At 61.3% G+C, this 114,397-nt stretch carries 111 protein-coding genes and 1 tRNA gene (2 of these 112 cut by a window edge); 62 read left to right on the top strand and 50 right to left on the bottom strand.

Translation table 11 applies throughout. The features are described 5' to 3' along the window. Together cimA and cysS are read right to left on the bottom strand one after the other, a co-directional pair. Positions 1-719: the 5' portion of a citramalate synthase gene (gene cimA / locus Q0908_RS01130; protein WP_299280604.1), read on the bottom strand. 895 nt of this gene lie to the left of the window's left edge; 719 of the gene's 1,614 nt are visible here — the first part of the coding sequence; it begins with the start codon at positions 717-719; its stop codon lies beyond the left edge, outside the window. 136 nt (positions 720-855) lie between these two features. Then, a complete protein-coding gene (gene cysS / locus Q0908_RS01125; RefSeq protein WP_299280603.1) occupies positions 856-2,352 on the bottom strand; it encodes a cysteine--tRNA ligase in 1,497 nt (498 codons plus the stop codon). A gap of 173 nt (positions 2,353-2,525) precedes the next feature. Between cysS and Q0908_RS01120 the strand changes: the two genes are divergently transcribed. Together Q0908_RS01120 and Q0908_RS01115 are read left to right on the top strand one after the other, a co-directional pair. Then, positions 2,526-2,909: an MmcQ/YjbR family DNA-binding protein gene (locus Q0908_RS01120; RefSeq protein ID WP_299280602.1), complete on the top strand. Its 384-nt coding sequence runs from the start codon at positions 2,526-2,528 to the stop codon at positions 2,907-2,909. A 156-nt stretch (positions 2,910-3,065) separates the two neighbouring features. Continuing rightward, positions 3,066-4,256 (top strand): pyridoxal phosphate-dependent aminotransferase, encoded by a 1,191-nt coding sequence (locus tag Q0908_RS01115; RefSeq protein WP_299280601.1) that lies wholly within the window; start codon positions 3,066-3,068, stop codon positions 4,254-4,256. A 41-nt stretch (positions 4,257-4,297) separates the two neighbouring features. Here the strand turns inward: Q0908_RS01115 and Q0908_RS01110 are convergent, their stop codons facing one another. After that, complete coding sequence (locus tag Q0908_RS01110; protein WP_299280600.1) at positions 4,298-5,839, bottom strand: trimethylamine methyltransferase family protein; 1,542 nt, start codon at positions 5,837-5,839, stop codon at positions 4,298-4,300. Between the two features lie 422 nt (positions 5,840-6,261). Here Q0908_RS01110 and Q0908_RS01105 point away from each other — a divergent pair, with 422 nt between their 5' ends. Then, on the top strand, positions 6,262-6,864 hold the full coding sequence (locus Q0908_RS01105; protein ID WP_299280599.1) for an outer membrane beta-barrel protein: 603 nt from the start codon (positions 6,262-6,264) through the stop codon (positions 6,862-6,864). A 210-nt stretch (positions 6,865-7,074) separates the two neighbouring features. On the opposite strand, the gene Q0908_RS01100 is transcribed toward Q0908_RS01105, so the two are convergent. Further along, positions 7,075-7,323, bottom strand: coding sequence for a hypothetical protein (locus Q0908_RS01100; protein ID WP_299280598.1), 249 nt, complete (start codon positions 7,321-7,323; stop codon positions 7,075-7,077). 234 nt (positions 7,324-7,557) lie between these two features. Between Q0908_RS01100 and Q0908_RS01095 the strand changes: the two genes are divergently transcribed. After that, complete coding sequence (locus Q0908_RS01095) at positions 7,558-8,034, top strand: sigma-70 family RNA polymerase sigma factor (protein WP_299280597.1); 477 nt, start codon at positions 7,558-7,560, stop codon at positions 8,032-8,034. 429 nt (positions 8,035-8,463) lie between these two features. Here Q0908_RS01095 and Q0908_RS01090 read toward each other — a convergent pair whose 3' ends face one another. From Q0908_RS01090 to Q0908_RS01070, 5 genes are all read right to left on the bottom strand, one after another. Further along, positions 8,464-8,847, bottom strand: a complete 384-nt coding sequence (locus tag Q0908_RS01090) for a RidA family protein (RefSeq protein WP_299280596.1) — start codon at positions 8,845-8,847, stop codon at positions 8,464-8,466. Between the two features lie 159 nt (positions 8,848-9,006). Continuing rightward, the gene (locus tag Q0908_RS01085; protein WP_299280595.1) at positions 9,007-10,512 is read right to left on the bottom strand and encodes a cytochrome c peroxidase; all 1,506 of its coding nucleotides are present in this window, start codon (positions 10,510-10,512) and stop codon (positions 9,007-9,009) included. Between the two features lie 60 nt (positions 10,513-10,572). Further along, positions 10,573-11,184: a GNAT family N-acetyltransferase gene (locus Q0908_RS01080; RefSeq protein WP_299280594.1), complete on the bottom strand. Its 612-nt coding sequence runs from the start codon at positions 11,182-11,184 to the stop codon at positions 10,573-10,575. Between the two features lie 71 nt (positions 11,185-11,255). Continuing rightward, positions 11,256-11,921, bottom strand: a complete 666-nt coding sequence (locus Q0908_RS01075; protein WP_299280593.1) for a hypothetical protein — start codon at positions 11,919-11,921, stop codon at positions 11,256-11,258. Positions 11,922-11,965: 44 nt separating this feature from the next. Continuing rightward, entirely contained in the window at positions 11,966-13,036 is a 1,071-nt protein-coding gene (locus tag Q0908_RS01070) for a homocysteine S-methyltransferase family protein (RefSeq protein ID WP_299280592.1), read from the bottom strand. Between the two features lie 62 nt (positions 13,037-13,098). On the opposite strand from Q0908_RS01070, the gene Q0908_RS01065 reads away from it, so the two are divergent. Further along, positions 13,099-13,710 carry a TetR/AcrR family transcriptional regulator gene (locus Q0908_RS01065; RefSeq protein WP_299280591.1) on the top strand — a complete coding sequence of 204 codons (612 nt, stop codon included), beginning with the start codon at positions 13,099-13,101 and terminating at the stop codon, positions 13,708-13,710. Positions 13,711-13,979: 269 nt separating this feature from the next. Here the strand turns inward: Q0908_RS01065 and Q0908_RS01060 are convergent, their stop codons facing one another. From Q0908_RS01060 to Q0908_RS01045, 4 genes are all read right to left on the bottom strand, one after another. Further along, positions 13,980-14,657 (bottom strand): metalloregulator ArsR/SmtB family transcription factor, encoded by a 678-nt coding sequence (locus Q0908_RS01060; RefSeq protein WP_299280590.1) that lies wholly within the window; start codon positions 14,655-14,657, stop codon positions 13,980-13,982. Then, positions 14,654-15,355 (bottom strand): DUF6058 family natural product biosynthesis protein, encoded by a 702-nt coding sequence (locus Q0908_RS01055; protein ID WP_299280589.1) that lies wholly within the window; start codon positions 15,353-15,355, stop codon positions 14,654-14,656. Before Q0908_RS01055 ends, Q0908_RS01060 begins: the two co-directional genes overlap by 4 nt. Positions 15,356-15,800: 445 nt before the next feature. Next, positions 15,801-16,313: an ImmA/IrrE family metallo-endopeptidase gene (locus Q0908_RS01050; RefSeq protein WP_299280588.1), complete on the bottom strand. Its 513-nt coding sequence runs from the start codon at positions 16,311-16,313 to the stop codon at positions 15,801-15,803. A 32-nt stretch (positions 16,314-16,345) separates the two neighbouring features. Next, positions 16,346-20,017: a vitamin B12-dependent ribonucleotide reductase gene (locus tag Q0908_RS01045; protein WP_299280587.1), complete on the bottom strand. Its 3,672-nt coding sequence runs from the start codon at positions 20,015-20,017 to the stop codon at positions 16,346-16,348. Between the two features lie 654 nt (positions 20,018-20,671). On the opposite strand from Q0908_RS01045, the gene Q0908_RS01040 reads away from it, so the two are divergent. Together Q0908_RS01040 and Q0908_RS01035 are read left to right on the top strand one after the other, a co-directional pair. Next, a complete protein-coding gene (locus Q0908_RS01040; RefSeq protein ID WP_299280586.1) occupies positions 20,672-21,013 on the top strand; it encodes a hypothetical protein in 342 nt (113 codons plus the stop codon). Between the two features lie 112 nt (positions 21,014-21,125). Beyond that, the gene (locus Q0908_RS01035; protein WP_299280585.1) at positions 21,126-21,542 is read left to right on the top strand and encodes a VOC family protein; all 417 of its coding nucleotides are present in this window, start codon (positions 21,126-21,128) and stop codon (positions 21,540-21,542) included. An 83-nt stretch (positions 21,543-21,625) separates the two neighbouring features. Here Q0908_RS01035 and Q0908_RS01030 read toward each other — a convergent pair. The 4 genes from Q0908_RS01030 to pdxH form a co-directional block, all read right to left on the bottom strand. Continuing rightward, positions 21,626-21,702, bottom strand: a tRNA-Pro gene (locus Q0908_RS01030). Positions 21,703-21,745: 43 nt separating this feature from the next. Then, positions 21,746-22,234, bottom strand: a complete 489-nt coding sequence (locus Q0908_RS01025) for a DUF192 domain-containing protein (protein WP_299280584.1) — start codon at positions 22,232-22,234, stop codon at positions 21,746-21,748. Beyond that, positions 22,224-22,760: a cold-shock protein gene (locus Q0908_RS01020; RefSeq protein WP_299280583.1), complete on the bottom strand. Its 537-nt coding sequence runs from the start codon at positions 22,758-22,760 to the stop codon at positions 22,224-22,226. Before Q0908_RS01020 ends, Q0908_RS01025 begins: the two co-directional genes overlap by 11 nt. Before the next feature lie 119 nt (positions 22,761-22,879). Further along, a complete protein-coding gene (gene pdxH / locus Q0908_RS01015) occupies positions 22,880-23,485 on the bottom strand; it encodes a pyridoxamine 5'-phosphate oxidase (protein ID WP_299280582.1) in 606 nt (201 codons plus the stop codon). 136 nt (positions 23,486-23,621) lie between these two features. Between pdxH and fabI the strand changes: the two genes are divergently transcribed. From fabI to Q0908_RS00980, 7 genes are all read left to right on the top strand, one after another. Next, a complete protein-coding gene (gene fabI / locus Q0908_RS01010) occupies positions 23,622-24,428 on the top strand; it encodes an enoyl-ACP reductase FabI (RefSeq protein WP_299280581.1) in 807 nt (268 codons plus the stop codon). A gap of 3 nt (positions 24,429-24,431) precedes the next feature. Beyond that, complete coding sequence (locus Q0908_RS01005; RefSeq protein ID WP_299280580.1) at positions 24,432-25,040, top strand: LysE family transporter; 609 nt, start codon at positions 24,432-24,434, stop codon at positions 25,038-25,040. 1 nt (position 25,041) lies between these two features. After that, positions 25,042-25,557 carry a xanthine phosphoribosyltransferase gene (gene gpt / locus Q0908_RS01000; protein WP_299280579.1) on the top strand — a complete coding sequence of 172 codons (516 nt, stop codon included), beginning with the start codon at positions 25,042-25,044 and terminating at the stop codon, positions 25,555-25,557. 67 nt (positions 25,558-25,624) lie between these two features. After that, positions 25,625-26,800, top strand: coding sequence for an aminotransferase (locus Q0908_RS00995; RefSeq protein WP_299280578.1), 1,176 nt, complete (start codon positions 25,625-25,627; stop codon positions 26,798-26,800). Positions 26,801-26,875: 75 nt separating this feature from the next. Beyond that, entirely contained in the window at positions 26,876-28,720 is a 1,845-nt protein-coding gene (locus tag Q0908_RS00990; RefSeq protein WP_299280577.1) for a peptidyl-prolyl cis-trans isomerase, read from the top strand. Next, positions 28,720-30,228, top strand: a complete 1,509-nt coding sequence (gene trpE, locus Q0908_RS00985) for an anthranilate synthase component I (RefSeq protein WP_299280576.1) — start codon at positions 28,720-28,722, stop codon at positions 30,226-30,228. The genes Q0908_RS00990 and trpE overlap by 1 nt, the downstream gene beginning before the upstream one ends. A 42-nt stretch (positions 30,229-30,270) precedes the next feature. Next, the gene (locus Q0908_RS00980; RefSeq protein ID WP_299280575.1) at positions 30,271-31,308 is read left to right on the top strand and encodes a succinylglutamate desuccinylase/aspartoacylase family protein; all 1,038 of its coding nucleotides are present in this window, start codon (positions 30,271-30,273) and stop codon (positions 31,306-31,308) included. A 3-nt stretch (positions 31,309-31,311) separates the two neighbouring features. Here the strand turns inward: Q0908_RS00980 and Q0908_RS00975 are convergent, their stop codons facing one another. Then, positions 31,312-32,757 carry a divergent polysaccharide deacetylase family protein gene (locus Q0908_RS00975; RefSeq protein ID WP_299280574.1) on the bottom strand — a complete coding sequence of 482 codons (1,446 nt, stop codon included), beginning with the start codon at positions 32,755-32,757 and terminating at the stop codon, positions 31,312-31,314. 171 nt (positions 32,758-32,928) lie between these two features. Here Q0908_RS00975 and Q0908_RS00970 point away from each other — a divergent pair, with 171 nt between their 5' ends. The 6 genes from Q0908_RS00970 (at position 32,929) to lexA (ending at position 37,850) form a co-directional block, all read left to right on the top strand. Then, positions 32,929-33,510 carry an aminodeoxychorismate/anthranilate synthase component II gene (locus Q0908_RS00970; protein ID WP_299280573.1) on the top strand — a complete coding sequence of 194 codons (582 nt, stop codon included), beginning with the start codon at positions 32,929-32,931 and terminating at the stop codon, positions 33,508-33,510. Beyond that, positions 33,507-34,526: an anthranilate phosphoribosyltransferase gene (gene trpD / locus Q0908_RS00965; RefSeq protein WP_299280571.1), complete on the top strand. Its 1,020-nt coding sequence runs from the start codon at positions 33,507-33,509 to the stop codon at positions 34,524-34,526. The genes Q0908_RS00970 and trpD overlap by 4 nt, the downstream gene beginning before the upstream one ends. An 81-nt stretch (positions 34,527-34,607) precedes the next feature. Next, a complete protein-coding gene (trpC, locus tag Q0908_RS00960) occupies positions 34,608-35,423 on the top strand; it encodes an indole-3-glycerol phosphate synthase TrpC (RefSeq protein WP_299280569.1) in 816 nt (271 codons plus the stop codon). Between the two features lies 1 nt (position 35,424). Continuing rightward, positions 35,425-35,898, top strand: a complete 474-nt coding sequence (gene moaC, locus Q0908_RS00955) for a cyclic pyranopterin monophosphate synthase MoaC (protein WP_299280567.1) — start codon at positions 35,425-35,427, stop codon at positions 35,896-35,898. Continuing rightward, the gene (glp, locus tag Q0908_RS00950; RefSeq protein WP_299280565.1) at positions 35,895-37,070 is read left to right on the top strand and encodes a gephyrin-like molybdotransferase Glp; all 1,176 of its coding nucleotides are present in this window, start codon (positions 35,895-35,897) and stop codon (positions 37,068-37,070) included. The genes moaC and glp overlap by 4 nt, the downstream gene beginning before the upstream one ends. 81 nt (positions 37,071-37,151) lie before the next feature. Next, on the top strand, positions 37,152-37,850 hold the full coding sequence (gene lexA / locus Q0908_RS00945) for a transcriptional repressor LexA (protein WP_299280563.1): 699 nt from the start codon (positions 37,152-37,154) through the stop codon (positions 37,848-37,850). A 49-nt stretch (positions 37,851-37,899) separates the two neighbouring features. Here the strand turns inward: lexA and Q0908_RS00940 are convergent, their stop codons facing one another. Beyond that, the gene (locus Q0908_RS00940; protein WP_299280561.1) at positions 37,900-39,969 is read right to left on the bottom strand and encodes a ComEC/Rec2 family competence protein; all 2,070 of its coding nucleotides are present in this window, start codon (positions 39,967-39,969) and stop codon (positions 37,900-37,902) included. A gap of 82 nt (positions 39,970-40,051) precedes the next feature. Here Q0908_RS00940 and gltX point away from each other — a divergent pair, with 82 nt between their 5' ends. Together gltX and gltA are read left to right on the top strand one after the other, a co-directional pair. After that, positions 40,052-41,452: a glutamate--tRNA ligase gene (gltX, locus tag Q0908_RS00935; protein WP_299280559.1), complete on the top strand. Its 1,401-nt coding sequence runs from the start codon at positions 40,052-40,054 to the stop codon at positions 41,450-41,452. Between the two features lie 108 nt (positions 41,453-41,560). After that, positions 41,561-42,856: a citrate synthase gene (gene gltA / locus Q0908_RS00930; protein WP_299280557.1), complete on the top strand. Its 1,296-nt coding sequence runs from the start codon at positions 41,561-41,563 to the stop codon at positions 42,854-42,856. A gap of 85 nt (positions 42,857-42,941) precedes the next feature. Here gltA and Q0908_RS00925 read toward each other — a convergent pair whose 3' ends face one another. The 10 genes from Q0908_RS00925 to Q0908_RS00880 form a co-directional block, all read right to left on the bottom strand. Then, the gene (locus Q0908_RS00925; protein WP_299280555.1) at positions 42,942-43,718 is read right to left on the bottom strand and encodes an enoyl-CoA hydratase-related protein; all 777 of its coding nucleotides are present in this window, start codon (positions 43,716-43,718) and stop codon (positions 42,942-42,944) included. Positions 43,719-43,790: 72 nt separating this feature from the next. Beyond that, positions 43,791-44,246, bottom strand: coding sequence for a cytochrome c-type biogenesis protein (locus tag Q0908_RS00920; RefSeq protein WP_299280554.1), 456 nt, complete (start codon positions 44,244-44,246; stop codon positions 43,791-43,793). Then, on the bottom strand, positions 44,243-46,204 hold the full coding sequence (locus Q0908_RS00915) for a heme lyase CcmF/NrfE family subunit (RefSeq protein WP_299280552.1): 1,962 nt from the start codon (positions 46,202-46,204) through the stop codon (positions 44,243-44,245). The genes Q0908_RS00920 and Q0908_RS00915 overlap by 4 nt, the downstream gene beginning before the upstream one ends. Positions 46,205-46,367: 163 nt before the next feature. After that, positions 46,368-46,940: a holin family protein gene (locus Q0908_RS00910; RefSeq protein ID WP_299280550.1), complete on the bottom strand. Its 573-nt coding sequence runs from the start codon at positions 46,938-46,940 to the stop codon at positions 46,368-46,370. After that, complete coding sequence (locus tag Q0908_RS00905) at positions 46,931-47,542, bottom strand: holin-associated N-acetylmuramidase (protein ID WP_299280548.1); 612 nt, start codon at positions 47,540-47,542, stop codon at positions 46,931-46,933. The genes Q0908_RS00910 and Q0908_RS00905 overlap by 10 nt, the downstream gene beginning before the upstream one ends. Before the next feature lie 74 nt (positions 47,543-47,616). Next, positions 47,617-48,060, bottom strand: a complete 444-nt coding sequence (ccmE, locus tag Q0908_RS00900; protein WP_299280546.1) for a cytochrome c maturation protein CcmE — start codon at positions 48,058-48,060, stop codon at positions 47,617-47,619. A gap of 4 nt (positions 48,061-48,064) precedes the next feature. Further along, a complete protein-coding gene (argC, locus tag Q0908_RS00895) occupies positions 48,065-49,093 on the bottom strand; it encodes an N-acetyl-gamma-glutamyl-phosphate reductase (RefSeq protein ID WP_299280544.1) in 1,029 nt (342 codons plus the stop codon). A gap of 26 nt (positions 49,094-49,119) precedes the next feature. Then, positions 49,120-49,929, bottom strand: a complete 810-nt coding sequence (locus Q0908_RS00890; protein WP_299280542.1) for an aspartate/glutamate racemase family protein — start codon at positions 49,927-49,929, stop codon at positions 49,120-49,122. A gap of 11 nt (positions 49,930-49,940) precedes the next feature. Continuing rightward, positions 49,941-50,822, bottom strand: a complete 882-nt coding sequence (locus Q0908_RS00885; RefSeq protein ID WP_299280540.1) for a lysophospholipid acyltransferase family protein — start codon at positions 50,820-50,822, stop codon at positions 49,941-49,943. A gap of 86 nt (positions 50,823-50,908) precedes the next feature. Continuing rightward, the gene (locus Q0908_RS00880; RefSeq protein WP_299280538.1) at positions 50,909-54,310 is read right to left on the bottom strand and encodes an indolepyruvate ferredoxin oxidoreductase family protein; all 3,402 of its coding nucleotides are present in this window, start codon (positions 54,308-54,310) and stop codon (positions 50,909-50,911) included. Positions 54,311-54,497: 187 nt separating this feature from the next. On the opposite strand from Q0908_RS00880, the gene Q0908_RS00875 reads away from it, so the two are divergent. From Q0908_RS00875 to purL, 5 genes are all read left to right on the top strand, one after another. After that, on the top strand, positions 54,498-55,403 hold the full coding sequence (locus Q0908_RS00875; RefSeq protein ID WP_299280536.1) for a LysR family transcriptional regulator: 906 nt from the start codon (positions 54,498-54,500) through the stop codon (positions 55,401-55,403). 260 nt (positions 55,404-55,663) lie between these two features. Then, complete coding sequence (locus tag Q0908_RS00870) at positions 55,664-57,955, top strand: mechanosensitive ion channel family protein (protein WP_299280534.1); 2,292 nt, start codon at positions 55,664-55,666, stop codon at positions 57,953-57,955. Positions 57,956-58,102: 147 nt separating this feature from the next. After that, positions 58,103-58,513, top strand: a complete 411-nt coding sequence (locus Q0908_RS00865; protein ID WP_299280532.1) for a hypothetical protein — start codon at positions 58,103-58,105, stop codon at positions 58,511-58,513. 191 nt (positions 58,514-58,704) lie between these two features. Continuing rightward, on the top strand, positions 58,705-59,106 hold the full coding sequence (locus tag Q0908_RS00860) for a hypothetical protein (RefSeq protein ID WP_299280530.1): 402 nt from the start codon (positions 58,705-58,707) through the stop codon (positions 59,104-59,106). Between the two features lie 128 nt (positions 59,107-59,234). After that, positions 59,235-61,394: a phosphoribosylformylglycinamidine synthase subunit PurL gene (gene purL / locus Q0908_RS00855; RefSeq protein WP_299280527.1), complete on the top strand. Its 2,160-nt coding sequence runs from the start codon at positions 59,235-59,237 to the stop codon at positions 61,392-61,394. A 58-nt stretch (positions 61,395-61,452) separates the two neighbouring features. On the opposite strand, the gene Q0908_RS00850 is transcribed toward purL, so the two are convergent. The 3 genes from Q0908_RS00850 to Q0908_RS00840 are packed head-to-tail and all read right to left on the bottom strand — an operon-like array spanning position 61,453 to position 64,157. Next, a complete protein-coding gene (locus tag Q0908_RS00850) occupies positions 61,453-62,706 on the bottom strand; it encodes a VWA domain-containing protein (protein ID WP_299280525.1) in 1,254 nt (417 codons plus the stop codon). Then, entirely contained in the window at positions 62,699-63,244 is a 546-nt protein-coding gene (locus Q0908_RS00845; protein WP_299280523.1) for a hypothetical protein, read from the bottom strand. Before Q0908_RS00845 ends, Q0908_RS00850 begins: the two co-directional genes overlap by 8 nt. 4 nt (positions 63,245-63,248) lie before the next feature. Beyond that, positions 63,249-64,157, bottom strand: coding sequence for a MoxR family ATPase (locus Q0908_RS00840; protein ID WP_299280521.1), 909 nt, complete (start codon positions 64,155-64,157; stop codon positions 63,249-63,251). Positions 64,158-64,337: 180 nt separating this feature from the next. Between Q0908_RS00840 and Q0908_RS00835 the strand changes: the two genes are divergently transcribed. The 27 genes from Q0908_RS00835 to Q0908_RS00705 all read left to right on the top strand — a co-directional run bounded on the left by Q0908_RS00835 (position 64,338) and on the right by Q0908_RS00705 (position 90,050). Further along, positions 64,338-65,366: a glycosyltransferase family 2 protein gene (locus tag Q0908_RS00835; RefSeq protein WP_299280519.1), complete on the top strand. Its 1,029-nt coding sequence runs from the start codon at positions 64,338-64,340 to the stop codon at positions 65,364-65,366. After that, positions 65,363-65,992 (top strand): hypothetical protein, encoded by a 630-nt coding sequence (locus tag Q0908_RS00830; RefSeq protein ID WP_299280517.1) that lies wholly within the window; start codon positions 65,363-65,365, stop codon positions 65,990-65,992. The genes Q0908_RS00835 and Q0908_RS00830 overlap by 4 nt, the downstream gene beginning before the upstream one ends. Next, positions 65,989-68,364 carry a glycosyltransferase family 2 protein gene (locus tag Q0908_RS00825; RefSeq protein ID WP_299280515.1) on the top strand — a complete coding sequence of 792 codons (2,376 nt, stop codon included), beginning with the start codon at positions 65,989-65,991 and terminating at the stop codon, positions 68,362-68,364. The genes Q0908_RS00830 and Q0908_RS00825 overlap by 4 nt, the downstream gene beginning before the upstream one ends. A 1-nt stretch (position 68,365) precedes the next feature. Beyond that, positions 68,366-69,055, top strand: a complete 690-nt coding sequence (locus Q0908_RS00820) for a methyltransferase (RefSeq protein ID WP_299280513.1) — start codon at positions 68,366-68,368, stop codon at positions 69,053-69,055. Further along, positions 69,052-70,098 (top strand): glycosyltransferase family 2 protein, encoded by a 1,047-nt coding sequence (locus Q0908_RS00815; protein WP_299280511.1) that lies wholly within the window; start codon positions 69,052-69,054, stop codon positions 70,096-70,098. Before Q0908_RS00820 ends, Q0908_RS00815 begins: the two co-directional genes overlap by 4 nt. A gap of 114 nt (positions 70,099-70,212) precedes the next feature. After that, the gene (locus tag Q0908_RS00810; protein ID WP_299280510.1) at positions 70,213-71,175 is read left to right on the top strand and encodes a phosphoadenosine phosphosulfate reductase; all 963 of its coding nucleotides are present in this window, start codon (positions 70,213-70,215) and stop codon (positions 71,173-71,175) included. A gap of 33 nt (positions 71,176-71,208) precedes the next feature. Next, positions 71,209-72,240 carry a dihydroorotase gene (pyrC, locus tag Q0908_RS00805; protein WP_299280509.1) on the top strand — a complete coding sequence of 344 codons (1,032 nt, stop codon included), beginning with the start codon at positions 71,209-71,211 and terminating at the stop codon, positions 72,238-72,240. A 79-nt stretch (positions 72,241-72,319) separates the two neighbouring features. Continuing rightward, positions 72,320-72,994, top strand: a complete 675-nt coding sequence (locus Q0908_RS00800) for an orotate phosphoribosyltransferase (protein ID WP_299280508.1) — start codon at positions 72,320-72,322, stop codon at positions 72,992-72,994. 182 nt (positions 72,995-73,176) lie between these two features. Beyond that, a complete protein-coding gene (locus tag Q0908_RS00795; protein WP_299280507.1) occupies positions 73,177-74,667 on the top strand; it encodes a replicative DNA helicase in 1,491 nt (496 codons plus the stop codon). A gap of 74 nt (positions 74,668-74,741) precedes the next feature. Next, entirely contained in the window at positions 74,742-75,527 is a 786-nt protein-coding gene (locus tag Q0908_RS00790) for a DUF1194 domain-containing protein (RefSeq protein ID WP_299280506.1), read from the top strand. An 85-nt stretch (positions 75,528-75,612) separates the two neighbouring features. Further along, complete coding sequence (alr, locus tag Q0908_RS00785; RefSeq protein WP_299280874.1) at positions 75,613-76,647, top strand: alanine racemase; 1,035 nt, start codon at positions 75,613-75,615, stop codon at positions 76,645-76,647. Beyond that, entirely contained in the window at positions 76,644-77,417 is a 774-nt protein-coding gene (locus Q0908_RS00780) for an ABC transporter permease (RefSeq protein ID WP_299280504.1), read from the top strand. Before alr ends, Q0908_RS00780 begins: the two co-directional genes overlap by 4 nt. A 70-nt stretch (positions 77,418-77,487) precedes the next feature. After that, positions 77,488-78,234 carry an ATP-binding cassette domain-containing protein gene (locus tag Q0908_RS00775; RefSeq protein ID WP_299280502.1) on the top strand — a complete coding sequence of 249 codons (747 nt, stop codon included), beginning with the start codon at positions 77,488-77,490 and terminating at the stop codon, positions 78,232-78,234. A gap of 73 nt (positions 78,235-78,307) precedes the next feature. Beyond that, positions 78,308-78,775 (top strand): paraquat-inducible protein A, encoded by a 468-nt coding sequence (locus Q0908_RS00770; protein ID WP_299280500.1) that lies wholly within the window; start codon positions 78,308-78,310, stop codon positions 78,773-78,775. Positions 78,776-78,886: 111 nt separating this feature from the next. Further along, complete coding sequence (locus tag Q0908_RS00765) at positions 78,887-79,660, top strand: DNA repair protein (protein ID WP_299280498.1); 774 nt, start codon at positions 78,887-78,889, stop codon at positions 79,658-79,660. Positions 79,661-79,711: 51 nt separating this feature from the next. Then, positions 79,712-81,076, top strand: coding sequence for a DNA repair protein RadA (gene radA, locus Q0908_RS00760; RefSeq protein WP_299280495.1), 1,365 nt, complete (start codon positions 79,712-79,714; stop codon positions 81,074-81,076). A 32-nt stretch (positions 81,077-81,108) separates the two neighbouring features. Further along, a complete protein-coding gene (locus Q0908_RS00755) occupies positions 81,109-81,663 on the top strand; it encodes a CvpA family protein (RefSeq protein WP_299280493.1) in 555 nt (184 codons plus the stop codon). Between the two features lie 156 nt (positions 81,664-81,819). After that, positions 81,820-83,274 carry an amidophosphoribosyltransferase gene (purF, locus tag Q0908_RS00750; RefSeq protein WP_299280873.1) on the top strand — a complete coding sequence of 485 codons (1,455 nt, stop codon included), beginning with the start codon at positions 81,820-81,822 and terminating at the stop codon, positions 83,272-83,274. Positions 83,275-83,280: 6 nt separating this feature from the next. Next, the gene (locus Q0908_RS00745) at positions 83,281-83,868 is read left to right on the top strand and encodes a hypothetical protein (RefSeq protein WP_299280490.1); all 588 of its coding nucleotides are present in this window, start codon (positions 83,281-83,283) and stop codon (positions 83,866-83,868) included. Positions 83,869-83,893: 25 nt separating this feature from the next. Beyond that, on the top strand, positions 83,894-84,307 hold the full coding sequence (locus Q0908_RS00740) for a hypothetical protein (RefSeq protein WP_299280488.1): 414 nt from the start codon (positions 83,894-83,896) through the stop codon (positions 84,305-84,307). Positions 84,308-84,431: 124 nt separating this feature from the next. Next, a complete protein-coding gene (locus Q0908_RS00735) occupies positions 84,432-84,710 on the top strand; it encodes a hypothetical protein (RefSeq protein WP_299280486.1) in 279 nt (92 codons plus the stop codon). A 31-nt stretch (positions 84,711-84,741) separates the two neighbouring features. Further along, positions 84,742-85,383 (top strand): SDR family NAD(P)-dependent oxidoreductase, encoded by a 642-nt coding sequence (locus Q0908_RS00730; RefSeq protein ID WP_299280484.1) that lies wholly within the window; start codon positions 84,742-84,744, stop codon positions 85,381-85,383. 30 nt (positions 85,384-85,413) lie between these two features. Continuing rightward, positions 85,414-86,061: a methyltransferase domain-containing protein gene (locus Q0908_RS00725; protein WP_299280482.1), complete on the top strand. Its 648-nt coding sequence runs from the start codon at positions 85,414-85,416 to the stop codon at positions 86,059-86,061. Positions 86,062-86,169: 108 nt separating this feature from the next. Further along, a complete protein-coding gene (gene surE, locus Q0908_RS00720) occupies positions 86,170-86,952 on the top strand; it encodes a 5'/3'-nucleotidase SurE (protein WP_299280480.1) in 783 nt (260 codons plus the stop codon). Then, positions 86,949-87,596 carry a protein-L-isoaspartate(D-aspartate) O-methyltransferase gene (locus Q0908_RS00715; protein ID WP_299280478.1) on the top strand — a complete coding sequence of 216 codons (648 nt, stop codon included), beginning with the start codon at positions 86,949-86,951 and terminating at the stop codon, positions 87,594-87,596. The genes surE and Q0908_RS00715 overlap by 4 nt, the downstream gene beginning before the upstream one ends. Positions 87,597-87,665: 69 nt before the next feature. Then, on the top strand, positions 87,666-88,856 hold the full coding sequence (locus Q0908_RS00710) for a peptidoglycan DD-metalloendopeptidase family protein (RefSeq protein WP_299280476.1): 1,191 nt from the start codon (positions 87,666-87,668) through the stop codon (positions 88,854-88,856). A gap of 168 nt (positions 88,857-89,024) precedes the next feature. Further along, complete coding sequence (locus Q0908_RS00705; protein WP_299280474.1) at positions 89,025-90,050, top strand: Hint domain-containing protein; 1,026 nt, start codon at positions 89,025-89,027, stop codon at positions 90,048-90,050. On the opposite strand, the gene Q0908_RS00700 is transcribed toward Q0908_RS00705, so the two are convergent. Genes Q0908_RS00700 through Q0908_RS00685 form a run of 4 tightly spaced genes read right to left on the bottom strand, consistent with a single transcriptional unit; the run spans position 90,047 to position 92,559 of the window. Continuing rightward, positions 90,047-90,889 (bottom strand): ATP-binding protein, encoded by an 843-nt coding sequence (locus Q0908_RS00700; RefSeq protein WP_299280471.1) that lies wholly within the window; start codon positions 90,887-90,889, stop codon positions 90,047-90,049. The two genes, Q0908_RS00705 and Q0908_RS00700, sit on opposite strands and share 4 nt — an antisense overlap. Next, positions 90,886-91,833, bottom strand: coding sequence for a twin-arginine translocase subunit TatC (locus Q0908_RS00695; RefSeq protein ID WP_299280469.1), 948 nt, complete (start codon positions 91,831-91,833; stop codon positions 90,886-90,888). The genes Q0908_RS00700 and Q0908_RS00695 overlap by 4 nt, the downstream gene beginning before the upstream one ends. 3 nt (positions 91,834-91,836) lie before the next feature. After that, on the bottom strand, positions 91,837-92,301 hold the full coding sequence (gene tatB / locus Q0908_RS00690) for a Sec-independent protein translocase protein TatB (protein WP_299280467.1): 465 nt from the start codon (positions 92,299-92,301) through the stop codon (positions 91,837-91,839). A 3-nt stretch (positions 92,302-92,304) separates the two neighbouring features. Next, entirely contained in the window at positions 92,305-92,559 is a 255-nt protein-coding gene (locus Q0908_RS00685) for a twin-arginine translocase TatA/TatE family subunit (protein ID WP_299280465.1), read from the bottom strand. Positions 92,560-92,774: 215 nt separating this feature from the next. Here Q0908_RS00685 and Q0908_RS00680 point away from each other — a divergent pair, with 215 nt between their 5' ends. Both Q0908_RS00680 and Q0908_RS00675 read left to right on the top strand, forming a co-directional pair. Beyond that, a complete protein-coding gene (locus Q0908_RS00680) occupies positions 92,775-93,077 on the top strand; it encodes a hypothetical protein (protein ID WP_299280463.1) in 303 nt (100 codons plus the stop codon). A gap of 1 nt (position 93,078) precedes the next feature. Beyond that, positions 93,079-93,750, top strand: coding sequence for a YafY family protein (locus Q0908_RS00675; protein WP_299280461.1), 672 nt, complete (start codon positions 93,079-93,081; stop codon positions 93,748-93,750). A gap of 59 nt (positions 93,751-93,809) precedes the next feature. Here the strand turns inward: Q0908_RS00675 and Q0908_RS00670 are convergent, their stop codons facing one another. The 6 genes from Q0908_RS00670 to Q0908_RS00645 all read right to left on the bottom strand — a co-directional run bounded on the left by Q0908_RS00670 (position 93,810) and on the right by Q0908_RS00645 (position 99,008). Beyond that, positions 93,810-94,145 carry a Lin0512 family protein gene (locus tag Q0908_RS00670; protein ID WP_299280459.1) on the bottom strand — a complete coding sequence of 112 codons (336 nt, stop codon included), beginning with the start codon at positions 94,143-94,145 and terminating at the stop codon, positions 93,810-93,812. Further along, positions 94,142-94,486, bottom strand: a complete 345-nt coding sequence (locus Q0908_RS00665) for a Lin0512 family protein (protein WP_299280457.1) — start codon at positions 94,484-94,486, stop codon at positions 94,142-94,144. The genes Q0908_RS00670 and Q0908_RS00665 overlap by 4 nt, the downstream gene beginning before the upstream one ends. Further along, positions 94,483-95,568 (bottom strand): ABC transporter ATP-binding protein, encoded by a 1,086-nt coding sequence (locus Q0908_RS00660; protein ID WP_299280455.1) that lies wholly within the window; start codon positions 95,566-95,568, stop codon positions 94,483-94,485. Before Q0908_RS00660 ends, Q0908_RS00665 begins: the two co-directional genes overlap by 4 nt. Before the next feature lie 36 nt (positions 95,569-95,604). Then, positions 95,605-96,960 (bottom strand): sodium:proline symporter, encoded by a 1,356-nt coding sequence (locus Q0908_RS00655; RefSeq protein WP_299280453.1) that lies wholly within the window; start codon positions 96,958-96,960, stop codon positions 95,605-95,607. 141 nt (positions 96,961-97,101) lie between these two features. Continuing rightward, a complete protein-coding gene (locus Q0908_RS00650; protein ID WP_299280451.1) occupies positions 97,102-98,229 on the bottom strand; it encodes a hypothetical protein in 1,128 nt (375 codons plus the stop codon). Next, a complete protein-coding gene (locus tag Q0908_RS00645; protein WP_299280449.1) occupies positions 98,229-99,008 on the bottom strand; it encodes an SDR family oxidoreductase in 780 nt (259 codons plus the stop codon). Before Q0908_RS00645 ends, Q0908_RS00650 begins: the two co-directional genes overlap by 1 nt. 139 nt (positions 99,009-99,147) lie before the next feature. Between Q0908_RS00645 and Q0908_RS00640 the strand changes: the two genes are divergently transcribed. Then, a complete protein-coding gene (locus Q0908_RS00640; protein ID WP_299280447.1) occupies positions 99,148-100,149 on the top strand; it encodes a Hint domain-containing protein in 1,002 nt (333 codons plus the stop codon). A gap of 45 nt (positions 100,150-100,194) precedes the next feature. Further along, positions 100,195-100,866 carry an FkbM family methyltransferase gene (locus Q0908_RS00635; protein WP_299280445.1) on the top strand — a complete coding sequence of 224 codons (672 nt, stop codon included), beginning with the start codon at positions 100,195-100,197 and terminating at the stop codon, positions 100,864-100,866. Positions 100,867-100,930: 64 nt separating this feature from the next. On the opposite strand, the gene Q0908_RS00630 is transcribed toward Q0908_RS00635, so the two are convergent. After that, positions 100,931-101,644: an MgtC/SapB family protein gene (locus Q0908_RS00630; protein WP_299280442.1), complete on the bottom strand. Its 714-nt coding sequence runs from the start codon at positions 101,642-101,644 to the stop codon at positions 100,931-100,933. Between the two features lie 89 nt (positions 101,645-101,733). Further along, a complete protein-coding gene (locus tag Q0908_RS00625) occupies positions 101,734-102,099 on the bottom strand; it encodes a nuclear transport factor 2 family protein (RefSeq protein WP_299280440.1) in 366 nt (121 codons plus the stop codon). Between the two features lie 197 nt (positions 102,100-102,296). Between Q0908_RS00625 and Q0908_RS00620 the strand changes: the two genes are divergently transcribed. The 4 genes from Q0908_RS00620 (at position 102,297) to Q0908_RS00605 (ending at position 107,385) form a co-directional block, all read left to right on the top strand. Then, positions 102,297-103,895 (top strand): peptide chain release factor 3, encoded by a 1,599-nt coding sequence (locus Q0908_RS00620; protein ID WP_299280438.1) that lies wholly within the window; start codon positions 102,297-102,299, stop codon positions 103,893-103,895. Positions 103,896-103,898: 3 nt separating this feature from the next. Further along, positions 103,899-104,825 carry a glycosyltransferase family 2 protein gene (locus Q0908_RS00615; RefSeq protein WP_299280436.1) on the top strand — a complete coding sequence of 309 codons (927 nt, stop codon included), beginning with the start codon at positions 103,899-103,901 and terminating at the stop codon, positions 104,823-104,825. A 3-nt stretch (positions 104,826-104,828) separates the two neighbouring features. After that, positions 104,829-105,764: a glycosyltransferase family 2 protein gene (locus Q0908_RS00610; RefSeq protein ID WP_299280434.1), complete on the top strand. Its 936-nt coding sequence runs from the start codon at positions 104,829-104,831 to the stop codon at positions 105,762-105,764. Between the two features lie 124 nt (positions 105,765-105,888). Continuing rightward, positions 105,889-107,385: a DEAD/DEAH box helicase gene (locus tag Q0908_RS00605; RefSeq protein WP_299280431.1), complete on the top strand. Its 1,497-nt coding sequence runs from the start codon at positions 105,889-105,891 to the stop codon at positions 107,383-107,385. 51 nt (positions 107,386-107,436) lie between these two features. Here Q0908_RS00605 and Q0908_RS00600 read toward each other — a convergent pair whose 3' ends face one another. The 6 genes in view from Q0908_RS00600 to nuoL are tightly spaced (at most 53 nt apart) and all read right to left on the bottom strand, a layout consistent with a single transcriptional unit that may run on beyond the window. Beyond that, positions 107,437-109,107: a ribonuclease J gene (locus tag Q0908_RS00600; RefSeq protein WP_299280429.1), complete on the bottom strand. Its 1,671-nt coding sequence runs from the start codon at positions 109,105-109,107 to the stop codon at positions 107,437-107,439. Positions 109,108-109,111: 4 nt separating this feature from the next. After that, positions 109,112-109,885 (bottom strand): type III pantothenate kinase, encoded by a 774-nt coding sequence (locus tag Q0908_RS00595; RefSeq protein ID WP_299280427.1) that lies wholly within the window; start codon positions 109,883-109,885, stop codon positions 109,112-109,114. Between the two features lie 16 nt (positions 109,886-109,901). Further along, positions 109,902-110,651 carry a biotin--[acetyl-CoA-carboxylase] ligase gene (locus tag Q0908_RS00590; RefSeq protein ID WP_299280425.1) on the bottom strand — a complete coding sequence of 250 codons (750 nt, stop codon included), beginning with the start codon at positions 110,649-110,651 and terminating at the stop codon, positions 109,902-109,904. A 53-nt stretch (positions 110,652-110,704) separates the two neighbouring features. Continuing rightward, a complete protein-coding gene (gene nuoN, locus Q0908_RS00585; protein ID WP_299280423.1) occupies positions 110,705-112,141 on the bottom strand; it encodes an NADH-quinone oxidoreductase subunit NuoN in 1,437 nt (478 codons plus the stop codon). A 15-nt stretch (positions 112,142-112,156) separates the two neighbouring features. Next, on the bottom strand, positions 112,157-113,698 hold the full coding sequence (locus Q0908_RS00580; protein ID WP_299280421.1) for an NADH-quinone oxidoreductase subunit M: 1,542 nt from the start codon (positions 113,696-113,698) through the stop codon (positions 112,157-112,159). Continuing rightward, a protein-coding gene (nuoL, locus tag Q0908_RS00575; RefSeq protein ID WP_299280419.1) for an NADH-quinone oxidoreductase subunit L crosses the window boundary here: on the bottom strand, positions 113,698-114,397 show its 3' end. It continues 1,409 nt past the right edge of the window; 700 of the gene's 2,109 nt are visible here — the last part of the coding sequence; its start codon lies beyond the right edge, outside the window — the gene reads right to left on this strand; its stop codon occupies positions 113,698-113,700. The genes Q0908_RS00580 and nuoL overlap by 1 nt, the downstream gene beginning before the upstream one ends.

The raw sequence follows: 114,397 nt of genomic DNA, 5'->3' as shown, positions 1-114,397 counted from the left end.
CCGCAGCGCTCGCCCAGACCGTTGAGCGTGCCCTGGATCTGGCGCGCGCCCGCGTCGACCGCCGCCAGCGATCCGGCCACCGCGTTCTCGGTGTCATTGTGCGTGTGGATGCCAAGGCGGTCGCCGGAAATGCCCGAGGCGATCACCGCCTTGGTGATGTCGTGGATGTCATGGGGCAGCGTGCCGCCATTGGTGTCACAGAGCGCAATCCAGCGCGCGCCTGCGTCATAGGCGGCGTGGACGGCTTGCAGTGCGTAGTCGGGATTGGATTTGTATCCATCAAAGAAATGTTCGGCATCAAACACAGCCTCCCGCCCTTGCGCGATCACATGGGCAAAGGATTGCGCGATGTTGGTGGTGTTTTCGTCCAGCGAGATGCCGAGGGCGGTCTTGACATGAAAATCATGGGTCTTGCCCACGAGGCAGACGCCGGGTGTGCCCGCATTCAGCACGGCGGCCAGCACGTCGTCGTTTTCCGCACTGATACCTGCCCGCTTGGTCATGCCAAAGGCGGTGAAGGTCGCGCGCGTTTTCGGCGGAGCGTCGAAAAAGGCGCTGTCGGTCGGGTTGGCCCCAGGCCAGCCGCCTTCGATATAGTCGACGCCGAGCGTGTCGAGAGCCTGCGCGATCTGCAGCTTGTCCGAGGTCGAGAATTGCACGCCTTGGGTCTGCTGTCCGTCACGCAGGGTGGTGTCGAAGAGGGAGAGGCGTTCGGTCATGGCATCGACACTCTTGTAGCGGTTGATTGCAATGACCGGGCCGTGGCGCTTGCGTCACGGCCAGCCCCCGACCGCCCCCCCGGGCGGGGGCTAGACCCCCACCCGCGGTCGGGGGCTGGCCTAAGTTGAGCACGGGTCATTTGAGAGCCTCCAGAAGATTTTTCAGCTTCTTTGAGCGCCAGTCGGAAAGCCGTTTAGTCCCGTATGAAAACAGCCCACCATTTTCGGCTACTAGATCAGTAGAGACCGCCCGGTGGGCCGGGCCGCTATCAATCTCAAATTTAAAGCCCTCACTTGTATCACGTCCAACAATGCCGATCTCCCTTAAACCGTCACGAACTTGATCCGACTTAGAAAAATCCTTTGCTGAACGCGCTTGATTTCGGATCTCAACGAGTTGAGCAATCAATTCGTACTCGTGTTCATCCTCATGCATCCAATCCCCCATCTCGTCGCCGAGAAGCCCGATGAAATGGCCGGTAGCTTTAAGCGTGGAAAAATGACCTTGGTCGAATAGGCTGTGCATCCGCATAAACACTTCAGCCAAATTCAAATCGTCAGCCAGCGCATCCCAAGCTCTCTGGTCCGCCAATACCAGGGGGTAGTGGTTGGTGTGCTCCCGCCACTTCCTCAAAGTCGCCTCCGCCTCCGCCCGTTTCTTCTCGGTCCAGTCCATCGGCTTGCGGTAATGCGTGCTCAGCATCACAAAGCGGATCACCTCACCCGGCACCCCCTGATCGAGCAAATCCCGCACGGTGAAGAAATTGCCCAGAGACTTGGACATCTTCTTGCCCTCGACCTGCAACATCTCGTTGTGCAGCCACACATTGGCAAAGTCGTGGCCCGCACATTTGCTCTGCGCGATCTCATTCTCGTGGTGCGGAAACTGCAAATCGTTGCCTCCGCCGTGAATGTCAAAACGACCGCGCTTTTCTGGATCAAACTTGCCCAACAGCTCATAGGCCATCGCCGAGCACTCGATATGCCAGCCCGGACGGCCCCGGCCCCATGGGCTGTCCCATCCGGGCAGCTCGTCGTCCGAGGGCTTCCAGAGCACGAAGTCCATCGGGTCTTCTTTGTACGGCGCCACCTCGACCCGGGCGCCTGCGATCATGTCATCGACTGACCGCCCCGACAGCGCGCCATAAGCCTCGTAGGCGCGCACCCGAAACAGCACGTGACCGTCGCGCGCGTAGGCGAAGTCATCCGCGATCAGCCCTTCGATCATGGCGATCATCTGTGCGATATACTGCGTCGCGCGCGGTTCGTGATCCGGGCGCAAGGCCCCAAGCGCATCCATGTCGGCGTGATACCAAGCGATCGTCTCGTCCGTGCGCTCGGCCACCAGCTCCTCAAGCGTACCCGCCGAACCTGCCTTTTGGCGCGCCAAAGCCGTCGCGTTGATCTTGTCATCCACATCCGTGAAATTGCGCACATAGGTCACCGCACCCTCGCCATAAACGTGGCGCAGCAAACGGTTGAGCACGTCAAAGACCAGCACGGGGCGCGCATTGCCTAGATGGGCGCGGTCATAGACCGTCGGGCCACACAGATACATGCGCACATTCGCAGGATCGATGGGCTCGAAAAGCTCCTTGCGGCGGGTGGCGGTATTATAGAGGGTGATCGACATGAAGGGTCTCGCGCGACAAAGGTTGGCGCGGGCCTATCAAGTCTCAGATGTTATGAAAACAGTGAACCGGCCCGCTGAGATGCTCAGCAGATAATGCAGCAGGAAATGCAAATCATCCGGGTCATGGGCGTAGGCCTAGCGCGCGACACGACTTGGGGTCAAGGCTTGTTTCAATGGCCACTTCGCGCCACTCTGTGCCCATGAGCCGCGAAACCGTCGATATGATCTGCGCCGCCCTGCCCGGCGCACACTGGGCCAGCCACCACGAAGGTGGATTGGACGCATGGAAAGTGGGTGACAAAATGTTCGCCTGCATCGGGATCGCCAATGACGGAGTGTCGGTGAAATGCGCCGATGTGGACAGCGCCCAGTTTCTGATCGAAATCGGAGCGGCGACCAAAGCAAAATACTTTCACCGCTCCTGGGTGCGCATCCCCTTTGACGGCAAGGATGCAAGCGAAATGCAGGACAGGATCCTCACCTCCTACAAGATCATCCGCGCCAGCCTGCCCAAGAAACTGCAAGCCACGCTCGCCCCCACGCCCTCAGCCGACTGACGCCTCAAATCTTCTTTTGACCCAAAATACCGCGGGGGAGGCGCAGCCGGGGGCAGCGCCACCAAGCCTGACCTGGCACTCCGCACATCACCCACATATTGACAAACCGCCACCCCTCTGACCCCTTGGGCCAAACCCCAATCCCGCGAGGCGCACATGACCATCCACACCCCCATGTCCAAGCGGATCACCACCCTGACAGGGGGCGGCTCTGACGGGTGGGACGTGTTTATCAAGGCGCGCAAGTTGATCGCTGCAGGCACGCCTGTGACCGAGCTGACCATCGGCGAACACGACATCCGCACCGCAGCACCCATCCTGCAGGACATGCACCGCGCGGCCATGGGCGGGCACACAGGATACGCCATGGTGCCGGGCATCGACGCCTTGCGCGACACCGTCGCCAAGCGCACGCAAGAGCGCACAGGCGTGCCCACCACCCGCGACAACGTGCTGATTACTCCGGGCGGGCAATCGGCGCTGTTTGCCGCCCATGCCGCGACCTGCGATCCCGGCGACACGGCACTTTACCTTGACCCATACTATGCCACCTACCCCGGCACGCTGCGGGGCGTCTCTGCCATCCCGCACGCGATCAAGACGCGGGCCGAGGACGCGTTTCAGCCGCGCGCCAGCGACATCGACGCCGCCGCGCGCGCCACTCAAAACGCCAAAAGCCTGCTGATCAACTCGCCCAACAATCCCACCGGCACGGTATACTCCCAAGCCACGATGGAGGGGATCGCCGAAGTCTGCCAAAGCCACGGGTTGTGGCTAATCTCGGACGAGGTCTATGACACCCAAGTGTGGGAGGGTACGCATCTCAGCCCGCGCGCCCTGCCCGACATGGCCGGGCGCACGCTGGTCGTCGGGTCCATGTCCAAAAGCCACGCCATGACCGGCTCGCGCTGTGGCTGGCTGATCGGACCGGCTGAGATCATCGACCACCTGATCACCTTTGCCACGCATACGACCTACGGAGTGCCGGGGTTCATTCAGGATGCAAGCGTCTTTGCGCTGAACCAGGGCACCGCGTTCGAGGCCGAGATCGCGGCGCCCTTCGAACGCCGTCGCGCCTTGGCGCGCGACGTGCTGGCGCAGCAAAATGCCGTGGGGCTGATCCCGGCGCAAGGGGCGATGTACCTAATGCTCGACATCCGCGCGACGGGGATGAGCGGGAACGACTTCGCCAACGCCCTGCTCGACACGCACCACATCGCCGTCATGCCGGGCGAGAGTTTCGGAGAGGCCGCCGCCGGGCATATCCGCGTTGCCATGACGATTGAGGACGCGGCCTTTGAGACGGCTTTGAAAACGCTCTGCGATTTTGCCGAAACGCTGACTTGAGGTACCGTAAGGCGGAGGTGTCCTCCGCCCTGCCCCGACCTCTAGCGCGCTGGCAAATGGATGTTGAACTGCGCCCGGATCGCAGCATCAAGGCCCGGATCAAGGGCCGCTGCGGGCCGTGACGCCAGGATCTCTTCCTTGCGCGCGGTGGCACGGGCCAGCAGATCGGGCTTGCCCAACTCCACCCATTCTTTGGGCGAGGTGCGATCGCCGAAGGTCGGGTAAACCATGTCCGACTGCATCCGACTCAGCGTCTGTTCAGTCCCGAGGTAGTGCCCAGGGCCGTTCATGCACACATCCGCGATCTGATCGAGGGCGAGGGTTTCATCCGTGACCTCGATGCCGCGCACGCAGCGCAGCGCCTGCCCGATCACATCATCCGCGAGAATCAGCGATTCATGGCAGAACCCAAGCAGTGAGGCATGCATGCCCGCCGCCTCATAAACCATGTTCACACCCGACAGACCCGCGGTGAGATTGGAACACATCTGCTCCCACCCGGCCTGCATGTTGGGCAGTTTGGAATCCGACGCGCCCCCCGCAGACCCGCCCGGCAGATCGTAGAACCGGTGCATCTGACCACAGCCCGCCGTCAGCAAGGCTTGCTCGCCCGACCCGATGGACATGGCCCCCGTGCGCAGATCGAGGCCGAAGGGCCATGTGCCAAAGATCGCAGGCGCGCCGGGTTTGACGGCGTTCACATAGACAAGGCCCGCCAGGCATTCCGCCGTGGCCTGCACGATGGCCCCTGCGATGGTCGAGGGCGCCGTTGCCCCGGCCATCCCTGCGGACAGCAACAACACCGGCATGCCGTGTTTGATAGATTCCTCCATCACGAGGCAGCTTTCGGGGGCGAATTTCATCGGGGGCACGACAAAGCAGTTGGAGTTGGACACGAAGGGGCGCTCGCGCCACTTGTCCTCACCGCCCGCGATCATGTGCAGCATCTCGATCGCGGGGGCGACGCATTCGGGCTCGGAAAAGCTCGCGCCGACGTGCTTGGTGGTGCCCGACACGCAGGCGTAGATCGAGTTGTACTCCATCTCCATCGTATCGGGGATGTCGCGACAAACCATAGGGCGTTGCAAAAAATGAATGTTGTCGAGGGTGTCGGCGATGCGCGCGGCGTCATGCAGATCCTGCACACCGCATTCGCGGTATGTCTCTCCGTCGATTTCGACCAAGTTCACAGCTGCACCAGCGGTGCCGTAGTGTACACGGGCCCCTGAGAGTTCGAGGTCATGGGCCGGGTCGCGCCCGTGCAGGGTCAGCGATCGGTTGGCGCGGGCCAACGTATCCTCGACCAGCGCGCGGGGGAACCGGATACGGCCATCCTCGCCCTGCAGGGCCCCGGCGGCGGTCAGGTAGGCCACCCCGCTTGGTGGGGCATCTGCAAGGCCGATGGTTTCAAGCGCATCAAGTGCTGCGACATGGATGCGCTGCACCTCGGCCTCGCTCAGGGGGTTATAGCGCCCCCCTTCCATACCGGCGCGAATGGGGCGCAGGTGGTCTGCCAATGGGGCAGCACGGGCGGCGCGACGGGCCGCACGGCCACCTGTGCGCAAAGGGGTCTGTTCGTTCATGTTCGGGGGTGTCCATCTGTCTGGGCGTCAATTGAAAGGCAACGGGTCAGACAGAACAGGGGCGTCCACGGGCCGCACGGCCACGCTCGGCCCCGATGGTGCGGGCCACCAGCGCGATCTTGCTGCGGCATCCTTGCATGACAAGCCTCCCTGCTCATCACCAGATCAGTGGACCACCACGCGGTCGGCGACTGTATCCGGGTCTCCGGCGTCAGGGTAATGCGCCAGTTTGCGCCAATCTGTCCTGTTTGCGACGCCCGACAAGCAGCTTTTTGCGCACGCGCACAGCAAGAATGTGCAAAGGACTGCCCACGCAGAAGGCAGCGGCAGAGCAATGGTCGAGCTGAACGTATTCCTTCCCAGTTGGAGAGCATCAGCAGTCAAAAACAAAGACAAAGCAGCCCAAAAAACGAAGGAGCAGTATGAGGACACGCGCAAAGCTGATCGCCACCAGCGCAGCCACTGCACTGACATTTGCCGCAAGCGCGGCCCAAGCTGTCAGCGTCAACACCCCGGCCCCGGCTGCCGCAGCCACAGTGCCAATGACCGTCGCACCCGCTCCGACCCTGGGCGATGAGTGGACCGGCGGATATGCCGGTGTGCAACTCGGATACGGCGATGTGGATGCCAGCGGCGGCGCAGACGGGGACGATTTCCTTTATGGAGTGCATGTCGGTTACAACTACGACTTCGGCACATTCGTCCCGGGTGGCGAGCTTGACTATGACTTGACCGATATCGATCTGGGCGGCGGCGTCGATGTGGACGACGTTGCGCGGCTGAAGGTGAAAGCAGGGTATGATGTCGGACAGGCGCTTGGGTACGTCATGGCCGGTGTGGCAGAGGCGGACACATCGCTCGGTTCGGAATCCGGTGAATTCTACGGGATCGGCGTGTCCTACCAGATCACGGATCAACATACCGTCGGGGCCGAACTGCTTGAGCACAACTTCGATGATATCAGCGGCACCGGCCTGGACGCGGATGCCACAACGCCGACGGTGTGGGGCTCGATCCGCTTCTGAACGCAGCCAACCCGAGCCAGCCACAAAAGCGGGCGGACGACACGTCCGCCTTACACGCGCCCGGCCCCGTTCAGTCTGGGAAGACTCCCTAACGCGTGGCTCACACTGACCCGGCACATCCAAAAAAATGAGGCCCGGCCCCTGGGGGGAGACCGGACCTCACAGCCTACTGATCCGTCCAGACAGGTCCAGACGGGTCAGCAAGTCCCTCTAGCCGTCAGTGGCAGGCATCAGGCCCGCCTCCTGTGCGGCTGTGATCTCATCTGCGTCCAGCGCACCATCGGCATTCAGATCCATCGCGGTGAACGCGTCAGACGTGACCTCAGGAAAGCTGGCCTGAACCTCGTCAATGGTCAGAACGCCATCGCCGTTCACATCCAGCCCGGACGCACTTTGTCCCATTGCGAGGGCAGGAATGGCCAGCGCGGCCATGAACGTCAGCGAAGCAATTTTGGTCATTGGAAACTCCCTTTGAGTTTTGCATTGCGAGGGTCCGTGAGTGGCGCCCTCACAGTGTATGAGCCGCAGCGGGCCTCTCGCATCCACCCCAAGGGCACGTATCTGAAAACCCGCGAGGCCACGCCGATTGGTGCCTCAGACATGGGCGGGGCTTTGCCCAAAAAGGGGGGCCTCTGGCGATCGGCAAAAACCCCCGGGCTAGGCAGACCGCCTGCAAAGGCGCACCTTATATTCATGACACACACCATGCAGAACACCCCGCCCCGCCTCGTGCCGCTGATCCCGATGCTGACCCGCCGGGCCAGACGCCTGGCCCGCTCGCGCACCGAAGCCGAGGATATCGTGCAGGACACCTTGCTCAGCCTGTGCCAGCGGATCGCAGATGGGAAAAACATCGACGATCTGAACGCCTATGCGATGCGCACGCTCACGAACCGCGCGCGGCGCGACTGGCGGCGCGTGGCCACGGACGAGCTCGAAGAGGATCACGCCATGACCGAACCCGACGCGCTGATCCGGCTGGATTGCGCGGACACGCTGGCGGCAATCACGATGCTGCCCACGCCCCAGCGACAATTGCTGGACCTTGTGATTGCCGGAGAAACCTCCCCTCGCGCCCTTTCCCGCGCCACGGGATTGCCCCTTGGAACGGTGATGTCGCGACTTGCGCGGGCACGGGCAAGGCTGCGGATGACGCTGGCGGAGGAGTGAGGGGGGATGCCTTAGCCTAACGCAGCGTGTTGAATCCGCAGTGTTGGAAAGGCTGTGGGGCGCACTCGACTATGGTTTGCTCGGCGCAAACCAAACGACTGCTGCCAGCCCAGACTGGACGCGTTGCTGCCTGCGCTAATCTTCAATAACTGACATGTATTTTGCGCGGGCTGAATTGGTAAGAGGCGGACTTTGCCGCCATTCGTTTTCCAGCCTTCGCTGGCGCAGCATCTATTCGCAGTCGCGGCAAGTTTTTTGTTGCGCTGCAGTGGCTTTCACCAGAGCAGCCATTCAAAGTGGTTTTGGAAGCTCGATTTCAATCCGCTTCTTCGCTGGCAGGCCGCTTATGCGACGACCGTCTGGATCCACATTGTCAAAAAGCACTTATTGATAACGCACTGTTCAATATTAATAGCGGATGATTTCCGCCTACCCGGCTGCGGTAACGTCAATCTCGATCTTGTAATTCGGATGCCCTAACGCCCCGACGACGACCAAAGTCCAGGGAGGAAGGTAGTCGCCAACGACCTCACGATGCACCTGAACGTAGTCCGGAATATTCTCTTCCCCGACGATATAGCTTGTGACTTTGACGACATTCGCAACGCCAAAGGCCTTCTGCTCGAGAACGGCCAACACGTTTGCCCACGCAATCTGGGCCTGTTCTCCGATGCTTTCGGGGCAGGTTCCGTCCGCCCTTTCGCCCAACTGGCCGGAAAGGGTCATCCAGTTAGCGCCCGCATCAATAAGGAAACCATGTGTATAGTGGCTGGCAGGCGGCGCAATGTGCTCCGGGTTCACAGGTGTAATCATTGTCTTCGTCTTTTTCTGAGTTTTCGTTACGGTCAAAAGCGGACAGCGCTCCGCTGGAATGAGGGTTCAGGTCAGGTGCGATAGAGCGTCGGGGGCGCTACGGCAAACAATGCCGGTTTCCTTTCAAGAACTATCCCAATGTCCGTTATATACCCCTCTTCACTCTGTCTCAGAGACGTGTTGTTTTGACACCGCTGCAGTAGGTTGCGGCGGCAGTCCGGAGGGCAGATGGATGGGGATCATCTCACTGCGGTCGAGAGCAGATGGGTCGGTCAGAGTTTCTAGAAACGAAATAAGATCCCGGATCTCATCCTCGGTAAGCGCAATGGGTGTCAGGACGTTTGCTGAAGCGATACGCTGGCGCAAATCGCTTGAGCGCATGACCCAGCTGTCCCGTCGGTCGAAGGCGGCACGCCGACCAGGCTCTAGCGGCGCAAAGCTTAAACCAGACCCCCGGGATTTCAGGCGTTGAAGACTTGCAAGAGGCGGCAACAGCACCTCTGCCGGATCGAATGCGGTGAGGCTTGTTTTTGGATCAAGATGATGTCGGACCATGTCATCTAGTTTATCAAACGCACCGCTATGCCCCCAAGGACCAGTCAGTTCAACGTTACGCAGGGAAGGCGTGCGGAATGCAAACAGGTCCGCAGGATCGCTTGTAACGCGGTAACGACCCTCGTCCTCAGTTCGACCCGGCAGGCCGGTCGTTCGCAGGTAGGTCATGTCGCCTCCATGGCCCTTGCCTGGTCCAATCTGAGGCACCGCAATAGCATGAAATTGATGATCCGTGAGGAGCGGTCCGCTATGGCAGTCCGCACATTTGGCTTTGCCATAGAAGAGGTCGGCTCCGTTTTGAGCGGCAGGCGACAGGATCGACAATTCACCAGTGCGCAGAACAGCGTCGAATTGGCTTTGGTCCGAACGAAAGGCGACGGTTTGGAAGGCAGCGAGCGCTTCCGCGATGTGGCTATAGGTGACTTGGTCGGGAGATGTGATCTCCGGAAAAGCAAACTGCATCATCTCAAAATAATTGATGTGCGTCGCAACGCGCTGCGCCAACATATTCCAGATCGCAGGTCGATCTTCGTGATGTGCAGCCTCCGCAATCGGGTTTTCCCCATATTGGCCTGCCATCTCAATTGGAGAAGTGACTGGAAAAAACGCCTGTGCCGTCAGCACACCAGATAGATTTTTGGGCAAATCTCGCCCGGCTGGATTGCGGATCGCGAGCGTCGTGTGAGAGCCATCCAATTCCTCGACTCGACCGTCGTGAAACATCGAGACATAGCTGCGCGCACCGATGTTCCAGAGCGGCTGCGCGTTTCGTGGCACCCTGCCAGTCACAGGATCGGCGGTTGCGCGATCCGAACCTGAGCCCACCCCGCCTTCACCGATACCCAGCGCCAACCCATCACCTGACCCCAAGGCGGGATCATGACACGTGCCGCAGGAAATGTTTCCGTTCCCAGATAGAACAGGATCAAAAAACAGGTTCCGTCCAAGTTCTACAAGCGACGGTGCAGGTGCTCCGTCATAGAGGAAATCCGTGTCCTCAAGTGGCCGCGGAAGTGGGACAGACAGCTGGGCTTCCTCACCAGCTTGGGCTGCAAAGGCCGCGGCCAAGCCAGTAATGGACAACGTAGCCAATATCGATAGGGGTGACATTCTCCTGGCCAAGGGAAATCTCCAAATTTGGGAACTAATGCTGTTTGTTGAGCGCGATGCTCAGGGTTTCGGCTGGTTCTTGAGCTTCTTGATGAGCAGCAGAACATCGCCTGTGTAATACGGCGGACACGGGTGCAAACGCACCGGTTCACGTGCCACAAGCTGGTACCCAAGCCTCTCATAGAGCCGAACTGCACCCTTGTTCTGGCTGTAGACTTGAATGCTCATTTCCACGAAGCCGTTTGCCTGCGCCAACTCTTCTGCCGCCGCAAGCAGTTGCGAACCAATGCCGTGATTTTGGCCTTCGGCAAACACAGCCAGAGCATTCACAAACCAAGTATCGACTGACAGTTTTTCCAACGCGACAAATGGGGCAATTGGCGCAGGCAATTCGTCGGGGTTCTCAGCGGGCGCTGCGGTAATCGCATAGCTCAGAACCATGCCAATGGGATAGCCGTACCGATCTGCGACCAATGCGTTCGTGTAAGAGAAGCCGCCCTGCGTGCGCTTGGCCCGCTCTATGCCGATGTCCAGCGGCGTTTGTCCTTCGACGCAGGCGCGGGCCCACAGCCAATTCGGGATGCCTTCACCCGCGAGGTTGATCAGCCTCGCCAGACTTTCTGCATCAGAGGCATCTGCCTGGCGGATCAGAGAAGTCGTTTGAATGTTCATTTTGAGGGTCCTTTCGAGGATAGCTGGATGCGGTCGGGGCGGGAGACGGCCCCGACCGCAAGCGTCAGGCCTTAGATCGACGGGATGACACTGGCATCAAAGACCGGGCCGACAGGCACGCCGGAGTCCCATTCCAGATGGTCATCCTCATCGATGGGGTTATGGCCAGAGTAAGAAGCGTCTTGGGCTTTTTCCTTGTCCATCGGGTGATCTTCAAACGTGTAGGTCGCGCTCAAACCCCAGAAATCGTTGAAGCCCAAAGTGGTCTGGATCAGACCGCCATCAAATTCAGCGTATGAGCCGGTTGCGCCAGTCACGGGGCGCAGGTTGGCCTTGCCGATATCTGCGATTTCAGTGCCTTGCGTAATGATCGTTGCGCCGTCATCAAAGGCAAAGACCTGCCGACTGATAACCCACACACCTGTCGTGGCGTTCCCGGCTTCGCCCACAAAGTAGCCATCGCAAGTCCAGGTGCCCAGAACCAGCTCTGGGAAAACGGGGCTGCCGTCTTCTTGAACGCCGACAACACCATCGGCAAGTGTGCCTTCGGGGTAGATGTAACCCTGGCTGACGAAAGCGTTGCCGTGCGCGGGCATCCCGTTTTCGTGCACGGGCGCTGCCGCCATATGGATACGGGTATGATCTTCGGCCACGTCAAATGCCGTCAGGGCGTCCGCTTGTGCAAAGCTGGTCATTGATAAGATCAGGGCAGAAGAAGAGATAAGTGTTTTCAACATTGGAGTTTTCCTTTCAGGGAGAAGGTGTTGGGAGTGGTTAGAAATTAGGCTGCCGAGCGGGCGTGATCGTGCCCGGCAATGCAGCCCACATGCCGATGATCAGTGCCGCAACAGCCACCAATCACACGGATGTTCGGGAGGAGCGCAAGAAGCTCCGCGCTGAGTTGACCAAGCTCGACCGGATCACCGGCATCCAATACCTCGGCCTCGTCCAGCTCAGCATGGCTCATCCGCGAAGCATTGGAGCGAAGACCGCCAATGCGCAGCGTCCATGCCTCAGACGTGTCAATCACATCTCGGAAGTGATCCGGATGGGCACAGTTGATCATGTAGTAGATCGGGCCGCCGTTGGTTGCCGCATCGACCTCGGCAATGGCATCGCCCAACGACTGACCGGACGGAAGACATCCATCAGTTTCCAAGGTGAAGGCAATCACGACTGGGATGTCGATTTCCTTGGCGGCCTGTACAATTCCAATGGCCTCACCTGCATGAGTCAGCGTCATTGCGCTGATCATATCCACGCCTGCCTTGCCCAGGGCATGGACTTGCGGGGCGTGGATAAGCAACGCGTCTTGAGGGGCGAGCATTGTATCGGGCGCGTAAGCATCGCCCGCTGGGCCGACCAGGCCGTTGATCAGGATCGGAGAGCTCGAAGTTTCTTGCTGGTCACGGATGTCAGAGACAAAGGCAACGGCACGCTTGTTCGTCTCAATGACCTCCAAAAGGGTCTGTCCCAATGGACCGGCCCAAGCTGTTCCGGCGCGCCACGTTGGTGCATCCAGAATAAAACCACGATTGGATTGGCGCGCAATGCCGATGAAGCGCTCAAAATACTCCGTCAGGTCGCGGCGTCCCGGTTCGCAGTCGAGCAATACCGCCGCTGAGAAACAAGGAAGATCATATCCCTTTTCAAAGATCATGTATGTCTCAAGCCCTCCGTCGGAGAGAAAGAAACGTTTGGCATTGGTCAATTCTTGAATACGCATTGAGGTTTTCCATTGCAGTTGATGCAAAAGGACTAGCCTGAGGCTGTATCGGGCAGATAGTTGCCGCGTGGTACGGTTGTCTGAATCTGTTTTTGCCCTTATTTTCAGCGTCGAAAGCAGCGTCATGATCGGCATCGGACCGTAGAAAAGGGGTCAACTGGACTCGCAGTACAGCCAGGACGGGATCAATGGATCAGAAAATTGATACACGCAGCCGAATCCTCAACATTGCAGAGGCGGCGGTTCTCGAAAAAGGGTTTGAGGCCACGTCAATCGAAGAGATCGTGGCCGGGGCCGAAATCTCACGCGGCGGGTTCTTTTATCATTTCAAAGACAAGAACGCATTGGCCCGGGCAATGCTGGAACGATACATTGATGCCGAAAACGCGCTCTATGATGATCTCTTTGCGCGCGCCCGCGAACTCAACGATGACCCACTTCATTGCATGCTCATAGGTTTGAAGCTTTTGGCCGAGATGCTTGAAGAGATGCCTTCTGGGCATCCTGGCTGCGTAATTGCCTCAACAGCCTATCAGGATCGCTTGTTTGATGAGGGCGTGCGCGATCTGAACCGGCAGGCTATCCTTGGTTGGCGCAAGCGGTTTCGGGGGATGTTTGAAGAGATTGCGCAGGTCTATGAGCCCCGTGAAGCTGTCAATATGGACGCTCTCGGCGATATGGTGTCCGGCGTGGTAGAAGGCGGATTGGTCCTGCAACGCGCCCTTCGCGAGCACAACAACGCCTCTGAGCAGATCATGCTGTTTCGTACGTATCTGAAACTGCTGTTTGCAGACAAATAGGGGTCGAGTGCGGCTGAGTGCTAGATCCCCCGTTAAGGTGTCGATTACGGTAAGGGGCAGGATCGTATCATAAGGGGTTCGATCAGTGTTACAGCCCCCGACCAAGCGCGAACCAAATAAAACTGGCTGATTTCATGTCTCACATAACTGGTACGGTAAGAATATCAGATTCCCCACCTTAACCGTACACCTGCCATTCGCCACATGATACACGAACTCACGCAGTGCGGGACGAAGTGTGAATTCGCCGCACTTGCGCCAATGTCCGGTTATCCAAATGTGTCGATGAATGCAGCTTTGCCTCTTTTCGTGAAGATAATCGCTCGGCTGTTGGTATCACGAGCAGCCCAGTTCAGCTCTATCAACCTATCGAGGATCGCACGGCCAAGATTGCCCGATAGATGAGATCGGCGCGCGCTCCAGTCTAAGCACTCCCGGCACATCGGGGATGTTTTCTGATCCAGGGCTGAAAAGTCGATGCCAAAATCTGCGAAAAAATCGTGCCCTGCATCGGTTAATCTTAAGTCTTCACCTGATCTCGATAGATAGCCACGTTCATAGAGTGCATCGAAGAGTCGTACTCCCATGTCGCCTGCGAGATGATTGTAGCAGCTCCGTGCCGTTCGCAGGGCGGCATCTCTTGGCCCGGTTCGCGTACGTGTGAGGCCCACTTTTTCAGCAAGACCCATCAAACCAGCAATGACGTCGGCCACGTTCTCGTCGCGTATCGCGTAGTATCTGTGGCGGCCCTGCTTTCTCTTTTGAAGAATATGTACCTCTGTCATCTTGCCCAGATGCACACTGGCAGTCTGTGGGGTGACACCCGCCTCCGCTGCCAGTTCGGTAGCGGTTAGAGCCTTTCCACTCATCAAGGCCGTCAGCATGTTTGCCCGTGCTGGATCACCGATCAGCGCGGCAATTCGGGCGATGTCTGGTCCCTCTTTCATGCAGCTTTCATATCAAAGAATTGCGCCCTTACATCTGCGATACAACGCTGGCGCGATGCTTTCGGTGCCTCGTGAGGCGCAAAGTCGGACTCCACCCTGTCAAGAAAGTCGACAGCGCGGCGAAGCAAGCCCGTTTTTTCATGCGACAGCTTCTCGGGTCCAACACCAATCATCTGTTCAATGAACATCACACCAGCCTGTTTTAGAAATACAGACTCCGGCCGACCATCGCGGGTGCAGACACCGTATACACCTTTCAGGAAGTGACCCCAGGTCGAGGTGGCGTGTTCCTTATCGAATTGATCCGCGACGGCAGGAGCTTGTGCCTGCAACTCAGCGCCGAGGGGGCTGGTAAGGAATGCGTTTTTTGCATGGTCATATCGGCTGAAGAAATGATCTCGGGCACGGGTTTCGGAATCAAGGCCGAGTTGGGTGATGTCGCGATACCAATCAGTATGGCCGCGAAGATGAAAGCGATATGTTTGCTGGTCTATGAAATCCGCGACGAATGACATCGACCGACCGCTGCCATCGTAGACATAGGATGGGGCGGGAAAGACTTTTGCATCGATCAGCGCGTGAAGGTCTTCGGTCGTCGTGCCGATGGCATCTGAGAACTGAGTTTCCTCAAAGAAATTTGTGTAAAGATAATTCAGTAGCATGTGGCGATCCTCGATGATGGTTGTTGGCAAACCCATATCAAGTATCGTCTTTCAAATGCTTCGTTCTGGATCGAAGTGTGAACGGAAGCCGCCATTCGCGCAAGGCGCAGCATCGGTCAAGTTGGGCTCAAAATTTCCGTTCGCTGCGTTCGGCGTGAACGTCCGCTGTCGAGAAACGGTCTAGGCATGTCAAAGCCTGCACTCTGCGCATCGAAACTGCTGCCGTAAACCGCAGCAGGATCGCCCCCCCACAAAAAAGGGGAGCGCGAACGCTCCCCGTTAGTTTCGCCGTTCAGGCTCAATATGTTAACCGCCCGGTACTTTTTTGCCTGCGGCCTGAACGTCGTTAGGGGCGAGCGCACCCGCCCCGTGTAAAGGTGGGGGGACGTAACGTACCGCCCCACCCTATCTTCGTCGGGGACCGGACCGACCGAAACCGGCCCGACCCCCTCGCATCCCTTCCCCGGGACACGTAACTCTCTCAAACTACTCCAAATTTCCTCAGAGCAACTTTCACCATCGGCTCAGTGACGCCAAAATAGTGGGCCAAAGAAGGAACATCGCCTCGATAAAGAGAGTGAGCTGCCGCAAGTGCCCCGTCCCCAAACAACAACGTATCCGCGAAGTCGTTTGCCTCCTGCTCTTGAGTAGTATCGAAGTAGAATTCATCAGAAGATCTATTCAAGTGCATTGGTTCAGCTAGGAAATCTGTACGATCCGCATGGAGTAAGAAGTGACCCAATTCATGGAGCACTGTAAATCGTTGGCTTCGAACATCGTGGCTCTTGTTCACCTCGATAGCGTAACTACTCTCCGAGAAAGGGTCCTGCACCAAACGACCGGCCATGCCGCGCGGCAAGTCGGTACGATGCACATCCACTCCAAGACCCTCGGATAGTTTTTTGACTGATGCTGCCTTGTTGGCAATCTGAGGACTCAAATTAAATTGCCTCAGCAGGTCGCGCACCTCGCCGTTCAAGGACAGTTTTTTCATTATGTCTCGCATAGAACGCATCGAATACCCCATCAGCTACACCCCGACGTTCCGCCGCAGGTGTTGCATTTCATGCAGGTGCCGTTGCGCACGAGGGTGTAGTTGCCGCATTCGCCGCAGGCCTCGCCCTCGTAGCCCTGCATTTTCGCTTTGGTGCGCGCATCCAGACCGACTGACCCCGAAGAGACCGCTGTCGTCGTCGTGCTGACCGCGACACCGCCGCTGACCGCCACTTCGGGCACCAGGGTTTCGAGGGCGACGGCGGCGTCTACCGCCATCCCGCTTGGCTCGGCCATGCCGCCCTGCAACACCACCAGATCCTGAGGCAGACGCTTGCGCAAGTACCCCGTCGAGCTGATTTGTTTCAGTACTTCCAAGGACTTGGACGCCGCTGTCTCGCTCAGTTCGGAAAGGTTGGACACCCCCTCCTCTTCGCCCTGACCAAGCGTGTCGAAGGTCGCCCCTTCGGGTTTCACATGCGCGAGGTCCGTGCGATCCAGATAGCTGACGGCCAGTTCGCGGAACACATAGTCCAGAATGGATGTCGCGTTCTTGATGCTGTCATTGCCCTGCACCATGCCCGCAGGCTCGAATTTGGTGAAGGTGAAGGCATCCACGAACTCTTCGAGCGGCACACCGTATTGCAGACCAACCGACACCGCGATGGCGAAGTTGTTCATCATGGCGCGGAAGCCCGCCCCTTCCTTGTGCATGTCGATGAAGATTTCGCCCAGGTTGCCGTCTTCGTATTCACCGGTGCGCAGATAGACCTTGTGGCCGCCCACAATCGCCTTCTGGGTATAGCCCTTGCGACGTTGCGGCATCTTTTCCCGGTGCGATTTGACGATTTCCTTGACGATGATCTTTTCGACGATTTTTTCGGCCAGCACAGCCGCCTTTTCGGACGGTGCGCCGCTTTCCAGCACTTCCTGGGCGTCCTCGTCATCCTCGACCAGCGATGCCGCCAGAGGTTGCGAGAGTTTAGAGCCGTCGCGGTAGAGCGCGTTGGCCTTCACCCCGAGGGACCAGCTGAGCTCATAGGCTTTCTGGCAGTCCTCGATGGTCGCATCGTTGGGCATATTGATCGTTTTGGAGATCGCGCCCGAGATGAACGACTGTGCCGCGGCCATCATGGTGATGTGGCTGTCGACGTTCAGGAACCGCTTGCCTTTCTTGCCGCACGGGTTCGCGCAGTCAAAGATGTGGTAGTGGCTTTCCTTGAGGTGCGGTGCCCCTTCGAGGGTCATGGTGCCGCAAACATGGTCGTTCGCCGCGTCGATATCCGCCTTGGAGAAACCAAGCGATTTCAGCAGATCGAAAGTCGGATCGTTCAGCTTTTCGGCAGGGATGCCAAGGACTTGGGTGCAGAACTCTTCGCCCAATGTCCACTGATTGAACACGAAGCGGATGTCGAATGCGCTTTCGAGCGCTGCGTCCACTTTCGCCAACTCGTTGGGGCCAAAGCCATGCCCCGTCAGCGACGTGTGGTTGATTGCAGGGCTGTTCCCGATGGAGCCGTGACCAACCGCGTAGGACACGATTTCTTCGATCTGGGCCGACCCGTAGCCGAGGTTTTCAAGCGCCGCAGGGACAGACCGGTTGATGATCTTGAAATAACCGCCCCCCGCGAGTTTCTTGAACTTCACCAGCGCGAAGTCGGGCTCGATCCCGGTGGTGTCACAATCCATGACCAGACCGATGGTGCCGGTGGGCGCGATCACGGTCGATTGGGCGTTACGATAGCCGTGGGCTTCGCCCAGTTTCAGCGCCTCGTCCCATGTGGACATGGCCAGATCGATCAGACGTGGATCGGGGCAGTTGGCGTGATCGAGGGCAACAGGTTTCACCGCCAGTTTCTCGTAGCCCTCGCTCGCCCCGTACGCGGCCGTGCGGTGATTGCGCATCACCCGCAGCATGTGGTCGGCGTTTTTCTTGTAGCCGGGGAACGGCCCCAACTCACCCGCCATCTCGGCGGATGTGGCATAGGCCACGCCGGTCATGATCGCGGTCAGCGCACCGCACAGCGCGCGGCCCTCGTCACTGTCATAGCCGTGACCCATGTTCATCAGCAAACCGCCGATGTTGGCATAGCCCAGACCAAGGGTGCGGAAGTCATAGGACCGCTGCGCGATTTCTTTGGACGGGAACTGCGCCATCATCACCGAGATTTCCAGCGTCACTGTCCACAGACGCGAGGCGTGCATGTAATCCTCGACCTGAAACTGGCCGTCTTTGAGGAAGGTCAGCAGGTTCATCGAGGCCAGGTTACAGGCCGTGTCGTCAAGGAACATGTATTCGGAACACGGGTTCGAGCCACGGATCGCGCCATCTTCGGGGCATGTGTGCCAGTCGTTGACCGTGTCGTGGTACTGGATGCCCGGATCGGCACAGGCCCATGCCGCGTGGCCGACTTGTGCCCACAGATCCCGAGCCTTCACGACCTTTTGCACCTTGCCGTTCACGCGGTTGATCAGCTCCCAATCGGCGTCTTTTTCTACTGCCGTGAGGAACGCGTTGGTGACGCGGATCGAGTTGTTCGAGTTCTGGCCCGAAACGGAGTTGTAGGCCTCTGAGTCCCAATCGGTATCGTATGTGGGGAACTCAATCGAGGTGTGACCCTGACGCGCATAGTCCAGCACGCGCTTGACGTAAGTCTCGGGGATCGCGACTTTTTTCGCAGCTTTGACAGCTTCTTTCAACGCGTCGTTCTTTTTGGGATCATACGCATCTTCAATCGCCCCGTCCCATGCCTTGATCGCCGCAAAGAGGCTGTTCAGCTTCTCTTCGTGCATCTTGGAGCCTGCGACGATGCTCGCCACTTTCTGCTCTTCGATGACCTTCCAGTTGATGAAGTCTTCGATATCGGGGTGGTCGGCATCGACGATCACCATCTTGGCCGCACGGCGCGTCGTACCGCCCGATTTGATGGCACCCGCAGCACGGTCACCGATTTTCAGGAAACCCATGAGGCCCGAGGATTTACCACCGCCCGACAGGCTTTCGCCTTCACCGCGCAGGGAGGAAAAGTTGGTGCCCGTACCGGAGCCATACTTGAACAGGCGCGCCTCGCGGACCCACAGATCCATGATGCCACCGTCATTCACCAGATCGTCCGACACGGACTGGATAAAGCAGGCATGCGGTTGCGGATGTTCGTAGGAGGATTTGGATTTCGTCAGCTTGCCGGTCTTGTAATCGACATAGTGGTGGCCTTGAGCCGGCCCGTCGATACCATACGCCCAGTGCAGGCCGGTGTTGAACCACTGCGGCGAGTTGGGGGCGGCGCGTTGCGTGGCAAGCATGTGGCGCATTTCGTCATAATAGGCGCGCGCATCTTCTTCGGTGGTGAAATAGCCGCCCTTCCAACCCCAATAGGCCCAGGCACCGGCCAGACGGTCAAACACCTGCTTGGAGGACGTCTCACCACCCATCTCGGCCCCTTCGGCGGCTTTCGAACGCCACAGGAACTCCGGCACGCCCGCCTCTTTGACCTTCACCAGTTCGGAAGGCACGCCCGCTTTGCGGAAGTATTTCTGCGCGATGACGTCGCTGGCCACTTGTGACCACTTGGCGGGCACCTCGACCTCGTCCAGACGAAAGACGATTGTGCCGTCCGGATTGCGGATCTCGGACACTGTGGTCACGAAATCAAGGTCGGCATAGGCGTCCTGACCGGTCTTGGTGAATTGACGTTCAATTTTCATCGCGCTGCCTCGTTTCCAGCATGTGTCGTTTCCAAGGACTGACCCGACGTTGCAGGGGCCCTCATGTGGTGCCGATACGACGGGACAAACAAACAAGACGATACGGGTGTGCGCAGATGGAAATCTGGCACGCAGATCGAAAAGCCGGTTAAATTGGCGTGTATGTTATGTCCCTCGTACCCGATTGATCACCCCTAGTGTTGGCCACTAAATGTTGTGGTGAACGATCCGGCCCACACAAGGTGACGTATTCAAGGGGGCGACGTCAACGCAATTTTGAATCTTTTTTCGCAACTTTTTCCTTGACCAACCGGCGGGTATTCGCCGATCCCGCCACCCCCCGATTCACGCCATTGACGCAAGGGAAAACCATCCCCCGGCCCCACCCCAATTTGTCGAATAAACCGGCTGACTTAGATGGGCCTGTGGATGCTTCACGTGAAGTTATCCACAGTTGACACAGCTGTGAGGAGAAAGCTTTTGCCGCGCTGCGGAAAATATGGTCATCTGATCACATCCCCCACACAAAGGCCTCTCATGCGACCCATTTTGCCCTTTTTGTTGGTCGCCCTTGGCGCCTGCGCACCACAATATGTAGAGAAACCGGTCAATTCAGAACAAGACCTGCCCGTTCGTCGCGCAGTTTTTGCCACAATGCCCGAACCGCTAGATTCGGCCTTCCGTGCCTCGTGCGACGCGCCGGGGGATGTCTTGCGTGAGGTCTCGACCGGGGTTTTGCAGTGCCGCATCCTGCCCCCGCCAGATGTGGCCGCGTTTCTGCTGTTGCAATATGACGGGGCGCTTGAGGCCCCCACCCTGGTGGTTCAGAAAACGACGGATGAAAATGCGGGCAACTTCGTGGTCGAACTGTCTTACTTTGCCGAGGTCGTGCAAAAGTCCGGCAACGCGCGGCGCATCTATTTCAAGCAACGCGCACTCGATGGCCTCATGGATCGCCTGCTTGCGGCGACGGGCGGAACGGCGGCCAATACCTGAAACGGGTCCACGCTCTGAACGCGCCCCGGCGGTGACAGGACACGTGTGTTGTTCGATGCAATATTGTATCGACGAGGCGAGACCGCAGCACACTGAAAAGGACACGCCCCCTATGATCGCCTATGTCACCGTCGGTGCTGATGACATTGCCCGGGCCAAACGGTTTTACAACGCGTTGCTGCCAGCTCTGGACTATAGGCTTTCGGAAGGTCCCGAGGGGCTGAGCTATGCACTGCCCGTCCCTCCCGGCCAGCGCCCGATGTTTCCCGACTTCTACGTCAAGCCGACCTTCGATGGGCGGCCCGCCTCGGCAGGGAACGGCGCAATGGTGGCGTTTGAGGCGCGCAGTCAACAACACGTGCGCGACCTGCACGCCGCGGCCCTCGCGGCCGGTGGGGCCGATGAGGGGCAGCCCGGCTTCCGTTCAACCTACGGCCCACATTTCTATGTCAGTTATCTGCGTGACCCTCAGGGCAACAAGATCGCGCTGTTTTCCAGCGATCCAAATGAACCCGGATGGGACAACTAGCGCGCGGACCGCAAACGGCAGCACGTCGTACACGGCCATCGAAAAGCGCAGCCGCCGCCAGTCTCACATCAAAGTTTTGAAAATGGTCGGAGCGAGAGGATTCGAACCTCCGACCCCCTGTACCCAAAACAGGTGCGCTACCAGGCTGCGCCACGCTCCGACCGTGCGCCTCTCTTAGACGTGCTTTGCGCGATTGAAAAGACCTAACACGCCCAAGCGGCGTCCATCTGATCAAAGCTGGGGTGGCGCAGCGCATCGCCCACGGAAATCCCAAGCTGGCTGGCCAGCCCGCCGTTGATTTCAAGCACGTGAGTCAGCCCGTCACCGCCCTGGATGGGCGTCTCATCAAGGGGAATCGCGTTTTCATGGATGTGGCGGATCACGCCGGTTTCATCGGCAAACAGCATGTCGAGCGGAATGAGCGTGTTGCGCATCCAGAACGACAACCGAGTCGGCGCAGGGTAGATAAACAGCATCCCCGCCGACGTCGCCATCTCGGTGCGATTCATCAACCCCAAGGCGCGGGTCGCATCATCATCGGCAATTTCGACATTGAAACGCGCCTGGCCAAAGTCGCCCCGGACCCAAACCTGGGTGTCGCTGCAATTCGCCGCCGCTTGAGATACCAACCAGAAAAGGGCGACCAAAGCCGCTGCCATCCGGGTCCGCAACGCGTGGGCTTTAGTCGTCATCGCGGTTCAGGGCTGCTTCCCATGCCAGCACCTCTGCCGCCATGCGGCCGCGTTTGCCGTCGATGACGCGCATCGCGAGCGCCTCGCCCGGTTGCAAATCCGACAGGCCCGAGCGGCGCAGCACCTCGACATGCAGGAACACATCTTCGGTCAGGCCAAACACATTGGCAAAGCCAAATCCCTTGCCCTTGTCGAACCACTTGACCCGCCCCGGTTGCAGCGGCGCATTGGACACTTCGACCATATCCAGATCGGCGATGTCGCTCAGCGCGGAGCCCTCTTCCTGGTGGGGCGGAACGATATGCACCACTTCGACCGCCTGCACGCCGCGATCCGTCTTTTGCACGCGCACATCAATGGCCGTTCCGTCCGCGATAGAGGATTGGCCGAAATTGCGCAGCACATTGACATGAAGCAAGATGTCAGGGCCACCGGAAGTCGCAACAATAAAGCCGAACCCTTTGACGGGATCGAACCATTTGACTGTACCTGCAACCAGGTCCGGCTCTTCGATGTGATCTGACACCGTGCGTCTTTCTTTGAGTGTCCTATGACGTAGTGTTAGACTTGCGCTATTTTGCACTCCGGTTTCAACCCGAAAAAGTTGTTTACTTACAGTCAATTGCATTTCATGTCACATGAAATTCACGGGTTCAGGCGCACAATTTCCCAAGGTTCTGCGGGATTTAGGCGGGTCCAACGGAACCGATCATGCAGTCGAAATGCGCCATCCGCCCAGAATTCGACTTCGGTCGGGATGATGCGGTAGCCGCCCCAAAACGGCGGGCGCTTGGGGTTGTGGCCGTGTTTGGCGGTGACCTTGGCGACCTCTGCCATCAGCGTGGCGCGGCTGTCGAGCGGGGCGCTTTGGTCCGACGCCCACGCCCCAAGCCGCGATTTGAGCGAGCGCGACGCATAGTAGGCATCCGCTTTGGGGCCATTCTCTTTTTCGACATCGCCACGCACGCGCACTTGTCGGCGCAGCGACTTCCAGTGCATCACAAAGGCCGCCTTTTTGGCGCTGTCCAACTCCCCCGCCTTGGCGGAGGTGTAGTTGGTATAAAATACAAAGGCGTCATCCTCGACATCCTTCAAAAGCACCATGCGCGCATTGGGCATGCCAGACGCATCCACCGTGCTGAGCGCGATGGCGTTTGCGTCGTTCGGCTCGGCCTGCTCGGCCTCCGCCATCCACGCGCGCACGATCTCAAACGGGCTGTCGCCTGCAAATTTTCCGTCCCGGTCCGCCATATCGCAACTCCTAAAGGGTTTGCGCACAGCTAGCGTTGTCACAGCCGCGCTTCAACCACACTGCCCTCCCTTGATGCCTCTGGGGCAATGGCCTAAAGCTGTGCGTCATAAAACACGGGGACGGGACGCGCAGCACATGGCAAGCAATTTGATGGCGGGCAAACGGGGCCTTATTATGGGTCTGGCCAACGACAAGTCGATCGCATGGGGCATTGCACGCACCCTGCACGAGGCAGGCGCGGAACTGGCGTTTTCCTATCAGGGCGATGCGCTGAAAAAACGGGTCGATCCATTGGCCGGTCAGTTGGACAGCGATATCGTGTTGCCTTGCGATGTAGGTGACGAAGCATCGATGGATGCACTGTTTGAAGGCCTCAAAGAGCGGTGGGACAGCCTTGATTTTGTCGTCCATGCCATTGGGTTCTCAGACAAAAACGAGTTGCGCGGCCGCTATGTCGACACCACTCGCGGCAACTTTGCGCTGACCATGGATATCTCGGTCTATTCCTTTACCGCGATCATGCAGCGCGCCGAAAAGATGATGAAGCCCGGTGCCAGCGCGCTGACCCTCACCTATTACGGGGCCGAGCAGGTCATGCCGCATTACAACGTCATGGGTGTGGCCAAGGCTGCGCTTGAGGCGTCCGTCAAATATCTGGCCGAGGATCTGGGCAAGGACGGTATCCGCGTCAACGCCATCAGCGCCGGCCCGATCAAGACGCTGGCCGCCTCGGGCATCGGCGATTTCCGCTATATCATGAAGTGGAACGAATATAATTCGCCCCTGCGCCGCAATGTGACCATCGACGATGTGGGCAAATCCGCGCTTTACCTGCTTTCTGACCTCGGCTCGGGCACGACGGGTGAGAACCTGCACGTGGATGCAGGCTATCACGTGGTTGGTATGAAGGCGGTCGACGCCCCTGACATCTCAAAGGGTTAAGCGATGGGCCTGACCCTTCCCGACCTTCTGGCCTTCAACGTGGTCCTGCTGGCAGCCCTCGCCTCACCGGGGGCGGCGATGCTTTATATCACACGGATGACGGTGGCCTCGGGCCGGATGGCAGGTCTGGCCACGGGTCTGGGTCTTGGCACCGCTGCAGCCCTCTGGACGCTGGCGGCCTTTCTGGGGCTTGAGGCCGTATTCACCCTGTTTCCATGGACATACACCGCGCTGAAACTCGGCGGTGCGGCTTACCTGATCTGGATTGCGATCCAGACATGGCGGCATGCCCGGCGGCCTCTGGGCGATGCCCCGACGCCAAAAGGGCGCGCCTTTGCGTCCGGACTGCTGGTCAATGCGGGCAATCCGAAATCCATGTTGTTCGCTGCCGCTGTCATCGTGGTCATCTTCCCCCAGGGGCTGGCGGCTGCTGACGTCGCGCTGATTGTGCTGAACCACTGGCTGCTCGAACTGGCCTTTTACAGCCTGCTCGCCACCCTGCTCAGCTCGGGGCCTGCGCGCGCGGGCTATGTCAGTCTCAAACCCCTGCTTGACCGCATCGCTGCCGCCCTACTCGGCGCGCTTGGCCTGCGCCTGATTCTGGAGAAGTAATATGTCTGCCGACGACCAAAGCCGCCTGCCTCACGAAAAAGGGTTCCACATCAGTTGGGATCAAATCCACCGTGACAGCCGCGCGCTGGCTTGGCGGCTGGATGGCAAAGGGCCGGATGAGGGCAGTTGGCGTGGTATCGTCGCGATCACACGGGGCGGCATGGCCCCGGCCATGATCATCGCGCGCGAATTGGATGTACGCACCGTCGACACGATTTCCGTGAAATCCTACGACCACCAGACCCAAGGCAGCGCAACAGTGCTGAAATCGCCCGATACAGAGCTGATGGGCGACGGCGACGGTATCCTGATCATCGACGATCTGGTGGACTCGGGCAAAACCCTTGAAGTCGTGCGCGCGCTCTATCCCAAGGCGCATTTCGCCACCGTATATGCCAAGCCCAAGGGCGAGCCGATGGTGGATACGTTCATCACGGGCGTCAGTCAGGATACGTGGATCTTCTTCCCATGGGACATGGCGCTGCAATACGTCCAGCCCTATCGCGGCACGGATTAGCTCCCCCTTCATCTCAGTTCCCCAAAAAATCGCCGGAGGCTCCGGCGTCATCGAGACGGAGGCCCCCATGCCGATCACCCGCACCGCCGCCACCTTTCCGCCCCCGGTCATGGAGGCGCGGCGCTGGCTTGAAGGGGCCACCTTTGCGCCCGACCGGCCCCTGATCAATGTCAGCCAGGCGGCCCCGGTCGACCCACCCCCGCCCGCGTTGCGCCAAGCCATGGCCGACGCGGCGCTGACGCAGGACGACGCGCATCTTTACGGGCCCGTTCTGGGGATGCCTGCATTGCGCGACGGCCTCAGTGCGCAGATCAATGCGCATTACGGTGCACACACAACGCCGGATCAGGTGGCGATCACTTCGGGCTGCAATCAGGCCTTTGCGGCGGCGCTATCATCGCTGTGCGCCGAAGGGGATGAAGTTATCTTGCCAACCCCGTGGTATTTCAACCATAAAATGTGGTTGGACATGACCGGCGTGACCGCCGTCGCCCTGCCTGTTGGCGCAGGTATGCTGCCGGATGTCGCTGCCGCCCGCGCCCTGATCACACCGCGCACTCGCGCCATCGCCCTTGTAACCCCCAACAACCCGGCGGGCGTCGAATACCCTGCCGATCTGGTGCTGGCCTTTTTCAAACTGGCGCAGAAACATGGCATCGCGCTGATCGTCGATGAAACCTATCGCGATTTCGACAGCCGTACGGGCGCGCCCCACCCGCTCTTTTTTCAAAACAAGTGGGACGAGACGTTCATCCACCTCTATTCCTTTTCCAAAGCCTACCGGCTGACCGGGCACCGTGTGGGTGCGCTGGTCACATCGGCGAAGCGGCTGGCAGAGGCGGAAAAATTCCTCGACACCGTCGCGATCTGCCCCGGCCAGATCGGGCAATACGCCGCCCTCTGGGGCTTGGAAAACCTCGGCCAGTGGGTCGCGGGCGAGCGCGATGAAATCCTTGCGCGTCGCGCCGCCATCACGGATGGCTTCGACGCCCTCACGGACAAAGGGTGGCAACTGCTCGGGCTTGGGGCCTATTTCGCCTATCTCGAACACCCGTTCGACATCTCCTCGGCTGACCTTGCGCCCAAATTGGTGAAGGAGGCCGGTATCCTGTGCCTGCCGGGTACGATGTTCTGGCCTGATGGATCGCCGGAGGGCGCGCGGCAACTCCGCATCGCCTTCGCAAATCTCGACGCGCGTGGCATTGCCGACCTTTACGCAAGGCTCTCGGCCCTGAAGCTGTGAACGCAACGGCCCTTGCCCGCCCCCGCGCGCACAGATAGACAACGCAAAACCCGTTTCTTACCCAAGAGAGCACGCATGGCCAAGGGCACGAACTCCTTTTCGAAAACCGCAGTCTGGATCCTTTTGGGTCTGCTTATTCTGGCACTTGGCGGCTTTGGGGCAACGAACCTCAGCGGCACGATCCGCACCGTGGGTCAGGTCGGTGACAAGTATATCGACGTGCAGGATTATGCCCGCAATCTCCAGCAGGAGATTCAGGCCGTCAGCCAACAAACCGGCAACCAATTGACCTTTGCACGGGCCCAAGCCATCGGGCTTGATCAGGCTGTTCTGTCCCAATTGGTGCGGGCCCGCGCGCTTGATCACGAGGCAGATCAGATGGGCCTCAGCGTGGGGGACGAAACCCTGCGTGACGAAATCCTGAATATCCCCTCCTTCCGCGGCCTTGATGGCAGCTTTGATCGCGAAGCCTACAGCTTTGCACTCAGCAATTCGGGCAGCAGCGAAGCGGAGTTTGAACAGCAGTTGCGCGACGAGGTGGCGCGGTCCCTCCTGCAGGGTGCAATCATGTCGGGGATTTCGATGCCCGACACCTACGCCGAAACGCTTGTGGCCTTTCTGGGCGAAACCCGCGACTTCACATGGGTCCGCCTTGATCAAAGCGATCTGACCACCCCGCTTGATACGCCTACAAACGAGGTGCTGCGCGCCTTTTACGACGAGAACATTGACGACTACGAACTGCCCGAAACCAAGCGGATCACCTATGTGAGCCTGCTCCCCGACATGATCCTTGATACAGTCGAGGTCGAAGAGGCGACTTTGCGCGCCGAATATGAGACGCGCGCTGACGAGTATAACCGCCCCGAGCGGCGACTGGTTGAACGGCTGGTCTATCTGGATGAGGCGTCAGCCGATCAGGCCGCCGCACAGCTTGAGGTAAACGGCACCACGTTTGATGCGCTGGTGCAGGACCGTGGCCTGACCCTTGAGGATGTCGATCTGGGCGATGTATCCCGCCTTGAACTCGACGCCGCCGGTGAGGCCGTGTTTGCCGCCGAGGTCGGTGATGTGGTCGGCCCCCTGCCCTCGGCCCTTGGGCCTGCACTGTTCCGCGTGAATGGTGTTCTGGCCGCGCAACAAACCTCGTTCGAGGACGCCCGCGCCGAGATCCAGCAGGAACTGGCATTGGATGCCGCCAGCCGTCAGGTCGCCTTTTCAGCCGAGGAATATGACGATCTGCTCGCCGGGGGGGCCACGCTCGAAGAGTTGGGCACCGAGACGGACATGCAGCTTGGCAGCATCGACTGGTTTCCTGCGCAGGACGAAGGCATCGCAGCCTACGACGATTTCCGCGCCGCGGCCGCCGCCCTGACAATTGAGGATTTCCCTGAAATCATCGCGCTCGACGAAGGCGGCATTGTCGCCATGCGCCTTGAGGAAGTCCTGCCGCCGCGCCCGGCCCCCTTCGAGGATGTCGAGGACGACGTGCGCAGCAATTGGGAGGCCGCGCAGGCTGAAACCGCCCTGTCCGCACAGGCCGAGGCGATCTTGCCCGCATTGCAAGAAGGGCAAAGTTTCGCCAGCCAATCCCTTGATTCCATTATCGAAAAAGACCAGGACCGCAGCGCCTTTGTCCAAGGCACACCGCCCTCGTTCATGACGACGGTCTTCGAGATGGAGACGGGTGATGTGCGCGTCGTCCCCGATTTTGGCGCGGTCCTGATCGTGCGTCTGGACGGGATCAACCCGGCGACCGAGAATGAAGATCTGCAGGGCGAAACCGAAGGGCTGAGTGCTGAGGTCGGCCAGATGGTTGCAACCGAGTTGTTCAACATCTTTTCCGAGGATGTCGTCGTGCGCGCCAGCCCACAGATCAACCAGCAGGCGCTGGACGCTGTGCATGTGAACTTTCCCTAATGGCGCTGATCCCTGATTTCGACACGTTTGCCGCCGCCTATGACGCGGGGCACAATCAGGTGGTCTATACCCGGCTTGCGGCCGATCTCGACACGCCGGTGTCGCTGATGCTCAAGCTCACGGGCGCGCAAAAGGACGCCTTTGTGCTCGAGTCGGTGACGGGCGGCGAAGTGCGGGGGCGCTATTCCATCGTGGGGATGAAGCCCGACCTGATCTGGCGCTGTCGCGGCACGACCTCGGCCATCAACCGCACCGCCCGCTATGACGGGGACGCGTTCGAGGATGTCGCGGGCGACCCGCTCGACGTATTGCGCGATCTGATCGCCGAAAGCCGCATCGATCTGCCTGACGATCTGCCCCAGGCCGCGGCGGGCCTGTTTGGCTATCTTGGCTATGACATGGTGCGCCTTGTCGAACATCTGCCGGATGTGAACCCCGACCCGCTTGGCCTGCCCGATGCAATCATGCTGCGCCCCTCGGTCATTGCGGTGCTGGATGGGGTCAAGGGTGAGGTCACCGTGGTCTCGCCCGCATGGGTCAGCGACGGGCAATCGGCCCGCGCCGCCTATGCCCAAGCCGCCGAGCGTGTCATGGACGCGGTGCGCGATCTGGAACGCGCGATGCCGTCCGAAACCCGCGATCTGGGCGATGCAGGCAGCGTGGCGGACCCGGTGTCGAATTTTACCAAATCAGGCTATATGCAGGCCGTCGAAAAAGCGCGCGACTATATCAAGGCGGGCGACATCTTTCAGGTGGTGCCGGCGCAACGCTGGACGCAGGAGTTTCGCGAGCCGCCCTTTGCGCTTTATCGTTCGCTGCGCCGCACCAACCCGTCGCCCTTCATGTTCTATTTCAACTTCGGCGGCTTTCAGGTGATCGGGGCAAGCCCCGAAATCCTTGTGCGCGTGTTCGGCAACGAGGTCACGATCCGCCCCATCGCTGGCACCCGCAAACGCGGCGCGACCCCGGAAGAGGACCGCGCGCTCGAGGCCGATCTGTTGGCCGACAAGAAGGAACTGGCCGAGCATCTGATGCTGCTCGATCTGGGCCGCAACGATGTGGGCCGGGTGGCGCGCATCGGCACCGTGCGCCCCACCGAAGAGTTCATCGTCGAACGTTATTCTCACGTGATGCACATCGTGTCCAACGTCGTGGGCGAATTGGCAGAGGGCAAGGACGCGCTGGATGCGTTCTTTGCCGGGATGCCCGCAGGCACGGTGTCTGGCGCACCCAAGGTCCGAGCGATGGAGATCATCGACGAGTTGGAACCCGAAAAGCGCGGCGTCTATGGCGGCGGCGTCGGTTATTTCAGCGCGGGCGGCGATATGGACATGTGTATCGCGCTGCGCACCGCCGTGGTGCAGGATCAAAAGCTGTATATCCAGGCGGGCGGCGGGGTTGTCTATGACAGCGACCCCGAGGCCGAATTCATGGAGACGGTGCACAAATCCGGTGCCATCCGGCGCGCCGCCGAGGATGCGGCGCGGTTTGCGGGGGGCAATCGGTGATGTGTCTGATCGCTGCGACTACCCCCTCCGATGAGGACCGCCGTGCCGGTTGAGCCGTTCACCCTGGGTGGCGTCGAAGTCGCCCCCGGAACCCGCGCAACTGTCGCTCTGCCCGTCTCGGCCCTGCCGGATCACACGCCCATCAACCTCAGCGTCGAGGTCATTCACGGCAAGCGCCCCGGCCCCACCATGTTTGTCAGCGCCGCCGTCCACGGAGACGAGGTGATCGGGGTCGAGATCGTGCGACGGCTGCTGCGCGCCCCGCAAATCAACGCCTTGCGCGGCACCTTGCTTGTGGTCCCGGTCGTTAACAGTTTCGGCTTTCTGGCCCGCTCGCGCTATTTGCCGGATCGGCGCGATTTGAACCGCTGTTTTCCCGGTTCCTCATCCGGCTCGCTTGGGTCGCGTTTGGCGCATATCTTTCTGCGCGAGGTCGTGTTGCGGTGCGACTTCGGGATTGATCTGCATTCCGCAGCCGAGCACCGCACCAACCTGCCCCAGATCCGCGTCACACCACGCGACACGACCACGGCGCGCATGGCGCAGGCCTTCGGGGCGCCGGTGATCCTGACCTCGCCCTTGCGCGACGGGTCCCTGCGCGGCGAGGCGGCAGAGCGCGGCACGCCGGTGCTGCTTTATGAAGCCGGCGAAGGGCTGCGGTTTGACGAGTTCGCGGTGCGCGTCGGGCTGGCGGGCATTCTGCGGGTGATGCGCGATCAGGGTATGGTGGCCGCCAAAGGCATCGCCAAGGCCCGCACCCCATCGCTGATCTGTCTTGCCTCATCCTGGTTGCGCGCGCCTGTTGGAGGTCTGTTGCGCACCTTCCGCGCCGAAGGGGAGATCGTCGAAAAGGGCGATGTGCTGGCCGCTGTCTCGGACCCCGCAGGCCAGGCCGAAACCGAATTGCTGGCCCCGGCCCCCGGCATTCTGATCGGGCGCGCCGTGCTGCCTGTCGTGAACGAGGGCGACGCAGTGTTCCACCTGGCCGCCCTCAGCCCGAAGGCGGATGAGGACACGGTCGAGGCATTGACCGTACAGCTCGACAGCGACCCGCTGTTCGACGAAGATGAGATTATCTGACGCTTATTGGGCCGTGTTCAACGTGGTCAGCACAGCCGAGATCGGCGCAAGCGCGACCCGCTCTGCCCGGTCCTGCAACCCCCACAACAACAGCGCCGAGATCGTGTCGGGGCGCACGCGACCCACCATGATCACGCCCCCCTCCTGACCGGCGCGAAACGCGGCCTGATCCAGAAAGCGTCGGATCACCGTCGGACTTTGATCCGCGCTGTCAAAGTCGCGGAACACCAGACCTGCGGGCACGCCATCGCGCGCCGCGAGTTTCTGTGCGGTGTTGAGCCCTTTGGACTGCAAGACGAGGCCGTGGCCCGAGGCCAACAACGCATCGGTGATCTGATCCGAGGCGTCGCGACTGCCCTGCATCCCCTCGCCGGTTCCCTCCATCACCGCCACCGCTTCGGGGACAGCATCAAGCGCAGCGGACAAGGCGACCTCGGCATCGCCCGCCGTGGCTCCGGTCGGCAAGTCCATCAGCGCCATCACCTCAAACCCTTCGGCGCGGTAACTTGCCATGCGGGCCTGCGCATCCGGCAGGGTCGCCTCGACCGCAAAGCTCAGCGGATAGGGAAAGGTTTGCAACGCGGCGAGGCCAACCGGCCCACCCGTCAGATCAACGCCGCTGTCGATCAGCACGATGGACATCAACGGCTTGTCATCCGGGTTCTCGAACGGCGCGGCAAAGGCCACAATGGGCGGAGCATCAGAGGGGCTTGCCTCGGCCTCCGCAGTGGTGTCGGTGGTCGTGGGCACCTCTGGGGTGCGGTCCACCAGCGATCCCGCAGGTTCACCAATCGTTGGGCGGCCCGGTTGCGCCGCGTCCCCGGGGGCCAGGGCCGCAATGTCGTCGGCGGGCGGATCAGCCGGGGCATCGGCCACATCAGGCGCACTGGGTGCGGGGGTCGTATCAGGTGCTTGTGGCGCGGGATCTTCGGAGGCGGGGCTGTCTGGCGCGACGTCCGCCTCGGGGGCAAAGGCGGTGGAGGTGTCGGACATTTCAGGGGCCGGAGGCTGCGCAGGATCGGTCGAGATCGACAACTCGGTTTCGGAGCCGGGCACCACAGGCGCGTCCCCTTGGGTCGAGGGTTGCACAGGGGCGACATCTCCCACATCGACCGCGCCTGTATCAGTCGCCTCGGCGGGGCCCGCCAGATCGTCCGCCGCACCGGTCTGAGGCACCACAGCGGTGTCCGATCCGGCCTCCGCGACCGAGGCCACATCGTCCGCCTCAGGCTCTGCCACTTCCGGGGCGTTGGCGTTGCGGGCCAGGTCCGCGTCGGTCACCGCCGTTGCAGTGCTCGCCTCTCCGGCCTCGGGGGCGCGGGTTTCGGTCGGGGCCTCGACAACCGCATCGGGGCGCGATGGCCCTTCGGCCACGACCGACACAATCCCGGCTCCCAGCACACTGGCCACGCCGCCCCATACCAAGCCGCTCAGAAATCCCCGTGCCATGTCGCTGTCTCCGCCCGTTTTTGTGGCCGCCCCCGCTTTGCGGTGTAACGTGCCGTCTGCTTTATCCCGTCGTCCAGACCGCGCGTCCCCTTGACGGTCACGGGCAAGCCTGAGCATGTATGCGCGCAACTATAAGGCCCTATGCGCCCCCTTGGAATACGAGATTTCACGATGCTGCTGCTGATCGACAATTACGACAGTTTTACCTACAATCTGGTCCACTATCTGGGCGAATTGGGCACCGATGTGGTGGTGCGCCGCAATGATGCGCTGGACGTTCAAGAGGCGATGGGGATGCGCCCCGCGGGGATTTTGCTGTCTCCGGGGCCGTGCGATCCCGATCAGGCGGGAATTTGTCTGGCGCTGACGCAAGCGGCGGCTGAAACCCGCGTGCCGCTGATGGGCGTGTGCCTTGGGCATCAGACCATCGGGCAGGCTTTTGGCGGCAAAGTCGTGCGCGCGCCCGATATCGTACACGGCAAGGTCGGCACGATGCACCATACAGGCACCGGCCTTTTTGCCGGGCTGCCCACCCCCTTCGAGGCCACCCGCTATCATTCCCTGACCGTGGACCGGGCCAGCCTGCCTGACTGCCTCGAGATCACCGCCGAGGTCGAGGACGGCACGATCATGGGCCTTTCCCACCGCGAGTTGCCGATCCACGGTGTGCAATTCCACCCTGAATCCATCCGCTCAGAACACGGGCACGCGCTGCTGCGCAACTTCACAGACCTGATGGCGGTGCCAGCATGAGTGATGCTCTCAAACCCCTCATTGATGCGGCCGCCAACGGGCCACTGAGCCGCGCACAGGCCGAGGCCGCTTTCCAGATCCTCTTTGACGGCGAGGCAACACCAAGCCAGATCGGCGGGCTGCTGATGGCGCTGCGCACACGCGGCGAGACGGTCGATGAATACGCCGCTGCCGCCGCCGTCATGCGCGCCAAATGCAACGCGGTGCAGGCCCCCGAGGGCGCGATGGACATTGTCGGCACCGGCGGGGATGGCAAAGGCACGCTGAATATCTCGACCGCCACCGCCTTTGTGGTGGCCGGTGCAGGCGTGCCCGTGGCCAAACACGGCAACCGTAACCTCAGCTCCAAATCCGGCGCGGCGGATGCGCTCACGCAGATGGGGATCAACGTGATGGTGGGCCCAAAGATCGTTGAAAAGGCGATCCACGAGGCCGGGATCGGCTTTATGATGGCCCCCATGCACCACCCCGCCATCGCCCATGTCATGCCCACCCGGGCCGAGCTTGGGACGCGCACGATCTTCAACATTCTCGGCCCCCTCACGAACCCGGCAGGGGTGAAACGGCAACTGACAGGCGCATTCTCTCGCGATCTGATCCGGCCCATGGCCGAAACGCTTGGGCAACTCGGCTCAGAAGCGGCATGGCTTGTGCACGGCTCGGACGGGACGGATGAGTTGACCATCACGGGCATCTCGTGGGTCTCCGCGCTGGAAAACGGCACCGTGGCCGACTTCGAACTCCACCCCGAAGAGGCCGGACTGCCCACCCACCCGTTTGAGGACATCGTAGGCGGCACACCCGAAGACAACGCCAAGGCCTTCGACGCGCTGCTCAACGGAGCCCAAAACGCCTATCGCGATGCGGTTCTTCTCAACGCCGCTGCCGCGCTCAAGGTGGCTGGCCACGCCGACTCCCTCAAGGACGGCGTGGAACAGGCCCGCACCAGCATCGACAGCGGCGCAGCACAGGCTAAACTGAAAGCAGTGGCACAGATCACGCAAAGCACCGTCTGACCGCTTCTTTTGACCAAAAATACCGCGGGGAGCCCGAGGGGCAGGCCCCTCGGTCCCACCCCATCCGCAAGGGCCACCGCCATGACCGACACGATCCTCGACAAGATCAAAGCCTACAAACTGGAGGAGATCGCCGCCGACAAGGCCGCCAAACCGCTTGAGGTGGTCGAGGCCGAAGCGCAAGAGGCAGGCCCCGTGCGCCCCTTTGCCGAGGCGCTGCAATATGCCAGCCGCGAAGCCTACGGGCTGATCGCCGAGATCAAAAAGGCGAGCCCCTCCAAGGGCTTGATCCGCGAGGACTTTGATCCCGCCGCCCTTGCCGCCGCCTATGCCGAAGGCGGGGCGACCTGCCTGTCGGTGCTCACCGATACGCCAAGTTTTCAGGGGGCCAAGGACTTCCTCACCCAAGCCCGCAACGCCTGCGACCTGCCCGCGCTGCGCAAGGATTTCATGTACGACACCTATCAGGTGGCCGAGGCGCGCAGCATCGGGGCGGACTGTATCCTGATCATCATGGCCTCGGTCAGCGACGTGCAGGCCCAAGAACTGGAGGATGCGGCCACAACCTGGGGCATGGATGCGCTGATCGAAGTGCATGACGCTGCTGAACTGGAACGGGCCTCCGCCTTGAAAAGCCCCCTCATTGGGATCAACAACCGCAATCTCAAGACCTTTGACGTGACCCTCGACACCACGCGGATGCTGTCCAAACAGGTGCCCATGGATCGGATGATCGTGGCCGAAAGCGGGCTGAACACCCCGGCTGATCTGGCTGATCTGGCGATGTATGGCGCCCGCACCTTCCTGATCGGGGAAAGCCTGATGCGGCAGGCGGATGTGGCGGGTGCGACGCGCACGTTGCTCGCCAATCCGCTGAATGCGGGCGGGGGGATGTAGGATGGCGCTGACCCACTTCGACGCCTCGGGGGCCGCGCATATGGTCGATGTATCCGACAAGGACGTCACCCACCGCATCGCAGTGGCCGAGGCCTGGATCAAGATGCGTCCTGAAACCTTTGATATCGTTACCGAAGGGCGGGCAAAGAAGGGTGACGTGATCGGTGTGGCCCGCTTGGCCGGGATCATGGGGGCCAAGCAGACTTCGACACTCATTCCGCTGTGCCACCCGCTGCCGATCACGAAGGTGGCCGTGGATATCAAACCCGATGCGGACCTGCCCGGCCTGCGTATCACTGCCACGGTCAAAACCACCGGCCAGACCGGGGTCGAGATGGAGGCGCTGACCGCCGCTTCCACCGCTGCGCTGACGGTCTACGACATGGCCAAGGCCGTGGATAAGGGCATGGAAATCGGCGGGCTGCGCGTGCGCCTGAAAGACGGCGGGAAATCAGGGCGTTACGAGGCCCCATGATCACCGTCGCCCAAGCGCTTGACCATCTCTTTGCCCTTGCCGACCCTTTGCCCGTCGAAACGGTCCCGCTGCGCGCAGCACATGGCCGCATCCTCGCCGAAACCGTCACAGCCCGGCGCACCCAGCCCCCTTTTGCGGCCTCCTCCATGGATGGCTACGCGCTCAAGGGGGTCGAGGCCGACCTGCACGCTCAGTTCAAGGTGGTGGGCGAAGCCGCCGCAGGGCATCGCTGGACTAGCACGCTTGGCGCAGGTCATGCCGTACGGATATTCACCGGCGCACCTGTGCCCGAGGGGGCCGACAAGGTTGTCATCCAAGAGGACGTAACCCGCACGGGCGATCTGATCACCATCACCGACGATCCCGGCCCAAAGGACAATATCCGCCCCGCAGGCGTCGATTTCACCGCAGGCATGGCGCTTGAGGCCCCCCGCCGCCTGTCACCGGGCGACATCGCCTTGCTCGCAGCCATGAACATCCCTGAAGTGCCCGTACACCACGCACCCGTGGTGGCCATCATCTCGACCGGGGATGAACTGGTGCAGCCCGGCGAAGATCCCGGTGCGGACCAGATCATCGCCTCCAACACGTTCGGACTGGCCGCGATGTTTGAGGCTGTGGGCGCGCAGACCCGTATGCTGCCCATTGCGCGCGACAGCGACAGTGCGTTGCGCACCGTTTTTGCCCTCGCCCAAGGCGCTGATCTTATTGTCACAATCGGTGGCGCATCGGTGGGCGATCATGATCTGGTTGGCGGTGTTGCCGCTGATCTGGGTATGGAGCAATCGTTCTACAAAGTTGCCATGCGCCCCGGCAAACCGCTGATGGCGGGGCGTCTGAATGGCACGGCGATGGTGGGCCTGCCCGGCAATCCGGTCTCTGCCATGGTCTGCGGCACCGTGTTTCTGACGCCAATGATCAACGCGATGCTGGGGCTTGGGCAGGCACCTGCGGCGCGGGTGGCGTTGCCACTCTCGGCCCCTCTGGATCAGAACGGGCCGCGCGAGCATTACATGCGCGGCACAATCCAAGACGGCACCGTGCAGGGTGCGGGTGCGCAGGACAGCTCGCTTCTGTCGGTGCTTGCCCGCTCCAATGCGCTGATCGTGCGGCCCCCAAATGATCCCGCCCGCGTGCCCGGTGATCTTGTCGACACCATCGCTTTGCTCTGACCAGTTGACACAAAACAAGAACGTCCGTAGAACAAACGCAAACCAATGACATTTGGTACGCGACAAAACGGAGGACAGGGCATGTTGACGAAAAAGCAGTTGGATCTGCTGGAGTTCATCCACAAACGGGTGCAGCGCGATGGCGTGCCGCCCAGTTTTGACGAGATGAAAGAGGCGCTTGATCTACGCTCCAAATCCGGGATTCACCGGCTGATCACAGCCCTTGAGGAACGCGGGTTCATCCGCCGCCTCGCCCACCGCGCCCGCGCCATCGAGGTGGTGCGCCTGCCCGAAGCGCTTGGCGGCGCGGCCTCCGGCTTTACGCCCAAGGTCATTGATGGCGACCGCCCCGACCTGCCCCCACCCCCTTCGGCCATGTCGGTCGAGGCGGTACACGCGGTCGAGTTGCCCGTAATGGGCCGGATTGCTGCTGGTGTCCCGATCTCGGCCATTTCCGAGGTGTCCCATTCGGTGGCTGTGCCTGGGCAGATGCTGTCCGGGCAAGGCGATCACTATGCCCTTGAAGTCAAAGGGGATTCGATGATCGACGCCGGGATCAATGACGGCGATGTTGTTGTGATCCGCGAGACGTCCGCCGCGGACAATGGTGATATCGTGGTTGCACTGGTCGAGGATCACGAGGCGACCCTGAAACGCTATATGCGCCGCGGCGACCAGATCGCGCTCGAAGCGGCCAATCCCGCCTACGAGACCCGTGTGTTTCCGGTGGGGCATGTGAAGGTGCAGGGCAAGCTGGTCGGGCTGATCCGCACCTACTGATCACCGCCGTCAGATTTACGCAACGCAGGGGCGGACCAACAGGTCCGCCTTACTTTTGCGCCAACGTCAAATCGGTTTGAGACAGCGCCAAGGCCGGTGCCGCATAGCGCCGCCACCCCGACCACATCCGATCCCCCGTCACATCCCGTGCGGTGACCAGTTTGGCGTCCGCGCCCTGCCCCAGCACCGCAACCGATCCGGTTTTCCGCAACAGTTTTGCATCCAGCAGCAGACATGCCCCATTTTCTGTATTCTCAAGCGTGCCATTGACGACCACGATCTGGCCGGGTGCGCAGCCATCGAAGCTCGCAAGCGCCCTTTTACCGCTGAGGTGGATCACCGGCACATCATCGGGCCAGCGCGCTGCGGCGGCCTCTTGGTCGATCCCCTCGCCGTCATTCTCAAGCCAGTTGCGCGCGACGAACCCGGCCCCTTTCGGCTTGCTGAGCGCGCGGCCCTCATCCGTCATAACGCCCACAAGCCCCCCGGTATCGGCGATCAGCACCGTTGGGCGCGCGCCTGATTGCCACAGCATCACCGCGCCCGCCATCGCCGCAACTCCGGCAAAACGGACCCGCCCTTGCCACAGGATCACAAACAGCGCGCCCATCGCCATGACCGGCAGCACCCATGCCCCCGGCTCCGGCACATAGCCGCGTGCCCCCTCAAGTGACGACACATAGTCCGCCACCCACAGGATCCACTGCAACCCCGCGCCCATGAGCCATAGGCCCACCGCCTCCGCCCCGAACGGGGCCAAGGCCAGCGCCAGCACCGCGGCAGGGATCACCAGCACCCCCATCAAGGGCACGCTGGCAAGGTTAGCGATCAATCCGTAATGCGCGATTGCGTTGAAATGCGCCGCCCCGATGGGCGCAGTGGCGAGCCCCGCAATGGCCGAGGACAGCATCACACCGACAACCGGCTGCGCCCATTTCGGACCCAACTGCCACTCCGCATCGCGCATCCAGCCGAACACCGCCACCAGTGCGGTCGTGGCGGCAAAGGACATCTGGAACCCCGGCCCCATCAACGCTTCGGGGCGCAAGGAAAGCACGATCAAGGCTGCAATCGCCACCGCCCGCAAACTGATGGCGCGCCGGTCGATCAGGATTGCGCAGAGGGCCACCGCAACCATGACAAAGGCCCGCTCGGTCGCGACATTGCCGCCCGACAGCGCGAGGTAGACCGACGCCGCAATCAACGCGCCCACAGCCGCCATTTTCCGTGCGGGCCAATGCAATGCGATCAGCGGGATCAACGCAAAGATCAACCGCAAGAGGCCAAAGACAAAGCCGCTCAGCAACCCCATGTGCAGGCCCGAGATGGCAAGCAAATGAGCTGTATTGGACGCGCGCAAATCGTCCAGACCGTCTTGGGAAATGCCGCTGCGATCCCCTGTGGTGACGGCGGCGGCAAACCCGCCCACATCACCGGGCAGCACCTCTTGCACACGAGCCGAGACACTCATGCGGATGCCGAACACCATCTGGCGCAGATCGAATTGCGGGGCGGAAATCGCGACCAGAGGCACCCGCGTGTAGCCCACTGCGCCCAGTTCCGCGAACCACGCATGGCGTTGAAAATCAAACCCGCCCGGTTCGACCGGCCCGCCGGGCGGGCTGAGATGTGCGGTGGTCATCACGCGTAGACCGGGACTTGGTGCGATCCCGAGGCTCGCATCGCCGTGCAGCGAAATCCGCACGCGCGTGGGCGTGTCTTCAGGCGACACCCGGTCGAGCTTGACCTGATCGAGCGTCAGGCGCACCGCGTCCGACCCGCTGCGATCCATGCCGACGACCCGCCCCTCGACAGGACCGTAGTAGCGCCAGTCAATCACAGGGCCCGCCACGCCGTGCGCCCGCCAGCCCGCCAGCACAAAGCCAAGCGCAATCATCGCGGCAAAGACAAGCAGCGGCGACACCCTTTCATCCACATATCGCGCCAACAGCGCCGCAGCGCCGCCAGCCACAAGGACCGCGCCAATCAGCACCACAGATGGCTCAAACCGCAGCCCGAAGAACACCGCGATCCCGATGGCCATGCCGACGGGTAGCCAGCCGAACAGATGGCCGCGCTGGTAGAGAAACGTGTCACGAATGGATTGGCCAAGGCCCATGCTTGCCCCTGTGGCCCATGCTGAGTATCAGGAGCCCGAACCCTATCCCTCGCATGGTTACTGAAAGGTAAACGGCCCGCTTATGTCTCAGCCCGTTGTCACCCGTTTCGCCCCCTCGCCCACCGGCTTTCTGCATATTGGTGGCGCGCGCACGGCGCTGTTCAACTGGCTTTATGCGCGCGGGCGGGGCGGTAAATTTCTGCTGCGGATCGAGGATACGGACCGCGCGCGGTCTACCCCAGAGGCGACGCAGGCGATCCTTGACGGGATGGCGTGGCTGGGGCTGGACCATGACGGCGAGGTGATCAGCCAGTTCGACCGCGCCGACCGGCACGCCGAGGTGGCCCACCAATTGCTGGCCGAGGGCAAGGCCTACAAATGCTTTGCCACCCAGGACGAGATCGCCGCCTTTCGCGAGGCGGCCAGGGCCGAGGGGCGCTCGACCCTGTACCAGTCGCCATGGCGCGACGCGGACCCGAGCACACATCCCGACCTGCCCTATGTGGTGCGCATCAAGGCCCCGCGCGACGGCGAAACCGTAATCCGCGATGAAGTGCAGGGCGATGTGACAATCAACAACCGCCAGCTTGATGATATGGTACTGCTGCGCGGGGACGGTACGCCGGTCTATATGCTGGCTGTCGTGGTTGACGACCACGATATGGCAGTGACCCATGTGATCCGGGGCGATGATCACCTGAACAATGCGGCGCGTCAGATGATGATCTACACCGCGATGGGCTGGACCGTGCCGACCTGGGCCCATATTCCGCTGATCCACGGGCCGGACGGCAAGAAACTGTCCAAACGGCACGGCGCGCTCGGGGCGCAGGAATATCAGGTGATGGGCTACCCGGCGGCAGGGATGCGCAACTACCTGGCCCGGCTCGGGTGGAGCCATGGGGACGACGAATTCTTTGACGATGCGCAGGCCAAGGAGTGGTTTGATCTCAGCGGGATCGGCAAAAACCCGGCGCGGTTCGACCTCAAAAAGCTCGAAAATCTCTGCGGGCAGCACATGGCCCAGATGGATGATGCCGCATTGCAGCAAGAAATCAGCACATTTCTGACAGCAGCCGGTCGCCCGGCGTTGAAACAATCGCAGGTCGAGGGACTTTTGGCGGCAATGCCGTTCGTCAAGGAACGGTCCAAGACCTTCCCTGAACTCCTTGATAAAGCGCACTTTATCCTTGCTGAGCGCCCCATTGCGCCGGACGACAAGGCATCAAAAGCACTTGATACGGTATCCCGTGGTATGCTGAGCCAATTGACGCCGCATCTGCAAACCGTTACTTGGGATCGTAACAGTTTGGAGGCAGTCCTGAACGATTTCGCGACAGATCAGGACACCAAATTCGGCAAACTGGCGGGCCCCTTGCGTGCCGCGCTTGCAGGCCGGGCCGTAACGCCTTCGGTTTTTGACATGATGCTGGTTCTGGGGCGCCAAGAAACCCTTGCCAGACTGACGGACGCTGCCGCCTGACGCCGGGGTTAACCTCTGGTTACGTGCGCGCAGTCTAACGATGGGACCGTGACATCTGTTGCCGCCCCGGCAGGCCCGAACCTGCCCTGTGACGAAAAGGAAGACCTGATGGCTGACGCACAAAAATCCGCAACGCTGACGATCGGAGAGGACTCCTATGACCTGCCGATCCATTCGCCCACGGCGGGCCCCGATGTTCTCGATATCCGCAAGCTCTACGGGCAGGCGGGCGTGTTCACTTACGACCCGGGCTTTACCTCGACGGCAAGTTGCGACAGCACCATCACGTTCATCGACGGCGGCGAGGGTGTGCTGCTGCACCGCGGCTATCCGATCGACCAACTCGCGGAAAAATCCCACTATCTCGAAGTCTGCTATTTGCTGCTGTATGGCGAGTTGCCTTCGGCGGCCCAGCTCGAGGAATTTGAAAGCCTCGTCACCAACCACACGATGCTGCACGAGCAGATGCAGTATTTCTATCGCGGGTTCCGCCGGGATGCGCACCCGATGGCGATCATGACGGGCGTTGTCGGCGCCATGTCGGCCTTTTACCATGACAGCACCGACATCACCGACGCCCACCAGCGCGAGGTCGCTTCGATCCGCCTGATTGCCAAGATGCCCACAATCGCGGCCTGGGCCTACAAGTTCTCCATCGGGCAACCTTTTGTCTATCCGCGCAACGATCTGGACTATGCCTCCAACTTCCTGCGCATGTGTTTTGCCGTCCCTGCCGAGGACTATGAGGTCAACCCGATCCTCAGCCGCGCGATGGACCGTATCTTTACGCTGCACGCCGATCACGAGCAGAACGCATCGACCTCGACTGTGCGCCTGGCCTCATCTTCGGGTGCCAACCCCTTTGCCTGTATCGCCGCCGGGATCGCCTGCCTTTGGGGGCCGGCCCATGGCGGTGCCAACCAAGCCTGCCTTGAGATGCTCAAGGAAATTGGCACCGTCGACAAAATCCCCGAATACATCGCTCGCGCCAAGGACAAGGACGATCCGTTCCGCCTGATGGGCTTTGGGCACCGCGTCTACAAGAACTTCGACCCGCGCGCGACGGTGATGAAACAGTCCGCCGACGAGGTGCTGGAACTGCTTGGCGTCGAAAACAATCCCGTCCTCCAGGTCGCCAAGGAACTCGAAAAAGCGGCTCTCGAAGATCCGTATTTCGCCGAGAAAAAGCTGTTCCCGAATGTGGATTTCTATTCGGGCATTATCCTGGAGGCGATGGGTTTCCCCACATCGATGTTCACGCCGATCTTTGCGCTCAGCCGCACGGTGGGCTGGATTTCGCAGTGGAAAGAGATGATCGCAGACCCACAAAACAAAATCGGGCGTCCTCGCCAGCTGTATCTGGGCGAGACATCGCGGGATTACGTTGATATCGAAAGCCGCTGATCCGACGACGGATTATGATGACGCCTCCGCTTAAGCGGGGGCGTTTTTCGTTCCCGAGGGGGTTTCGGTTCGGGGTGAGGCTGCCTCAGCGCCCTTCGAAATCGGGTTTGCGTTTCTCGACAAACGCCAGCACGCCCTCGCGGAAGTCGCGGCTTTGGCCGCAATCGCCCTGCTCGGCAGCTTCGGCGGCCAACTGACCCTCGAAATCATTGGCCCAGCTTCCCCGGATCACGCGCTTGGCGGCGGCATAGGCCTTGGTCGGTCCGTTGGCGAGATGTGTCGCCCGGGCGCGCCAATGGGCGTCGAAACCGTCATCGGCGACCGCTTCCCAGATCATGCCCCAGTCATCGGCCTGACGCGCCGTGATCTTGTCGGCGAACAGCGCCGCCCCCATCGCCTTGGCCATCCCCATCGTGCGCGGCATCACATAGGTACCCCCCGCATCCGGGATCAGGCCGATCCGGGTAAAGGCTTGGAGAAAGTACGCTTTTTCCGACGCGATCACCACATCGCAGGCCAGCGCAAGGTTGGCCCCTGCCCCCGCAGCCGCCCCATTCACCGCCGCTATGGTCGGCACAGGACAGTCCACGATCGCGTTCAGCATGGGCGTGTATTCATCACGCAACGTGCGTTCGAGATCGAGGTTCGCAGCATTGGCCCGGTCGCCCAAATCCTGACCCGAGCAAAACGCCCGCCCCGCCCCCGTCAGCACCACCACACGCGCCGTCTTGCCCACATGGGTCACCGCGACTTCGATCTCGGCCCGCATCTGTGTGGTCAGCGCGTTCATCACATCGGGCCGGTTCAACGTGATCAGTGCCACGCCGTCGGTCAGGTCATATGTCAGGGTCTCGTAGTTCATGCCCAAAGCTCTCCCATGTGGGTTGAACCCTGCATACCAAACCGATCAGTTTAGAACAGCCCCTACGCGCCGTCACTCATCCATAATCTCGCGCAGGCGCTTGGTTTCAGCCTCGCTGAGGCCCGCCTCGGTCGTGGCGCTCGCTGTGCTGCGCCCACGCAGGTACACAAACCCCATGATTGCCGCCATCAGCAGCATCAGCGGCCCTGCCGCCCAAAGCAGCCAGTTCGAGCCCGACACGCGCGGGTTCATCAGCACGAATTCCCCATAGCGTTCGACGAAGAACGCTATGATCTGCGCGTTGGTTTGCCCCGCTGCCACCTGTTCGCGGATGACACGGCGTGTGTCGATGGCCCATTGGGCGTTGGACGAGGCGACGGATTCCGACTGGCACACCACACAGCGCAAGGCGCGGTCGAGTTCGCGCGCCTGCGCTTCAAGCGCCGGATCCTCCAGCATCTCGGAAGGATCAAGCGCAAGGGCCGCGCCGCTCAGCACGAACCACAACGTGACGGCCAGCCACCTCATTCCGCAGGCACCGGCTTGGCTGTCTTGCGCGCCCCGACCGCGACACGGAAGCGTCGGTCGGTGAGGCTCAGCAATCCGCCAAGAGACATCAGCGCACAGCCGATCCAGATCCAGTTGGTCAGCGGCTTGATATACGTGCGCACCGCCCAACCCCCGTTCACCTGCGCATCCCCGATCACCACATAAACATCGCGCGCGAGGTTGTAATCGATGGCCGCTTCGGTCGTGGGCATTTGCGCAACCGGATAAATCCGCTTTTCCGGCTTCAGCGTCGCGATGAACCGCCCGTCCTTGGCCAGCGTCAGCGTGCCCACCGTGGCGAGGAAGTTCGGCCCCTCCACATCCTCGACGCCGTCGAGGGTCAGGGTGTAGCCGCCGACCTCGAAAGGTTCGCCGATCTGGGCGACGCGAATGTCCTCGGACTGCCACGAGGTCAGGCCAGCCACCCCCAGCATCGTGATCCCGAGACCGCCATGGGCCACAGCCTTGCCCCAATCGGCACGCGGCAAACGGAACAGACGCGCGGCATTGAACCGCTGCCCGGTGCGGCTTGCGATGTCGACAGCGGCCCCCATGACCAGCCACGCCCCAAGAAAGGCGCCCATCGGGCCGATCAGGCTGCGCCCGGTCTGCATCGCCCAGGCCAGCCCACCAAAGGCCAGCGCCAGCACGAACACATAGCGCAAGGGGCGCATCGCGCGGGTCAATTGCCCCCGCTTCCACGGCATCATCGCACCGATCGGCAGGATGAGGCCCAACACCACCATGAACGGCGTGAACGCCATGTTGAAAAACGGCGGCCCCACACTCAGCTTGCGGTCAAAAAACATCTCGGCGACGAGCGGCCACATGGTGCCGACAAAAACCACGAAACAGCTGACCGCCAGCAGGGCATTGTTCGCCACCAGCGCGCTTTCGCGACTGAGCATGCCAAAGACGCCGCGCGCCTCCATCGCGCTGGCGCGAAACGCAAACAGGATCAGCGCCCCCCCCATGAAAAAGCCCATGATCATCAGAATGAACACGCCCCGCTCGGGGTCATTGGCAAAGGCATGGACAGACGTCAGCAGGCCGGAGCGGACGATGAACGTTCCGATTAACGAAAAGCCAAAGGCGAGAATGGCGAGCAATATGGTCCAGCTTTTCAGGCTTTCGCGCTTTTCCACGACGATGGCCGAATGGACCAGGGCGGCGGCCAGCAACCACGGCATGAAGGACGCATTCTCGACCGGATCCCAGAACCAGAAACCACCCCAGCCAAGCTCGTAATAGGCCCACCATGACCCAAGGGCGATGCCGATGGTCAGAAAGACCCAGGCCGCCAGCGTCCACGGGCGCACCCACCGGCCCCATGCCGCATCCACGCGCCCTTCGATCAGAGCCGCTACGGCAAAGGAAAATGCCATGCTGAGGCCCACATAGCCAAGATACAGAAACGGCGGATGAAACGCCAAACCCGGATCCTGCAACAGCGGGTTCAGGTCCTGCCCGTCAAAGGGCGGCACGGCAAGGCGCAAAAACGGGTTCGAGGTGAACAAGATAAAGGCCAGGAACGCGACCCCGATGGCCCCCTGAACGGCCAGCACACGGGCGCGCAGCGAGGGCGGCAGGTTGTCGCCGAACCAGGCCGCCATGGCCCCGAACAGGGCCACGATCAGCACCCAGAGCAGCATGGACCCCTCGTGATTGCCCCACGTGCCGGAAATCTTGTAGAGCATCGGTTTGGCAGAATGGCTGTTCAGCACCACCAGACGCAGCGAAAAGTCTGAGACGATGAACGCATACATCAGCGCGCCGAAGGCGACTGCAATCAGATAGAATTGGGCCGAGGCCGCAGGCTGGGCCATCGCCATCCAGCCCGCATGGCCCCGCCAGGCCCCAATCATGGGCACAACCGCTTGAATGATGGCGACAACGAAGGCGAGGACGAGGGCGAAGTGGCCGAGTTCTGTAATCATACGAAGGTTATAGGATGCCCGCGCGCGCGCGCCAATGGGTCTGACGGATATGTCGCATCACGACATCGCCAGCCCTTTCCTTTCGCTCAAAATACCTCGGGGGAGGCCGCAAGGCCGGGGGCAGCGCCCCCCAAAATTTGGCGTCGCGCAAGCGGCCTTCAGATCACGCCGCGCGCCGCCATTCCTCAACAGCCAAATTCGTATCAGGCAGCAGCGACGCCGTGGTCAGGCGCGCATCGCCGCCCGTGGCTGCCACACCCACACTGCCCGCGCGCATCTCGCGCAGGGCTGCGACATTCTCCATCACCTCCGGCACACGGTGTATCGTCTCCACGATCTCGCGCTGAAATTGCTGTGCTTTGACCTGATGACGCGCCCCGAAATAGAAGGAGACGATCACGCCAAGCAGCCACCACAGCGGCTCTGGCACCAGCGCAATGCCCTGCATCCGCTCGGCAAACCACAAGGGCGCGACCATCGCCGACACAAACAGGCCCAACGTCCCCAACGCCAGCGCGGGGCGTGGCAAGCGGTTCAACCCATCCATCACCCGGTCGAACATCCCCTGACGCGGCACCATGAATTCCTGTCCGAACTCGCGCATGGCCTGCATCTGCACAGCCTGCGCCCGCGCCGATCCAGCCTCCGCGTTCTCGCGAAACACCTCGACCGTATCCTTGACCACGTTGCCACCACCGCCAAAGACGAGGCTCAGAACCCGCTCCATCAACCCCATGTCGCCACCCTTTCCTGAAACTGCGCTGCGCTCAGATGAAAGCGGGGCGCGATGAACTCTTCGGCGCGCTTGATCCACCCGCCCTTGCCGCCGGCCCGGCTGCGCGCGTATTTGCGGCTGGCCGGGCGCTGATCCGCGATGCGGAAGTAATAATTGCGCCGGGCGATCCCGTAAGCATCGACCAGATGGCCGGGCGCGGAGGCATAGGCCGACCGCGCCGCACCGATCGATTGCGGCCCCAACGCCCCATCGACGGCACAGGGAAAGCCCATCTCGGTCAGCAGGCGCTGCAGGATCTTGATCGCGTTGCCGCCAGCGTTCACGTACATATCGAACACCGTGGCGTGCAGCACGTCAGGCAGCTCGGCAATGCGAGGACGCTCGAAATAATGAGTGACGAAGATGTCGACGGCCTGCGCGCGGGTCAGCGCGCGCACGTCGCGCACATCCACATCGCCGTCGCGGTCCAGATCAAGGCCGAGCCGCTCCATCGTGTGGATCGTCACCCCGAAATTGGTGGCCCCGCCCGGATCGTCGGGGTCATTCACAAAACCGCCCTCTCGGGCTACAATCTCTTTGGCAATCTCTCGGACGGTCTGCATGTTTACCCCCTCATGGCGTTCCATGGGGCAACACTGCATTTATGTTGGTTAACCGGACTTAACCCGTGCGTACGTTAGCCATTGGGGTCCTGATAGACGCCCTGCTCTTTCAGCGCATCCACGACTTCGGCCGGCATGTACGTCTCGTCATGTTTCGCCAAAATTTCAGAGGCTTCGAAGACACCGTTGATGTAGCGGCCTGTGCCGACCATACCCTGATTTTCCTCAAAGAGATCGGGCAAAACGCCGGTAAAGACCACCGGAACAGCCGCGCCGCCATCCGTCACTTCAAACCGGATCGATTCGCCCTGCCCCCGGATCAATGACCCTTCGGCGACGAGCCCACCGATGCGAAACACCTCGTTGGGTCCGGGCGGTTCGGCCACGATCTGACTTGGCGCGCGAAAGAAATTGATGCCGTCGCGCATTGCATAGCCGATCAGAACCGTGGATACGGTCAGCGCCACCGCCGCGAGGGCGACGATCTGGATGCGGCGCTGTTTCTTGAGGCTTTTCATAGGCTCACGGGAATAGCGGGGCCATCATCAGCCCCTCGGTCTCGGATATACCTAACATCAGATTGGCGTTTTGCAACGCTTGGCCCGATGACCCTTTCGTCAAATTGTCGAGTGCTGCCACAACCACCGGGCGCCCCGAAATCCGATCAGGGGCCACGCCAATATGACAAAAATTCGATCCACGGATGTGCCGCGTGCTCGGAACCTCGCCCATGGGCAGCACTTCGATGAATGGCTCCGCAGCGTATGCCGACGCCAGCGTGTCATGGATCACCTGCGCTTCCCCTTTGACATAGGCGGTGCCCAAAATCCCCCGATTGGCCGGGATCAGGTGCGGCTGGAACTGGATGTGGACCTCGCGCCCGGCGACCTTGCTGAATTCCTGATCGAACTCCCCCAAATGCCGGTGCGTCCCGCCCGTGGCATAGGCGTGATAGCCTTCGGACAATTCCGCATGCAGCAAGTTTTCCTTGAGCGCCCGCCCCGCACCGGACACAGCCGCTTTGAGGTCGAGGATGATGTCGTCCAGATCAATCACCCTTGCTGCAATCAAAGGCCGTAGCGCAAACTGGCCCGTGGCAGCATTGCACCCGGTCCCGGCGACCAAACGCGCCGCAGCGATCTCGTCCCGGTAAAACTCGGTCAGGCCATAAACGGCCTCGCCCTGCATCTCGACCGCGCTGTGCGGATTGCCGTACCATTTGGCATAGGCCTCTGGGTCGCGCAGCCGGAAGTCGGCAGACAGGTCCACGATCTTCAGATCACGCGGCAGGCCCGAGATGACCTCCTGGCTCGTTTTGTGGGGCAGCGCGCAGAAACACAGATCAATGCCCGCCCAATCGATCCGATCAAAAGCCACCATATCAGGCAGATCGAGGTGGCGCAGATGCGGAAACACCGCCGCGAGCGGTTGACCCGCTTTCGAAAAAGCCCCCAAGGCTTTAATTTCAATGAAGGGATGCCCGGCGATCAACCGGATCAGTTCAGCGCCCGTGTAGCCGGAAGCGCCCAGAATTGCGATATTGTACATCATGTTTTCAAGTCCAGAAAAGGGTCAGATCAAGCGGCATCAAAGCTGATCTGTCGTCGCAAAAACTGGGTGGCGCGGGTGCTCACGGTCTTGGGATCGCCCGTGGTCAGATAGGCCGAGGCCCCCGTGCCCATCTTGTCGGGATGGCGGGTCAGATAGTCGGCGAGGCTTTCGCCCACGAGGCTGGCCTGCGAATAGACCGCCACGTCCGCCCCAAGCGCGTCCTGAAACTGCTCCTGCATCAGCGGATAGTGGGTGCAGCCAAGGATGGCCGCTTGCGGCGATGGCATCTTGCGTTTCAGCGCATCCACATGGCTGCGCACCAGCGCATCCGCCAGGATCATGTCGCCGTCTTCGATGGCATCAACCACACCGCCGCAGGCCTGCGCCTCGACATCCACGCCGATGGCACGAAACGCCAACTCGCGTTGGAACGCGCGGCTTGCAACGGTGGCAGGCGTCGCAAACAAAGCCACATGCTGCACGCCAACCTCACGCGGCGGGGAATTGTCGCCCCACTGCCGCTCTGTCAGCGCCTCGATCATCGGGACGAATACGCCAAGCACACGTTTGCCCTCTGGCACCCAACCTTCCTGCATGCGCCGCAAGGCTGCTGCCGACGCGGTGTTGCACGCCAAAATCACCAGATCACAACCCGCATCGAACAACCGCTGCACCGCCGCGCAGGTCAGCGCATAGATGTCATCCGCCGTGCGCACGCCATAAGGGGCATTGGCGCTGTCGGCGAGATAGATGAATTCCACATCCGGCAGCCGCGTTTGCGCAGCGTCCAGTACGGTCAAGCCGCCCAGACCGGAATCAAAAATGCCAACTGCCATGTTGCGCTGCCCTAGCTGCGGTGCCGCTCTTCGAATTCATAGCCCAGATCAAAGACCTTCACCGGGTTCGGGTTCAGCTCATACGTGGCTTTGCGCAGGAATTCCATCATCTGTTTGGGGTTCCCGGCCATTGGGTCCAAAACCGCCCGCTCGATAGGGTCGCCGATCACAACGCGCACCGGCGTATCGACCCGCTTTTTGAACTCTTTGATCAACAGACCAAGGCGTAGGGTGTTATGAGTGTGACTTGCGATCTGGAACAGACGGCTTGTGTGTCCGTCGAAATAGAGCGGAACCACCGTCGCCTCGGATTTGGCCACCATGCGGGCGGTAAAGCTGCGCCAGCCGGGATCCATGGGCCGAGAGAACGGCTTGGCGGCGGTGCTGACAGTGCCACCCGGAAAGATACCGATGGCCCCACCCGTCCCCAGATAGCGCAACGATTCCTTGCGCGTGGCCACATTCAGCGCCATCGCTTCGCGGGTGTCAGCAAAGCTGATGGGCAGCAGCACGCGGTTCAACTCTTCGGCCTTTTTGAAGACCGAGTTGGCCATGATCCTAAAATCACCGCGCACCATGGACAGGATGTGACCCATAATCAGACCATCCAGAATCCCGTAGGGGTGATTTGCTATTACAATCAGTGGCTTATTACGCGGAATATTGTCAAGCGATCCGCCCACCACATCCAGGCTCAGCCCATAGCGTTCGACCATCACTGCCCAGAAATCACGGCCAGCCGCCACTTCGTCCTCGTAGCCTTGGGCGCGCTTGATCAGCCGCAGCCGGCCCGTCGTATTCTCCATCAGCCGGATCAGCGCGCGACCGCCCTTCGTTTCCGCCGAATGGGAATAGCTGATTTCGCGGGTGATCTGCCGGTTGCGGTTGGGCATCGGAGCCTCTGAAAAGGTCTGTCTCTATAGGCCCTATCTAAGGGGCCAAGCCAAGTCTGCCTAGCCTCTATGACGCAGCCATGACGCTATTGTGCGGCCATGGCGCGCGGGCTGCCCCCGGCGCGGATCACGGCCAGCAATTCCTCGCGACGCTTGGCGGCCTTGGCCTCATTGGCCTGTTTGACCGGTCCGAACCCGCGAATATCCAACGGAAGGGCCGCCAATGCCATAACCGCGTCACGGGTCTGATCATCAAGCTTGGGCAGCACCTCTTTCATGTCCGCCTCATATTGTTTGATCAGCGCGCGTTCCATCTTGCGCTCGGCGGTGTAGCCGAACGGGTCCAGCGGCGTGCCCCGCAGCCCTTTCATCCGCGCCAGCAGCCGGAAGTTGCGCATCATGCCGGGCCCGTATTCCTTTTTCATGGGCCGCCCGTCTGATCCTTCCTTGGACAACAGCGGCGGAGCGAGGTGGAATTTCATCTTGAAATCGCCGTCGAACTGCGTACGCGCCTTGGCCTCGGTATCGAGATGCAGGCGCGCGACCTCGTATTCGTCCTTGTAGGCCAGCAGCTTGTGATAGCCCTTGGCAACCGCCTCTTTCACCGTTTCGTCTGCAACCCCATCCACCAGCTTGCGATAGCGTTTGGCGAGCCGTTTGGACTGGTATTTCACCAGATGATCGGTGCGGAAGGCGATCTTGTCCTCAACAGTTTTGGGCAGTTGGATAACGTTCGGAGCCGACACCCGCGCCGCTTCTTCGGGGTGCAGCACCGCCCACCGCCCGATTTCAAAGGCGCGCAGGTTCTTGTCGACGGCGGTGCCGTTCAGATCGATGGCCACAGTGATCGCCTCATAGCTCAGCGGCACAAGACCGCGCTGCCAGGCGGCCCCAAAGATCATCATGTTGGAAAAGATCGAGTCCCCCATCGTGGCCTTGGCAAGCTCGGAGGCATCAAACATATCCACCCGGTCGCGCATCCGCGCCTCAAGCGCGAGGGCAAGCCGGTCGGTCGGCAACAGGAATTCGGTGTCACGTGTGAAATCGCCGGTGATGATCTCGTGGCTGTTCACGACCGCGCCGGTGCGCCCCGCACTGGTCAGCCCGAGCGTCTTGGCCCCCGCACTCACCACCAGATCGCCGCCGATCAGGGCGTCCGCCTCGCCGGTCGCCACGCGAATGGCGCTGATGTCGTGGGGATCATTGGCAAGACGGCAGTGGATATGCACCGCACCGCCCTTCTGGGCGAGGCCCGCCATCTCCATCATGCCGGCACCCTTGCCGTCGATATGGGCGGCCTGGGCCATGACGGCCCCGATGGTGACGACGCCCGTGCCCCCGACCCCGGTGATCACGACATTCCACGTGCCCCGGATCGCGGGCAGGCGCGGCATCGGCAGGTCGGGCAGGTCCAGCGTGGTGGTCGCCTGCTTCTTCACCTGCGCGCCTTCAAGCGTCACGAAGGACGGGCAGAACCCTTTTACGCAGGAAAAATCCTTGTTGCAGGAGGATTGATCAATCGCGCGCTTTCGGCCCAACTCGGTCTCGACAGGCACGATGGAGACGCAGTTGGACTGCACCCCGCAATCGCCGCAGCCCTCGCAAACATCGGTGTTGATGAACACGCGCTTGTCGATGTCGGGGAAGGTTCCGCGCTTGCGGCGGCGGCGCTTTTCGGCCGCGCAGGTCTGGACATAGACCATGACGCTGACACCTTCGGTCTTGGCCAGCCGTTCCTGCACGCTTTGCAAGTCCGCGCGTTCGTGGGTGGGCACGCCGGACGGGAAGCGGGAGAGATCCACGTCTTCCTTGTCGTCATAGACCACGACGACGTTTTCGCAGCCCATCGCGCGGACTTCGTTCACGATGCGGTATGGATCAAGTCCGCCTTCGTTTGTCTGACCCCCGGTCATGGCGACGGCGTCGTTGTAGAGGATCTTGTAGGTGATGTTGGTACCCGCAGCCAAAGCCGCCCGGATTGCCTGCACGCCGGAGTGGTTGTAGGTGCCGTCGCCAAGGTTCTGGAACACGTGGTTTCGCTTGGAAAACGGCGCCTCGCCAATCCAGTTCACGCCCTCGCCGCCCATATGGGTGTAGCCAAGTGTTTCGCGGTCCATCCACTGCGCCATGAAGTGGCAGCCGATGCCCGCATAGGCGCGACTGCCCTCGGGCACCTTCGTGGAGGAGTTGTGCGGACAGCCCGAGCAGAAATAGGGTAAACGGGCGGCGATTTCCTCGGCATTGTCGGACCGACGCGCCTCGTCCAGCGTCAGCATGCCCGCCTTGATGCCGTCGGTCTCGCGCCCCTCGTCGATCAGGACCTGACCCAGCTTGGTCGCGATCTCGACCGGATCAAGTGCCCATTTCGCGCTGAAGAATTCGCGCCCCTCCTTGGTGCCGCCATAAACGCGGCGGCCCTGCCGGTTGTCAAAGATCGCTTCCTTGATCTGCACCTCGATCAGCTTGCGCTTTTCCTCGACCACGACAATCAGATCGAGGCCCTCGGCCCAGTCGTTAAAGCCCTTCATATCCAGCGGCCAGGTCTGACCGACCTTGTAGGTGGTGATGCCAAGCCGCTCAGCCTCATCGGCGTCAATGTTCAGCAGTGACAGGGCATGGACCAGATCAAGCCAGTTCTTGCCTGCCGCAACCAACCCGATCTTGGCACCTGGCTTGCCCCACATCCGCTTGTCCATCTTGTTCGCATTCGCAAAGGCTTCGGCGGCATAGCGTTTGTGATCTATCAAGCGCGCCTCTTGGGCGATGCGCTCATCTACCAGGCGAATGTTCAGCCCGCCTTCGGGCATGGGATAATTGGCAGGCACGAATTTCAGACGATGCGGATCGCCATCCACCACGGACGTGGCCTCAACCGTGTCCTTCATCGTCTTGAGACCAACCCAGACGCCCGCATAGCGACTAAGCGCGATGCCATAAAGGCCGTAATCCATGATCTCCTGCACACCTGCGGGCGAAACGACGGGCATGTAGGCGTCCACCATCGCAAATTCGGATTGGTGCAGCACGGTCGAGGATTCGCCGGTATGGTCATCCCCCATTGCCATCAGCACGCCGCCATGGGTCGAGGAGCCCGCCATATTGGCGTGGCGCATCACGTCGCCCGTACGGTCCACGCCGGGTCCCTTGCCGTACCACAGACCAAAGACGCCATCATACTTGCCTTCGCCCCGCACTTCGGCCTGCTGTGCCCCCCACAGGGCGGTGGCGGCCAGGTCCTCGTTCAGGCCGGGCTGAAAGGTCACATCGGCGGCGGCAAGCTGCTTGGCCGCGCGCAGCATCTGCAGATCGACGGCCCCAAGCGGGGATCCGCGATAGCCTGTCACCAAACCGGCGGTGTTCAGCCCTGCGGCAACGTCACGCGCCTTTTGCATCAGCATCAAACGCACCAACGCCTGCGTGCCATTGAGCAGCACAGGGCTTTTATCCAAGTCATACCGGTCGTTCAGTGAAATCTTTTGCGTGCTCATGCGCGGCCTCCCTGCCCGACTGACATTACCAGATACAACCTAGTCTTGCATATCTATGCTCAAATATAGGTCACAAAGACTGACCTGTATACACATATTTTTGTTATCTTCATGTTCCCCTTACCCGTGCGGTGTGAAACTACGTCAATTGATGTAGTGTCAGGCAAATTTTACGGATGTTCGGAATATGGATTGGGACAAGCTCAGAATTTTTCACGCGGTTGCGGACGCGGGCAGCCTGACCCATGCGGGCGACAAGCTGAACCTCAGCCAGTCGGCCGTGTCACGTCAGATCCGCGGGCTTGAGGAATCGCTGAACGCGACGCTGTTTCACCGGCACGCACGCGGGCTGATCCTGACCGAACAGGGTGAGCTGCTGTTTGACGCGACCACGGCCATGAACAAGCGGCTCGACACCGCCAGCGCGCGCATTCGCGACAGCGAAGAGGAAGTGTTTGGCGATCTGCGTGTGACCACCACCATCGGGTTCGGCACGCTGTGGCTGGCCCCCCGGCTGGCGAAACTCTACGCCCAATACCCCGACCTGCGCGTTGATCTGATGCTGGAGGAACGGGTGCTGGACCTGCCGATGCGCGAGGCCGACGTGGCCATACGCATGAAAGAGCCAAGTCAGGCCGACTTGGTCCGCAAGAAACTGATGACCGTCAAAATGCAGCTTTTTGCGACACAAAATTATCTCGATGCCAACGGGGTGCCCGAAGATCTGGAAGACCTGCGCGATCATCGCCTGATCTGCCAAAGCGTGAAGGCCGCGCAGGTCGGGGCAAGTTCTTCTTTGGTGCAACATTTGCTGACCTATGAGGTGCGCAGCCTGTTGACGGTGAACAACTACTTCGGGGTGCTTCAGGCCGTGTTGCAGGACCTGGGCCTTGGGATTTTGCCGGACTACGTGGCCCTGAACGACGCGCGACTCGTGCAGGTGCTGCCGGATATCGAGTCTGCTGATGTGCCCGTTTTTCTGGCATATCCAGAAGAATTACGGCAATCCAAGCGGATCGCCGCCTTCCGCGACTTTGTGCAGGACGAGCTGGTAGCCTACCGTAAGATGTTGAGGGAAAAAGAAAACGCCTGAGCTATGCAAATGGTGCATGCCGGACATGTCATGTGAAGTTCACAAAGTGCCTTGATTGGGGGCATTGGCGGGCCTAACTCGATCCGTGAAGAGACATGGCGCTTCGGCGCGATCTTCATACCTCCCTGTTGGACTTGGCCGAGCTTAGCGCTCGGCCTTTTTTTTGCGCGTTTGTCGAAATGCTCGCGCCTTCCCCTTGCGTCACGCCGCCCAGAAACGCACGCTATGCCCACAAGACGCAAACAGCGCGCGGGGGACACATGACCATTAAATATGCACTCATGGGGCCCCTGTGCCTGATCCTGGCGACGCTGGTGCTTGCGGCGGCACCTGCCCACGCACAATCTTTGTTCTCGACCACCTCGCACGCGGCGGACAGCGCAACCCCGGCCCTGCCCGACCCGCTGACCGAAGAGGCCGCCAATGCGCTGATCTCGCGATTGTCGGACGCACAGGTGCGCGGTCTGCTGCTGGATCAGCTGAACGCGCAAGCGGTTGAGGAAGGGGCCGACGACGCGGATGTGAACGACTTTTTCTATCACGCCACCACAGGTGCCGTGGCGACGATCACAGAGGCGATCAAGCGGGTGCCCTTGATGTTCAGCAGTCAGGCCCGCGCCTTTTCGAACTTTGGGAATTTTCTAGGTGTGGACGGCTTGCTGCGCCTGCTCGGGTTCTTTGCCCTTGCAACCTTTGGCGGGCTCGCGGTCGAGTTGGCGTTTCGCCGCATTGTGCGCAAATGGCTGGTGCTGCCGCCGGTTGCCCCTGCCGATCAGACCCTGCGCCAGAAACTGGGGGCGTTGGGTGCACGCCTGACGGGCAATATCGTGGCAGTGGGCGTTTTTATCGTCGCCGCCTACCTGATCACCGTCTACGTGGTGCCGCAGTTCTATCATCCGTTCATCATGCTTGTCGGTCCATTCCTGATCGGTTTGCCACGTATGGCGATGGCCTTTGTCCGCTTTCTGATGGCGCCGGACAATCCGACCTACCGGATCGTGTATACGGATGATCAAACCGCCAAGGCGATGGTGTTTCACAACTTCTGGCTGGTGTTCCTGATCGGGCTCAGTTTCGTTCTGTTGCCGTTCAATGCAGCCAACGGGGTGCCGATGGGGGAAACCCGGCTTGGGTTCTGGCTGAACTTTGCGGTGCACGCCTATCTGGTCTTTGTGATCTGGCGCTATCGCGAAGGACTGGTCACGATGATGCGTGGGGCAGACGCCGACGTCAGTCCCATCGAAGAGCAGATCGCGCGGATTTACCCCATTTTCGCGATCGTGGTGTCGATCGGCACGTGGTGGGTGGTCAATATCGTGGTGAGCTACGGCAACTTCGAGCTGCTGGCCAATGCGCCCCACTACAAGACCATGTTCCTGCTGTTTTTCGCCCCCGCGATGGACACGACGATCCGCGCCATCGTGCGACACGCGGCCCCGCCCATGACCGGCGAGGGGCCTATCGCCGAACGCGCCCACTATGCGGCCAAACGGTCCTATATCCGGGTGGGCCGCGTGGTGGTCTTTGGCATCGTTCTGATCCTGATCGGGCGGTTCTGGGGGATGACGCCGGGCAGTCTGGCCTCGGCCGGTGTGGGCGAACGGCTGGCCGCCAATGTGCTTGAGTTCCTGATGATCATCTCGATCGGCTACGTCATCTATGAACTCGTCTCGCTTTACATCAACCGCAAGTTGGCAGCCGAGCAAACCTCGGCAGGCTATGACCCCGACACCGAGGACACCGGCGATGGCGGCGGCGCGGGCGGCTCGCGTCTGTCCACGGTTTTGCCGTTGATCCTTGGGGTGTCGCAGGCCGCCATCGTCGTGCTGTTCATTCTGTTGGCGCTAAGCAATATCGGCGTGGACACCACACCCCTGCTGGCCGGTGCCGGTATCGTCGGCCTCGCCATCGGCTTTGGCGCACAGAAACTGGTAACGGATGTGGTGTCTGGCATCTTCTTTCTGGTCGATGACGCCTTCCGCACCGGTGAATATGTCGAGGTTGATGGTACCATGGGCACGGTCGAGAAAATCTCGATCCGCTCCATGCAGTTGCGCCACCATAAGGGGCCCGTTCACACCCTGCCCTATGGCGAAATCCCCAAAATCACGAACTTTTCGCGTGACTGGGTGATCATGAAACTGCGCTTTACCGTGCCTTTTGGCACCGACCCCGAAAAGGTGCGCAAGCTGTTCAAGAAGATTGGCCAGGAAATGATGGCGCTCGATCAGTTCAAGGACGACTTCCTGCAACCGTTCAAAAGCCAGGGCGTGTTCGAGTTTGACGATGTGGGCATCGTGATCCGGGGCAAGTTCATGGCCAAGCCCGGCACTCAGTTTGTGCTGCGCAAGGAAATCTACAATCGTGTGAACAAAGCGTTTGAGGAAAACGGCCTTGAGTTCGCCCGCCGCGAGGTCCGTGTCGCCCTGCCGGGTCTGGAAGACGGTCACAAATTGACCGAGGACGAGACAAAGACGGTCGCCGCTGCGGCCACACAAGCGGCCCAGGAGATGGCCGCAGACCGGGCGAAACCCGAAAAACCCGGGGACTGAAATACGCTTTCGACTGCGACTCTCGTTAACTATAACGGGGCCTGAAAGTTGCAGATATTTTCTACCTTTTTTCCCTCTTTTTCGTGGAACGATAAGGGCTTGGGTCCGTTGTGTCGCCGAAGTCATAGAAACGAAAAGGAGACAAACATGACTATTCGCAAAACTGCCCTGATCGCATCGACAGCCATCGCATTGGCCGCGACACCTCTGCTGGCCAGCACCGAGACCTACACATTCGACCCCGCCAAATCGCTGGCCGGTTCGGCTGACATGGTCACCGTGATCGAGCAGACCGTGGGCGATCAGGTCATCAGCGAAGATGGCACTCTGATCGGCACCATCGAGACCTTTGAGGTCAACGACGAAGGCCGCGCCTATGTGATGGTGGATCTGGAAGCGGATCTGCTGTTTGAAGGCGACACGATGGAGCTGACCATCGCTCCCGCCGACGTGGCCGTGTTTGACGGTGCGATCGTGTTGGCCGCGACACAGGAAGAACTTTACCAGGCGCGTGGTGCCACAGGTGGTTCCGTGAAGGTCGACTTTCCAGAGTCCTAAGACCGCATTGAAGTTTTCAGGGATGTGATCTCTGGACCGGGCGGGTCACCCCAAATCGGGGTGGCCCGCTTTCTTGTGGTAATAACCGCGATCCACACGGCATCTTGGCGGGCTTCTGCACAAAGGTTGACCCTATGTCATCCGGCGCGCCGCATCCCCCGTATCCTTCACATCAGCCCCCGGAGGACGCCATGCCAGCCTTGAAATCTTTTGCCACATCTGTCGCCATCAGCCTCGCGCTTTCCCTTGCCGCCGCCGAGGCGCAAGCAGAGCTTAGCCCTGCTGAGGTGCAGGCGATCAACGGCAAAAGTGGTTTGCGCGTGCTGTCCTCGGATGGCGTCGTTGTCGGAACTTCGAACGGAATCAATATCGACAAGGAGCGGACGCGGATGTTCCTGCGCTCAAGCGGTGGGCGCGTGTTTTTTCCCAGTGGCGGCAAAGAGATCATCATCACCGTCCTAACCAACCAGCTGACCCTGCGCGGCAATGATCTGGTGCTGGACGCGGACAAGCAGCGCCTACGCAACAAGGCCAAGAAGTCCTTTACCGACGACAGTTCCCCGATTGAGGTCATTCTGCTGAGCCCGCGCTGACATACGCAACGCGCTTGATCACCGAACCAACACCGGTCTGATCCTCCCACACCGTAACACGCGCGTGCCCTCTTCCCCCTCGGCGTCACCTGCTCTAAAGAGCGCCCAACGCCGCCGGGGGACAGACCATGCAAGAACCACAGATCACCGATGACCTGATCGCGAGCCACGGCCTCAGCCCGGATGAATATGCCCGCATCCTCGAAATCATGGGCCGCACGCCGACCTTCACCGAACTCGGCATCTTCTCGGCAATGTGGAACGAGCACTGTTCGTACAAGTCCTCAAAACTGCACCTCAAAAAGCTGCCAACCACCGGTCCGCAGGTCATCTGCGGCCCCGGTGAGAACGCAGGCGTTGTGGATATCGGCGACGGCCAAGCCGTTGTTTTCAAGATGGAAAGCCACAACCACCCCTCCTATATCGAACCCTATCAGGGCGCCGCGACTGGCGTGGGTGGCATCCTGCGTGACGTCTTCACCATGGGTGCGCGCCCCATCGCTGCGATGAATGCACTGTCCTTCGGGATGCCCGATCACCCCAAGACCCGCCAGCTTGTGCACGGTGTCGTCGAAGGTGTCGGCGGCTACGGCAACGCCTTCGGTGTGCCATGTGTGGGGGGCGAGGTCCGTTTCGATCCGGCTTACAACGGCAACTGCCTTGTGAACGCTTTCGCCGCCGGGCTCGCGGATGCGGACAAGATTTTCTATTCCGCCGCCTCCGGTGTGGGCATGCCCGTTGTCTATCTGGGGGCCAAGACAGGCCGGGATGGCGTGGGCGGGGCCACCATGGCCTCGGCCGAGTTCGACGACACCATCGAGGAAAAGCGGCCTACCGTGCAGGTCGGCGACCCCTTCACGGAAAAGCGGCTTATGGAAGCCACGCTGGAGTTGATGCGAACCGGTGCGGTGATCTCCATTCAGGACATGGGGGCCGCGGGCCTCACCTGTTCCGCCGTGGAAATGGGCGACAAGGGCGGGCTCGGGGTGCGGCTGAACCTCGACGCCGTGCCGGTCCGCGAAACGGCGATGACGGCCTATGAGATGATGCTGTCGGAGTCCCAAGAACGGATGCTGATGGTCCTTAAGCCCGAGTTGGAGGCCGAAGCCAAGGCCGTGTTCGACAAATGGGACCTTGATTTCGCCATCGTTGGCGAAACCATCGCCGAGGATCGGTTCATCATCGAGCATGGCGGCGAGGTGAAGGCCGATCTGCCGCTGTCCAAACTCTCGTCCGAAGCGCCGGAATACGACCGCCCGTGGGTGCCAACCCCTGCCGCAGAGCCGCTTGGCGATGTGCCGGCGGTCGATCCGATCGACGGGCTGCGCGCGCTGATTTCCAGCCCGAATTATGCCGCCAAACAGTGGGTGTACGAGCAATACGACACCATGGTCATGGCCAACAGCGCCCGCACGCCGGGCATGGGCGCGGGCATCGTACGCGTCCACGGCACGGAAAAATCGCTCGCTTTTACGTCAGATGTGACCCCGCGCTATGTCAAAGCGAACCCTGTGATGGGCGGCAAGCAGGCGGTGGCCGAGGCCTATCGCAACCTCACCGCTGTGGGCGCAAAGCCCCTCGCGACCACCGACAATCTCAATTTCGGCAATCCCGAAAAGCCGGAGATCATGGGCCAATTCGTTGGCGCGCTCGACGGGATCGGACAGGCTTGCGCGGCGCTCGATATGCCGATCGTGTCGGGCAATGTGTCGCTCTACAACGAAACCGACGGGGTGGGTATCCTGCCGACCCCCACCATCGGGGCGGTCGGGCTCTTGGCCTCGGATGATGAGATGATCGGCTGCGATGTACGCGACGGGCATGTGGCGCTGATGATCGGGGAATGCGGCGGACATTTGGGTCAATCCGCACTGCTCGCCGAAGTGTTCGGGCGCGCCGAAGGGGACGCGCCTGCGGTGGATCTCGACCTCGAAAAGCGCCACGGCGATTTCATCCGCGACAACCGCGCGTTCATCACAGCCTGTACCGATCTGTCGGATGGGGGCCTTGCGCTGGCCGCATTCGAATTGGCCGAGGCGGCGGGCGTGGGCATCTGGCTTGATAGCAGCGACATGGGCACGCTGTTTGGCGAGGATCAGGGCCGCTATTTGGTGGCATGCAATTTCGATAAGGCCGAGGCGCTGATGATCGCGGCGGGGCGCGCGGACGTGCCGATCAAGTCGGTGGGCAAGTTCACCTCCGATAGCGTATGGTTCGGCCAATCCGGGGCGCAATTGGCCGAATTGAGCGCGATCTATCGCAGTAGCTTTGGCGAGACCTTCGCCTAAAAGGGTTGGTGGGCGGGCGCTTTTTGGCGCACGCCAAAACAGTCCCGGTCCCGGCCCGTCAGGACGCTACCTGACGCAACAGGCGATCCCGGTCGCCCACGTCGTCGCGTTTCGAGATCACGGCGGCCAACTCTTCCAGTGAGGCTATCGAGTGGCCCGCGCGGAAACTGTCCACATGTGGCAGCATCGCCGCAATACCGCGCGCCTTCGGAGCGAATTCGTCCCATCGCAACAAAGGATTGATCCAGATCAGGCGGCGGGAAGAAAGGTGCAGCCGCTCCATCTGTTTGGCCAAGGCGTCCGGGTCGTCCCGATCCAACCCATCGGTGATCAAAAGAACAACAGCCCCCTGCCCCATGACGCGCCGCGACCAGTCGCGATTGAAGGTCTCAAGACACACCCCGATCCGCGTGCCGCCTTCCCAATCCTGTGCCTCGGCCCCTGCGGCCTTGAGGGCAGCGTCCACGTCGCGCTGATCGAGGTGGCGCGAGATGTTGGTCAGCCGCGTGCCGAAGGTGAAAGCATGCACACGCGCCCATCCCGCACCCTTGGCATTGCTCACGGCATGCAAAAAATGCAGGACGGCGCGGGAATACTGGCTCATCGAACCGGAAATGTCGCACAGCACCACCAAATTTGGATAGCGCGCGCGCGGCGTTTTCCACTTGAGATCATGGAGTTCTCCGCCCTGTCGCATGGCCGCGCGCAAGGTGCGGGCGCTGTCGATGCGCCCCATGCCCGCCGCCTTGCTGCGCCGCGTCGGGACCGGGTCCACCGGCAGGCGCATCCTTGCCAGCATCGCCTTGGCCTGCGCCATTTCCGCCGTGCTCATCTGTTCGAAATCGAGCGTCTTCAGCTTTTCCTCGGCAGACATGGTCAGCGAGGCGTCGACCTCGATCTCGGTCCCGTCTTCCTGTTCGGGCTCATCGACATCGAGGGCCCCTGCCCCGTCCAGCAACGCCTCGGCAGCGCGTTTTTCGGCGGCGTGCGCGCCGCGATCTTCCTGGACGCCGCGCACTGCAGGCAACATCGCCGCCATCATGTGTTCAAGGTATCGCGGATCGCGCCAGTAGAGCCGGAATATCTGGGCAAAAACCGTGCGCTGTTCGGGCTTTGAGACAAAGCAGGCGTGCAGTGTCCAGTAGAAATCCCGTTTTTGCGTAAACCCCGCCGCCTCCACTGCGCGGATCGCGTCGATGATCCGACCCGGGCCAATGGGGATGCCCGCGCGGCGCAGGGCGCGCGCGAAATGAGTGATGTTGCCTGCAAGTTTCGGCTCGTCCGGGAGATTGAGTGGGGCGTATTCAGGCATCAGGGCGGTCCAAATGCGCGCAAATCCGATCCGCTGCGGCATGCACAGACATGTCCGTCACATCAATGACAACCGCGTCGTCAGGAAGAAATAACCGGTCTCGCCTGCGCAGAGCCTTCAGCAGATCGACATCTGTTAACTTATGTCCGCCCGACCGCGCAGGATCTGAAAGCCGGCGTTGGTTTTCCTCGACAGTCAGATCCAACACGAACGCCCGCAGCGGTGCATTTCGATCTTTGGCAAGCTGCAGCGTTGGCTGGAACAACGGTCCGGCCGCCGGTTCATCGGCCAATGCGTCCGTCAGAACAATGGGCACGTCTTCAGGCAAGCGCCGCGCATGGGCCAGAACAAGCGACCGCACCTCTTCGCGCATTGCAATGCTCTCGGGCGTATTGCGCGCATAGATGGCCCGCGACGCGTCGAGCATGATGTGGTTATGGATCAGTCGCCCATTCAATCGCTCGGCCACGATCCGGCCAATGGTCTTTTTGCCCGCGCCCGGCCAGCCGCCAATGTGGATCACAGGTGCACATGTCATCGCGTCAGGCCGGTTCCAGGCTGGCTTTTGCCTCGTCCAGCAGCCGTTTGGCCTCGGAGCCCTGCAGTTTCTGGATGTCGTCCTGGTATTTCAGGATCGCGCCAAGCGTGTCGGCAATCACCTCGGGGCTAAGCGTGATCACGTCAAGCGCCAGCAGGCATTTGGCCCAGTCGATGGTTTCGGCCACCCCCGGTTTCTTGAACAGATCCTCGGTGCGCAGGCGCTGGACGAAGGCGACAACTTCCTTGCTGAGTGTCTCGGCGGCCTCGGGGGCTTGTGCGGTCAGGATTTCGAGTTCCCGGTCGAATGTGGGATAGTCCACCCAGTGATAGAGGCAGCGCCGTTTGAGCGCGTCATGCACCTCGCGCGTGCGGTTGGAGGTGAGGATCACGATGGGCGGCTCGGGCGCCTTAATCGTGCCGAGTTCTGGGATCGTCACCTGAAAATCGCTGAGCGCTTCGAGCAGGAAGGCCTCGAATGGCTCGTCCGTGCGGTCCAACTCGTCGATCAGCAGGACGGGCGCACCGTTTTTGTCTGGGCGCATCGCATCCAGCAGTGGCCGTTCGATCAGGTACTCGTCGCTAAACAGTTCCGTTTGCAGCGCCTTGCGGTCCGCGCCCCCTGCCGCCTCGGCTGTGCGGATGGCGACCATCTGGGCCGGAAAGTTCCACTCGTAAACGGCCGAGGACGCATCAAGCCCCTCATAGCATTGCAACCGGATCAGCCGCCGCCCAAGCCCCGCCGACAGCGCCTTGGCGATTTCGGTCTTGCCCACGCCCGCCTCACCCTCGAGAAACAGGGGCCGCCCGAGCGACAGGCTGAGGAACACAACTGTCCCGAGCGCGCGGTCACAGACATAGCCCTGATCGCCCAGCATTTCCTGGACGGCGTCGATGGTATCTGTGTGCGGCATGATGCTCCCCTTTGCGTGTCCAAACTGCACCGTGGGGGGGCTGCGTCAACCCCCTGTCGTTGACGGGATTCACCGCAACTGGCATGATGTTAAGATGATGAAAACGAGGTCCGAGGCATAACGCACCCGGACCCATGAGAGGCGGCGGGCCATGATCCCAATGACCGAGGCGGACTGCGCATGCGCGTGACAGCTGTGACCTGTGTGAAAAACGAGGGGCCGTTCCTGCTGGAATGGATTGCGTTCAATCAGTTGATCGGTGTGACGGACCATCTGTTTTACTCCAATGATTGCAGCGATGGGACGGATGATCTGCTGGATGCGCTGGCCGCACGGGGCATCTGCCAGCACCTCCCCAACCCCGCCGAGGGGCGGAATTACCAGATGGAGGCGCTGAAGGACGCGCGCCGTCAGGACATCGTGATGCAGGCCGATTGGGTCTGGATTGCGGATGTGGACGAGTTTTTGAACATCCATGTGGGCGATCACACGATCCCTGCCCTTGTCGAGGCTTGCGGCGATCCGCAGGCGATATCGATCAACTTTCAGTTCTTTGCCAATAACGGGATCGAGGCGTTCGAGGATGCCCCTGTGATCGGCCAGTTCACCCGATCCCATAACCCGGATCTGTGGTGCGGTGAGGCCGCGATTGAGGTCAAGTCACTGGTGCGCCACGACTTTCCTTTGAAATACTACGGCGCCCATCGCCCGTTTCAAAAGGGCAAAGAGCGGCCCGAGTGGACGGATGGGTCCGCGCGCCGCGTGCCGCACCGCTTTCTGGTGGCCGCTAACCCGCGCCGCATCCGCCGATTTCCGGCACATGGCGCGCGCGCCCATGCGACGTTGAACCATTATGCGCTGCGCAGCCTCGACAGCTATCTGGTCAAGAACGACCGGGGCGATGTGAACCGCGAAAACCGCGCCTTTGACGATACCTATTGGCGCGAGCGCAATGATCCCGCCTGGGAAGATACCAGCATCCAACGCTATCTGCCCGATCTGAACAAGGCGCTGGCGGAGCTGAAGAAATACAAGGATATCAAAGACCTGCATGATGCTTGCGTGACAGCACATATCGCCAAGCGGGACGAATTGCTGCAGCAGGACAGCTACCGCGAGATGCAGGCGCAGCTGCGCGCCGCCTCGACCCTGCCTCCGCAGGAAGAGGCGATGTTGATCTCTTTGGGTCTGATGGATCCGGCTGCATGACACTGAAGGTCGTCAATCTTGGCCTGCCCAAAACCGGGACTACCACATTGGCAAAGGCGTTGCGCCGTGGCGGTCTGCATGCAGCGGATCACAGGATATTGCCCCATCAGACCCCGGTCACCGACCTGCACGGCCAATTCGTCGCCGATCTGCTTTATCGCGGATATTACGAGACGGGCGATCCTGCCACTTACCTGCCCAGGTTCGAAGCGCTGAGCGAGATGAGCGTGCTGCAACATTCCCGCTCGCTCTGGCCGCAGATGGATCATGGGCTGATCGAGGCCATTCGCGTCCATCATCCCGGCGTCAAATTTCTGGCCTCCAACCGGGATAGCTTCAAGATCTCGCAATCCATGCTGGCCTGGTCCGATCTGGGTACGTCGCGCCTGCCCGCCACAAATGCGCCGGGCCTGCCCGCAGGCTATGGCGAGACGACTGCGCAGCGCGTCCAGTGGATCGAGGCGCATTACGCCCATCTGCGCGCACTGTTTCGCGACGATCCGGATTTCTTTGAATATGACGTGGCTGCCCCGGATGCCCGTGATCAGATCAGTGCGTTTCTGGGCTTTGACCTGCCCTGGTGGGGCAGGCTTAACGTGAACACACTTAGTGAGGTCGTGGGATGAAGATCCACCTGCACATCGGGCTTGAACAGGTGGGCGCGGACCGGCTGCAATCCGTCTTGGCGGCCAAACGCGATCAGTTGATCACCAAGGGCATCCTGTTCGCGCGCAGCCCCGGTAACAAGAACCACACGCGCCTCTATATGGCCGTCACCGACCCTGAGCATATCGACCCGCTACGCTACAATCGGGGCTATATCACGGGCGACAAACAGCAGGTGCTGCGCGAGGCGCTGATCGCTGATCTGACGAAGGAAGTGGCGCAGCACACCCCCGACCATCTGATCCTGTCTGCATCGCAACTGGGCGTTTCGCTGGCCTCGCGCTCTGAACTGGAACGGCTGCGCGACATGCTTGCGCCGCTGTCCTCTGATATTCGCGTTGTCGCGCACATTGATGAACCTGCCCACCTGCTGGCGCGCCACTATGGCGAGCAGATATTCGAAGGGCGCGGTACGTCACTCGATCAGGAACTTGCGCTTGTCGGGGCCGGTCGGTGGTGGGATGCAGCGCTGGCCGCAACGCCTGCCATCAACGCGCAGGCCGGGATTTTTGCCGAAAGCCAGGGAGCGGCGTTCTGGCTGGATTACACCGCACTTGAGGATCATTGGAACGCCGTGTTCGGGGACGGTGCGCTGACGTTTCGGGCCTATGATGCAGCGGCATTTGCAGCCGAAACCGTCACGGACGAAATTCGCGCCGCCTTTCAGATTGAAAGCGCCATCGGCAAGGCTGCGGCTGACGAACCGCCTGCCCCGATTTCCGCCGCATGGCTGGCCCGGGGGCGTCAGTTGAACGCGCTGATCCTGCGTGTGCTGGAGGGCGAGAAGCTGATCCTGCCGCGTCAGTTGTGGCGCTCATTCGTGCATGAAATTCAGGTGGACGGTGATCCGATTGATCCCGGCACCTTGTCGGCGATCTCTAAGGCGTTTGCAAAAGAAAACAAGGCGTTGACGGCCAAGCACGGACTGCCCAAATCGCTGTTCAAAGCCCCGTCTGCACAAGCCGCGTGGGTCGAGGCGGACCCGATCCGAGGATTTCGCGCCTCGCAATATTTGCTTGGGTTCATGTGGCGGATCAACAAGGCCACGCAGGAAGAACGCAAATCCAAGGCCGCTGATCTGGCCCGTGTCAATGCCAGCCCCTCGCCCGCGCGGGCCGAGGTTGCCCCCGACACCAAGACGGACGGGCTCAGCGACGGCGCGCGTGCGCTCATGCCTCCGCTCGCCGTGCAGAACTTTGAAAAGCTGCGCACATCGTCCTTTGCGCCGCACAATCGCCTCGGCGCGGTGAACGAAGAAGAGATGGCCGCGGCCTACACCCCAATCCCGCCCCGCGATCTGCCCAAAGGCTCGACCGGGAATGTCATCGTTGGCTGCATGAAAAACGAGGCCCCCTACATCATCGAATGGGTCGCCTATCACCGCGCGATGGGCGTCGATAACTTCCTGATCTACACCAACGGGTGCGAGGACGGGACGACCGAGATCCTCGACCGATTGCAACAGATGGGCGTCGTCCAGCATCGCAACAATGACGGCTGGAAGGGCAATTCACCCCAGCAATACGCGCTGAATCGGTCGCTCAAAGAGCCGCTGATCAAGAATGCCGACTGGATTATACACATCGACGTGGACGAGTTCATGAACGTGCGCACCGGCAACGGGACCTTGCAGGATTTCTTTGATGCGGTGCCGGATGCGACGAATGTTGCGATGACATGGCGGCTGTTCGGACATAACGGCGTTACCGATCTGGCGGACGACTTTGTGATCGACCAGTTTGATCACTGCGCCCCGAAATACTGCCCCAAACCGCACACGGTCTGGGGGTTCAAAACCATGTTCAAGAACATCGGGGCCTACGAAAAAATCAGTTGTCACCGCCCCAACAAACTTGTCCCCGAGAAAAAGGATAAAGTGCGATGGGTGAATGGTTCCGGCAAGGATATGACCAAAGAAGCGGCAGAAAACGGATGGAGAAGTTCGAAAAAGTCAATTGGTTATGATCTGCTGCAACTCAATCACTACGCGTTGCGCTCCGCCGAATCCTTTTTGATCAAGCGGCAGAGGGGCCGCGCCCTACACGTGGATCGCTCCATCGGGATCAACTACTGGATCCGCATGGATTGGTCCGATTTCCGCGACATCACAATCAAGCGCAACCTGCCCCGCCTGCACGCCGAGTTCGAAATCTTGATGGAAGACAAGGAACTGTGCGGCTGGCACGAAAAGGGCTTGCAATGGCACCGCGCCAAAGCCGACGAGTTGCACAAGAACCCCGAATTCAAAGAGCTGTATGAACAGGCCCTCAAGGTCAAATTGACGGAAACCGAACGCGTGGCCTATGCTTTGGCCCTCGACATGGAAAGTTGACATGGACGGCAGCGGCACAATCGATCCCGATGGGCATATCAAGGTGGGCGCGCTCAAGTTCCCCTTGGACCCAGACTATCTGACCCCGAAAATCCGCAAGAAATTGCGTTTGGGCCGCTACGATCAGGCCTTTCTGGCCGCGGCGCTTGAGGTGGTGCAGCCGGGCGACACGGTGCTGGAACTCGGCAGCGGGCTTGGGTTCGTGACCGGCATGATCGCCAAGCAGCGCGACGTCGCGATGATCCACGGCTATGACGGCAACGCGGCTGTTGTGCGCTATGCCGAGGCCATGCTTGCCACCAATGGCATTCAGAATGTCCAGCTGACGAATGCCGTTCTGGGTCCGCGCAAATCCACGGTTCCGTTTCTGCTACAGTCCTACGCGCCGCTGTCGTCGCTGTTACCCTTTGACGGGCGCGAGAGCACATCCGTGACCGTCGATATGATCAACGCCAAGGGCGCGGTGAAGGACATCAAGCCCACCGTGATCCTGTGCAATATCGAGGGGGGTGAGGCGGATGTGTTCAAAGGCGTACCGCTGCCAACTGTGCGGCACACCCTGATCAAGCTGAATCCGGATCGCATCGGGTCTGCTGGCATCGCGCGGGTGTTTGAGGCGATGGCCGCCGCCAACCTTGTCTATGACCCCTCCATCAGTGCCGGAAGCCTTGTTGGATTTGTGGCCAAGTGAGCCACCTGGCCATCCTGACCGTGCGCAACGAAGGCGCGTTTTTGCTGGAATGGCTTGCCCATCACCGGGCGGTTGGTTTTGACGATTTCCTTGTCTTTTCCAACGACTGCGATGATGGCAGCGACACGATGCTGGACCGGCTCGATGCCATGGGCTGGCTCAAACATGTGCGCAATGACGGCCCCTATGACAAGGGTGGCATCCAATTCACCGCCCTCAAACGCGCCGCCAAGATGGGCCGCGTCAAGCGTGCCGAATGGATCTTGCCGCTGGATGTGGACGAGTTCGTGAACGTCCACACCGGCGACGGAACCCTGTCCGCCCTGCACGCCGCCCTGCCGGATGCCACTGCAATCACCCTCACGTGGCGCCTGTTTGGCAATGATGATCAGGTGCGCTACGCCGATTCGCCGGTGACCGAGACATTCACCAAAGGGGCCCCCGATATCCTGAACTGGCCGTGGCGGGCGTCGATGTTCAAGACGCTGTACGCCAATGATGGTACCTACAGAAAACCGGGCGTTCACCGCCCACGCGACGCGGACGAGGCCAAGCTGGCCAATGCGCGCTGGTATGACAGCCATGGCCGCGCGCTGGACGATCAGTTCAAGACCCGCCGCATTTTTTCGAACTACGGACGGCCCAATTACGGGCTGGCGCAGATCAATCACTACCCCCTTGGCGCGATGGAAAGCTATGTGCTGAAAGCCGACCGGGGGCGCGCGGTGCATTCGGACGACATGTTGGGTTTGGACTATTGGGTCGAGCGGAATTTTTGTTCACAAACCGACACTTCCATCCGCCGTTATGACGCGGCGCGTGACGCGCATTTGGCCGAACTGCGCGGCGATAGCACCCTTGCGGCGCTGCACAACGGCGCGGTCGCCTGGCGCAAGGCGCGCTTTGAGATGCTAATGACCCAAGAGCCGTTTCGCGCGCTTTTTGGCCGATTGCTTATGACCCCGCCTACACGGCCTGTGCCTGCCAAGGCGGCACAGTTTATGATCCGCTTTGCCAACATGGCAAAAGCTGACCAAGACTGACCCGTCACCGCCCGACCGGCGCAATAGTCGCTCAAATTTTTCTTATTTCTGCCGTATTGGACGTCTAATCCCACCCCAAACCCGCTCAAAAACGCGGGAGATGAGGATGATGCGATGCAGGACGCAGAGTACGATTTTTACACCGACCTGGCTGGCTTGCCGAAAGGTGAGTGGCTGACCGAATTGGCGAAGGTGGCTGAAGAGCAAGGGTTTTTCCAACCCCTTGGACGCAAGCATTTCGCGGCCCACATCCGGCGTGACGACACATTGCTGGTGACGTTTGAGACCGTGCAGGGCATGCGCGCACTGGCCAAATCAGCCGAACCCTTTGGCTGGTCCATGGTGCGCAATCAGGGCTGGTCTCACCTGTGTGTGGCCTCGGACGGGGACACGTGGTTTCGCGACCGCCACGTGATTGGTCTGTTTGACCGGATGATAGACGACGGTTTTTTCGATGATTTCGAACAGGTCATCTTTTATGGCGCGGGTCCTTGCGGCTATGCAGCGGCTGCCTTTTCTGTCGCGGCACCCGGCGCGCGCGTGATGGTCGTGCAGCCTCAAGCCACCCTTGATCCGCGTGTGACCGAATGGGACGATCGGTTCCGCGAGATGCGGCGCACTGATTTCACCTCCCGTTATGGCTATGCGCCGGACATGCTGGATGCTTGCGATCAGGCCTTTGTACTCTATGATCCGGCCGAGACGCTGGATGCCATGCATGCCGCCCTGTTCACCCGGGCGGCCGTCAAACAATTCCGCCTGCGCAATATGGGCGGTGCCATCCAGGGTGACCTTCTGGCCATGGACGACATCCTGCCCAATCTGCTGACAATGGTGGCCGACGGCACGCTTGATGATCTCAACTTTGCCCAAGCCTATCGTGCCCGGCGCACCCATCCCTGGTATCTGCGCCGCGTGCTGGCCGCGCTTGACCGACAGGACCGCACTGCATTGACACATATGCTGATCAAAAACGTGACCTCCCGGATGGAAGAGCCGCGCTTTCAACGCCGTCTTGCCAAACTTGAAGCCGCCCGCGAGGCCGCCGCCGCGCAGAACGTCGCCAAGGAGGGCTAGAAACCGCCCCGCACCCCGTGCTAACGCGCGACCATGACTTCATTGACGATTGCCCGCCCCGACGATTGGCACCTGCATCTGCGCGATGGTGCGATGATGCGTGCCGTTCTGCCGCATACGGCCCAGCATTTTGCCCGCGCCATCATCATGCCCAATCTGGTGCCCCCGGTGGTGAGAGGCGATCAGGCGCGCGCTTACCGCGACCGGATCCTCGCCGCTCTGCCCGGTGGCATGGCGTTCGAGCCGTTGATGACCCTTTACCTGACCGAGGACACGGACCCCGAGGATGTGGCCGCTGCCCATGCCAGCGGGCTGATCAAGGCAGTCAAACTCTATCCCGCGGGTGCCACCACCAATTCGGCCTCGGGTGTGGCCAATTTCGACAACGTGCGCGCCACGCTCGACCGCATGGCCGAAATCGGGCTGCCCTTGTGTGTCCACGGCGAGGTGACGGACGCAGATATCGACATTTTTGACCGCGAGGCGGTGTTCATCGACCGCGTCCTTGATCCGATCCGGCGCGCGACGCCCGGTTTGCGCGTTGTCATGGAACATATCACCACGTCCAACGCGGTTGAGTATGCCCGCGCCCAGGACGACAGCCTCGGGGCGACGATCACCACCCATCATCTGGTGATCAACCGCAACCACATCCTCGCCGGCGGGATCAAACCGCACTATTACTGCCTGCCCGTCGCCAAACGTGAAGAGCACCGGCTTGCCTTGCGCGCGGCTGCGACATCGGGCGAGGTGCGCTTTTTCCTTGGGACTGACAGTGCGCCCCACACGGATGCGAACAAATTGCTGCCCTGCGGATGCGCGGGCTGTTTCACCGCCCCCAACACCATGGCGATCCTTGCGCAGGTGTTCGAACAGGACGCCGCGCTCGACCGGCTCGAGGCCTTCGCATCGCGCAACGGCCCCGCCTTTTACCGCCTGCCCGTCAATTCCGACACCATCACGCTCACCAAATCCGCGCCCAACTACCCTGTCCAGATCGACACCGAAGATGGCCCTGTCACCGTCTTTGACCCCGGTTTTGATCTTGAGTGGTCCGTGTGCTGATCCGTCTTCATCTTGCCACCCAAACTCCCGCCGGAGGCTCCCTACTCCACACCCGGCACACCATTCGAAAGTCACGCATATGATCCCGACAAGCCACCCGACCCCCGAAGAGATGGCGCGCCTGACCGCCCGGATGCTGCTCGAAATCAAGGCGGTCCACTTCAACGCGGCCGAACCGTTCACGCTGGCCTCGGGCCTGCCAAGCCCGACCTATATTGATTGCCGCAAGCTGATCTCGCATCCGCGCATCCGCACCACGCTGATGGATTTCCTGACCGTAACCGTCATGCGCAACGCCGGGTTCGAAGCGTTCGACAACATCGCCGGTGGTGAGACAGCCGGCATTCCGTTTGCCGCATTCGTGGCCGAACGCATGGCCCTTCCCATGACCTATGTGCGCAAAAAGCCGAAAGGGTACGGCAAAAACGCCCGGATCGAGGGCGACATGCGCGAGGGCCAACGCGTGCTGCTGGTCGAGGACCTGACGACCGACGGTGGCTCTAAACTGTCCTTTGTGGATGCGATCCGCGACACGGGTGCCACCTGCGCGCACACGGCGGTGATCTTCAACTACGGCATCTTCCCCGAAACCGACAAGACACTGGGCGATCACGGCGTCACCTTGCACGCCCTGTGCACATGGTGGGACGTTTTGGCCGAGGCCCGCGCGAGTGAGGCCTTTGATTCTGCAACCCTGAGCGGTGTTGAGGAATTTCTGAACGATCCACGCGGCTGGCAAGCGGCGCGCAGCTGATTTCTGCGCGCGCCGCCGCGCGCGCACCCACTTTATATTGACGCGCGCACCTCGCCTGCGCCAAGATGTAGTGGCGCAGGGGGCCTCCACACGTTTTCCCCAGACTTATACAATTTGCACCTCCGCGCGCCCCTCCGCTAAGACGACACCGGGGATCGACATACGGGACAACGGGGTCAGGCATGAACGAAATCGCAGCAATCAATCCAACCGGAGTCGCCGTTCAGGACGCCGACACCATGCCCCATTCCATCGAAGCCGAGCAGCAGCTTTTGGGCGCGATCCTGACCAATAACGACATCTATGACCGCGTTGCGGCGATCATCAATCCACAGCATTTCTACGACCCCGTTCACGCCCGCATCTTTGAAATTTCAGCCGCGCGGATTGCCAAGAACAACCTCGCCAGCCCTGTGACCCTCAAGTCGTTCATGGAAGATGATGAGGGCCTTAAGGAACTGGGCGGCCCCGCCTACCTTGCCCGTCTTGCAGGGGCGGCGATCAGTGCCTTTGCGGTGCGCGACTATGCGCAGATGATCTATGATCTGGCCGTGCGTCGCGATCTGATCATTCTGGGCCGCGACATCTCGGCCAAGGCCGCCAAGGTTGATGTGGCCAATGAGCCCAAGGAACAGATCGTCGAGGCCGAACAGGCGCTTTACAAGCTGGCCGAACAAGGCACCTCTGAGGGTGGATTTCAAAGCTTTCTCAAGGCGGTAACGGACGCGGTTAATGTCGCCAACGCCGCCTACCAGCGCGAAGGTGGCCTTGCGGGCATCTCGACCGGTCTGATCGACATGGACAAAAAGCTGGGGGGACTGCACCCCTCTGACTTGCTGATCCTTGCGGGGCGTCCATCGATGGGCAAGACGTCATTGGCCACCAACATCGCCTTCAACATCGCCAAGGCCTATAAGCGCGGCGTGAAGCCCGACGGGTCCGAGGGCGCAATCGAGGGTGGCGTCGTCGGCTTCTACTCGCTCGAGATGAGCGCCGAACAGCTTGCCGCGCGCATCCTGTCCGAAGCCTCCGAAGTGCCAAGCGAACAGATCCGGCGCGGCGATATGACGGAAACCGAATTCCGCCGCTTTGTGGACGCCGCCAAGGAACTCGAGGCCTGCCCGCTTTATATCGACGACACGCCCGCGATCCCGATTGCCCAACTGGCCGCCCGCGCCCGCCGCCTGAAACGGACCCATGGGCTTGACGTGCTGATCGTGGACTACCTCCAGCTGGTCCGCGGTGTCGCCGAAAACCGGGTGCAGGAAATCGGCGAGATTTCCATGGGCCTCAAAGCCATCGCCAAGGAACTCAACATCCCCGTGGTGGCCCTGTCCCAGCTGTCCCGTCAGGTCGAAAACCGCGAAGACAAGCGCCCACAGCTCTCGGACCTGCGGGAATCGGGCTCGATTGAACAGGACGCGGATGTGGTCATGTTCGTGTTCCGCGAAGAGTATTACAAAGAGCGGGAAAAACCCGGCGATGACCAGCTTGAGGCGATGGCGACATGGCAGGCCGAGATGGAGCGCCTGCATGGCCGCGCTGAGGTGATCATCGGCAAGCAGCGCCACGGCCCCATCGGCACCGTCGATCTGTCCTTTGAGGGGCGCTTTACCCGCTTTGGCAACCTCGTGCAGCCCTGGCAAAACGGCGGCGGCGAGCGCGAATTTTAAGCGCCCGACCAGCCCACGCCTCCTTTACGCAGTTTTGATTGGACAGGACAGCCATTGTGCGGCCCTCTGGTCGCATGCGTGTCTTAGTCCTGTTGTTGGCGATCTGGGCCGGTCCAATGGCGGCCCAAGACCGGGTCGAGGTTGATATCGAGCTGTTTCTGGCGGTCGATGTCTCCCGCTCCATGCAGCCTTTCGAGTTGGAAATTCAGCGGCGCGGATATGCGGCGGCCCTGACTTCGGACGAAGTCGCAGGGGCCATCGCCTCGGGCCTGTTGGGTCGGATTGCAATCACCTATGTCGAATGGGCCGGAGCCTATGATCAGCGTACAATCGTGCCATGGACCCTGATCGCCACACCACAGGACGCCGCCCGCGTCGCCACGCAAATCACTGCCAATTACAGCGATGCGCTGCGCCGCACCTCGATTTCCGGCGCGCTGGCGTTTGCGGCAAGCTCGATCGAGAACAACACATTTGACGGGTTGCGGCGGGTGATCGACGTCTCGGGCGACGGGCCCAATAACATGGGAGAGCCGGTCACGGCGGCGCGCGATGCGGTGCTGGCCCAAGCGATCACCATCAACGGCCTGCCCCTCATGACCCAAAGCGATGATCTGACCTCGCGCTGGAACATCCCCGATCTTGACGCCTATTACACCGCCTGCGTGATCGGCGGCACCGGGGCTTTCGTGGTGCCGGTCTACACCTGGACCGCCTTTGAGGATGCGGTGCGCCGCAAGCTGGTTCTTGAAATCGCAGGCCAGCCCGAACGGATCTATCGCGCTCAGACCCGCCGCTACAACTGCCTCATTGGCGAGGAGATCTGGGAGCGCAACCGCGACCTCTTTGCCTTCCCTTGACCCGGTCGCCACCGCCGGACCCGATGCGATGCCATTTCCCCTTTTCCCCTTTCCCCGCGCGACGTTGCCTGTCAAAACCGCGCTCATGACATCTGCGACGCTGACAATTGATCTGGGCGCTTTGGTGCGCAACTGGCAGGCGCTGGACGCACTGTCAGAGGGGGAAACCGGGGCCGTGGTGAAGGCCAACGGCTACGGCATCGGATCACCCGTTGCCGGGCGGGCCTTGGCGCGCGCGGGGGTGCGCAGCTTTTTCGTGGCCACGGCGAACGAAGGGGCCATCCTGCGTGCCGCTTTGGGTCAGGGCCCGACGATCTATGTCTTCTCGGGACATATGGTCGGGGACACGCGCCTTGTGGAGGAGGCTGCGCTGACCCCGCTGCTCAACTCCGTCGATCAGATGTTGCGCCATGTGGAGGCACTGCCGGGCGCGCCCTTTGGCATCCAGCTTGATACAGGGATGAACCGTCTGGGAATGGAGCCGCCGGAATGGTCTGCGGTGCGCGATATTGCCATCGCCCAGGGCCCGCAGTTGATCATGTCGCATCTGGCCTGCGCGGACGAGCCTGATCACCCGATGAATGCGCACCAACTCTCGGAATTTCACGCGATGACCGACGGGCTTGATGTGCCGCGCTCACTCGCGGCGACCGGCGGGACGCTGATGGGCGGAGCCTACCATTTCGACATGACCCGCCCCGGCGTGGGCCTTTATGGCGGGTTGCCGTTCGAGGGGGCCGCTCCTGTGGTCAACCTTGATCTGCCGGTCATTCAGGTGCGCGATGTCGCCAAGGGTGAGACCGTGGGCTACGGCAATGTTTGGCAGGCCCCGCGCGATGCACGCATTGCGACCCTGTCGGGCGGCTATGCCGATGGGCTGATCCGCGCGATGGGGGCGCAAGCGACCCTCTTTGCTGACGCCACCCCCTGCCCGGTTGTGGGCCGTGTGTCGATGGACCTGATCACCGCGGATGTGACCGATCTGGGGCATGACCCGGACACGCTGCAATTGCTCGGGGCGCGGCAAACCGTGGACATGGTGGCCGACGCCGCCGGCACCATCGGCTATGAAATCCTGACATCCCTTGGCCAGCGGTATCACCGGACCTACGCCGAATGAGGGTTCTGGCCGCGATTGGGCGCGCCGTGCTCGGGCTACTGGCCGCAATCGGGAGGGTCAGCCTGTTCGGCATCGCCACCTTGCGCCATGCGCTGACACCCCCCTTCTATCCGCGCGAGTTCGGGCTGGCCTTGCTCAACATCGGATGGCTGTCGCTGCCGGTGGTCGGGCTGACGGCGATCTTCACGGGGGGCGCGCTGGCGCTGCAAATCTACGCAGGCGGCGCGCGCTTCAACGCCGAAGCTGTCGTGCCACAGATCGTCGCCATCGGGATGGTGCGCGAATTGGGCCCCGTGCTTGTGGGGCTGATGATCGCGGCCCGCGTTACGTCCTCTATCGCCGCCGAAATCGCCACGATGAAGGTGACCGAGCAGATCGACGCGCTGGTGACCCTGTCCACACATCCCATGAAATACCTGATCGCACCGCGAGTCGTGGCCGCCACGCTGGTGGTGCCCTTGCTCGTAGGTGTCGGGGACGTGATCGGCATCTTTGGCGGCTATGCGGTGGCGACAGGTACGCTTGGCTTCAACGCCGCCGCCTATATCCAGAACACAGTGGATTTCCTGCAACTGCGCGACATCACCTCAAGCCTTGCCAAAGGGGCGGTCTTTGGCTGTATCGCGGCGTTGATGGGCTGCTATTTCGGCATGAATTCAGGGCGCGGTGCCCAGGGCGTGGGCCGCGCCACCAAGGGGTCGGTCGAGGCGGCCGCTGTGCTGATCCTGGCCGCCAACTTCGTCCTGACGGGGGTGTTCTTTTCGCTATGATCCAGCCCAGCCCCCCTGCTTCATCTCGCCAAACAAACTCAAATCCCGCCCTCACGAGGCGCGCACACCGATGATCACTCTCGACAACGTCCACAAAGCATTCGGCACCAACCACGTCCTGCAAGGCGTGAACCTGCACGTGGCCAAGGGCACATCCATGGTCATCATTGGCGGATCAGGCACGGGCAAATCGGTTGCCATTAAATCCGTGCTGGGGCTTGTGACACCTGATGCAGGCACAATCACCGTCGATGGCACCGACGTCACCCAAACCGACCGCGACGCGTTTCTGGCACGCTTCGGGATGCTGTTTCAGGGGGCCGCTCTCTTTGACTCCCTGCCCGTCTGGCAAAACGTCGCGTTCCGACTGCTGCGTGGCAGCCTTGCCAAACCGCGCACCGAGGCGCGCGACATCGCCATCGAAAAACTGCGACGGGTCGGGCTGACGCCGGATGTGGCGGATCGGCTTCCGGCGGAACTCTCGGGCGGCATGCAAAAGCGCGTCGGGCTGGCGCGCGCCATCGCCGCCGACCCCGAGATCATCTTTTTCGACGAACCCACCACAGGGCTCGACCCGATCATGGCTGGGGTCATCAACGACCTGATCCGCGAAATCGTGCGCGAAATGGGCGCGACCACCATGACAATCACCCACGATATGAGCAGCGTGCGCACAATTGCGGACCATGTGGCGATGCTGCATGCTGGCAAGATCCGCTGGACAGGCCCGGTCAGCGAGATGGACAGCGCAGGTGATCCCTATCTCGATCAATTCATCCATGGACGCGCCACAGGACCAATCGAGGCCGTCAGATAAAGGGACGGCGGGTGGGCGCATTTGGACCCCTCAGGGGCCAAACAGTCCCACACCGCCCCCATCAAGAGTAGATATGCACCGCTGGATCAACCTTTGCCTCCTTGTCCTGTTTCCGTTGTCGTGGTTTGCGCCGCTGATGCGCGCCGGTCTGTTGCCGCTGTTCAACCTCAAGGAAATCTCGGTCATCACAGGCTTGCAATCGCTGTGGAAAACCGATGTGATCCTCGCGCTGGTCGTGACCCTGTTTGCGTTGGTGGCTCCGCTGCTGAAAACCATCGGACTGGCACTGATCCACTGGAATCTGCTGAGCGTGCGCCTCACGCCTGTACTCACCATCCTCGGCAAGCTCGCCATGGCCGACATCTTCCTGATCGCGCTTTACATCACGTTGGCCAAGGGAATCGGCGTCGGGCGGCTTGAAACCGCATGGGGGCTTTACCTGTTCACCGCCTGTATCCTGACCTCGCTTTGGGTCAGTTGGCGCACGGATCAAGGCACAAATGCCCGCGCGATTGGTGAAAAATCGGACACAATCGCCTGATCCAAAGCCCTTTGTCGCCACTGCGCACGCAAAGTCACACAAATAATCGTTGCTGCACAGGGCCTTAGCCCTGTAAGCTGATCCAAGTCACGTCTTCTGGGGGGAAGGCTTATGGAAAAGTTACGATTTTTTGGTCAGGTTTTGACCGTCTTCATGCAGCGCATTTCGCTCATCCTGTTTGCAGCCCTTGCAGTGATTTTGCTGGTCAGCACCGGCCTTGCAGCCGCGGGCATCTGGCCTTGGGTGGACCTTGCAGTTCAGTGGAACGGGCAGAGTATCACGAATGCGGGCCTCTATGCTCAGGTCGGACTGACGGTTTTTGCGCTGACCTTGTGCTTCTTCCTGCCGTCCAACTGGCGCATCCTGCAACTTGAAACCTCGCATCGCCGCTTTGATATCAGCCTTGATGATGTGACGCGCGCCTATCATTTGGCCCACACGGCCGACCGGCAGGGCGCGTTCCGCATCAACGACGCGTTTGACGAGATGCGTGATCGGATGATGCATATGCGCGACCACCCCGATCTGGCCCAGCTGGAACCCGAGGTGCTGGAACTCGCCGCCAAGATGTCCCATGTCAGCCGCGATCTGGCCGAAGCGTTCTCGGATGACCGGGTCGAACGCGCGCGGTCCTTTATCAAGGAACGCCAATTCGAGGTGGACCGCTTCAACGAGCGCCTGGCCCATGCCACCGCGATCCAGTCCGAATTCTCGCTGTGGATCAACCGGATCGAGTTGGACGAGGCCGTCGCGCGCACCCAGATGGAGCGGTTGCTGGACGAATTGGAAACCATGTTGCCCGAATTGAACACGCCCAGTCCCAAACGGGTCACCAGCGCCAAGATCACAAAGCTGCCCACGCGGCTGGAACAGGGCGCGGAGTAGGGCCAAGAATAGGGCTTTACCCACCCGCCCCGCGCTGGCACACCCTCGGCCATGGCTAAAAACCCCATCTATTCCTGTTCGGCTTGCGGGTCGTCCTTTACCAAATGGTCCGGGCGCTGCGACGGATGCGGCGAATGGAACACCATCACCGAAGATGCAGGGCTGTCCACCGGTCCCGGTGCCAAGGCGCTTGGCGCAAAACGCGGCACGGGCGTCACCCTGACCGATTTGCGCGCCAAGGAAACGCCGCCCCCCCGCACCCAATCCCAAATGACCGAACTGGACCGCGTGTTGGGCGGTGGCCTTGTGCCCGCCTCGGCGATCCTCGTGGGCGGTGACCCCGGCATTGGCAAATCAACCCTGTTGCTTCAGGCGGCGGCGCATTTTGCCAAGGCGGGCATGAAGACGATCTATGTCAGCGGCGAAGAGGCCAGCGCGCAGGTCCGCATGCGCGCCCAACGTCTGGGGCTGGATGACGCACCCGTGCAACTGGCCGCCGACACCAACCTGCGCAACATCCTCACCACGCTTGAGGCCGAGGCGCCGGGCCTCGCCATCATCGACTCGATCCAGACCATGTGGCTCGATACCGTGGACAGCGCGCCGGGCTCCGTCAGCCAGGTCCGCGCAACGGCGCACGAGCTGACCACCTTCGCCAAGCGCAAGGGCATCAGCGTCGTGCTGGTCGGTCACGTCACCAAGGAGGGGCAGATCGCAGGCCCCCGCGTCGTCGAACACATGGTCGACACCGTCCTTTATTTCGAGGGCGAGCGCGGCCACCAGTTCCGTATCCTGCGCGCGGTCAAGAACCGCTTTGGACCCGCAGACGAGATCGGGGTGTTTGAAATGACCGGTGCGGGGCTGGCCGAGGTCACAAACCCCTCGGCCCTGTTCCTGTCCGAGCGCGGCACGCCGTCGCCCGGGTCGGTCGTCTTTGCGGGGATCGAAGGCACGCGGCCCGTCCTGTGCGAATTGCAGGCGCTCGTCGCGCCCTCGCCCCACTCGCAGGCGCGGCGCACAGTTGTGGGCTGGGATGGCGGGCGGCTTGCCATGATCCTCGCCGTGCTCGAAGCGCGCTGCGGCATCCCCTTTGCGGGCCTCGACGTCTACCTGAACGTCGCAGGTGGCATGAAAATCAACGAACCCGCCGCCGATCTGGCGGTCGCTGCGGCCCTGCTCAGTGCACGCGAGGATAGCGCGCTGCCCGCCGATACGGTGGTTTTCGGCGAAATCAGCCTGTCCGGAGCCCTGCGCCCGGCCCCCCAGACCGAAAATAGGTTGAAAGAAGCACAAAAACTTGGTTTCACCAGCGCAATCGCGCCAAAAGGGGGCAAAGCCCCGGGCGTTCAAGGCATGGCACTGAACCAGATGAGCGATCTGACAGGTTTTGTGGGCGAAGTGTTCGGCGCAGGATAGCGCCGACAAGGGCAGTAAGAAGGACAAGGACCATGGAAGGGTTCACTATCATTGACGGCGGAGTCGCCGTGGTCATTATCCTGTCGGCCCTTCTGGCCTATGGGCGCGGCATCGTGCGCGAGGCGATGGCCATCGCCGGCTGGATCGCCGCAGCCATTCTCGCCTTTCTGTTCGCGCCCCGGGTCGAACCGCTGGTGCGCGAAATCCCGGTCGTAGGCGAATTCATTGCCGACAGTTGCGAGCTGAGCATTATCGGGGCCTTCGCGCTCGTCTTTGCCCTGGCGCTGATCGTGGTATCGCTGTTCACCCCGCTGTTTTCGTCCCTCGTCCAACGATCGGCCCTTGGCGGACTTGATCAGGGGCTTGGGTTCCTGTTCGGCGTGGCCCGCGGCATTCTGCTGGTCGCAATTGCGTTCTTTGTCTACGACACCGTGATCACCGGTCAGGAATTCACAATTGTGGACGAAAGCCGGTCTGCGGCAGTCTTTGGCCGCTTTACCGGCCAGATCGAGGATCAGAACCCCGAACAGGCGCTTGGCTGGATCACGACCCAATACGAAACGCTTGTGGGCAATTGCGGCGGGTAAGGACGCGGCCCGTATCGGTGCGGCAACACCAGAAGCAAAGTCATCGCCCAAAGAGGTGATCGCGTCGTGACAGTGCGGGCCCCGCTTGGTACACCCCGCACCAACCTGCACTGGATTCGGAGCTGCCCCTTGTCCGATTTTGACGCTGACGCGCTGATGCCCCCTGCCCATCCCTTCGATGATGACAAATTGAAAGAAGAGTGCGGGATCTTTGGCGTCCTTGGCACCATGGATGCAGCAAACTTTGTGGCCCTCGGCCTGCACGCCCTGCAACACCGGGGACAGGAAGCGGGCGGGATCGTTTCATATGACCCCGATCACGGTTTCAATTCGGCCCGCCGCTTTGGCTATGTGCGCGACAATTTCACCTCGCAAAAGGTGATGGAGACGCTGCCCGGTGCCCTGTCCATTGGGCACGTGCGCTATTCCACCGCTGGCTCCAAAGGGCAGACCGCGATCCGCGACGTGCAGCCATTTTTCGGTGAGTTCGCCATGGGGGGCGCGGCCATCGCGCACAATGGCAACATCACAAATGCCGACGCGCTGCGCCGCGAGCTGATCGAGCGCGGCTCGATCTTTCAGTCCTCGTCTGACAGCGAGTGCATCATTCACCTCATGGCGCGGTCCCTGCAACGCAACATCCCGGAACGGATGGAAGATGCGCTGCGCCGGGTAGAGGGCGCGTTTTCCGTGGTGGCCATGACCCGCACCAAACTGATCGGCGTGCGCGACCCGCTTGGCGTGCGCCCGCTGGTGCTGGGCAAGCTGGAAACGGGCTATGTGCTCAGCTCGGAAACCTGTGCGCTGGATATCATCGGTGCCGAGTTCGTCCGCGAGATCGAACCCGGCGAGATGGTCGTGATCACCGAACAGGGCATTGAAAGCCGCCACCCCTTCCGGCCCAAAAAGTCGCGCTTCTGCATTTTTGAACATGTCTATTTCAGCCGCCCTGACAGCATCCTCGGGGGCCGCTCGGTTTACGAGACGCGTGAAAACATCGGGCGCGAACTGGCCAAGGAGGCCCCGGTCGAGGCTGATCTGGTCTGCCCAGTCCCTGACTCCGGCACACCCGCCGCCATCGGTTATTCGATGGAATCGGGCATCCCTTATGCGATGGGGATCATCCGCAATCAGTATATGGGCCGCACCTTCATCGAACCGTCCGAGAGCATCCGCAACATGGGTGTGCGTCTCAAGCTGAACGTCAATCGCGCGCTCATCAGGGGCAAGCGCGTAATTCTCGTGGATGACAGCGTGGTGCGCGGCACGACCTCGCGCAAGATCAAGGAAATGATTCTGGATGCGGGCGCGGCCGAGGTCCATTTCCGCATTGCCTCACCACCGACAGCTTGGCCCTGTTTTTATGGCGTGGACACACCGCAGCGCGAAAAGCTGCTGGCCGCGACCATGTCCGAGGCCGAAATGACCCAGCATCTTGGCGTCGACAGCCTGAAGTTCATCTCGCTCGACGGGCTTTATCGCGCAGTGGGCGAGGCAAAGGGGCGCGACGCCTCAAGCCCGCAATATTGCGATGCGTGTTTCTCGGGCGAATACCCGGTCGAGCCTGCGGACATGATCGAAAAAGGGTTCGAGATGAAAGCGGCGGAATAGGGCCGCATGTCGATCAAAGGTCCGGCCATCGCGACTGCCATCCTCGTCGCAGGGGTGTGGTTGTGGTCGGTTGGTCTTGCAATGATCGAAGCCTACGCACCCCATTCGACCTGGCGCAGCACCCTGACAGGCAAACCCGTCGCAGCGATCTATCTTGAGAAAACCTGGGGGGTCGCCCTGTCGGATGGATCGGACAAGATGTTTGCGCCCTGGGCCGCGCTTTTTGACACCAGCGGTGCCATCCGGGACGACACGCCCGTGGTGGATCAGGCCGAGGCGTTCCTGATCTTTGTCGACGGCGCGGCCCCCATTACAGACCCGCACCTTGAAACGCTTGATGTCTGGGATGATATCGCCGCGCTCGGGGCGCAAGGCGTATCCATCACCCAAAGCATGCAGTGGGGTCTTTATGGGTCATGGCCGTTTCTCTACCCCAAGCGGCGCAATGTGGTGATTGTGGATGCCCAGATTGCCCTGCAAGACATTGACCGTGCGTGCCACCCCGAAATCCTGACGGCATGGACGGCCCCGGGTTCGGCCAATATCGCGACACTGCGCGCCCGCTGCACCACCACGCCTGCTGCCGATACTTGACAGGACAGCGGGCTAGCGTGCGACCATGACCCACATGCACTCCGATCAACTGACCCTCATCGCTGGATGGCCGGGCGCCGCGCAGCACCGCTTTGGCCAGATGCGCGCGCTGTTTCTTGATGTGGCAGCGCAGGCTGACATTGGCCCGCTTGATGAGTCGCTGAAATGGGCACAGCCCGCGTGGCGGCCCCGAAAGCCGCGCATCGGGTCCACGCTGCGGCTGAACTGGTCGCCCAGCGTCCCAGACCGCCTGATCACTTACGTGGATTGCAAGACCGATCTGGCCGGTCAGATGGCTACGCGGTTTCCGGGCGCGTTTCACAATGACGGGCGGCGCAGTCTGGGGTTTGATCTGGACACGGACCTGCCCACGAACGCCCTCTGGCAACTTGCGCACCTCACCTTCACCTACCATTTGACGAAACGTCAGGCTGTGTAGGCATCCTTGCGCCGACTGCCCAAACGTCATCGGCAAAGCCGCGCCTAAATCACGGAGAATCAGATTTTCGTTCCAAAACCCGCGTGATAGCGCCCGCCTCGAACGACGACGATCCGAGGTTTTCATGCGCGATACAACCAACGCCACCACCGCGACCGCAGCCACCCAAAGCAACGCCCTGCCCCTGCGCCAGATGCATCTGATCGGGATCATGGGCCCGGCAGAGGCGCGGCGTGCCCTTATGCGCTCCGCCAACGGGGACATCGTGCATGTGAGCGTCGGAACCAAGCTGCGCCAAGGCACGGTTGTCGCGATTTCGGACAGCGCGGTGATCCTCGGCACGCGGACCGGAACGCGCCAGTTCGAAATGCCTCGGGATACGGCGGGAGCCAGCGCCGCTTGACGCCTTGGCCCGCACAGGGCAAGACGCGTGCATGACCAAAACCGCTCTTATCACGGGTGCATCGCGGGGCCTCGGGGCCGCGTTGGCACTGGCGCTTGCCCCCACACATCACATCATCGCGGTGGCCAAGACCACCGGGGCTCTTGAGGAGTTGGACGACCAGATCAAGGCGCTTGGCGGCGCGGCGACGCTTGCGCCCATGGACATCACCAATGAGGCGGCGATGCAGACGCTGTGCCGTGGGATTTATGACCGATGGGGCAGCCTCGATCTCTGGGTTCACGCCGCCATCCACGCCGCGCCCCTTGCACCAGCGGGCATGATCGACGCCAAGGATTTGGCCAAGTCAGTGAATGCCAACATGACGGCCACCGGAACGCTGATCACCTACATGGCCCCGCTTTTGGGCACGGACGGGGCCGCACTGTTCTTTGATGACACGACGTCGGGCGCGCCGTTTTATGGCAGCTACGGGGCCACCAAGGCGGCCCAGATCGCGCTGGCGCGCAGTTGGCAGGCCGAAACGGTCAAAACCGGGCCGCGCATTCACATCGCGACACCGCATCCCATGCCCACAGCCACCCGCGCGCGCTTTCACCCGGGCGAAGACCGCGCGGCCCTGACCGACCCCAAAATCGAAGCGGACCGCATTCTGGCGGAATTCAACGGTTGATCACGCCGCGCAAGCGTGGCCCAATGGGGCATGTTGCGACTTCTGCCCCGGTTTGATCGCCCCCGCAGCGCTGCCCAATCAGGCGCGTTGCAGGCGATCTATGATGCCGCCGCCACCGGCTGGCAGGACGGGATCTCCAGACTCGGGTTCATCGACGCCTACGCCCAGTTGATGCGCAGCGCCCCATCGCCCACCACGCCCCCGACGGTGCTGGATGTGGGCACAGGCACCGGCGCATTTGCGCAGGCCTGGATCGACGCACATGGCACACCCGCCGCACTCGCCCTGACAGATATCTCGCCTGCCATGTTGCAGGTTGCCGCCACCAGATTACCGGTGACACAAGCGCTCGCCATTGGGGTGGGCGACGAGGTGGCACATCTGCCGCCCCAGGACATCGTGCTGTGCGCCCATGTCATTGAACATCTCGACGACCCCCATGCAGCCCTTGCGTGGCTGCGCGACCAATTGCGCCCGGGCGGTACGCTGATCATGGCAATCTCCAAACCGCACTGGTGTACGGCGCTGGTGCGCTGGCGGTGGGGCAACGCGGCTTATACACCCGATCAGGCCCACGCCATGCTCACGGCCGCCGGGTTCACCGCGATCACAGCGCGCGCCTTTACGGGCGGGCCGCCCTCGCGGGTCTCTCATGGCTATATCGCGCAGCGGGCGTAACCTGCACGCAACGCTCGCTCCCCTCTGTTCCAAAAAAGTTCACGCGAGGGGTTGGCGCAGTTGCCCAGCACACCGCCGCTGCCCTACTAAGGACCAAAGGGGCAGCACATGCGCATTCTCATCACAAATGACGACGGTATTTCAGCGCCCGGGCTCGCCGTGTTGGACAAGATCGCGCACGACCTTGCTGGCCCCGATGGCGCCGTGTGGACCGTCGCGCCCGCCTTTGAGCAGTCTGGCGTCGGCCACTGCATCAGCTACGCCCACCCCTTCATGATCCAGAAGATCGGGCCAAACAGGTTCGCGGTCGAGGGCAGCCCCGCCGATTGCGTGCTGGCCGGATTGCACCAAGTGCTCGACACGCCGCCTGACCTGATCCTTTCGGGAGTGAACCGCGGCAACAACTCTGCGGAAAACGCGCTTTATTCCGGCACGCTCGGGGCGGCCATCGAAGGGGCGCTGCAAGGGGTGCTGTCCATTGGGCTGTCGCAATATTTCGGGCCCGCAAACCGTGAGCTAGACGACCCGTTCGAGGCCTCCGCCGCCCATGGCAAAGAGGTGGTTGAGCGGATTATCGCCGCCACGCCATTGGTCCAGCCCGGCTACCAATTGTTCTACAACGTAAACGTGCCCCCGGTCGCGGCGGCAGATGTGAAGGGGATCAAGCTGGTGCCCCAAGGGCTGCGCCCCGGCACAGGCTTTCACACCGAGGCGACGACCTCGCCCACAGGGCGCGACTATCTCTGGATCAAGGGTGGCAACCAACAGGTTCACACCGCGCCGGGCACCGACGCCGAGGTGAACCTTGATGGCTATGTCTCGGTCACGCCGATGCGCGCGGATCTGACGGCCCACGACATGCTCACCGAACTGCCCGGCATCGCCACATGAGCGAAGACGACCTCGCAACACGCAAGATGCAGTTCCTCTATGCGCTGCGCTCGCGCGGGGTGACGGACAAACGTGTACTCGGCGCAATGGAAGAAATTGACCGCGGCCCCTTTGTGCGTGGGCTTTTCGCGGATCGCGCCTATGAGGATATGCCGCTGCCGATTTCGTGCGGGCAGACGATCAGCCAACCCTCGGTTGTGGGGTTGATGACCCAAGCGCTACAGATCACACCGCGCGACAAAGTGCTCGAGGTCGGGACCGGCTCGGGCTATCAGGCCGCGATCCTCGCCAAACTGGCGCGTCGGGTTTACACCATCGACCGGCATCGCCGCCTCGTGCGCGAGGCGCGCGACATCTTCGAAAACCTTGATTTGCACACGATCACCGCCATCACCGGCGACGGCTCACACGGGCTGCCCGATCAGGCGCCCTTTGATCGGATCATCGTCACAGCTGCCGCCGAAGACCCCCCCGGCCCCCTGCTAGCGCAGTTGAAAGAGGGCGGGATCATGGTGCTGCCCGTGGGTCAGTCGGACGCCGTGCAAAGCCTGATCCGGGTCCACAAGACCGCCACGGGGCTTGAGTATGACGAATTGCGCGATGTGCGCTTTGTCCCGCTGCTCGAGGGCTTGGGCAAAGATTAAAACTGGTGTAGAACAGGGCCAAACCGGTAACGCCCCCGCCTACGAGGGGCCCGGCAGAGGACGATGCAGATGACCCGATATTTCCCCGCACGCCGTGGCGCGCTGTTGATGGCTACCTGTGGGGGGCTTGCGCTGCTGGCCGCCTGCGACACACCACTGGATTTCGACCTGCGCGGCCCCGAGGGCGGGTTCAATACCCGCGAGGCGGTGCGCAATGCGACGACGTCGCGGCCGCAGGCGGATGATCGGGGCGTGATCTCCTATCCGAACTACCAAGTGGCGGTGGCGCGGCGCGGGGACACGCTGACGGATGTGGCAAACCGGGTGGGCCTGCCCCCGGCCGAGCTTGGGCGGTTCAACGGGGTCGCCCCAGACGTGCCACTGCGCGCCGGCGAAGTGATCGCCCTGCCCCGTCGCGTCAGTGAACCCTCGCCTGCGACGGGGGCCATCGGCACCGGTCCGATCCAGCCGGGCAGCGTGGATGTGACGACGCTTGCCGGGTCTGCCATCGACAATGCGGCCCCCACCCCTGCGGCCCCCGGCGTGTCGACAACACCCCTGCCCCAGACGGGTCAAGAGCCGATCCGCCACCGGGTCGAACGGGGCGAGACCGCCTTTACCATTGCGCGTCTTTATCAAGTGCCCGCCAAATCACTGGCCGAGTGGAACGGGCTTGGGGCCGACTTTGCCGTGCGCGAAGGACAGTTCCTGTTGATCCCCGTCGCCCGTACGAACGCCCCGGCGCGCGACAGCGCCACGACGCCGCCCGGCAGCGGCTCACCCACGCCTTTGCCTCCAAGTGCGGCGCGCCCCCTGCCCGAAGATGACACGGCCAATCCGCCCGCCGCCACACCAGACCCGGCCAAACCTGTGGCCGATGTTGGCACGACAACCGCACCTGCGCAGACCTCGGACATGGCATTTCCGGTACAGGGCAGCATCATCCGCGACTACGCCAAGGGCCGCAACGAGGGCATCGACATCAAGGCCGCGCCCGGCACAGCCGTCAAGGCGGCCACTGACGGCACCGTGGCAGCAATCACCAAAAGCGCAGAGGGCGTCCCCATCGTCGTGGTCCGCCACCCGGGCAATCTGCTGACCGTCTATGCCAATGTGGCGGATGTGAGCGTGGCCAAAGGCGATCCCGTCAAACGCGGCCAATCCATCGCCAAATTGCGGGCCAATGATGCAGACGCATATGTGCATTTCGAGGTCCGCGACGGCTTTGACAGCGTGGACCCAGGCCCCTACCTCGAATAAGGCCACGCGGTGGCAACTGTGGCTGGATGCCTACTCTGACGTGCAAACCCGCCCCATTTGCCTTAAAATGACCTTTGATTTAACTCAAACGGCACCGTATGACCCCATTCACGCCCCGTTGCGCATTCAGAAACAATCCGACGAAAGAGTTTGGATTGGTTTCTCGTTATGGCCGTTTTTTACGCCTACACCTTTGCCCTGAGGGGCACGCAGACCACGATTGACGGCGCGCCCGTCAACTACGCCTTTGCGCCCAACGGCACATGGCGTTACTCGGGAAATACCACCTATTTCGTCGTCGAAGAGAACGATGGCGCGACCGTGTTCAACGGAGATGGCGACGTCAATGAGTTCGTCGATCCCAACGAGCGCTTTGGCGGTGCGTGGGAACAGACCGCGATGGTCGACGGGGTCGAGCGGCAGATCATCTGGGACTACACGTTCGAGGTTACAGATGGCACGACCACATGGCGCATCGGCGTCATCGACGTGGACCTCAACGATGACAACGACGTGCAGGACGCGGGCGAGAACGGGTACTTTCTGGTCTTTCCCGATGGCATGCCGCCCCCAAACACCGACCTCACCACCGGGGCGATCGTCGAAAACGACGACAGCACACCTCATCTTGACCTTGGGGCGCAGGTGGTCTGCTTTACCACCGGCACATGTATCGAAACGCCCCATGGGCCAGTGCGGATCGAGGATCTTGCGCCCGGCGATCTGGTGTTGACCGCATCCGATGGTGCCCGCCCTATTCTGTGGACGGGCAGCACCACCGTGGTCGCCGACGACGCCCTTGCCCCCATCGTCATCTCCGCCGGTACGCTTGGAAATGACCGCGATCTGGTTGTCTCTCCGCAGCACGCGATCTTGTTGGAAGACTGGCGGGCCGAGCTGTTTTATGGCCAGGATCAGGTGCTTGTGCGCGCGGTCGATCTGCTGAACATGGACGGCGTCTATCGCAAGGTCGGCGGTCGGGTCACCTATTGCCACATGCTTCTGGATCGGCATCAGGTGGTGCAGGCCCATGGCATCTGGAGCGAGACACTGTATCCCGGTGCCGTGGCCATGGGGGCCGTCAACGACGCAGCCCGCGCCGAAATAGAACGCCTGTTCCCCGATATCGGGACATATGGGCAGATGGTTGCGCCTTGTTTGCGCGGGTATGAGGCAAAGCTGCTGGCCGCCTAAAGCGGCACGCCACGTCGCCCTGCCAGATCGCAGAAATACTGCCACGCCACGCGCCCCGACCGGGACCCGCGCGTGGCTTGCCACTCAATCGCCTCGGCCCAGAGCGTGTCGTCGTCAATCTCGATCCCGTAAGCGGCGCAGTAGCCCCGGATCATCGCCAGATACTGGTCCTGATCACAGGCGTGAAAGCCCAGCCACAGCCCAAAGCGATCCGACAGCGACACCTTCTCCTCAACCGCTTCGGAGGGGTTGATGGCACTGCCTCGCTCGTTCTCGATCATGTCGCGCGGCATCAGGTGGCGCCGGTTCGAGGTGGCATACAGGATCACGTTGTCAGGCCGTCCTTCGATCCCGCCATCCAGCACCGCCTTGAGGGATTTGTAATGCTGGTCGTCGTGGCTGAAGGACAGATCATCGCAATAGAGGATGAACCGCGCGTCCTTGCCCTCGCGCAGCACGTTCAGCAGGCGGCCCACGCTCGGCAGGTCCTCGCGGTGCAGTTCAACGATCTTAAGCGTCGGACATTCCGCTTCAAGCGCGCCGTGTACCGCTTTGACAAGGCTGGATTTTCCCATGCCCCGAGATCCCCAGAGCAATGCGTTATTTGCAGGCAGCCCCTTGGCGAACTGGCGGGTGTTGGCCAGCAACGTGTCGCGCGACCGGTCGATCCCCACCAGCAGATCAAGCGGTATGCGGGCCACATCCGGCACCGGCACCAAGCGGTCGGGACCTGTTTGCCAGACAAAGGCGCGCGCGGCCTCAAAGTCAGGCGCTGGCATCGGCGCCGGGGCCATCCGCTCAAGCGCGGCGGCGATGCGGTCCATCGGGTCGTCGATCACTTGGGCGCGTCCTCGGGCAGATCGCCCAGATCGTCTTCATCCTCATCGTCGAAATATCCTTCGGCGCGCAGCTTGGCGTCGCGCTTTTTCTCGACGCTGCGCACAAGGAAGATCGAAATCTCGTAGAGGCCATAAACCACGGTGAACAGGATGCCTTGGGTGATGACATCGGGCGGTGTGACAAGTGCGGCCAGCACCAGAATGCCGACCATCGCGTATTTGCGCACGTTGCCGAGGCCCTCCGAGCTGACCAAGCCAGCTTTACCCATCAGCGTCAGCAAGACCGGCAATTGGAAGCACAAGCCAAAGGCCATGATGAATTTCAGTGTAATATCAAGGCTTTCATTGACCTTCCCAAAGAAGGTGATGCGAATGCCATCCTCCGTCACAGGCGGAACGCCAGTGATTTCCGACAAGCCGCCATCGGGGGGCAGCGGGGTCGCGCCGGTGCCCACAAACCCACCCATGATGTCAGCAATAATCGACGGCACATCCGCAAAGCCGAGGAAAAAGGCCATCGCCAGCGGCGTCACCACGAAATGCGCAAACGACGCGCCAAGGCAGAACATCACCGGCGAGGCGATCAGGAATGGCAAGAAGGCGTTCTTTTCCTGCCGATAGAGGCCCGGCGCCACAAAGCGCCACATCTGAAAGCCGATGACCGGAAAGGCGAGTGCAAAGCCGAACACCATCGAAATGCGAAAAAGCGTGAACAGGTATTCCTGAGGGCTTGTATATTGCATCGTGGGCGAAGGATCACCCAACTCGCGCAGCGTCGCCTCAATCGGTTCGAGCAGGAATTGCAGGATCGGCTCGGCCACGGTGAAGGCCAGCACGATGCCAACGATGAACGCCATGACCGAGCGGATCAGCCGGGTGCGCAGCTCCGCCAGATGCTCGATCAGGGGGGCCGTGGAGTCGTCGACGTCTTGGGTATCGCTCATGGCTCAGGTGTCTTTCGCAGGGTCTGCGGCGGGGGGCGCGGCGGCCTCCAGCTCTTCGGCCTTCTTGAGGGCGGCTGCGGCTTCCTTGGCCTTCCGCTCGGCCTGCGCACGGGCAGTGGCGGCCTGGATTTTACGCGCATTTTCAGCACGTTCCGCGGCCATCTTGCCTGTCTCGCTTTCAGGATCGAGATTGCTAAGCGAGGACGTCACATCGCGCGCCGCCTCCTTGACTCCGTCCATCGCCGAGCCAACCGGGTTCGTCGCTGTCTTGATCGTTTTTTGCAGATCGCGCACGCCGGATTCGTCCGCCGCCTGGTTCATGGCTGACGAAAACTCGCGCGCCATGCCCCGCGCCTTGCCCACGAACCGGCCCACCTGTCGGAACACCATCGGCAGGTCCTTGGGCCCGATCACGATCAACGCGACGATCCCGATGACCAACAACTCGGTCCAGCCGAGGTCAAGCATCTGTTAAACCTTGTCTTTTTCGACGTTCAGGTCTGTTTTGGGGTGCGTGCCCATGTCCGTGGGCTGAGGCGTGATATCCTTGGCCTCTTCGACCTTGGCCGCGTCCAGCTCGTCATTGCCTTCACTCACACCCTTTTTGAAGCTGGTGATGCCTTTGCCGACTTCACCCATCAGGCTCGAAATCTTGCCACGGCCAAACAGCACCAGTACCACAACCGCAATCAGCAGCAGGCCCGGCAGTCCAATATTGTTCAACATGAGATGTTCTCCATTTTCGCGCAGCACAGATGCCGCCAGTCGCGCACCGTTCTAGGGCCAAGAGCTGCGCGCGCAAACCCATTGCGACCGGCAAAGCGCGCGAAACCCGCGCGACGGTCCACAAATTTGCGCTGGCCTGCATCCAACTGACAGGTTAGTGTCAGTTGGACCCTGCCATAACCCACCCCATCGCAACTTTGATGAGGGATATCTCAATGACCACCACCGCCGAAATCGTGACCTTCCGCCTGAAACCGGATGCTGACGCCGCAGCCTTTGTCCAGGCGGCCCAAGGGCTGATGCCGTTCCTCACCGGGACCGGCGACATGATCGCCCGCACGCTCAGCGTGGATGAGGACGGTCTGTGGACCGACCACATCACATGGACCAGCCGGACTGCCGCTGATGCCGCCGCGAAGGCCATGTTCGAACGCCCCGAGGCGGGTCCGTTCATGGCGTTGATTGAGCCTGCGGACATGGTGATGCGCCACGCAGTTGTTCACTTGCACCCGGACTGACATGCGCCGCACCGACCGCCTGTTCGACATCATTCAGATCCTGCGTGACGGGCAGTTGCACCGTGCGCAGGACATGGCGGACGCGCTTGAGGTGTCGGTGCGCACGATTTATCGCGATATGGACACGCTTGTGGCCTCCGGCGTGCCCGTACAGGGCGAACGCGGCGTTGGCTATATGATCACCGAAGCGATCAGCCTGCCCCCGCTGACGTTGACGGCCCATGAACTCGAGGCCCTCAACCTCGGCATGGCGATCGTTGCGCAAGCAGCGGATGACGATCTGAAAGCGGCCGCCGGTAGCCTCGCCGACAAAATCGACGCAGTGCTGCCGGAACGCACCGTGGCCGAGGCCGATAAATGGAAATTCGCGGTCTATCCGTTTGCCGATGCAGTGCGCGGCTTTGCCCAGATGCCGACACTGCGGGCGGCCATCCGCGCGCGCCAAAAGCTGCGCCTCACCTATCACTCCAAAGGCGACCGGATCACCCCACGCACCATTCGCCCGCTGCATATGGAATATTGGGGACGGGTCTGGACACTCACATCATGGTGCGAATTACGCAAAGATTTCCGTGTGTTCCGGGTCGATCTCATTCAATCGGCCGAAGCGTTGCCGCAGATGTTCGTGGATGAACCCGGCAAGCGGCTGAGCGACTACGATCCGAATTTGTAACCCGCCACCGGGGTCGGCGGGCGGGCGTCTTTGTGCCTGCAAACAGAGCCGCACGACGATCAGCGGACAGGCAGGAAAACCTCTAGCGCAGCCACAGCCATTACATGTACTTCGCCTGCCACAGGCACATCCAAGCCGCCCTTTTCCACGACAACCTCGACCGATCCATAAGGCAAGAGCCCGGCAATCACCGCCACATCGACCACCTCGGGGCGCCGCACACCGATATGAACGACCACCCGCATGGTATCGCGCTCCACATCCAGCGTGCCAAAGATCGGCAGGGACGCGCCCTGCAAGGCCTGCTCGACCGCGCGCCGCGCCGCTTTGGTGTCGTCGCGCCCATGCAGATCAACGCCTTGGGCCATCTCAATGATCAACCGCTGCTCACTCATGCCGCACCCTCCACCGACACGATCAACGCCGCCTGCGCCATTACCGTCGGATTGCCGGCGCCGTCTGGGCGCACCACGTCCAGCCCGCCCTTCTCCACCACAAAAGAGGTGGACCCGTAGGGAAACACCTCAGCCAGAACGGACACATCCACCCGATCGGGCTGCGCGCATCCAATGCGCACTTCAATCACCATGTCCTCTTTGGACACGCCCATATATTCGGCCAGGTTGATCGAATTGCGCCACAAGGCAGCCCGCACCGCACGCGCAGCGGCTTCGGTATAGCTTCCTCGCCGGAGCGATGTTCCAAGCCCAAATTCCACGATCATTGGTCCACTCATGGGCCCTCTCCACTCTCAAAAACAAAGCATTTGTCGCGACGGATGCGCAGCCACATCACCGTATCCGCAGGAGGCAGGAACACACCCGGCACGGTGGATTTGATGATCGCGCCGGTGTCGTCCATGCGGAATTCGATCAGGCTTTCGTTGCCCATGAACCGCGCACGGATCACGTGCGCGCGTGCCGCAGTCCCTTCGGTCGGAGTGGGTCCGGGGCCGACACCTGCGCGGTCAAAGTCGATCTTGACGTGTTGGGGGCGAAACACGATGTCCACCGGCGTTCCATCCGACACACCAGGGGCCAGAAAGCGGCCAAATGGGGTCATCGCCAACGCGCCCTCAACCACCGACCGCAATCGATTGGCATCACTGAAAAACGCGACCGAGGCACGATCCACGGGCCGGGTGTAGACATTATAGGGCGCACCGCGCTGCACAATCACACCGTCGCGCATCAGCGCAATCTCGTCCGCCATGCGCATCGCCTCGTCCGGTTCATGCGTGACCAGCAAGACGCCCGTGTCCTCTTCCTTGAGGATGGCGAGCGTCTCATCGCGAATGTCGTCGCGCAGGCGATTATCAAGCCCCGAAAACGGCTCGTCCATCAACATGATCCGGGGACGTGGCGCAAGCGCACGGGCCAGCGCGATGCGCTGCTGCTCGCCCCCCGACAGTTGGTGTGGATAGGCGTCGATAAAGCGCGACATGCGCACCCTGTCGAGCATCTCCTCGACCCGGGCGCGTTTTTCGGCCTTCGATCCGCTCAGCCCATAGGCGACGTTGCCCGCCACGCTCAGATGCGGGAACAATGCGAAGTCCTGAAACATCAGTCCGATCTCGCGCCGTTCGGGCGGAACGCGGAACTTCGTGTCGCAGATCAACGCGCCATCGACATAGATCTCGCCCGAATCCTGCATCTCGACCCCGGCAATCATGCGCAGTGTTGTGGACTTGCCGCATCCCGACGGGCCCAACAAACACGTCACCTGCCCGGGCTGGATGATCAGGCTGACGCCATCCACCACCCGGCGGCCCCCGAAACTGCGGACCAGATTGCGAATTTCAAGCCGAGGCGCAGTCACGTCACGTCAATTCCCGATCAAAACAGTCGGGAGGTATCAGGCACGGCGCGCGCCCGCAAGCACTGCCGCAAAGCCGACGACAAGGACCACACCGCAAATCACCAGCAACTGCTCGTATTTGTGCCCTTCGGGCAGCAGCGCGGCAACGCTTGGCCAGCCCCGCGCGAAGTATGCAAATGCCCCCAGGATCGCTGCCGCGAACGCCACTCCATAAGACCAGACCGGCACCGCCCGCCCCATCACGAGCCCCACGATCAGCACGGGCGTCAGAAACATGGAGGCCGTCCCACTCACCGCCACCGCATCAAACAGCGTCGCATTGCCCCAAAGCGTCAGCGCCGCCCCGAGGGCCATGAACACGCCCATCACAGCGCGCCCTCCAGCCAGTGAGCGGGGTGCAAGGCGCAGTTCTTCGACCACCAACCGCGCAGCCGAGGCCAGCGCCGAATCCAGCGTGGACATGGCCGAGACCAGCAATGAGATCATCAGCAGTGCAAAGACCCATGGCGGGAACATCCCCGCCCACGTGCCGATCAATTCAGCCTCATAGTCTGCGCCCGCAAGGCTGGCCTGTATCCCGAAAAATCCAAAGCCGATGATACACAGCGTCGACAGCCAGAACGCATGCACAAACGACCGACGCGTCGTGGCCTCATCCGCCAGAAACCCGCGATCCATCATCACCGGATCATGGGCCGGATAGGAAAACACCTGCAACAGCGCGACCACCAGCAGCACCCAGCCGTTATAGGCCCCCGCCGTGCCCGGCGCGCTCAGCACCGCGCCCCAAGAGAAACCGGGGCTGAGGATCAGGAATGCGAAAGCGACGACAAAGACGATCAGAAACACCGCCATCTGTACGACATCGGTGCGCAAGGCCGCACTCAGGCCACCCCATGCCGCGTAGGCGAGACCGACAATGGACACCAGAACGATGGCGTAGGTCGCACTGCCCGCGATCACCGCACCTGCGATCAGGCCCACAACCAGCAGATTGGCAAAGACTTCAGACAACAAGCGCAGCCCGATCACCACATTATACGTGCCCGTCCCGACCGCGCCAAAACGCGTGCCCAACCAGTCCTGCACCGACCCTGCCCCACCCGTGCGCAAGCGCGACACGATGAAACCGCCAGTCAGGAAACTGCCGTAATAGGCCGCGTAGGCGAGCGTGCCGGCAATCCCGTAGAAGTAGCCCAGAATGGCCGCGTTCATCAGGCTGCGCGCGAAAATCCATGTGGTCACCTGGCTGAGGACCAGCACCCACAATCCCGGTGCCTGCGTGCCGACACGGCCCACGAAAAAGCCTTCGACCGTCGCGCGGCGGGGTGCGGCCAACACACTGAGGACAATCAGGAATACAAAGCTGGCGATCAGAATGACAGGGGACATCGGCTTGCTTTCAAAATGCGTCCCGCGCGAATTAGCAGGGCGCGCAGGCGCACACCATAAGCAGCACATAAACGTGATTGGGTCGGTGGGTGGGCGTCTTTAGAGCAGTGCTCAAAACAGACCAGCCGCCGACCGGGCGCATCAGGTGATCTCAAACGCCGCCTCGGCCCGGTCCACGCCGTTCACCTGCAAAATCACCGTATGCGCACCGGGATAAAGCGCAAATGTGGTCGCGTTGGCCTTAAGTTTATGGACCTTGCGCAAGACAAGCGGCTTGCCAGGCGCGACCTTGCCCACCTTCAGCTTGAACACCTTCTCTCCCGTCTTGCCGCCGGGGCGGGCAAAGCGGATGCGGTAGTCCACCAGCACAGGGGCCGGTTCGGATGCGGTGATCGTGACCTCAAAGTCCAGCGGATCTCCCAACGCAATCACAGGTGTCGCGACCTCAAGGGCGACATCTACAGCGACATCACCCGCATAGCCCAGCATTTCCATCGCGCCGGGGTGCCCATCCTTGATCAGTGTGCGCAAGGCATGACGCCGCATCCAGTCCAGCTCCTTCGGGGATTGCGTGCCTGCTTTTTCCCATCCGCTCAGCCGGTCCAGCACCGCGGCGGGATCGTCTTTGGCCACATCATTCAGATGGTTCGCCACGGATCGCGTGACAAAGCGGGTCTGATCCCCATGCAGCGCATCCAGCAGCGGCAGGGTCTGCGCCCCGCCCACCTCGACCTTGCGCGCCCAAGGCAGTTTGGGCCTTGTGCCTTCGCTGACCAATCGGCGCACATGATAGTTTTCGTCCTGCGCCCAGAGCGCCAGCCGCGCCAAGGTCTCATCCGGCCAGCGGTTCAGGAAGGGACGAATATAGAACTCCATCGAAAACCGTTTCGTGGCAGCATACAGCAGATCAAGGGCGCGGTCGCTGTGATCCTCGAGCCCGTGGCGCACGACCAAAACGCCCGGCACCGCGTGGATGAAGCGGCCAAAGTCATCATCGCGCAAGGTGGGGTCAAGTGGCGCGGGCATGGCCGCCTCCAACTGATCCGCCATGGTTGGAAAATCCGATGCCAGATAGGGTTCGGCGCAATCGGCGAACCAATCAAGACACTCCATCAACGTGCGATCCGCAATGCCCGACAACGCCGCCGCGTGAAAGGCGGCGCGGTCAAAGCCCGGCACTCCGGCTGCAAATTCATTCGCCAGATCACCGAGAGACTCAGCGTTAAAGAGTTGATCCTTCAGAGAAAATGTGGCCAGAGCGCGGGCCATCAGATCGTGGCCACGGTCGCCCCGCCATCCAGCAGAAGGTTTTGTCCCACAATAAAGCCCGCATGTTGCGAGCATAAGAAAGCGCAAGCCGCCCCGAACTCTTCCCGCGTGCCATAGCGCCCCGCCGGGATCGTCGCCGCGCGTTGGCTGCGGGCCTCGTCCAGCGTGATCCCCTGGGCCTTGACCACACCGCCATCCAGCGCGTCCGCCCGGTCGGTGGCGTGAATGCCTGGCAGCAGGTTGTTGATGGTCACACCGCTGCCCGCGACCTGCCGCGAGGTGCCCGCCACATAGCCCGTGAGGCCCGTGCGCGCCGCATTGGACAGGCCCAGAACCGCGATGGGGGCCTTGACCGATTGCGAAGTGATGTTGACCACACGGCCCCAGCCCCGGTCCATCATGCCCGGCACCAGTGCTTTGATCAGCGCAATGGGGGCCAGCATGTTGGCATCCAGCGCGGCGATGAAGTCATCCCGGTCCCAGTCCGTCCACATGCCCGGAGGGGGGCCGCCCGCGTTGTTGACCAGTATATCGACGTCACCTGCCGCCTCGATCAGGGCCGCCTGCCCTTCGGAAGTGGTGACATCTGCGGCGACGGTCTCCACGTCGACTCCATGGGTGTCGCGAATGGCCTGCGCGGACGCCTCAAGCGCCTCTGCCCCGCGCGCGTTCATCACCAGCGACACGCCCGCAGCGGCCAACGCCTCGGCACAGCCCAAACCCAAACCCTTGGAGGAGGCACACACCACCGCCCGCTTTCCTGAAAGTCCCAGATCCATCATCTCTCTCCTTGATCGTCGTTGTCCCATCGGTAACGGGCTGTTCACACAAGCGCCAGTAAAACACCGGGCCGTTGACCGGATGGTGCCACAATTCTAGGTTACAGTTCTGCGAACAGGACCAATAGACCCCGACTAAATGACACAAGCCCACCTGCCCCCCACCCAAAATCTGCCTGTCTTTCAGGCCGAAGCCTTTGTGGTGAGCGAGGGCGCAAATCTGGGTGACCCCATTGGATGTGCGGACGATCTGATGCTGGACGATGTCTATAGGCTTTCGGCTGCTGCCGAAACGGACCGCCTGACGCTGAACGTCCTTGATGACACGCATTTCACAGTGGCCGAAAGCAGTGTGCGCGGGCAGCCGGGCAATTCGGTCCACCTGGATTGCGCCGCCACGTTCATGTCGCCGGATGGGCAAACCACCGATACCCTGGTGCTGGTCGAGGTGGACGCGATGGGCCACATCGCGCAGACCTACCTGCTGCCGATGGCGCGACTGGCACCACGAACCAACTACGCACTTGTGGGCATCGACACGGAAAACCTACGCACCCGCATTGCGCACCTGACCTGCGCCCGCTTTACGCGCGGCACCCACATCACGCTGGCCTCGGGCGCACAAACACCGATTGAGGATTTGCGCGTGGGCGACCGTATCCTCACCCGCAATGACGGCATTCAGGCCATCCGCTGGATTGGCGAAGCGACCGTGCGCGCCGTGGGGGATTTCGCCCCGATCCGCATCCGCGCGGGCACGCTGAACAATGATCGCGATCTGATCGTCTCGCCGGGCCACCGCCTTTTCATCTACCAGCGCACCGACCGTTTGGGCGCGGGCCGCTCCGAATTGCTGGTCAAGGCGCGCCATCTGGTCAACGGCGAGACAGTGATCGTACAAGATGGCGGGTTTGTCGACTATTTCGAGCTGCTGTTTGACACCCACCAGATCATCTATGCCGAAGGGATAGCTGCGGAATCCATGCTGATCGACACGCGCAGCGCGCCCGTCGTGCCCACCGAGGTCAGCGCATTACTGACCGCACATACCGATGCGGGACTGTCTGGCCTTGATGTGACCGAGACTCTGCTTGATCGCCCGGATGCCGCCGAAATCCTGCGCCGCGCCTCGACGCGGTAGTGCAGGCAGCACCATTCATACAACTCTTAAGACACGGGCGGCCCCATGGCTCTTTTTGACTTTGACGATGTCTCGCTGGATGTGCCCGACGCGCTGCTGGACAAGAAGCTGACGCAAAAGATGTCGTCCAAGGACTATGAGGGCCCCGAAGCGCGGGCCGTGCGGATGCGGGTTCAAAAGGATCATCGCGTCCTCGAACTGGGTGGCGGTGTTGGCTATATAAGCTCGATCTGCGCCCAGATCACCGCCCCCCAGAACGTCACCACGGTCGAGGCCAACCCCAAGACCGTCGACGTTATCCGCCAGAACCTGGACCGCAACGGGGCAAGCGCCGCGCGCGTCATTCACGGCGCGGTCATTGGCGACTCCATCGGCAGCGATCACCTGCTGTTCCGTGTGGGTCGCGTCTTTTGGGGGTCGTCCATCGCCGATGACACCGCGTCTCCCGAAGATGTGGTCGAGGTCCCGACCTTGCTGCTTGCCGACCTCTTTGAGACCTACAAGCCCCACGTGGTCATCATGGATATCGAAGGCGCAGAGCAGTCGCTGTTCGATCAACCGTGGCCCCGATTTGTGCGTCACGTCATCGTCGAGCTGCATCCGCGAAAATACGCACCAAGCGTGATCAAAAAGATCGTGGATTGCATGTCGCAAACCAATTTGACCTACGATCCGGGCTGTTCGACCGGCGCGCTGCTGGCGTTTCGGCGGGCGTGAAGCGGGGCAAAGGTTCGGCTGTAACCGCGCGGGTAGCCGACGGTCATTTCGGGTCGGCCACCGGCTAAATCGTGCTGTCCCCCACGCGCTGCCAATGCAGATTTGACACCCGAGGGTCGCGCAGCAGCGGCATCAGGCTTTGGCGCAGCGCCTCTTCGCCGCGCGTGCCTGCGCATACGATAACTTCCAGCAATACGCGGTCCGCCTCCTGCTCGCGCTCCAACCCCAGCAAGCGAAAGCCTGGGGTCGAGGGGATCTCAGAAGCCAGATCACGGACCGCACCCTCGTCTGTCGGGGCGCAAGACAGCGTCACGTGAAATTCGACCGATGCGTCCTGCCCTGATTTTGTCAGACGCGAAAACCACGTCACAACGGGGCGCAATCCGATATTGATGAACATGATGATGCCGGTCATCGTCAGCGCAATCAGATACGCGCCCGTGCCGCACATCAAACCAACCGCCGCCGAGCACCACAAGGTTGCCGCCGTGTTGAGGCCATGGATGGTGAAGCCGTGGCGGAACATGATGCCCGCCCCCAGAAAACCGATGCCGGACACGACCTGGGCCGCAACGCGCGTGGGGCTCATATCGTCGGGAAACAGGGCCGCAAAGACGACAAAGCCCGCAGCGCCCACGGCGACCAGCGCATTGGTGCGCAACCCCGCCATCCGCTGCCGGATCTGACGTTCCGACCCGATCACCGCGCCGCACAGCATTGCCGCCAAAAGGTTCAGCGCCGCCGTGTGCGTCAGAATACCCATCGCCATGTCGTCCATCACGCATCCTCCACCGCGCAGGCTTGCACGGTGGGACGATGCACGGCAACCGACATTCTAAGGCGGGTCGATCACAATCAGTTATTCGTTCAGGTGGGATAGAAAAACTCTTCGCGCGCGATTTTCCCGTCGGCAACGGTGTAAAGCGCGACCTCTTTCATATCGGTGACCTCGCCAGTTTCCTTATGCTTGACGGTCAGCTCGAAAATGACAGCAAACCGGTCCGGGCCGTGCATCATCGGTTCAGAGATATCCCCGCCCTGCATCTCAAACGTGGACTCCCACCACGCGTGCTTACCCGCGATCGCCTCGAGGCCCTTGGCCTCGCGACCCATGCCATTGTCAATGGCTTCGACCGACACGGCGTCAGGGGCATAAAGCGCCTCCAGATTGGCGTGCGTCCGGTTTTCGCGGCAACCTGCCACAAGCTCTGCGGCAATTTCGTTCAAGTTCATCGGGGCACCCTCCATAAGTGTGATGCCATGATGTAGCAGGCACCCCTGCCAGATATTGTCAGTACCCTCGCCAGCTGGCAGCGCCGCACCGTCCGAAGTGTATTCTTGAGCGGCTTCAACGGTTGCGACATCGCACCCACCCAACGCCCGTCACGCCTGCGCTTGCCCCCTATCTCGCGCGCCGATATAGGGCACATATGCTTGATAATCGTCCAGAATTGCCCCCCGAAGTCGCCCGCCGCCGCACCTTTGCGATCATTTCGCACCCCGATGCCGGCAAGACGACACTGACCGAGAAATTCCTGCTGTTTGGTGGTGCCATTCAGATGGCCGGACAGGTGCGGGCCAAAGGTGAGGCGCGGCGCACGCGCTCGGACTTTATGGCGATGGAAAAGGATCGCGGTATTTCGGTCTCCGCCTCTGCGATGTCTTTTGATTTCCAGGAGTTCCGGTTCAATCTTGTGGACACTCCCGGCCACTCCGACTTTTCCGAGGACACCTATCGCACGCTGACGGCGGTGGATGCGGCCGTCATGGTCATCGACGGGGCCAAAGGCGTCGAAAGCCAGACCCAAAAGCTGTTCGAGGTCTGCCGCCTGCGCGATCTCCCGATCCTGACATTTTGTAACAAGATGGACAGGGAAAGCCGCGATATCTTTGAGATTATTGACGAAATTCAGGAAAACCTTGCGATTGACGTCACCCCCGCCTCTTGGCCCATCGGGGTCGGGCGCGATTTCATAGGCTGCTACGACATCCTGCGGGACCGGCTTGAGCTGATGGACCGCGCCGACCGCAACAAGGTTGCCGAAAGCATTGAAATTAATGGGTTGGGCGATCCAAAACTCGCCGAACACGTGCCCGCGGACCAGCTTACCCAACTGCGTGAAGAGCTTGAAATGGCGCGCGAATTGCTGCCGCCCCTCGACCCGGTTGCGATGTTGCAAGGCACGTTGACGCCGATCTGGTTCGGCTCGGCCATTAACTCGTTCGGAGTCAAAGAGTTGATGGACGGGATCGCGCAATACGGCCCTGAGCCGCAAATCCAAAAGGCGGAACCACGCGAGATTTTACCAGAAGAAACAAAGGTCTCCGGCTTTGTCTTCAAAGTACAGGCCAACATGGACCCCAAGCATCGCGACCGCGTGGCCTTCCTGCGCATGGCTTCGGGTCACTTCAAGCGCGGCATGAAATTGACCCATGTGCGCAGCAAAAAACCAATGGCCATCTCGAACCCTGTCATGTTTCTGGCCTCGGACCGCGAATTGGCCGAAGAGGCGTGGGCCGGTGACATTATCGGCATCCCCAACCACGGCCAATTGCGCATCGGTGACACGCTCACCGAAGGTGAAGCTTTGCGTGTGACGGGTATCCCGTCCTTTGCCCCGGAACTGTTGCAAGGGGTGCGGGCGGGCGACCCGCTCAAGGCGAAACACTTGGAAAAGGCGCTGATGCAATTCGCCGAAGAAGGAGCGGCCAAGGTCTTCAAACCCTCCATCGGGTCGGGGTTCATCGTGGGCGTTGTCGGGCAGTTGCAATTCGAGGTGCTCGCCAGCCGGATCGAGTTGGAATACGGGCTGCCCGTGCGGTTCGAACAGTCGCAGTTCACCTCGGCCCGGTGGGTGAGCGGCGACAAACAAGCCGTTGAAAAATTTACGGAAAGCAACAAACAACACATTGCGCACGACAATGATGGCGACATCGTTTACCTGACCCGCTTGCAATGGGATATCGACCGGGTCGGGCGCGACTATCCGGACGTGAAGCTGACAGCGACCAAGGAAATGATGGTCTGAACCGTGGCCGACGACGAAACCGCAAAACCGGATCTGCGGTGGGGCGTCGTCACCACTGTCAAAGCACCGATGGCCCAGGTGGCACGCTTTCTGGCGCACTACCTGCATCTTGGTGCCAACAGAATTTTTGTGCATCTCGACACGCCGGACCCGGCCCTGGCCGACAGGCTCAGCCACCGACGGATCAGGTTTTTCCAATGCGATGCGGGCTATTGGCAGGGCAAACACGCGCAAAGCTTTGAGAACCACCAAATGCGCCAGGCCTTCAACGCGACGCGCATCTATCGGCAGACGAAGCTGGACTGGCTCGCCCATTTTGACGTCGATGAATACCTGCTGGCCCCTGCCCCCTTGCGCCAATTGCTTGGGGCGGTGAGTGCCGAGACGACCCATATCAAAGTGCCCATGGTCGAGATGCTCGACAGTACCGGCGCGCGTCACCACTTCAAGAAGGCGGCGACGCCCGAGGCCGCCCGCCACCTCTATCCCACTTACGGCCCCCATGTGCCGGGTGGTTTCATCAGCACGCTCAGCCCGAAATTGATCGCACGCTGCGGCCTGCCGGAAGCCCGGCTTGGCATCCACGCTTTTCAACGCAATGGGCAGGATCTCGATGGTTGGGGCGCGATTGCCGACCTTTGGCTTGGTCACGCCCACGCCCCGGATTTCGAGACATTTCAAAGGTATATGGCCTATCGGCTCGCAAAGGGCAGCTATCATGACCGCAAAGGGCGCGCCAATCCGCTTGGGCATCTGATACGGGTGCTGATGCGGGATGCGGATCCGGACGCGCTGCGCCACTTTCACCATGAGATGAGTGCGGCGACACCCGAACGGCTTGACCTGCTCGCGGCGCATGACATGCTGGTCACAGCGCGACTGGACCTTGATCACAAGGTGACCCGCATTTTCGGCAAGCTGGAGGGTTAGGCCGTGACCACCTGGGGCCTCGCGGCCACCATCCTCGCCCCCGCCCCCAAGGTGCTGCGCTTTGCGGCCTATCATCTCGAACACGGCGCGCACCGGCTGTATATCTATCTGGATGCGCCAAATGACGTCGCCTTTGACCATCTGAAAGCACATCCGAAAATCCGGGTTCAAACCTGTGACACAGCCCATTGGGAGCGTTTGGGGGGCAAGCGACCCGGCAAGCACCAAGTGCGTCAGGCGATGAATGCCACCCACGCCTATCAACGGCGCACCGAGGTCGATTGGCTGATCCACATGGATGTCGATGAATTTCTGGTGCCTGCGGCCCCGATTGCCGATCTCTTGGGGGCCCTGCCAGCGCAGCAAACGACGGCGCGGGTGCGGCCGATGGAGCTGCTCGGGGGAAGTGACACAGCCTTCAAGGCATTCATCCCCGCAGGTCCCGCGCGCCGCACGATCGTCAACGAGATTTACCGGACATTCGGGGCCTACATCAAGGGGGGCTTCCTCAGCCATGTCGCCGGAAAGGTGTTTGTGCGCAAAGGGTTGGACGACATTTCGATCCAGATCCACAACGCCTTCCAGAACGGCAACCAGCTTGACGGGGATGCGGACATCGCACAGATCGCTTTGGCCCACTGTCACGCCCCCTCTTGGGACGCATGGCGCGCCGCCTTTGCCTATCGCCACGCCAAAGGCTCCTACCGGTCGGAGTTGCGCCCCGCCACTCCGCCTGATCAGGGCGGCATGTCGTTGCATGATCTTTTTGCCCACCTTTACGATGATCAGGGCGAAAACGGCTTGCACGCCTTTTATGACGAGGTGATCGGCGACAGTCCCACCTTGCGTGCGCGTCTTTCAAAACACGGGCTGCTGCGCGAGGTTGATCTGGCCCTCGAAGCAGCGCTTGCCCGACACTTCCCCGACGCTGCCGTTTGACGCCAACCCACGCCTTTGTTATGGACGCAGCGCGTGTCGGGGCCAAAGGCCTCCGCTTGGGCCATTCGGGCCGGCAGCAGATGATGCCGCGGGCCAAGTCAGTGTCCGCAACATACGGACATACATGACAAAATTTTCTGATCTGAACCTCAATCCAAAGGTCCTTAAAGCCATTGATGAAGCGGGCTATGAAACGCCCACACCCATTCAGGCGGGCGCGATTCCCCCGGCCCTCGAAGGGCGCGACGTTTTGGGGATCGCCCAGACCGGTACCGGCAAGACTGCCAGCTTTACCCTGCCCCTCATCACCATGCTCGCCCGCGGTCGCGCCCGCGCCCGGATGCCGCGCAGCCTTGTGTTGTGCCCCACCCGCGAGCTGGCTGCGCAGGTTGCCGAGAACTTCGACACCTACGCCAAGCATGTGAAGCTGACCAAGGCGCTGCTGATCGGCGGCGTGTCCTTCAAGGAACAGGACATCCTGATCGACAAGGGTGTCGACGTCCTGATTGCCACCCCCGGTCGCCTGCTTGACCACTTCGAGCGTGGCAAGCTGATCCTCAATGACGTCAAGGTCATGGTCGTGGACGAGGCCGACCGGATGCTCGACATGGGGTTCATTCCCGACATCGAACGCATCTTTGGCCTGACGCCATTTACCCGCCAGACCCTGTTTTTCTCGGCCACTATGGCACCCGAGATCGAGCGGATCACCAACACATTCCTGTCCAATCCCGAGCGGATCGAGGTGGCGCGTCAGGCCACCGCCTCCGAAACCATCGAGCAGGGCGTGGTCATGTTCAAGGGGTCGCGTAAGGACCGCGAAGCCAGCGAAAAGCGCAAAGTGCTGCGCCTGATGATTGATGGTGAGGGCGAAAAATGCACCAACGCCATCATCTTCTGCAACCGCAAGACGGATGTGGATACGGTCGCCAAGTCCTTGAAAAAATACGGCTATGACGCCGCCCCGATCCACGGTGATCTGGACCAGTCCCAACGAACCCGCACGCTGGAAGGGTTCCGCAACGGCGAGTTGCGCTTTCTCGTAGCCTCGGATGTGGCCGCGCGCGGGCTCGATGTCCCATCGGTCAGCCATGTGTTCAATTTCGACGTCCCCAGCCACGCCGAAGACTATGTGCACCGCATCGGGCGCACGGGGCGCGCAGGCCGCGATGGCAAGGCAATGATGATCTGTGTGCCGCGTGACGAAAAGAACTTCGACGCCATCGAAAAGCTGATCCAGAAGGAAATCCCGCGTCTGGACAACCCGCTTGGGACCAAAGCGCCCGAGCCTGCGGAGGCAAGCGCGGACGATAAAGCCGAGGCAAAGCCCAAGCGCACACGCCGTCCGCGCAAGTCCAAGGACGACGCCAACCAACCCGAAGAGGTCAAGGCCGAAGCGCCCGCGCAAGAGGCCGACGTCAAAGACACGCCCAAGCCTGAACAAGAGGCAACGGCGAAAGCGTCAAACAATCGCGGCGGGCGTTCTTCCGAACGTGGTGGTCGCGGCAAGGGGCGCAATGATGATCGGGGCGGGGATCGCGGTGGCAACAAAGTCGTGGGCCTCGGCGATCACACACCGACCTTCATCCAGCTGAGTTTTGACGAGCGGCGCGCGAGCTGATCCGCGCCACATCGCAAAGACGTAAGGCGGGCCTGTGGCCCGCCTTTTTCGTCAATGCATCCGGCTGATGACAACCGTGACTTCGGGCTTCTTGCCAATCTCGTCCTGCCCGGACTTGCGCACGATGCGACGCAGGGCTTCGGTCAGTTTGTCGTCGTCGCGCAGAGTCTTGGCATCCGCGCGGCCCAGAAACTGACTGATATCCGCTTCGAGCACCTCGACCAACGCCGCCTTGGACGTGCCCATATCCGGCAGTCCCATGGTTTCACACCACGGATCACCAAGCGGCTCGTCTTCTTCATCCAAAATCAGCGTGACCAGAACATGCCCGTTGAGCGCCATGCGGATGCGGTCGCGCACGACCCCGTCTAGCGCCCCGATCTGCACTGACCCATCAAGATAAGTCCGGCCCGTCTCGATATATTCGGCGACTTTGGGCGCATTGCCCGACAGGTCGATCATCATCCCGTTAACGGCAAGAACGCCCATGCGCCCGGCGCTTTCCGCCATCTTGACGTGTTCGCGCAAATGCCGGTGTTCCCCGTGCATGGGCACCACGATCTGTGGATTGACGATATCATGGAGGCGCGCGATGTCCGGCCCATTGGCATGGCCGGACACGTGATAGAGACCCGATGAGTCATCGACCACATCCACGCCCTTTTCCGAAAGCTGGTTCATGATGCGGATCACGCCGCGCTCGTTGCCGGGGATGGTTTTCGACGAAAAAAGGAACAGATCGCCCTCTTTCAACTCCAGCCCCATATACTTGCCGTTCGCCAGTTGGGCCGAGGCCGCGCGCCGTTCGCCTTGCGAGCCCGTAACCAGCAACATCAGGTTTTCACGCGGAATGCTGCGCGCATCCTCGGGGCTGACAACGGTGGGGAAGTCTTTCAAAACGCCGGTCTCGATCGACGCTTCGATCATCCGCCGCATCGCCCGACCAAGCAGCACAATCGACCGCCCTGCGCGCGCACCCGCATCCGCCAGTGTTTTCACCCGGGCCACATTGGACGCAAAGGTGGTTGCCACCACGATCCCGTCCGTGTGCCCGCGCACCAGCTTTTCGATCTCGGGCCCGACACTTGTTTCGGACCGGCCTGGGTTGGGGGAAAAGACGTTTGTGCTGTCGCAGACCAGCGCCTTGATTCCATCCTTGGACACCTCGGCCCACAGGTCCGGATCAAAGGGCTCACCCACGATGGGCGTCTCGTCCAGCTTGAAATCGCCTGAGTGGATCACTCGGCCATGCGCACTGTCGATGATCAGCGCGGCACTTTCGGGGATCGAGTGGGACATGGGCAGGAAGCCAACCTTGAACGGGCCGACCTCCACCTGTTCGGGCCATGCGCCGGTGACGCGTACCGCCTCTTCGTCATGGCCATGTTCGCCCATCTTGCGCCGCGCGATATTGGCGGTGAAGGCGCGCGCATAGATCGGCGCGCCCAGCTGGTCATAGGTGTGGGCGATGGCACCCACATGGTCTTCGTGGGCATGGGTGACAAAGATCGCCTCGATGCGGTCCTTGCGCTCGGCCAGCCAGGTGATGTCGGGCAGGATCAAATCCACACCGGGCGAGCCGTCCATATCCGGAAAGGTCACGCCAAGGTCCACCACGATCAGGCGTTCCTGGTCGGGTTTGCCGTAGCCATACACATAGGCGTTCATGCCTATTTCACCCGCCCCCCCAAGGGGCAGGTAGATCAGTCGTTCACTGCTCATAAGTTCAGGTATTTTCCTTGTTGAAACGATGGATGACCGTCAGGCCATGCATCGTCAATTCGTCTTGATAATGATCGAAGAGGGCTTCGGTCTGCTGAAACAGCGGCGCAAGGCCCCCTGTTGAAATCACGCGCATCTCACGGGCGCGTTCCGCCTTGATCCGGGCACATATCTCACGCACCAATCCGACGTAACCCCAAAACACGCCGGATTGCATGCAGGCGACGGTGTTGGTGCCAATGACGGCCTGCGGCTTGGTGATATCCACATGGGGCAGCGCGGCGGCCGCGTTGTGCAGCGCCTCAAGGCTTAGGTTCACACCCGGTGCGATCACCCCCCCGATATAGGCGCCATCGGTGTCCACCACATCGAATGTCGTGGCGGTGCCGAAGTCGACCATGATCAGGTCCCCTCCGTACAGATCGTGTCCCGCGACCGTGTTTACAAGACGGTCAGGGCCAACTTGTGTCCCCTCGTCCACCCGCACGCCCACGGGAAGCAGGCAATCGGGCTTGCCCACCACGATGGGCCGCGTGTTGAAATAGCGATCCGCCATGACCCGCAGGTTGAACACGACCCGTGGCACAGTGGACGAGATGATCATGTCGGTGATCTCGACCTCGATCTTCTGGAACTTCATCAGCGACGAGAACCAGACATAGTATTGATCCGCCGTGCGCTGCCATTCGGTCGAGGTACGCCAGGTGCCGATAAACGCCTCTCCATCCCAGATGGAGAAGACGGTGTTGGTGTTGCCGCAGTCGATGGCCAAGAGCATGGGGTGCGCCCCTTCCTTAGAAATATACGTCGCCCGCCGGGATGCGCACCCGGCCTTTGGGCGTCTCTAGAACAAGTTGCCCATCTGCGTCCACATCCGCGAAGGTTCCTTGATGGGTCTCGCGGGTGGTACGGGCGGTGATCGCCTGCCCCAGACGGGCGGCGCGGGCCAGCCACGCGGTGCGAATGGGTGCAAAGCCGTAGGTGGTGAACTGGGCCTCGTAGCGGGCATAGGATTGGGCCAGCAGGTTCAGAAACGCCTCGGGCGCAATGCTCACCCCCAACTCCGATTTCAGGGCGACGGGGCGCACGGCCCCTTCCTCCACCTGATCCGCGCCCGGCGCTGCGATCAGGTTCACGCCGACGCCAATCGCCAAGTGGGTCACCGCCGCACCGGTGCTGATGCTTTCGAGCAGGATGCCCGCCACCTTGCCGTCGCGCAGAAGCACGTCGTTGGGCCACTTGAGCGCGAAGGCATCGCCGCGCCCCGTGGCCGCCACGAAAGCATCATGCAAGGCCAGCGATATGACAAAAGACCGAAGGGCGGCATCCCCCGGTGCCTCGCGCATCGGCAAAACCAAAGTGGCCGCAAAATTGCCCGCAGGCATGGCCCAAGCGCGGCCCCGCCGCCCGCGCGCCGCCGTCTGGTTCAGTCCCAGGATCCACTCGGGGCCCGCCAGATCTGCCGCGCGGCGTGCCGCTTCGGTCAATGTGGAATCAACCTCGGCCAGGACGGTGCGGCCATAGCCTTCGGGCCACCCGGTCATGACCTGCCCGCTTTCCAAAAGTGTCCCACGCAGGGTCGGCCGACCAAATGTGCCTAGTTCACCAACGTGGCCGCTGCCGCCGCTGCCGCACCCTCGACACCGAACATGTTGACGATGCCCAGAACCATGACCGCAGCCGAGCCCATCAGCATCACCCACAGGATGGGGGATTTGCCACCGTTCAGGCGATCCTCGCCCGCGTCGCCAAAATACATGAAGAACACGATACGCAGATAGTAATAGGCCCCGATCACAGAGGCGATCACACCGGCGATGGCAAGCCACGCAAGACCGCCCTCATAGGCTGCGCGCAGCACATAGAACTTGCCAAAGAAGCCCAGCATCGGCGGCACACCTGCAAGGCTGAACATCAGAACCAACATGGCCAACGCCTTGCCCGGTTCTTTCTTGGCATAACTGTTGAGCGAGGAGATCTCGGTGACGGGCTGGCCGTCTTTCTCCATCATTAGGATGAAGGCGAACGTGCCCACATTCATGGTCACGTAGATCGCCATGTAGACCAGCATCGCCTGCACACCCAGTACAGTGCCCGCCGCCAGACCCATCAGCGCATAGCCCATATGGGCGATGGAGGAAAACGCCATGAGCCGCTTGATGTTTGTCTGCCCGATGGCCGCAAAAGCGCCAAGGAACATCGACAGCACCGACAAGAGCGCCATGATCTGCTGCCAGTCCGCGACCGCACCGCCAAAGGCGTCGTGCATCACGCGCGCAAACAAGGCCATGGCCGCGACCTTGGGTGCGGTGGCGAAGAAGGCTGTGACGGGCGTGGGCGAGCCCTCATAGACATCCGGCGTCCACATGTGGAACGGCACGGCCGAGACCTTGAAGGCAAAGCCTGCCATCAGAAACACGAGACCGAAGAGCAAGCCAAGCGACACGCCCTCTTGCGCGACCTGCACGATGCCCGAAAACAGGGTTGTGCCCGCATAGCCATAGACCAGCGACGCCCCATAAAGCAGCAGACCCGAAGACAGCGCGCCCAGCACGAAATACTTGAGGCCGGCCTCGGTCGATTTCACCGAGTCCCGGCGAAGTGAGGCGACGACATATAGCGACAGTGATTGCAGCTCGAGACCCATATAGAGCGCCATCAGATCGCCCGCCGACACCATCATCATCATGCCCACAACGGCCAAAGCGACCAGCACCGGATATTCAAAGCGCAGCAATCCGCGCGCCGACATGTAGCCTTCGCTCATCAACAGAACGGCTGCCGCTGAAATCAGGATCGTCACCTTGGCAAAGCGCGAAAACCCGTCATCGATGAACATGCCAGAGAAGGCCACGTTGCTGCCCTGCCCCGTGAAACCGATCCACGCCGCCAGTGCCAGAAACACCGCCGCTGTCGACCAAACGAGGGGCGAGGCCAAGTCGTCCTTGGACGTATAGACCGCCCCGATCAGGGCCAGAATGGCAAACCCCGACAGCAGGATTTCGGGCAGGATGATGGTCAGATCAGCAGACATGTTTCAAAACCGTTCTTAGTTTGCAGCCATTTGCGTCGCGGCCTCTGCCGCCACAAGGGCTGTGTCGTATTGGGTCACAAGCGCGGCCACGGACGGGCCGATGATGTCGAGGATCAGCGCCGGGTACACCCCAAGCAGGATGGTCATCACCACGAGCGGTGCAAAGATTGCGCGCTCGCGCCGGCTCATGTCGGTGATCGACTTCAGGCTTTCCTTGATCAGATCGCCCATCACCACCCGCCGGTACAGCCACAGCGCATAGGCCGCCGAGAATATGACGCCCGTGGTCGCCACCGCCGCCACCCAGGTGTTGACCTGGAACACGGCCATCAGCGTCAGGAACTCACCCACAAAACCGGAAGTCCCCGGCAGGCCCACATTGGCCATCGTGAACAGCATGAAGATCAGCGCATAGGCGGGCATCTTGTTCACGAGGCCCCCATAGGCGTCGATCTCGCGCGTGTGCATCCGGTCATAGATCACGCCGACGCACAGGAACAACGCGCCCGAGATGAAGCCGTGGCTGAGCATCTGGAAAATCGCGCCATCCAGCCCCTGCTGATTGGCCGCAAAGATACCCATTGTCACAAAGCCCATGTGAGCGACGGAGGAATAGGCGATCAGCTTTTTCATGTCTTCCTGCACCAGCGCCACCAGCGAGGTGTAGACAATCGCTATCGCCGACATCCACAGCACCAGCGGCGCCATCACGTCCGACCCCACCGGAAACATGCCAATGGAAAAGCGGATGAACCCGTAGCCGCCCAGTTTCAGCAGGATGGCCGCCAGCACCACCGACCCCGCGGTCGGGGCCTGCACGTGCGCATCCGGCAGCCATGTGTGGACCGGCCACATCGGCATCTTGACCGCAAAGCTGGCAAAGAACGCGAGGAACAGCAACGTCTGCATGCCCCCCACAACCTGAATGCCAAGCAGCGAGAACGTCTCGGACCCGAACTGGTGGTTCAGTAGTTGCTCGATATCGGTGGTGCCCGCGTCCGCAAACATGCCCACCATTGCCACCAGCATCAGCACCGAGCCGAGGAAGGTGTAAAGGAAGAACTTGAAGCTGGCATAGATCCGGTTCGCCCCGCCCCAGATGCCAATGATCAGGAACATCGGGATCAGCCCGGCCTCAAAGAACAGGTAGAACAGCACCAGATCCAGCGCCATGAACACGCCAAGCATCAGCGTTTCCAGCAGCAGGAAGGCGATCATGTATTCCTTGACGCGGTCCGTCACCGACCACGACGCCGCAATCACCAGCGGCATCATGAAGGTGGTCAGCATCACAAACAGCACCGAAATGCCATCGACCCCCATCTTGTAAGTCAGGCCCATGATCCATGTGCCCTCTTCCACAAACTGAAAGCCGGTGTCGTTGGGATCAAATTCGAACAGAATGAACAGCGAGGCGAGGAACGTCAGACCCGTGGTCGCCATGGCCACCCACTTGGCATTGCGCTGCGCCGCCTCATCTTCTCCACGCAGGAAGATGGCAAGGATTAGCGCCGCAAGCGCGGGCATGAAGGTCACGATGGAAAGAAGGTTGTCCATCAGTTTGCCCCCCCGCTCAGCGTCATCCACGTGATCAGGACCGCAATCCCGATCACCATCGCAAACGCATAGGTAAAGATATAGCCCGACTGCGCCCGACCGGCGAGCCGCGTGATGAAGGGCACGATGCCCATGGAGACGCCGTTGATGGTGCCATCAATCACATCGCCGTCGCCCTTCTTCCACAGCTGCTTGCCGATCCACAGCGCGGGTTGGACGAAGATGTAGTTATAAAGCTCGTCAAAGTACCACTTGTTCTTGAGGAACAGATAGAGCGGGCGCTGGTTCTCGGCGAGCCGTCCGGGCAGCGACGGGTTCTTGATGTAGAACCAGTAAGCCGTCAGGAAGCCAAGAAGCATCGCCGCAAAGGGCGAGGTTTTCACCCAGTATGGCACCTTGTGTGCGTCATCCAGAACGGTGTTGTCCGGCCCGATGTAAAGCGCACCCTGCCCGGGTTCCCCGGCGAAAGCATAGTGGTGTTCACCTTCCTTGCCCTTGTCATCGGCATGGCCCTCGTCAGCGTGGTCGTCCTTGGCCTCGCCATGATCTTCGGCCTCGGCATACGGAATACCGTAGAAGGTGGCGACCTTATCGGTGTGTCCGAAGAAGGAGCCGTACCAGACCATCCCGGCAAAGATTGCACCGATGCTCAGCACACCAAGCGGGATCAGCATGACAGCAGGGCTTTCATGGGCATGG

The sequence above is a fragment of the uncultured Tateyamaria sp. genome (assembly GCF_947494755.1).
Lineage (GTDB): Bacteria > Pseudomonadota > Alphaproteobacteria > Rhodobacterales > Rhodobacteraceae > Tateyamaria.
The sequence above is the reverse complement of the archived record's forward strand: the minus strand, read 5'-3'. Positions and strand labels throughout refer to the sequence as shown.

Bases quoted from the DNA above. Each gene is read 5' to 3' on its own strand.
- Q0908_RS00625 (WP_299280440.1), bottom strand. From the start codon at position 102,099: ATGAACTTGAACGAAATTGCCGCAGAGCTTGTGGCAGGTTGCCGCGAA.
- Q0908_RS00795 (WP_299280507.1), top strand. From the start codon at position 73,177: ATGAACGAAATCGCAGCAATCAATCCAACCGGAGTCGCCGTTCAGGAC.
- Q0908_RS01080 (WP_299280594.1), bottom strand. From the start codon at position 11,184: ATGAACATTCAAACGACTTCTCTGATCCGCCAGGCAGATGCCTCTGAT.
- Q0908_RS00605 (WP_299280431.1), top strand. From the start codon at position 105,889: ATGACAAAATTTTCTGATCTGAACCTCAATCCAAAGGTCCTTAAAGCC.
- Q0908_RS00835 (WP_299280519.1), top strand. From the start codon at position 64,338: ATGCGCGTGACAGCTGTGACCTGTGTGAAAAACGAGGGGCCGTTCCTG.
- pyrC (WP_299280509.1), top strand. From the start codon at position 71,209: ATGACTTCATTGACGATTGCCCGCCCCGACGATTGGCACCTGCATCTG.
- Q0908_RS00830 (WP_299280517.1), top strand. From the start codon at position 65,363: ATGACACTGAAGGTCGTCAATCTTGGCCTGCCCAAAACCGGGACTACC.
- alr (WP_299280874.1), top strand. From the start codon at position 75,613: ATGACATCTGCGACGCTGACAATTGATCTGGGCGCTTTGGTGCGCAAC.
- Q0908_RS01115 (WP_299280601.1), top strand. From the start codon at position 3,066: ATGACCATCCACACCCCCATGTCCAAGCGGATCACCACCCTGACAGGG.
- Q0908_RS00740 (WP_299280488.1), top strand. From the start codon at position 83,894: ATGACCCACATGCACTCCGATCAACTGACCCTCATCGCTGGATGGCCG.
- gltX (WP_299280559.1), top strand. From the start codon at position 40,052: ATGTCTCAGCCCGTTGTCACCCGTTTCGCCCCCTCGCCCACCGGCTTT.
- Q0908_RS00825 (WP_299280515.1), top strand. From the start codon at position 65,989: ATGAAGATCCACCTGCACATCGGGCTTGAACAGGTGGGCGCGGACCGG.
- Q0908_RS00685 (WP_299280465.1), bottom strand. From the start codon at position 92,559: ATGTTGAACAATATTGGACTGCCGGGCCTGCTGCTGATTGCGGTTGTG.
- Q0908_RS00580 (WP_299280421.1), bottom strand. From the start codon at position 113,698: ATGGACAACCTTCTTTCCATCGTGACCTTCATGCCCGCGCTTGCGGCG.
- Q0908_RS00880 (WP_299280538.1), bottom strand. From the start codon at position 54,310: ATGAGCACGCAAAAGATTTCACTGAACGACCGGTATGACTTGGATAAA.
- Q0908_RS00915 (WP_299280552.1), bottom strand. From the start codon at position 46,204: ATGATTACAGAACTCGGCCACTTCGCCCTCGTCCTCGCCTTCGTTGTC.
- Q0908_RS00920 (WP_299280554.1), bottom strand. From the start codon at position 44,246: ATGAGGTGGCTGGCCGTCACGTTGTGGTTCGTGCTGAGCGGCGCGGCC.
- Q0908_RS00845 (WP_299280523.1), bottom strand. From the start codon at position 63,244: ATGACATGTGCACCTGTGATCCACATTGGCGGCTGGCCGGGCGCGGGC.
- Q0908_RS00850 (WP_299280525.1), bottom strand. From the start codon at position 62,706: ATGCCTGAATACGCCCCACTCAATCTCCCGGACGAGCCGAAACTTGCA.
- Q0908_RS01110 (WP_299280600.1), bottom strand. From the start codon at position 5,839: ATGAACGAACAGACCCCTTTGCGCACAGGTGGCCGTGCGGCCCGTCGC.
- Q0908_RS00940 (WP_299280561.1), bottom strand. From the start codon at position 39,969: ATGGGCCTTGGCCAATCCATTCGTGACACGTTTCTCTACCAGCGCGGC.
- Q0908_RS00745 (WP_299280490.1), top strand. From the start codon at position 83,281: ATGTCGATCAAAGGTCCGGCCATCGCGACTGCCATCCTCGTCGCAGGG.
- Q0908_RS01095 (WP_299280597.1), top strand. From the start codon at position 7,558: ATGACACACACCATGCAGAACACCCCGCCCCGCCTCGTGCCGCTGATC.
- Q0908_RS01045 (WP_299280587.1), bottom strand. From the start codon at position 20,017: ATGAAAATTGAACGTCAATTCACCAAGACCGGTCAGGACGCCTATGCC.
- Q0908_RS01120 (WP_299280602.1), top strand. From the start codon at position 2,526: ATGGCCACTTCGCGCCACTCTGTGCCCATGAGCCGCGAAACCGTCGAT.
- Q0908_RS01005 (WP_299280580.1), top strand. From the start codon at position 24,432: ATGGGCCTGACCCTTCCCGACCTTCTGGCCTTCAACGTGGTCCTGCTG.
- purF (WP_299280873.1), top strand. From the start codon at position 81,820: ATGCCCCCTGCCCATCCCTTCGATGATGACAAATTGAAAGAAGAGTGC.
- Q0908_RS00765 (WP_299280498.1), top strand. From the start codon at position 78,887: ATGGAAAAGTTACGATTTTTTGGTCAGGTTTTGACCGTCTTCATGCAG.
- Q0908_RS01090 (WP_299280596.1), bottom strand. From the start codon at position 8,847: ATGATTACACCTGTGAACCCGGAGCACATTGCGCCGCCTGCCAGCCAC.
- cysS (WP_299280603.1), bottom strand. From the start codon at position 2,352: ATGTCGATCACCCTCTATAATACCGCCACCCGCCGCAAGGAGCTTTTC.
- radA (WP_299280495.1), top strand. From the start codon at position 79,712: ATGGCTAAAAACCCCATCTATTCCTGTTCGGCTTGCGGGTCGTCCTTT.
- argC (WP_299280544.1), bottom strand. From the start codon at position 49,093: ATGATGTACAATATCGCAATTCTGGGCGCTTCCGGCTACACGGGCGCT.
- Q0908_RS01100 (WP_299280598.1), bottom strand. From the start codon at position 7,323: ATGACCAAAATTGCTTCGCTGACGTTCATGGCCGCGCTGGCCATTCCT.
- Q0908_RS00890 (WP_299280542.1), bottom strand. From the start codon at position 49,929: ATGGCAGTTGGCATTTTTGATTCCGGTCTGGGCGGCTTGACCGTACTG.
- Q0908_RS01085 (WP_299280595.1), bottom strand. From the start codon at position 10,512: ATGTCACCCCTATCGATATTGGCTACGTTGTCCATTACTGGCTTGGCC.
- Q0908_RS01060 (WP_299280590.1), bottom strand. From the start codon at position 14,657: ATGAAAGAGGGACCAGACATCGCCCGAATTGCCGCGCTGATCGGTGAT.
- Q0908_RS00995 (WP_299280578.1), top strand. From the start codon at position 25,625: ATGCCGATCACCCGCACCGCCGCCACCTTTCCGCCCCCGGTCATGGAG.
- Q0908_RS00645 (WP_299280449.1), bottom strand. From the start codon at position 99,008: ATGGATCTGGGACTTTCAGGAAAGCGGGCGGTGGTGTGTGCCTCCTCC.
- trpC (WP_299280569.1), top strand. From the start codon at position 34,608: ATGACCGACACGATCCTCGACAAGATCAAAGCCTACAAACTGGAGGAG.
- Q0908_RS00870 (WP_299280534.1), top strand. From the start codon at position 55,664: ATGACCATTAAATATGCACTCATGGGGCCCCTGTGCCTGATCCTGGCG.
- Q0908_RS00635 (WP_299280445.1), top strand. From the start codon at position 100,195: ATGGCTCTTTTTGACTTTGACGATGTCTCGCTGGATGTGCCCGACGCG.
- lexA (WP_299280563.1), top strand. From the start codon at position 37,152: ATGTTGACGAAAAAGCAGTTGGATCTGCTGGAGTTCATCCACAAACGG.
- Q0908_RS00655 (WP_299280453.1), bottom strand. From the start codon at position 96,960: ATGTCCCCTGTCATTCTGATCGCCAGCTTTGTATTCCTGATTGTCCTC.
- Q0908_RS00800 (WP_299280508.1), top strand. From the start codon at position 72,320: ATGATCCCGACAAGCCACCCGACCCCCGAAGAGATGGCGCGCCTGACC.
- ccmE (WP_299280546.1), bottom strand. From the start codon at position 48,060: ATGAAAAGCCTCAAGAAACAGCGCCGCATCCAGATCGTCGCCCTCGCG.
- surE (WP_299280480.1), top strand. From the start codon at position 86,170: ATGCGCATTCTCATCACAAATGACGACGGTATTTCAGCGCCCGGGCTC.
- Q0908_RS00590 (WP_299280425.1), bottom strand. From the start codon at position 110,651: ATGACCGGGTGGCCCGAAGGCTATGGCCGCACCGTCCTGGCCGAGGTT.
- Q0908_RS00975 (WP_299280574.1), bottom strand. From the start codon at position 32,757: ATGGCACGGGGATTTCTGAGCGGCTTGGTATGGGGCGGCGTGGCCAGT.
- nuoN (WP_299280423.1), bottom strand. From the start codon at position 112,141: ATGTCTGCTGATCTGACCATCATCCTGCCCGAAATCCTGCTGTCGGGG.
- Q0908_RS00705 (WP_299280474.1), top strand. From the start codon at position 89,025: ATGGCCGTTTTTTACGCCTACACCTTTGCCCTGAGGGGCACGCAGACC.
- Q0908_RS00695 (WP_299280469.1), bottom strand. From the start codon at position 91,833: ATGAGCGATACCCAAGACGTCGACGACTCCACGGCCCCCCTGATCGAG.
- Q0908_RS00780 (WP_299280504.1), top strand. From the start codon at position 76,644: ATGAGGGTTCTGGCCGCGATTGGGCGCGCCGTGCTCGGGCTACTGGCC.
- Q0908_RS01065 (WP_299280591.1), top strand. From the start codon at position 13,099: ATGGATCAGAAAATTGATACACGCAGCCGAATCCTCAACATTGCAGAG.
- tatB (WP_299280467.1), bottom strand. From the start codon at position 92,301: ATGCTTGACCTCGGCTGGACCGAGTTGTTGGTCATCGGGATCGTCGCG.
- Q0908_RS01025 (WP_299280584.1), bottom strand. From the start codon at position 22,234: ATGACGACTAAAGCCCACGCGTTGCGGACCCGGATGGCAGCGGCTTTG.
- Q0908_RS00840 (WP_299280521.1), bottom strand. From the start codon at position 64,157: ATGCCGCACACAGATACCATCGACGCCGTCCAGGAAATGCTGGGCGAT.
- Q0908_RS00755 (WP_299280493.1), top strand. From the start codon at position 81,109: ATGGAAGGGTTCACTATCATTGACGGCGGAGTCGCCGTGGTCATTATC.
- Q0908_RS00820 (WP_299280513.1), top strand. From the start codon at position 68,366: ATGGACGGCAGCGGCACAATCGATCCCGATGGGCATATCAAGGTGGGC.
- Q0908_RS00790 (WP_299280506.1), top strand. From the start codon at position 74,742: ATGCGTGTCTTAGTCCTGTTGTTGGCGATCTGGGCCGGTCCAATGGCG.
- Q0908_RS00990 (WP_299280577.1), top strand. From the start codon at position 26,876: ATGGCCAAGGGCACGAACTCCTTTTCGAAAACCGCAGTCTGGATCCTT.
- Q0908_RS00910 (WP_299280550.1), bottom strand. From the start codon at position 46,940: ATGGGGTTGATGGAGCGGGTTCTGAGCCTCGTCTTTGGCGGTGGTGGC.
- Q0908_RS00875 (WP_299280536.1), top strand. From the start codon at position 54,498: ATGGATTGGGACAAGCTCAGAATTTTTCACGCGGTTGCGGACGCGGGC.
- Q0908_RS00640 (WP_299280447.1), top strand. From the start codon at position 99,148: ATGACACAAGCCCACCTGCCCCCCACCCAAAATCTGCCTGTCTTTCAG.
- Q0908_RS00730 (WP_299280484.1), top strand. From the start codon at position 84,742: ATGACCAAAACCGCTCTTATCACGGGTGCATCGCGGGGCCTCGGGGCC.
- Q0908_RS00670 (WP_299280459.1), bottom strand. From the start codon at position 94,145: ATGAGTGAGCAGCGGTTGATCATTGAGATGGCCCAAGGCGTTGATCTG.
- trpE (WP_299280576.1), top strand. From the start codon at position 28,720: ATGGCGCTGATCCCTGATTTCGACACGTTTGCCGCCGCCTATGACGCG.
- Q0908_RS00620 (WP_299280438.1), top strand. From the start codon at position 102,297: ATGCTTGATAATCGTCCAGAATTGCCCCCCGAAGTCGCCCGCCGCCGC.
- Q0908_RS00810 (WP_299280510.1), top strand. From the start codon at position 70,213: ATGCAGGACGCAGAGTACGATTTTTACACCGACCTGGCTGGCTTGCCG.
- Q0908_RS01055 (WP_299280589.1), bottom strand. From the start codon at position 15,355: ATGGGTTTGCCAACAACCATCATCGAGGATCGCCACATGCTACTGAAT.
- Q0908_RS00630 (WP_299280442.1), bottom strand. From the start codon at position 101,644: ATGGACGACATGGCGATGGGTATTCTGACGCACACGGCGGCGCTGAAC.
- Q0908_RS00905 (WP_299280548.1), bottom strand. From the start codon at position 47,542: ATGCAGACCGTCCGAGAGATTGCCAAAGAGATTGTAGCCCGAGAGGGC.
- Q0908_RS00770 (WP_299280500.1), top strand. From the start codon at position 78,308: ATGCACCGCTGGATCAACCTTTGCCTCCTTGTCCTGTTTCCGTTGTCG.
- Q0908_RS01040 (WP_299280586.1), top strand. From the start codon at position 20,672: ATGCCCGAACCGCTAGATTCGGCCTTCCGTGCCTCGTGCGACGCGCCG.
- Q0908_RS00970 (WP_299280573.1), top strand. From the start codon at position 32,929: ATGCTGCTGCTGATCGACAATTACGACAGTTTTACCTACAATCTGGTC.
- pdxH (WP_299280582.1), bottom strand. From the start codon at position 23,485: ATGGCGGACCGGGACGGAAAATTTGCAGGCGACAGCCCGTTTGAGATC.
- Q0908_RS00925 (WP_299280555.1), bottom strand. From the start codon at position 43,718: ATGAACTACGAGACCCTGACATATGACCTGACCGACGGCGTGGCACTG.
- Q0908_RS01105 (WP_299280599.1), top strand. From the start codon at position 6,262: ATGAGGACACGCGCAAAGCTGATCGCCACCAGCGCAGCCACTGCACTG.
- glp (WP_299280565.1), top strand. From the start codon at position 35,895: ATGATCACCGTCGCCCAAGCGCTTGACCATCTCTTTGCCCTTGCCGAC.
- Q0908_RS01075 (WP_299280593.1), bottom strand. From the start codon at position 11,921: ATGTTGAAAACACTTATCTCTTCTTCTGCCCTGATCTTATCAATGACC.
- Q0908_RS00600 (WP_299280429.1), bottom strand. From the start codon at position 109,107: ATGAGCAGTGAACGACTGATCTACCTGCCCCTTGGGGGGGCGGGTGAA.
- purL (WP_299280527.1), top strand. From the start codon at position 59,235: ATGCAAGAACCACAGATCACCGATGACCTGATCGCGAGCCACGGCCTC.
- Q0908_RS00865 (WP_299280532.1), top strand. From the start codon at position 58,103: ATGACTATTCGCAAAACTGCCCTGATCGCATCGACAGCCATCGCATTG.
- moaC (WP_299280567.1), top strand. From the start codon at position 35,425: ATGGCGCTGACCCACTTCGACGCCTCGGGGGCCGCGCATATGGTCGAT.
- Q0908_RS00885 (WP_299280540.1), bottom strand. From the start codon at position 50,822: ATGCCCAACCGCAACCGGCAGATCACCCGCGAAATCAGCTATTCCCAT.
- Q0908_RS01070 (WP_299280592.1), bottom strand. From the start codon at position 13,036: ATGACGCTGCTTTCGACGCTGAAAATAAGGGCAAAAACAGATTCAGAC.
- trpD (WP_299280571.1), top strand. From the start codon at position 33,507: ATGAGTGATGCTCTCAAACCCCTCATTGATGCGGCCGCCAACGGGCCA.
- Q0908_RS00735 (WP_299280486.1), top strand. From the start codon at position 84,432: ATGCGCGATACAACCAACGCCACCACCGCGACCGCAGCCACCCAAAGC.
- Q0908_RS01035 (WP_299280585.1), top strand. From the start codon at position 21,126: ATGATCGCCTATGTCACCGTCGGTGCTGATGACATTGCCCGGGCCAAA.
- Q0908_RS00710 (WP_299280476.1), top strand. From the start codon at position 87,666: ATGACCCGATATTTCCCCGCACGCCGTGGCGCGCTGTTGATGGCTACC.
- Q0908_RS00675 (WP_299280461.1), top strand. From the start codon at position 93,079: ATGCGCCGCACCGACCGCCTGTTCGACATCATTCAGATCCTGCGTGAC.
- Q0908_RS00665 (WP_299280457.1), bottom strand. From the start codon at position 94,486: ATGAGTGGACCAATGATCGTGGAATTTGGGCTTGGAACATCGCTCCGG.
- fabI (WP_299280581.1), top strand. From the start codon at position 23,622: ATGGCAAGCAATTTGATGGCGGGCAAACGGGGCCTTATTATGGGTCTG.
- Q0908_RS00680 (WP_299280463.1), top strand. From the start codon at position 92,775: ATGACCACCACCGCCGAAATCGTGACCTTCCGCCTGAAACCGGATGCT.
- Q0908_RS00725 (WP_299280482.1), top strand. From the start codon at position 85,414: ATGTTGCGACTTCTGCCCCGGTTTGATCGCCCCCGCAGCGCTGCCCAA.
- Q0908_RS01050 (WP_299280588.1), bottom strand. From the start codon at position 16,313: ATGAAAAAACTGTCCTTGAACGGCGAGGTGCGCGACCTGCTGAGGCAA.
- Q0908_RS00715 (WP_299280478.1), top strand. From the start codon at position 86,949: ATGAGCGAAGACGACCTCGCAACACGCAAGATGCAGTTCCTCTATGCG.
- gltA (WP_299280557.1), top strand. From the start codon at position 41,561: ATGGCTGACGCACAAAAATCCGCAACGCTGACGATCGGAGAGGACTCC.
- Q0908_RS00775 (WP_299280502.1), top strand. From the start codon at position 77,488: ATGATCACTCTCGACAACGTCCACAAAGCATTCGGCACCAACCACGTC.
- gpt (WP_299280579.1), top strand. From the start codon at position 25,042: ATGTCTGCCGACGACCAAAGCCGCCTGCCTCACGAAAAAGGGTTCCAC.
- Q0908_RS00595 (WP_299280427.1), bottom strand. From the start codon at position 109,885: ATGCTCTTGGCCATCGACTGCGGCAACACCAACACCGTCTTCTCCATC.
- Q0908_RS00860 (WP_299280530.1), top strand. From the start codon at position 58,705: ATGCCAGCCTTGAAATCTTTTGCCACATCTGTCGCCATCAGCCTCGCG.
- Q0908_RS00650 (WP_299280451.1), bottom strand. From the start codon at position 98,229: ATGGCCCGCGCTCTGGCCACATTTTCTCTGAAGGATCAACTCTTTAAC.